This window comes from Streptomyces sp. SAI-135, from assembly GCF_029893805.1.
GTDB lineage: Bacteria > Actinomycetota > Actinomycetes > Streptomycetales > Streptomycetaceae > Streptomyces.
In genome coordinates this window covers 3,551,470-3,664,788 of record NZ_JARXYP010000002.1, presented here as the reverse complement: position 1 = coordinate 3,664,788, position 113,319 = coordinate 3,551,470, and the positions used below count along the sequence as shown (strand labels likewise).

Annotated in this window: 98 protein-coding genes, 4 tRNA genes and 1 pseudogene (1 of these 103 only partly in view); 46 read left to right on the top strand and 57 right to left on the bottom strand. The window is 71.1% G+C overall.

From position 1 onward, the window contains the following. Both M2163_RS20950 and M2163_RS20945 read right to left on the bottom strand, forming a co-directional pair. Window positions 1-986: the 5' portion of an SEC-C metal-binding domain-containing protein gene (locus tag M2163_RS20950; protein ID WP_280851269.1), read on the bottom strand. 25 nt of this gene lie to the left of the window's left edge; the window shows 986 of its 1,011 coding nt (coding positions 1-986); it begins with the start codon at window positions 984-986; its stop codon lies off the left edge, out of view. A gap of 96 nt (window positions 987-1,082) precedes the next feature. Beyond that, the gene (locus M2163_RS20945; protein ID WP_280894711.1) at window positions 1,083-2,555 is read right to left on the bottom strand and encodes a beta-1,6-galactanase; all 1,473 of its coding nucleotides are present in this window, start codon (window positions 2,553-2,555) and stop codon (window positions 1,083-1,085) included. A gap of 255 nt (window positions 2,556-2,810) precedes the next feature. Between M2163_RS20945 and M2163_RS20940 the strand changes: the two genes are divergently transcribed. Further along, window positions 2,811-3,605 carry a class E sortase gene (locus M2163_RS20940; RefSeq protein ID WP_280894710.1) on the top strand — a complete coding sequence of 265 codons (795 nt, stop codon included), beginning with the start codon at window positions 2,811-2,813 and terminating at the stop codon, window positions 3,603-3,605. A 5-nt stretch (window positions 3,606-3,610) separates the two neighbouring features. Here M2163_RS20940 and M2163_RS20935 read toward each other — a convergent pair whose 3' ends face one another. After that, a complete protein-coding gene (locus M2163_RS20935) occupies window positions 3,611-5,002 on the bottom strand; it encodes an MFS transporter (RefSeq protein WP_280894709.1) in 1,392 nt (463 codons plus the stop codon). Window positions 5,003-5,069: 67 nt separating this feature from the next. On the opposite strand from M2163_RS20935, the gene M2163_RS20930 reads away from it, so the two are divergent. From M2163_RS20930 to M2163_RS20915, 4 genes are all read left to right on the top strand, one after another. Beyond that, a complete protein-coding gene (locus M2163_RS20930; RefSeq protein WP_280851272.1) occupies window positions 5,070-5,597 on the top strand; it encodes a helix-turn-helix domain-containing protein in 528 nt (175 codons plus the stop codon). A 35-nt stretch (window positions 5,598-5,632) separates the two neighbouring features. Then, window positions 5,633-5,944 (top strand): DUF6412 domain-containing protein, encoded by a 312-nt coding sequence (locus M2163_RS20925; protein ID WP_280851273.1) that lies wholly within the window; start codon window positions 5,633-5,635, stop codon window positions 5,942-5,944. An 87-nt stretch (window positions 5,945-6,031) separates the two neighbouring features. Then, on the top strand, window positions 6,032-6,745 hold the full coding sequence (locus M2163_RS20920; protein ID WP_280894708.1) for a YidC/Oxa1 family membrane protein insertase: 714 nt from the start codon (window positions 6,032-6,034) through the stop codon (window positions 6,743-6,745). A gap of 116 nt (window positions 6,746-6,861) precedes the next feature. Then, window positions 6,862-7,719, top strand: coding sequence for a fumarylacetoacetate hydrolase family protein (locus tag M2163_RS20915; RefSeq protein WP_280894707.1), 858 nt, complete (start codon window positions 6,862-6,864; stop codon window positions 7,717-7,719). Window positions 7,720-7,803: 84 nt separating this feature from the next. Here M2163_RS20915 and M2163_RS20910 read toward each other — a convergent pair whose 3' ends face one another. From M2163_RS20910 to M2163_RS20900, 3 genes are read right to left on the bottom strand one after another with little or no spacing between them, the layout of a single operon-like run. Continuing rightward, window positions 7,804-8,661, bottom strand: coding sequence for an LLM class F420-dependent oxidoreductase (locus M2163_RS20910; protein WP_280894706.1), 858 nt, complete (start codon window positions 8,659-8,661; stop codon window positions 7,804-7,806). Window positions 8,662-8,705: 44 nt separating this feature from the next. Next, the gene (locus tag M2163_RS20905) at window positions 8,706-9,215 is read right to left on the bottom strand and encodes a heme-degrading domain-containing protein (protein WP_280851277.1); all 510 of its coding nucleotides are present in this window, start codon (window positions 9,213-9,215) and stop codon (window positions 8,706-8,708) included. Then, window positions 9,212-10,285 (bottom strand): Gfo/Idh/MocA family oxidoreductase, encoded by a 1,074-nt coding sequence (locus M2163_RS20900; protein WP_280851278.1) that lies wholly within the window; start codon window positions 10,283-10,285, stop codon window positions 9,212-9,214. Before M2163_RS20900 ends, M2163_RS20905 begins: the two co-directional genes overlap by 4 nt. 56 nt (window positions 10,286-10,341) lie before the next feature. On the opposite strand from M2163_RS20900, the gene M2163_RS20895 reads away from it, so the two are divergent. The 5 genes from M2163_RS20895 (at window position 10,342) to M2163_RS20875 (ending at window position 15,190) form a co-directional block, all read left to right on the top strand. Beyond that, window positions 10,342-11,475, top strand: coding sequence for an ROK family transcriptional regulator (locus tag M2163_RS20895; protein ID WP_280894705.1), 1,134 nt, complete (start codon window positions 10,342-10,344; stop codon window positions 11,473-11,475). A 609-nt stretch (window positions 11,476-12,084) separates the two neighbouring features. After that, window positions 12,085-12,828, top strand: a complete 744-nt coding sequence (locus M2163_RS20890) for a hypothetical protein (RefSeq protein WP_280894704.1) — start codon at window positions 12,085-12,087, stop codon at window positions 12,826-12,828. A 113-nt stretch (window positions 12,829-12,941) separates the two neighbouring features. Beyond that, on the top strand, window positions 12,942-13,721 hold the full coding sequence (locus tag M2163_RS20885; protein WP_280851281.1) for an HAD-IIA family hydrolase: 780 nt from the start codon (window positions 12,942-12,944) through the stop codon (window positions 13,719-13,721). Window positions 13,722-13,843: 122 nt separating this feature from the next. Then, window positions 13,844-14,371, top strand: a complete 528-nt coding sequence (locus M2163_RS20880; RefSeq protein ID WP_280894703.1) for a hypothetical protein — start codon at window positions 13,844-13,846, stop codon at window positions 14,369-14,371. A gap of 6 nt (window positions 14,372-14,377) precedes the next feature. Beyond that, entirely contained in the window at window positions 14,378-15,190 is an 813-nt protein-coding gene (locus M2163_RS20875; protein WP_280894702.1) for a class F sortase, read from the top strand. A 268-nt stretch (window positions 15,191-15,458) separates the two neighbouring features. On the opposite strand, the gene M2163_RS20870 is transcribed toward M2163_RS20875, so the two are convergent. Continuing rightward, entirely contained in the window at window positions 15,459-16,250 is a 792-nt protein-coding gene (locus M2163_RS20870; protein ID WP_280894701.1) for a GAF and ANTAR domain-containing protein, read from the bottom strand. Between the two features lie 163 nt (window positions 16,251-16,413). Between M2163_RS20870 and M2163_RS20865 the strand changes: the two genes are divergently transcribed. Beyond that, the gene (locus M2163_RS20865; protein ID WP_280894700.1) at window positions 16,414-17,454 is read left to right on the top strand and encodes a glycoside hydrolase family 6 protein; all 1,041 of its coding nucleotides are present in this window, start codon (window positions 16,414-16,416) and stop codon (window positions 17,452-17,454) included. Window positions 17,455-17,466: 12 nt separating this feature from the next. On the opposite strand, the gene M2163_RS20860 is transcribed toward M2163_RS20865, so the two are convergent. Then, window positions 17,467-18,078, bottom strand: coding sequence for a TetR/AcrR family transcriptional regulator (locus M2163_RS20860; RefSeq protein ID WP_280851286.1), 612 nt, complete (start codon window positions 18,076-18,078; stop codon window positions 17,467-17,469). Between the two features lie 123 nt (window positions 18,079-18,201). On the opposite strand from M2163_RS20860, the gene M2163_RS20855 reads away from it, so the two are divergent. Both M2163_RS20855 and M2163_RS20850 read left to right on the top strand, forming a co-directional pair. After that, on the top strand, window positions 18,202-18,948 hold the full coding sequence (locus tag M2163_RS20855) for an SDR family oxidoreductase (protein ID WP_280894699.1): 747 nt from the start codon (window positions 18,202-18,204) through the stop codon (window positions 18,946-18,948). Between the two features lie 62 nt (window positions 18,949-19,010). Continuing rightward, window positions 19,011-19,364 carry a nuclear transport factor 2 family protein gene (locus M2163_RS20850; protein WP_280851288.1) on the top strand — a complete coding sequence of 118 codons (354 nt, stop codon included), beginning with the start codon at window positions 19,011-19,013 and terminating at the stop codon, window positions 19,362-19,364. Window positions 19,365-19,440: 76 nt separating this feature from the next. Here M2163_RS20850 and M2163_RS20845 read toward each other — a convergent pair whose 3' ends face one another. From M2163_RS20845 to M2163_RS20835, 3 genes are all read right to left on the bottom strand, one after another. Beyond that, entirely contained in the window at window positions 19,441-21,378 is a 1,938-nt protein-coding gene (locus M2163_RS20845) for a kelch motif-containing protein (RefSeq protein ID WP_280894698.1), read from the bottom strand. Then, window positions 21,375-23,384, bottom strand: a complete 2,010-nt coding sequence (locus M2163_RS20840; protein ID WP_280894697.1) for a glycosyltransferase family 2 protein — start codon at window positions 23,382-23,384, stop codon at window positions 21,375-21,377. Before M2163_RS20840 ends, M2163_RS20845 begins: the two co-directional genes overlap by 4 nt. Before the next feature lie 418 nt (window positions 23,385-23,802). Then, window positions 23,803-23,876, bottom strand: a tRNA-Lys gene (locus M2163_RS20835). 153 nt (window positions 23,877-24,029) lie between these two features. On the opposite strand from M2163_RS20835, the gene M2163_RS20830 reads away from it, so the two are divergent. The 5 genes from M2163_RS20830 to M2163_RS20810 all read left to right on the top strand — a co-directional run bounded on the left by M2163_RS20830 (window position 24,030) and on the right by M2163_RS20810 (window position 29,456). Then, window positions 24,030-25,382: a peptidoglycan-binding protein gene (locus tag M2163_RS20830; protein ID WP_280894696.1), complete on the top strand. Its 1,353-nt coding sequence runs from the start codon at window positions 24,030-24,032 to the stop codon at window positions 25,380-25,382. A gap of 40 nt (window positions 25,383-25,422) precedes the next feature. After that, window positions 25,423-26,532 carry an SPFH domain-containing protein gene (locus M2163_RS20825; protein WP_280851292.1) on the top strand — a complete coding sequence of 370 codons (1,110 nt, stop codon included), beginning with the start codon at window positions 25,423-25,425 and terminating at the stop codon, window positions 26,530-26,532. A gap of 96 nt (window positions 26,533-26,628) precedes the next feature. Next, the gene (locus M2163_RS20820) at window positions 26,629-27,234 is read left to right on the top strand and encodes a lytic polysaccharide monooxygenase (RefSeq protein ID WP_280894695.1); all 606 of its coding nucleotides are present in this window, start codon (window positions 26,629-26,631) and stop codon (window positions 27,232-27,234) included. A 94-nt stretch (window positions 27,235-27,328) separates the two neighbouring features. Beyond that, window positions 27,329-27,763 carry a hypothetical protein gene (locus M2163_RS20815; protein ID WP_280894694.1) on the top strand — a complete coding sequence of 145 codons (435 nt, stop codon included), beginning with the start codon at window positions 27,329-27,331 and terminating at the stop codon, window positions 27,761-27,763. Window positions 27,764-27,803: 40 nt separating this feature from the next. Beyond that, a complete protein-coding gene (locus tag M2163_RS20810) occupies window positions 27,804-29,456 on the top strand; it encodes a long-chain-fatty-acid--CoA ligase (protein ID WP_280894693.1) in 1,653 nt (550 codons plus the stop codon). Here M2163_RS20810 and M2163_RS20805 read toward each other — a convergent pair. The 6 genes from M2163_RS20805 to ehuB form a co-directional block, all read right to left on the bottom strand. After that, window positions 29,422-29,495 (bottom strand) — tRNA-Lys (locus M2163_RS20805). The genes M2163_RS20810 and M2163_RS20805 overlap by 35 nt on opposite strands. Window positions 29,496-29,622: 127 nt before the next feature. Next, window positions 29,623-30,381, bottom strand: a complete 759-nt coding sequence (locus M2163_RS20800; RefSeq protein WP_280894692.1) for an IclR family transcriptional regulator C-terminal domain-containing protein — start codon at window positions 30,379-30,381, stop codon at window positions 29,623-29,625. A 220-nt stretch (window positions 30,382-30,601) separates the two neighbouring features. Further along, window positions 30,602-31,378 carry an ectoine/hydroxyectoine ABC transporter ATP-binding protein EhuA gene (gene ehuA, locus M2163_RS20795; protein ID WP_280851297.1) on the bottom strand — a complete coding sequence of 259 codons (777 nt, stop codon included), beginning with the start codon at window positions 31,376-31,378 and terminating at the stop codon, window positions 30,602-30,604. A gap of 10 nt (window positions 31,379-31,388) precedes the next feature. Further along, on the bottom strand, window positions 31,389-32,039 hold the full coding sequence (ehuD, locus tag M2163_RS20790) for an ectoine/hydroxyectoine ABC transporter permease subunit EhuD (protein ID WP_280851298.1): 651 nt from the start codon (window positions 32,037-32,039) through the stop codon (window positions 31,389-31,391). Next, window positions 32,039-32,734, bottom strand: a complete 696-nt coding sequence (gene ehuC / locus M2163_RS20785) for an ectoine/hydroxyectoine ABC transporter permease subunit EhuC (protein WP_053851170.1) — start codon at window positions 32,732-32,734, stop codon at window positions 32,039-32,041. Before ehuC ends, ehuD begins: the two co-directional genes overlap by 1 nt. Next, entirely contained in the window at window positions 32,731-33,636 is a 906-nt protein-coding gene (ehuB, locus tag M2163_RS20780; protein ID WP_280894691.1) for an ectoine/hydroxyectoine ABC transporter substrate-binding protein EhuB, read from the bottom strand. The genes ehuC and ehuB overlap by 4 nt, the downstream gene beginning before the upstream one ends. 97 nt (window positions 33,637-33,733) lie before the next feature. On the opposite strand from ehuB, the gene M2163_RS20775 reads away from it, so the two are divergent. Continuing rightward, window positions 33,734-34,228 (top strand): DUF3830 family protein, encoded by a 495-nt coding sequence (locus M2163_RS20775; protein WP_280851301.1) that lies wholly within the window; start codon window positions 33,734-33,736, stop codon window positions 34,226-34,228. On the opposite strand, the gene M2163_RS20770 is transcribed toward M2163_RS20775, so the two are convergent. Both M2163_RS20770 and M2163_RS20765 read right to left on the bottom strand, forming a co-directional pair. Beyond that, window positions 34,225-35,640 (bottom strand): amidase, encoded by a 1,416-nt coding sequence (locus tag M2163_RS20770; protein ID WP_280894690.1) that lies wholly within the window; start codon window positions 35,638-35,640, stop codon window positions 34,225-34,227. The two genes, M2163_RS20775 and M2163_RS20770, sit on opposite strands and share 4 nt — an antisense overlap. A 22-nt stretch (window positions 35,641-35,662) precedes the next feature. Beyond that, window positions 35,663-36,610 (bottom strand): D-2-hydroxyacid dehydrogenase, encoded by a 948-nt coding sequence (locus tag M2163_RS20765; RefSeq protein WP_280851303.1) that lies wholly within the window; start codon window positions 36,608-36,610, stop codon window positions 35,663-35,665. 197 nt (window positions 36,611-36,807) lie between these two features. Between M2163_RS20765 and M2163_RS20760 the strand changes: the two genes are divergently transcribed. Both M2163_RS20760 and M2163_RS20755 read left to right on the top strand, forming a co-directional pair. Further along, the gene (locus tag M2163_RS20760) at window positions 36,808-37,632 is read left to right on the top strand and encodes an aspartate/glutamate racemase family protein (protein WP_280894689.1); all 825 of its coding nucleotides are present in this window, start codon (window positions 36,808-36,810) and stop codon (window positions 37,630-37,632) included. Continuing rightward, window positions 37,629-38,363, top strand: a complete 735-nt coding sequence (locus M2163_RS20755; protein WP_280894688.1) for a decarboxylase — start codon at window positions 37,629-37,631, stop codon at window positions 38,361-38,363. Before M2163_RS20760 ends, M2163_RS20755 begins: the two co-directional genes overlap by 4 nt. 19 nt (window positions 38,364-38,382) lie before the next feature. On the opposite strand, the gene M2163_RS20750 is transcribed toward M2163_RS20755, so the two are convergent. Further along, the gene (locus M2163_RS20750) at window positions 38,383-38,913 is read right to left on the bottom strand and encodes a hypothetical protein (protein WP_280894687.1); all 531 of its coding nucleotides are present in this window, start codon (window positions 38,911-38,913) and stop codon (window positions 38,383-38,385) included. Window positions 38,914-38,923: 10 nt separating this feature from the next. Then, on the bottom strand, window positions 38,924-39,190 hold the full coding sequence (locus M2163_RS20745) for a hypothetical protein (protein ID WP_280851307.1): 267 nt from the start codon (window positions 39,188-39,190) through the stop codon (window positions 38,924-38,926). Between the two features lie 243 nt (window positions 39,191-39,433). Between M2163_RS20745 and M2163_RS20740 the strand changes: the two genes are divergently transcribed. Beyond that, a complete protein-coding gene (locus M2163_RS20740; RefSeq protein ID WP_280851308.1) occupies window positions 39,434-40,522 on the top strand; it encodes an LLM class flavin-dependent oxidoreductase in 1,089 nt (362 codons plus the stop codon). Window positions 40,523-40,526: 4 nt separating this feature from the next. Here the strand turns inward: M2163_RS20740 and M2163_RS20735 are convergent, their stop codons facing one another. Next, window positions 40,527-42,341 (bottom strand): EAL domain-containing protein, encoded by a 1,815-nt coding sequence (locus M2163_RS20735; protein WP_280894686.1) that lies wholly within the window; start codon window positions 42,339-42,341, stop codon window positions 40,527-40,529. 314 nt (window positions 42,342-42,655) lie between these two features. Between M2163_RS20735 and M2163_RS20730 the strand changes: the two genes are divergently transcribed. Beyond that, window positions 42,656-43,909 (top strand): M6 family metalloprotease domain-containing protein, encoded by a 1,254-nt coding sequence (locus M2163_RS20730; protein ID WP_280897288.1) that lies wholly within the window; start codon window positions 42,656-42,658, stop codon window positions 43,907-43,909. A 74-nt stretch (window positions 43,910-43,983) separates the two neighbouring features. Here M2163_RS20730 and M2163_RS20725 read toward each other — a convergent pair. From M2163_RS20725 to M2163_RS20695, 7 genes and pseudogenes are all read right to left on the bottom strand, one after another. Next, a tRNA-Lys gene (locus tag M2163_RS20725) sits at window positions 43,984-44,057 on the bottom strand. Continuing rightward, entirely contained in the window at window positions 44,048-44,635 is a 588-nt protein-coding gene (locus M2163_RS20720) for a bifunctional DNA primase/polymerase (RefSeq protein ID WP_280894685.1), read from the bottom strand. Before M2163_RS20720 ends, M2163_RS20725 begins: the two co-directional genes overlap by 10 nt. Window positions 44,636-44,746: 111 nt before the next feature. Then, window positions 44,747-45,115 carry a hypothetical protein gene (locus tag M2163_RS20715; RefSeq protein WP_031053073.1) on the bottom strand — a complete coding sequence of 123 codons (369 nt, stop codon included), beginning with the start codon at window positions 45,113-45,115 and terminating at the stop codon, window positions 44,747-44,749. A 248-nt stretch (window positions 45,116-45,363) separates the two neighbouring features. Continuing rightward, window positions 45,364-46,717 (bottom strand): annotated as a pseudogene (locus M2163_RS20710) (AAA domain-containing protein). Next, window positions 46,714-48,306, bottom strand: coding sequence for a hypothetical protein (locus M2163_RS20705; protein WP_280894684.1), 1,593 nt, complete (start codon window positions 48,304-48,306; stop codon window positions 46,714-46,716). Before M2163_RS20705 ends, M2163_RS20710 begins: the two are co-directional and overlap by 4 nt. Window positions 48,307-48,397: 91 nt before the next feature. After that, on the bottom strand, window positions 48,398-49,555 hold the full coding sequence (locus M2163_RS20700; protein WP_280894683.1) for a hypothetical protein: 1,158 nt from the start codon (window positions 49,553-49,555) through the stop codon (window positions 48,398-48,400). Beyond that, entirely contained in the window at window positions 49,506-50,459 is a 954-nt protein-coding gene (locus M2163_RS20695; RefSeq protein WP_280851315.1) for a phosphatase PAP2 family protein, read from the bottom strand. Before M2163_RS20695 ends, M2163_RS20700 begins: the two co-directional genes overlap by 50 nt. Before the next feature lie 209 nt (window positions 50,460-50,668). Between M2163_RS20695 and M2163_RS20690 the strand changes: the two genes are divergently transcribed. After that, entirely contained in the window at window positions 50,669-51,265 is a 597-nt protein-coding gene (locus M2163_RS20690) for a histidine phosphatase family protein (RefSeq protein WP_280851316.1), read from the top strand. Between the two features lie 149 nt (window positions 51,266-51,414). Here the strand turns inward: M2163_RS20690 and M2163_RS20685 are convergent, their stop codons facing one another. Continuing rightward, entirely contained in the window at window positions 51,415-52,821 is a 1,407-nt protein-coding gene (locus M2163_RS20685; RefSeq protein WP_280851317.1) for a tetratricopeptide repeat protein, read from the bottom strand. 266 nt (window positions 52,822-53,087) lie between these two features. Here M2163_RS20685 and M2163_RS20680 point away from each other — a divergent pair, with 266 nt between their 5' ends. After that, window positions 53,088-53,438, top strand: coding sequence for a hypothetical protein (locus M2163_RS20680; protein ID WP_280851318.1), 351 nt, complete (start codon window positions 53,088-53,090; stop codon window positions 53,436-53,438). Between the two features lie 94 nt (window positions 53,439-53,532). Further along, a complete protein-coding gene (locus M2163_RS20675; RefSeq protein WP_280851319.1) occupies window positions 53,533-54,402 on the top strand; it encodes a fused MFS/spermidine synthase in 870 nt (289 codons plus the stop codon). Window positions 54,403-54,415: 13 nt separating this feature from the next. Here M2163_RS20675 and M2163_RS20670 read toward each other — a convergent pair whose 3' ends face one another. Further along, window positions 54,416-54,925, bottom strand: coding sequence for a hypothetical protein (locus M2163_RS20670; RefSeq protein ID WP_280894682.1), 510 nt, complete (start codon window positions 54,923-54,925; stop codon window positions 54,416-54,418). A gap of 98 nt (window positions 54,926-55,023) precedes the next feature. Between M2163_RS20670 and M2163_RS20665 the strand changes: the two genes are divergently transcribed. The 7 genes from M2163_RS20665 to M2163_RS20635 all read left to right on the top strand — a co-directional run bounded on the left by M2163_RS20665 (window position 55,024) and on the right by M2163_RS20635 (window position 63,394). Next, entirely contained in the window at window positions 55,024-55,728 is a 705-nt protein-coding gene (locus M2163_RS20665) for a response regulator transcription factor (protein ID WP_280894681.1), read from the top strand. Further along, window positions 55,725-57,122, top strand: coding sequence for a HAMP domain-containing sensor histidine kinase (locus M2163_RS20660; RefSeq protein ID WP_280851322.1), 1,398 nt, complete (start codon window positions 55,725-55,727; stop codon window positions 57,120-57,122). Before M2163_RS20665 ends, M2163_RS20660 begins: the two co-directional genes overlap by 4 nt. A gap of 74 nt (window positions 57,123-57,196) precedes the next feature. Then, window positions 57,197-58,678, top strand: coding sequence for a cellulose binding domain-containing protein (locus M2163_RS20655; protein WP_280894680.1), 1,482 nt, complete (start codon window positions 57,197-57,199; stop codon window positions 58,676-58,678). 200 nt (window positions 58,679-58,878) lie between these two features. Beyond that, window positions 58,879-60,183, top strand: a complete 1,305-nt coding sequence (locus M2163_RS20650; RefSeq protein WP_280851324.1) for an extracellular solute-binding protein — start codon at window positions 58,879-58,881, stop codon at window positions 60,181-60,183. 12 nt (window positions 60,184-60,195) lie between these two features. After that, entirely contained in the window at window positions 60,196-61,170 is a 975-nt protein-coding gene (locus tag M2163_RS20645; RefSeq protein ID WP_280893604.1) for a sugar ABC transporter permease, read from the top strand. Then, on the top strand, window positions 61,167-62,054 hold the full coding sequence (locus M2163_RS20640; protein WP_280893605.1) for a carbohydrate ABC transporter permease: 888 nt from the start codon (window positions 61,167-61,169) through the stop codon (window positions 62,052-62,054). The genes M2163_RS20645 and M2163_RS20640 overlap by 4 nt, the downstream gene beginning before the upstream one ends. Before the next feature lie 26 nt (window positions 62,055-62,080). Continuing rightward, window positions 62,081-63,394, top strand: coding sequence for a glycoside hydrolase family 36 protein (locus M2163_RS20635; protein WP_280894679.1), 1,314 nt, complete (start codon window positions 62,081-62,083; stop codon window positions 63,392-63,394). A gap of 129 nt (window positions 63,395-63,523) precedes the next feature. Here the strand turns inward: M2163_RS20635 and M2163_RS20630 are convergent, their stop codons facing one another. The 4 genes from M2163_RS20630 to M2163_RS20615 all read right to left on the bottom strand — a co-directional run bounded on the left by M2163_RS20630 (window position 63,524) and on the right by M2163_RS20615 (window position 68,326). Further along, window positions 63,524-64,963 (bottom strand): GH1 family beta-glucosidase, encoded by a 1,440-nt coding sequence (locus M2163_RS20630; protein ID WP_280894678.1) that lies wholly within the window; start codon window positions 64,961-64,963, stop codon window positions 63,524-63,526. A 122-nt stretch (window positions 64,964-65,085) separates the two neighbouring features. Further along, on the bottom strand, window positions 65,086-65,979 hold the full coding sequence (locus tag M2163_RS20625) for a carbohydrate ABC transporter permease (protein ID WP_280851329.1): 894 nt from the start codon (window positions 65,977-65,979) through the stop codon (window positions 65,086-65,088). Further along, window positions 65,976-67,004, bottom strand: a complete 1,029-nt coding sequence (locus M2163_RS20620) for a sugar ABC transporter permease (RefSeq protein WP_280851330.1) — start codon at window positions 67,002-67,004, stop codon at window positions 65,976-65,978. Before M2163_RS20620 ends, M2163_RS20625 begins: the two co-directional genes overlap by 4 nt. Beyond that, complete coding sequence (locus tag M2163_RS20615) at window positions 67,001-68,326, bottom strand: ABC transporter substrate-binding protein (RefSeq protein WP_280851331.1); 1,326 nt, start codon at window positions 68,324-68,326, stop codon at window positions 67,001-67,003. The genes M2163_RS20620 and M2163_RS20615 overlap by 4 nt, the downstream gene beginning before the upstream one ends. A gap of 355 nt (window positions 68,327-68,681) precedes the next feature. On the opposite strand from M2163_RS20615, the gene M2163_RS20610 reads away from it, so the two are divergent. Beyond that, window positions 68,682-69,737: a LacI family DNA-binding transcriptional regulator gene (locus M2163_RS20610; protein ID WP_280851332.1), complete on the top strand. Its 1,056-nt coding sequence runs from the start codon at window positions 68,682-68,684 to the stop codon at window positions 69,735-69,737. An 89-nt stretch (window positions 69,738-69,826) separates the two neighbouring features. On the opposite strand, the gene M2163_RS20605 is transcribed toward M2163_RS20610, so the two are convergent. Continuing rightward, the gene (locus tag M2163_RS20605; protein ID WP_280894677.1) at window positions 69,827-70,723 is read right to left on the bottom strand and encodes an SDR family oxidoreductase; all 897 of its coding nucleotides are present in this window, start codon (window positions 70,721-70,723) and stop codon (window positions 69,827-69,829) included. 162 nt (window positions 70,724-70,885) lie between these two features. Between M2163_RS20605 and M2163_RS20600 the strand changes: the two genes are divergently transcribed. Continuing rightward, entirely contained in the window at window positions 70,886-71,761 is an 876-nt protein-coding gene (locus tag M2163_RS20600; RefSeq protein WP_280851334.1) for a LysR family transcriptional regulator, read from the top strand. A 52-nt stretch (window positions 71,762-71,813) separates the two neighbouring features. Here the strand turns inward: M2163_RS20600 and M2163_RS20595 are convergent. The 4 genes from M2163_RS20595 to M2163_RS20580 all read right to left on the bottom strand — a co-directional run bounded on the left by M2163_RS20595 (window position 71,814) and on the right by M2163_RS20580 (window position 74,638). After that, window positions 71,814-71,886: transfer RNA gene (locus M2163_RS20595), tRNA-His, on the bottom strand. A gap of 76 nt (window positions 71,887-71,962) precedes the next feature. Further along, the gene (gene orn, locus M2163_RS20590; RefSeq protein ID WP_280894676.1) at window positions 71,963-72,565 is read right to left on the bottom strand and encodes an oligoribonuclease; all 603 of its coding nucleotides are present in this window, start codon (window positions 72,563-72,565) and stop codon (window positions 71,963-71,965) included. A gap of 154 nt (window positions 72,566-72,719) precedes the next feature. Further along, window positions 72,720-73,946, bottom strand: coding sequence for a helix-turn-helix domain-containing protein (locus M2163_RS20585; RefSeq protein WP_280851336.1), 1,227 nt, complete (start codon window positions 73,944-73,946; stop codon window positions 72,720-72,722). 386 nt (window positions 73,947-74,332) lie between these two features. Beyond that, window positions 74,333-74,638 (bottom strand): hypothetical protein, encoded by a 306-nt coding sequence (locus M2163_RS20580; RefSeq protein WP_280894675.1) that lies wholly within the window; start codon window positions 74,636-74,638, stop codon window positions 74,333-74,335. A gap of 352 nt (window positions 74,639-74,990) precedes the next feature. Here M2163_RS20580 and M2163_RS20575 point away from each other — a divergent pair, with 352 nt between their 5' ends. After that, window positions 74,991-75,518, top strand: a complete 528-nt coding sequence (locus tag M2163_RS20575) for a universal stress protein (protein ID WP_020123262.1) — start codon at window positions 74,991-74,993, stop codon at window positions 75,516-75,518. A 216-nt stretch (window positions 75,519-75,734) separates the two neighbouring features. Here the strand turns inward: M2163_RS20575 and glmS are convergent, their stop codons facing one another. Together glmS and M2163_RS20565 are read right to left on the bottom strand one after the other, a co-directional pair. Further along, a complete protein-coding gene (glmS, locus tag M2163_RS20570; RefSeq protein WP_280851338.1) occupies window positions 75,735-77,552 on the bottom strand; it encodes a glutamine--fructose-6-phosphate transaminase (isomerizing) in 1,818 nt (605 codons plus the stop codon). 13 nt (window positions 77,553-77,565) lie between these two features. Next, a complete protein-coding gene (locus M2163_RS20565; protein WP_020123260.1) occupies window positions 77,566-77,823 on the bottom strand; it encodes a hypothetical protein in 258 nt (85 codons plus the stop codon). A 165-nt stretch (window positions 77,824-77,988) separates the two neighbouring features. Here M2163_RS20565 and M2163_RS20560 point away from each other — a divergent pair, with 165 nt between their 5' ends. After that, the gene (locus M2163_RS20560) at window positions 77,989-79,551 is read left to right on the top strand and encodes a metallophosphoesterase family protein (protein ID WP_280894674.1); all 1,563 of its coding nucleotides are present in this window, start codon (window positions 77,989-77,991) and stop codon (window positions 79,549-79,551) included. A gap of 92 nt (window positions 79,552-79,643) precedes the next feature. On the opposite strand, the gene M2163_RS20555 is transcribed toward M2163_RS20560, so the two are convergent. The 10 genes from M2163_RS20555 to M2163_RS20510 form a co-directional block, all read right to left on the bottom strand. Beyond that, window positions 79,644-81,416 (bottom strand): IucA/IucC family siderophore biosynthesis protein, encoded by a 1,773-nt coding sequence (locus M2163_RS20555; RefSeq protein WP_280894673.1) that lies wholly within the window; start codon window positions 81,414-81,416, stop codon window positions 79,644-79,646. Further along, a complete protein-coding gene (locus M2163_RS20550; RefSeq protein ID WP_280894672.1) occupies window positions 81,413-81,946 on the bottom strand; it encodes a GNAT family N-acetyltransferase in 534 nt (177 codons plus the stop codon). Before M2163_RS20550 ends, M2163_RS20555 begins: the two co-directional genes overlap by 4 nt. Beyond that, window positions 81,943-83,220: a lysine N(6)-hydroxylase/L-ornithine N(5)-oxygenase family protein gene (locus M2163_RS20545; protein WP_280894671.1), complete on the bottom strand. Its 1,278-nt coding sequence runs from the start codon at window positions 83,218-83,220 to the stop codon at window positions 81,943-81,945. The genes M2163_RS20550 and M2163_RS20545 overlap by 4 nt, the downstream gene beginning before the upstream one ends. Further along, on the bottom strand, window positions 83,204-84,646 hold the full coding sequence (gene desA, locus M2163_RS20540) for a lysine decarboxylase DesA (protein WP_280894670.1): 1,443 nt from the start codon (window positions 84,644-84,646) through the stop codon (window positions 83,204-83,206). The genes M2163_RS20545 and desA overlap by 17 nt, the downstream gene beginning before the upstream one ends. Before the next feature lie 143 nt (window positions 84,647-84,789). After that, window positions 84,790-85,599 (bottom strand): siderophore-interacting protein, encoded by an 810-nt coding sequence (locus tag M2163_RS20535; protein WP_280894669.1) that lies wholly within the window; start codon window positions 85,597-85,599, stop codon window positions 84,790-84,792. Between the two features lie 35 nt (window positions 85,600-85,634). Then, complete coding sequence (locus M2163_RS20530; protein ID WP_280894668.1) at window positions 85,635-86,681, bottom strand: ABC transporter substrate-binding protein; 1,047 nt, start codon at window positions 86,679-86,681, stop codon at window positions 85,635-85,637. 130 nt (window positions 86,682-86,811) lie between these two features. After that, on the bottom strand, window positions 86,812-87,972 hold the full coding sequence (locus tag M2163_RS20525; protein ID WP_280851346.1) for an acyl-CoA dehydrogenase family protein: 1,161 nt from the start codon (window positions 87,970-87,972) through the stop codon (window positions 86,812-86,814). Window positions 87,973-87,979: 7 nt separating this feature from the next. After that, on the bottom strand, window positions 87,980-88,900 hold the full coding sequence (locus tag M2163_RS20520; protein WP_280894667.1) for a hydroxymethylglutaryl-CoA lyase: 921 nt from the start codon (window positions 88,898-88,900) through the stop codon (window positions 87,980-87,982). Then, entirely contained in the window at window positions 88,897-90,810 is a 1,914-nt protein-coding gene (locus M2163_RS20515) for an acetyl/propionyl/methylcrotonyl-CoA carboxylase subunit alpha (RefSeq protein ID WP_280851348.1), read from the bottom strand. The genes M2163_RS20520 and M2163_RS20515 overlap by 4 nt, the downstream gene beginning before the upstream one ends. A gap of 6 nt (window positions 90,811-90,816) precedes the next feature. Further along, entirely contained in the window at window positions 90,817-92,433 is a 1,617-nt protein-coding gene (locus tag M2163_RS20510) for a carboxyl transferase domain-containing protein (RefSeq protein WP_280894666.1), read from the bottom strand. A 97-nt stretch (window positions 92,434-92,530) separates the two neighbouring features. Here M2163_RS20510 and M2163_RS20505 point away from each other — a divergent pair, with 97 nt between their 5' ends. From M2163_RS20505 to M2163_RS20495, 3 genes are all read left to right on the top strand, one after another. After that, window positions 92,531-93,124 (top strand): TetR/AcrR family transcriptional regulator, encoded by a 594-nt coding sequence (locus M2163_RS20505; protein ID WP_280851350.1) that lies wholly within the window; start codon window positions 92,531-92,533, stop codon window positions 93,122-93,124. Between the two features lie 120 nt (window positions 93,125-93,244). After that, the gene (locus tag M2163_RS20500) at window positions 93,245-94,402 is read left to right on the top strand and encodes an acyl-CoA dehydrogenase family protein (protein WP_053848864.1); all 1,158 of its coding nucleotides are present in this window, start codon (window positions 93,245-93,247) and stop codon (window positions 94,400-94,402) included. 34 nt (window positions 94,403-94,436) lie between these two features. Beyond that, window positions 94,437-95,309 (top strand): acyl-CoA thioesterase II, encoded by an 873-nt coding sequence (locus M2163_RS20495; RefSeq protein ID WP_280894665.1) that lies wholly within the window; start codon window positions 94,437-94,439, stop codon window positions 95,307-95,309. Window positions 95,310-95,959: 650 nt separating this feature from the next. Here M2163_RS20495 and M2163_RS20490 read toward each other — a convergent pair. Continuing rightward, window positions 95,960-96,748 (bottom strand): phosphatase, encoded by a 789-nt coding sequence (locus M2163_RS20490; RefSeq protein ID WP_280894664.1) that lies wholly within the window; start codon window positions 96,746-96,748, stop codon window positions 95,960-95,962. Between the two features lie 70 nt (window positions 96,749-96,818). After that, a complete protein-coding gene (locus M2163_RS20485; RefSeq protein ID WP_280894663.1) occupies window positions 96,819-98,261 on the bottom strand; it encodes a PucR family transcriptional regulator in 1,443 nt (480 codons plus the stop codon). A gap of 121 nt (window positions 98,262-98,382) precedes the next feature. Here M2163_RS20485 and M2163_RS20480 point away from each other — a divergent pair, with 121 nt between their 5' ends. Genes M2163_RS20480 through M2163_RS20470 form a run of 3 tightly spaced genes read left to right on the top strand, consistent with a single transcriptional unit; the run spans window position 98,383 to window position 102,510 of the window. Next, window positions 98,383-99,828: a sodium:solute symporter gene (locus tag M2163_RS20480; RefSeq protein WP_280851353.1), complete on the top strand. Its 1,446-nt coding sequence runs from the start codon at window positions 98,383-98,385 to the stop codon at window positions 99,826-99,828. Window positions 99,829-99,862: 34 nt separating this feature from the next. Continuing rightward, complete coding sequence (gene speB / locus M2163_RS20475; protein WP_280851354.1) at window positions 99,863-100,831, top strand: agmatinase; 969 nt, start codon at window positions 99,863-99,865, stop codon at window positions 100,829-100,831. Next, a complete protein-coding gene (locus tag M2163_RS20470) occupies window positions 100,828-102,510 on the top strand; it encodes a thiamine pyrophosphate-binding protein (protein ID WP_280894662.1) in 1,683 nt (560 codons plus the stop codon). The genes speB and M2163_RS20470 overlap by 4 nt, the downstream gene beginning before the upstream one ends. A gap of 8 nt (window positions 102,511-102,518) precedes the next feature. On the opposite strand, the gene M2163_RS20465 is transcribed toward M2163_RS20470, so the two are convergent. From M2163_RS20465 to M2163_RS20455, 3 genes are all read right to left on the bottom strand, one after another. After that, the gene (locus M2163_RS20465) at window positions 102,519-103,322 is read right to left on the bottom strand and encodes an endonuclease (RefSeq protein WP_280894661.1); all 804 of its coding nucleotides are present in this window, start codon (window positions 103,320-103,322) and stop codon (window positions 102,519-102,521) included. Between the two features lie 205 nt (window positions 103,323-103,527). After that, a complete protein-coding gene (locus tag M2163_RS20460; protein ID WP_280894660.1) occupies window positions 103,528-105,027 on the bottom strand; it encodes an FG-GAP and VCBS repeat-containing protein in 1,500 nt (499 codons plus the stop codon). Between the two features lie 195 nt (window positions 105,028-105,222). Next, entirely contained in the window at window positions 105,223-107,427 is a 2,205-nt protein-coding gene (locus M2163_RS20455) for a glycosyltransferase family 39 protein (protein ID WP_280894659.1), read from the bottom strand. Between the two features lie 143 nt (window positions 107,428-107,570). Between M2163_RS20455 and M2163_RS20450 the strand changes: the two genes are divergently transcribed. The 3 genes from M2163_RS20450 to M2163_RS20440 all read left to right on the top strand — a co-directional run bounded on the left by M2163_RS20450 (window position 107,571) and on the right by M2163_RS20440 (window position 113,291). Beyond that, window positions 107,571-108,413, top strand: coding sequence for a serine hydrolase (locus M2163_RS20450; RefSeq protein ID WP_280894658.1), 843 nt, complete (start codon window positions 107,571-107,573; stop codon window positions 108,411-108,413). 53 nt (window positions 108,414-108,466) lie between these two features. Then, on the top strand, window positions 108,467-109,492 hold the full coding sequence (locus M2163_RS20445; protein WP_280894657.1) for an esterase-like activity of phytase family protein: 1,026 nt from the start codon (window positions 108,467-108,469) through the stop codon (window positions 109,490-109,492). A 94-nt stretch (window positions 109,493-109,586) separates the two neighbouring features. Beyond that, on the top strand, window positions 109,587-113,291 hold the full coding sequence (locus tag M2163_RS20440; protein ID WP_280894656.1) for an ABC transporter ATP-binding protein: 3,705 nt from the start codon (window positions 109,587-109,589) through the stop codon (window positions 113,289-113,291). Window positions 113,292-113,319: the final 28 nt, after the last annotated feature.

Below are 113,319 nucleotides of genomic sequence, written 5' to 3'. Positions count from 1 at the left end.
ACCCGCCCCGACCCGCACCAGCACGCCGTCCCCCGCTGCGGCGGCCACTCCACCGCCCGCCCCCGCGCCGCCAGGGTCGTCGCGTACTGGGGGAGGAGGGCCGTATCCGCCGGGGACGAGCCCTCCGAGGCGGCGAAGGCCTCGTAGGACGGGACCGTGCCCGAGACGATGCCCAGGTTCGCCGTGCCGGAGGCGGCGAGCTCCCGCAGGGAGGCCTCTATCGTCGCCAGGTGCTCCTCGTGGGAGGGGTACTCCGCGGAGAGGGAAGGGTAGGCCTCGACCAGTTCGGTGAGTTCGGACGCCGGCCAGTGCAGGACCGCCACCGGGAACGGGCGGGACAACGCCTCGCGGTAGGTGCCGAGTTCGGCGCGCAGGCGGGAGATCTCCGCCTCCAGCTCCGCCGGGTTCTCCGAGCCGAGGGACCACACGCGCTTCGGGTCGTGGAGTTCGTCCAGGGAGACCGGGGAGGAGTGCAGGGTGTCCGCCAGGGTGTCCCACTCGTCGTGGGCCAGGCCGAGCATCCTGCGGACGCGGTGACGACCGAACAACAAGGGATGCGTGGAGTACGGCGGCTCCGCCACGTCCGTCAGGAGGACCCTCACCCCTTCCGTGAACGTCTCCTGCGCCTGCTCCAGCTCGTCGTGGGACTCCAGGGCCTCCGCGACGATCACCCAGGGCGCCGGGTCCCGGGGGGAGGCTGACCGGACGCCGTCGATGATCGCCCTGGCCTCGGCCTCATGGCCGTACTCCCAGAGGTTCGCGGCCTTCAGGGCACGGACGAGATACGGGCTCTCCAGGCCGTCCTGCGCGGCCAGCAGGCGGTCGTAGAGGGAGGACGCGGCGGGGCGGTCGCCGGCCAGTTCCAGATGGGCCGCGGCCTGCACGAGCAGGGCTTCGGCGTCCTCGGGATACCGGTCGGCGGTCCGCTCCAGGCGCGCCGCTTCGGCGTTGTGGTCGACGTTCTCGGCAGGCGTGTCGGGGCGCATGGGGGACACCGTACTGCCGATCAGTGCCAAAGGAGAGGGAGGTGCAGGCCAGGAGCCGGTTGACGCCAAGAGCCCCGGCCCGCACCACCGGCGCACTCAGATCGTCACGCCGTCGATCTGCAGCGTCTGCACCGCCTTCGCCGCGAACGGCACCGCCACCGACTTCCCGCTCAGGAAGGTGTTGGAGTACGACGCGTACTTGTCGCCGCCCGTCGTCACCGTGTTCCAGCGCGGGACCAGACCGCCGGAGCCGCCCGTCACCGTGGTGAAGCGGGACAGGTCGAAGGTCAGGGTCTGGGCCGAGGTGGAGGTGTTCAGGGCCACGATGACCAGGCGCCTCGCCGTGGCGTCGTAGGCCGCGACCGCGTTGCTCACGCCCGTGTCAAGGATCTTCATCCCAGGGCGGATGTGGCGGCTGAACTGGGCCAGCACGTAGTACTTCGTCTCGATCGCGCCGGCCTGGAGGGTGCCGGCGTCGTACTTGATCACTCCCCAGCCCGCCGTCGGGTCCATGACCTGCCAGTAGACCCAGGCCGTGGGGTGCAGCCAGCGGAAGTCGTAGAGGAGGTTGAAGGCCGTGGTGTAGCCGGTGCCGTCGCCGTCGCCGGTCTCGGAGTTCCACAGCTTCTTGCCGGCCGTGGTCACCACGTCCGTGTAGAGGAGGTCCCTGCGGCCGCTCGAACCCTGGTAGCCGTGGACGTTGACCTGGTTGACGTACCCCTTGGTGGTCGAGCTGAAGGAGTTCCAGGTGGTGCGGGCGAGGTCGTAGCTGGTCTCGTCGGAGGCCGAGATCCGCACGCCGGTCAGGCCGCGGTTGTTCAACTCGCTGCGCAGGTAAGGCAGTACGGCCGACTGGACGCCCGCGTCCATGTGGCAGCCCTCCTGCGTGCCGGTCGCCGTCCACCAGGACGAGGACGGCTCGTTGAAGGCGTCGACCGTCGCGAAGTTCACGCCCCAGTTGTTCTTGGCGTAGAGGGCCACCGAGGCGAGGTGGGAGGCGTGCTGGCGGTAGTTCCAGGACTGGAGGTTGTTGCCGCCGTCGGAGGCGCCGGAGGGGTTGTGGTTCAGGCACATCCACCACATGGGGGAGTTGGCGAACAACTCCGAAGTCGCCCCGCGTGACGTCGCCTTCACCAGCATCGCCCGCTGGTTCGCGTCCGCCGTCCAGTCCCACGCCGAGGACGTCGGGTCCTCGTTGTTCCAGTCCTGCCAGTAGCCCTCGATCTGCTTGAAGGCGGGGATGTTCGGCGACGCGACCATGGACGAGCCGCTCACGGTGTTCCAGCTGCACGCGCCCAGGTTGTAGCGGGCGATGTTCAGGCCGAGGCCGGGAAGCGAAGTGCCGTTGTAGGACGTCGACTTGGTGGTGAAGAAGATGTCGGCGAAGTCGTCCCGGGCGCCGAACACGTTGGCCCACCAGGCCAGGGACGTGCCCCAGCCCTCCCAGGTGCCGTAGGACGTCCCCGGGCTCACCGCGATCGTGGCGTCCGCACGGGCGGTTCCGGTGGCCAGCGCGCTGCCGAGGAGAGTTCCTCCCGCGGCTGTCAGCAGCGTTCTGCGTCGGATCATGGTCACTCCGAACTCCGATGGATCGACGCGGCCTTCTGACCCGCGTCGTGGCCTGCCCCGTTCATGCCACGACGAAGCATCGGGTGTGGCCCGTGAGGTTGTCGAGGGTTCTGACAGCCCTTCCTAAAACCAGTGGAGGAAGTTCGGTATACCGGACGCGTGATCGCCGCGCCGGCTCTACGAGGCCCTCGACACTGGTGACTTGGAGGCCCCGCCCTTATCGTGCGGGCGGCCCCGGCCGAGGAGGTGGGCCCCATGCGGCAGCGCATCACGCACCACGGAACCCGGCGCCGGCGCGAGCGTCGCCGGCGCGCGGTGTGGGCGGGCGGCGAACTGCTGGTCACCGTCGGCGTCGTGCTGCTGCTCCTCGTCGTGCACCAGCTGTGGTGGACCAACCGGGAGGCCCGGGAAGGCGCCCACCGCGAGGTCGAGGCCCTGGAGCGGGAGTGGGAGCGGGGTCAGGGGGCCGAGTCCGGGTCCGCGTCCGCATCCCGGGACCCGGGGGAAGCGCACGAACAGCAGGAACAGCAGGAACAGCAGCAGTCGCGGGACTCCTCGACCGGTCAGGACCCCCACCCCAGCACCCCGACGCCGGACCCCTCCCAGGCGTACGCCGTCCTCGGCATCCCCCGTCTCCACCTCCGCGTCCCCGTCGCCGAGGGCGTCGGCAAGGTGAGCGTGCTCAACGAGGGGTACGTCGGCCACTACCCCGGCACCGGACAGCCGGGCGGCGTCGGGAACTTCGCGCTCGCCGGGCACCGCAACACCCACGGCGAGCCTTTCCGTCACGTCGACCGGCTCGTGCCCGGGGACGCCGTCCGGGTGGAGACGCGGGGCGCGGTGTACACGTACGCCGTCGACAGGACCCTGCGCCAGACCTCGGCCCGCGACTCGGGGGTGATCGGCCCGGTCCCGCGCTCGACGGTCCATCCCGCTTACGGGTACAGCGAGCCCGGTCACTACCTCACCCTCACCACCTGCACCCCGGAGTACACGTCCCGGTACCGGCTGGTGGTGTGGGGCAAGCTCGTGTCGGCGCGCACGCGCTGACGGGGTCACCGCTCCCGCAGCCCCACCGCACTCGCGGCCGCCACCAGTGCCAGCACCGCCGACACCAGCATCGCGATGTCCGCGCCGTGGGCGAGGCCGCCGCCGGAGGAGGTGGCGATCGCGATCGTCAGGGCGACTCCGGCGCAGGAGCCGATGTAGCGGAAGGTCTGCTGGGCGCCCGAGCCCATCGCCGCGCGGGCGGCCGGTACGGACTCCACGGCGGCCAGCGGGAGCGCCGCGTTCAGCAGGCCGCTGCCGACGCCGGCGATCACCAGGCCCGGCAGCAGCCGTACCCAGGAACCCGCGTCGAGCGAGCCCAGCATGGTCAGTACGCCCGCCGCGTGCAGCAGGAAGCCGATCGCGAGCTGCCAGCGCGGCGGCACCCGGCCCGCCAGGCGGCGGACCTGGAGGGCGACCGCGAAGGACAGGCCGGACCACAGGAGGAAGAGCCAGGCCGTGTCCATCGCGGACAGGCCGAGCGTCTGCTGGAGGAGGGCCGGCAGGAAGCTGAACAGGCCGATCACCGCGAGACCCGTGAACAGGCCGCTGGAGGAGGACACCAGGAAACGGCGATGCCGTAGCAGTTCCAGGTCGATCATCGGGGTGGCCGAGCGGCGCTCCACCGCCGCGAACACGGCGAGCAGGACCACGGATGCCAGCAGGAGCAGCCCGACCGGTGCCCGCAGCCAGCCGTCGCGGCCCAATGTCAGCGCCGCCACCAACGCGACCAGGGCGAGCCCGAAGGTCACGGCTCCGGCGAGGTCGGGGCGGCCGCCGCGCGGGGCCCGGGACTCGGTCAGCAGCCGTGCGGACAGGACGGCCACGAGCACGGCGGCGGCGCCGAGAACGCCGTAGGACACTCTCCAGCTCGGCATCGCGCCGCTCAGCAGGGGGCCGACCGCGATGCCGCCGCTCACGAACGCGCCCCACACTCCGGTCGCGTGCAGGCGGCCCCTCGGTGAGGGGAAGGCGTGGACGATCAGGCCCAGGCTGCTCGCGAGGAGTGCCGCGCTGGCCGCGCCCTGGGCGATGCGGGCCAGGGTGAACAACCAGGTGGAGGAGGTCAGGGCGCCGAGTGCGGTGGTGAGGCCGAGGGCGAGGGTGCCGGCGGCGAAGATCCGGCGGCGGCCGTAGTCGTCGGCGAGGGTGCCGGCGACCAGAAGGAGGGCGGCGAGGCCGAGCGGGGTGCCGTTCAGGAGCCAGGCCTGGGCGGAGAGCGGGGTGTGCAGGTCGGCGGCGACGTCGGGGAGCGTGACCATCGGCGCGGTGTACGTCATGAGGGCCACGGCGGTGGCGGCGCTGGTCAGGGCCAGGGTGGCGCCCGGACGGGCGGGCGCCTCGGGGGCGGTAGGCGGCGCCTTCACCTCAGTAAGGGTTCGTTCATTGAACTTAGGCATGCGAGCACCGTAGCAGAGGAGGTTCGGTCATTGAACCTACTGCCGGAAAATGGTTACAGTGGGCGGCATGGCACTGGGCAAGGACTACGCGACACAGGAATGCTCGATCGCCCGCGCGCTGGAGATCGTCGGCGAACGCTGGACCCTGCTCGTCGTCCGCGACGCCCTCTACGGCGTCCGGCGCTACAACGACTTCCTCGTCCACCTCGGCATCCCGCGCGCGGTCCTCGCCACCCGCCTCCAGATGCTCACGGAGGAGGGCATTCTGGAGAAGCGCCGCTACCAGGAGTCGCCGCCGCGCGACGAGTACATCGCCACCGACCGCGCTATCGCCCTGTGGCCCGCCCTGCGCGCCCTCGGCCGCTGGGGCCGCGAGCACCACGGCGAGAGCGCGCTGCGCACCTTCCACCACGCCGAGTGCGGCACCGAACTCGGCTCCTGGGGCGAATGCCCCGCCTGCGCCACCGTCGTACCGGTCGAGGACGTCCTCATGGTGCCCGGCCCCGGGCTCGACCCGGACCCGGCCGACCCGGTCAGCCGGGCGCTGCTCCAGCCGAGGAGGCTCCTTCAGCCGATCGTGGTCGATCAGGTATAACCGGGGGAGGACCGCAGCGAGACAGGGGAGGGGCCGTGACGCGCGACTGGACGACACCGCGTCCCGCCGCCGTGCTGCTCTTCCTCCTCCTCGACGTCCTCCTCCTCGACGCCGGCAGCCTCTCCGCCGCCGTCGCGCTCGCCGCGACCGCCGCGGCCGGCTCCGCCTTCGTCGCCTGCTCGCTGATCGCCTCGCGCTGCGCGCCCGCCGTACCGCCCACCCGGGTCCGCACCGCCATCCGCGACCGCGCCCGCCGCACGGCCTTCCTCCCGCAACGCGACCCCGACGCCAAGGGCCGCCCCCGCCCCCGAGCGCCCGGCCACGCCCTCCCGGCGACCGCCGCGTAGGGGCCCACTCCTGTACGGACACCCCGCGCGGGTCGTCATGCCGCTTTCCCTGTTTCCGGCACGACGAGACCCCCGGAGGGCTCACCCATGTCCGTCTTCGCTGATCTGGTACAGCATCTCGCCGACCTGCTCCACCCCCTCTTCGGCGGCACCGCGGCCGCCGCCGCGATCGTCCTGTTCACCGCTCTCGTACGACTGCTCGTGCACCCCCTGTCCCGCGCCGCCGCCCGCGGCCAGAAGGCCCGCACCAGGCTCCAGCCGAAGATCGCCGAGCTGCGGAAGAAGCACAAGGACGACCCCGGCGAGCTCCAGAAGGCCGTGCTGGCCCTGCACGCCGAGGAGAAGGTGTCACCGCTGTCCGGCTGTCTGCCCGGACTGCTCCAGCTCCCCGCGTTCTTCCTGCTGTACCACCTCTTCTCCAACACCACGATCGGCGGCAGCGCGAACGAACTGCTCAGCCACGAGCTGTTCGCCGCGCCGCTCGGCGGACGCTGGGCGGACGCGCTGGGCCACGGCGGGGTGTTCGGGGGAGCGGGGCTCGTGTACGTCTGCCTCTTCGCGTTCGTGGCCGTGGTGGCGGCCTTCAACTACCGCCGTACGAAGCGGATGACGGCCGCGAACCCGGTCCTGCCGGTGACCGACGGGCAGCCGGTGCCCGGGGTGGGCGCGATGACCAGGGTCATGCCCTTCATGTCCTTCTTCACGCTCTTCACCGTGGCGGTGGTGCCCCTGGCGGCCGCGCTGTACGTGGTGACCAGTTCGACGTGGGCCGCGGTCGAGAGGGCCGCCCTCTACCGCTGACCGGTCCAGTCCGTGAACCGGGTATTGCGGACGGGACGCCCAGCTTGGAGGATCGACCAGTCATCCGATGGCTGCACCCGTCGGGAGACGCCCCGCGATCGAGGGAGATAGTGATCATGAAACTGCTGCGAGTCGGTACGGCGGGAACGGAGACGCCCGCGCTGCTCGACGCCGACGGGGTCCTGCGCGACCTGTCCGGTGTCGTGGAGGACATCGACGGGACGCTGCTCGCCGACGACGCGGCACTCGGCCGCCTCCGCGCGGCCGCGGAGACCGGCGACCTGCCGGCGCTGGACGCCACCGGGCTGCGCGTCGGACCGCCGGTCGGGCGGATCGGGAAGATCGTCTGCATCGGCCTGAACTACCACGACCACGCCCGCGAGACGGGGGCCGAGCCGCCCGCCGAGCCCGTGATCTTCTTCAAGGCCGCGGACACGGTGGTCGGCCCCTACGACACGGTGCTGGTGCCCCGCCGGTCGGTGAAGACCGACTGGGAGGTCGAGCTGGCGGTCGTGATCGGGCGTACGGCCCGGTACCTGTCGTCCGCCGAGGAGGGGCTCGCCCATGTCGCCGGGTACGCGGTGGCGCACGACGTGTCCGAGCGCGAGTTCCAGATCGAGCGCGGCGGGACGTGGGACAAGGGCAAGAACTGCGAGACGTTCAACCCCCTGGGCCCGTGGCTGGTGACGGCGGACGAGGTCCCGGACCCGCAGAGCCTGTCGCTGAAGCTGTGGGTCAACGGGGAGCTGAAGCAGGACGGCACGACCGCCGAGCAGATCTTCCCGGTGGGTGAAGTGGTGCGGTACGTCAGCCAGTTCATGACCCTGTACCCGGGTGACGTCATCAACACCGGTACGCCCGCGGGGGTGGCGATGGGGGAGCCCGAGCCCAAGCCGTATCTGCGGGCGGGGGATGTGGTGGAGCTGGAGATCTCCGGGCTCGGGCGCCAGCGGCAGGAGTTCAAGGGAGCCTGAGGGGCAGGGGACTACGGCTGTTTGGCGGGTGCGGCGCCGTTGTGGCATGTCGCGCAGTTCCCCGCGCCCCTGAAAAGCACACCCTCACGCCAGTAGTGCCGCGAGCCTGCGCCATGCCTGCCTCGGCAGGTCGTACCTCGTGCCGCCGTCCACCACCTGCAGGGCCACGTGGTCCGCGCCCGCCGCGATGAACTCGTCGACGCGGGCGCGGATCCTGTCGTCCGAGCCCCAGGCGAAGACCGCGTCCACCAGCCGGTCGCTGCCGCCGTCCTTGAAGTCGTCCTCCGTGAAGCCGTTGCGGAGGAAGTTGTTGGTGTAGTTGGGCAGGCCCAGATAAATGGCCAGGCAGTCGCGGGCCAGGGTGCGGGCCCTGGCGGGGTCGGACTCCAGGACGACCTTCAGCTCCGGGGCCAACAGGGGTGTGTCGCCCAGGAGTTCACGGGACCGTGCCGTCTGGTCCGCGGTGATCAGATACGGGATCGAACCGGCCGCGCGGTCCCGGGCGAGCTCGATGGTCCTCGGACCCAGCGCGGCCAGGACACGGCCCTCGGCAGGAGCCCCCGCCCCGTCCAGGGCGTCCAGGTAGGACACCAGGGCCGAGTACGGGCGCCGGTACTGCTCCGCGAGCTTGGCGTGACTGACGCCCAGGCCCAGGACGAAGCGGCCGGAGTGGGCGGCGTTCAGGTCGGTGTGGCTCGCGGCGGCGGCCTCGGCCTCGTGGTCCCAGATGCTCTGGATGCTGGTGCCGACGACCACACGGGACGTCGCCTCCAGCAGCGGGGCGGCGTTGGCGGCCGAACTGCTGCCGCCCAGCCAGATCGCCCCGAACCCGAGCTCCTCCAACTCGGCGGCGGCCTCGGCGCGTTCGCCCCGTCGGGAGGGGTCCTCCGCGCGCAGACCGCCGCCGTTCCAGATGCCGTACTTTCCGATGATCTCCTTCATGGCACATGCCAACGAAGCAGACCCCGGCGCTCATTCCTCTTCCGCTACAGACCCTTGCCCAAGAACTCCTCAAGCGCCTCGACCACCATGCGGTGGTCCTGGAGCTGGGGCAGGCCCGAGACCGTCACCGTGCCGACCACGCCCACGCCCTCCACCGTGATGGGGAAGGAGCCGCCGTGGGCCGCGTACTCGTCCGGATCCAGCCGCGAGGACTCCTCGAAGGTGCTGCCCTTGGCGCGGAAGCGGGCGCCGACCAGGTAGGAGGCGGAGCCGTAGCGCTCCACGACCCGGCGCTTGCGGTCGATCCAGGCGTCGTTGTCCGGGGTGGAGCCCGGCAGGGCCGCGTGGAAGAGCTGCTGGCCGCCGCGGCGGATGTCGATGGCCACGGGCGCCTGCCGCTCCCTGGCCATTTCCACCAGCAGGGAGCCCAGCGCCCACGCGTCCTCGTACGTGAACTGCCGGAAGACCAGGTGGCGCTCCTGCGCCTCCAGCTCCTCCAGGGGCGGGGTGAGTTCCGGGTGGAACTTCGGGGTCAGCCCGGTGTTGTGCGTCACAGCTGCACCGCCACTCCGTCGTGGGCCGAACGGCGCGCCGCCTCCAGTACGTCGAGGGCGGCGGCCGCCTCCAGCGCGGTCACCGGGTTGGTGCCGCCGTCGGCGAGGGCCCTGGCCACGCCCGCATAGTAAGCGGGGTAGTCGCCGGGGAGGGTGGGGACGGGGCTGCCGCCGCCGGTCACGGGGGATTCACCGGCACCGAGCCGGCCCCACAGCGACTCGGGCTCGCGGCCCCATTCGGCCGACGTGCCGGGCCGCGCACCCTCCCTGAGGGCCGCCTCCTGCGGGTCCAGGCCGTACTTCACATAGCCCGCCTTGGAGCCCAGGACCCGGAAACGGGGGCCGAGTTGGGCGGTGGTGGCGGAGACGTAGAGGTGGGAGCGGACGCCACCGGTGTGGGTGATCGCGATGAACGTGTCGTCGTCGATCTCGGCGCCGGGGCGGCGGACGTCCGCCTCGGCGTACACGGAGGCGGCGGGCCCGAAGAGGGTCAGGGCCTGGTCGACGACATGGCTGCCGAGGTCGTAGAGCAGACCTCCGATCTCTGCGGGGTCGCCGGACTCGCGCCAGCCGCCCTTGGGCTGCGGGCGCCACCGCTCGAAACGGGACTCGAAGCGCCAGACGTCGCCCAGTTCGCCCTCGTCGAGGAGGCGGCGCAGGGTCAGGAAGTCGTTGTCCCAGCGGCGGTTCTGGAAGACCGACAGGAGCAGGCCGCGCTCCTCGGCGCGGGCGGCGAGCTCGCGCGCCTCGGCCGCGGTGCCGGCGATCGGCTTGTCGACCACGACCGGGAGGCCGGCCTCCAGGGCGGCGGTGGCGAGCGGGACGTGCGTCTTGTTGGGGGACGCGATGACGACGAGGTCCAGGTCGGCGGCGCGGGCGAACAGCTCGTCGGTGCCTGCGACGGTACGGACGTCCGGGAACTCGGCGCGGGCCTGTTCCTGCCGCTCGGGGTTCGAGGTGACCACCGTGTCGAGGGTGAGGCCCTCGGTGGCGGCGATCAGCGGGGCGTGGAAGACGGAGCCCGCGAGGCCGTAGCCGACGAGGCCCACGCGGAGGTCAGCAGCAGTCATGCCCTCCACTTTCGCAACGGTGTTGCCAAAGTGCAAGCGTGGCGGAGAATGGCGGGGTGAACAGGACGAACGGTGGCGTCAACCTCCCGGCCCTGCGCAGCCACAACTCCGCGCTCGTGCTCGACCTGCTCCGCGGCGCGGGCGCCGGGGGCATCAGCCGGCTGGAGCTCGCCGAGCGGACGGGACTGACCCCGCAGGCCGTCTCCAAGATCACCGGGCGGCTGCGGGAGGCGGGCCTCGCGGTGGAGGCGGGCCACCGGGCGTCGACGGGCGGCAAACCGCGGACGGTCCTGCGGCTGGTCCCCGGGGCGGCCCACGCGGTGGGCATCCACCTGGACCGGGACGCGCTGCGGACGGTGCTGGTCGACCTCGCGGGGGCGGTGGTGGGCGAACGCCGAGCCGCGCTGGACCTGGGGGCGGGGGCGGAGGCCGTGGTGGGGACGGTCGCGGAAGAGGTCGCAGTGCTGGTGAAGGGGGTGGGCGGGAGCGTCTCCGGCTCACTGCCGGTCTCCGGCCCGCCGCCCGCCGCCGGCCCCCTTCCCGCTCTCCTCGGCGTCGGCGTCGCCCTCCCCGGGCCCCTCGACCATACCCGGGGCGTGCTGCACCGGGTCACCGGCTTCCCCGAGTGGGACGGCTTCCCCCTGCGGGACGCGCTCGCGGGGCGGCTCGGAGTGCCCGTCGTGGTCGACAAGGACACCAACGCGGCCGCGCTGGGGCTCGCGGTCGCGGGGGAGCGCGGGTCGTTCGCGTATCTGCATCTCGGTACGGGACTCGGGGCCGGGCTCGTCCTCGGCGGGACCGTGCACCGGGGGGCGCGGACCGGGGCCGGGGAGTTCGGACACCAGGTCGTCCAGCTCGACGGGCCGCCCTGCGGGTGCGGGGACAGGGGCTGCGTCGAGGCGCTGTGCCTGGCGGCGGTGGCCCGCGGCGACCTCACCGAAGCGGCCCGGGTCCTGGGCATCGCGACCGGCAACCTCGTCGCCCTCCTCGACATCGACCTGGTCCTGCTGGGCGGCCGTACCGTCACCGCCGCCCCGGACGCCTTCCTGCGGGGCGTCGAAGCAGTCCTCGACGAACGCGCCCGGCGCACCGGCGAGCAGCCCGTCCCCGTCCGCCCGGCGACCGACGGGATCGCCGAGGGCGCGGCCCAGCTCGTCCTGGCCCCCCACTTCGGCCGCCCCGACGCGTGAGCCCCACGGCTCCGCCGCGTTCACGATCCTGCAAGCCCGGTCCTTGTCGGGGCGGTCGCCTGTCCCGGTCCGCTGGGCGTGCGGCCGTCTTGCGCGTCGTAGACGTGCTTGGTCTGGGCTGCTTCATGGTGGCGTGTGTCGTGGTGCCTGTGCGTTTTGTGTCGGGGCGGTCGCCTGCCCCGGTCCGCCGGGCCTGCCGCCACCTTGCGCGTCGCAGGTGTGCTTGGTTTGCGCCGCTTCACGGTGGCGTGTGTCGCGGCGGCCCTCCGCCCCGCCCGACCGCCTCGCCCGCCGCGATCCTGTCGGGCCTGTGCCGCTGCACGCCGGGGCGGTGGTGTGGGGGGTGGTGCGTGTGCGGTTCCGTGGCGGGTGGCCGGCCGTCGAACTGGGCGGTTGCGGCACGCGAAGGGGACACGCCATTCGCCGGGCGTGGCCGAGCCCGGCGGTGTGCGACCGTTCCCGTTCCGTGTCCCTGTCTGCCCGTCGAACCCGGTGAGCCGCAGACGCCCCGCTCCGGCCCGGCCCGCGTCCGCTGATCGAGGGGACTTCCCGGGCCGTACGGAGCGGCATCGGGCCTCAGCCGTCGCCTACCGGCACGGTCATGTGTTCATGCGACAGTATGTGCACGGTTATGCGCCCGCCCTCCTCGGCCTCGCGGCGGCGGCCGCCCTGATGCCCGCGCCCCCCGCGGCAAGCGCCCCGGCCGAGCCCGCCCCCACCGCCGGCTCCTGCACCCCCGACGGCCGTTCCTTCCCCCTCGCCACCCGTATCCACGGCGGCCCCGATGCCTACGAGGCCGGTGGAGGGTTCGGTACCTGGTATCTGGATCTCGTCAACACGACCCGGCACACCTGTGAGGGGATCCACCCGGTCGTCGTGCTCGTCGACGAGCGGCACGCTCTGGAGCCCTCCCAGCCCCGGCTGGAGTTCTACGACGGCCCCCGCACCCGCGCCGTCCGGTTCGAGACGACCGACCAGGACGAACTCGTGGGGGTGTTCGGGGGTGCCGGGCTCACCGTGGGCCCGGGCCGGACCGTCACCGTGAAGGTACGTCTCGCGGTGGCCGAGGACGCCGTACCGAACGAGGTCACCGCCAACGCGGCCGTGGTCCAGCGGCACGGCGACGACGGCGACTGGGTGGGGCAGTCCAACGACTACCGCTTCGGCATCGGCTCCGCCCCGGGCACGCGCCCCGACTCCACCCCCACCCGCACCCCCGGAGGCCTCCCCTTCACGGACGCCGCCGAACAGCTCGCCAGCACCGGCCCCGCCGCGGCCGCCGCGGTCCTCGGCACGGCCGCCCTCCTCCTGGTCACCGCGGGCGCGATCCTCCGGGCCCGCGGCCGCCGCTGACCCCCGGCCTTCCGGTACCTGTCCCCAACCGGCCATTCCCTCAAGATCCGGCCACTGTCTAGGCTGGGGCCGACGCAGCACGGCGTACACGCGTACGGCAGGAGATCCCGCACATGGCAGACCGCAAGCCCATCGATTCGTGGCTCACCGACATGGACGGTGTACTCATCCACGAGGGCGTACCGATCCCCGGCGCCGACGCCTTCCTCAAAAAGCTCCGCGAGTCCGGCAAGCCCTTCCTGGTGCTGACCAACAACTCCATCTACACCCCGCGCGACCTGCACGCCCGTCTGCGCCGCATGGGCCTGGACGTCCCGATCGAGAACATCTGGACGTCCGCCCTGGCCACCGCGCAGTTCCTGGACGACCAGCGGCCCGAGGGCACGGCGTACGTCATCGGCGAGGCGGGTCTGACCACCGCCCTGCACGACATCGGCTACATCCTCACCGACCACGAGCCGGACTACGTCGTCCTCGGAGAGACCCGCACCTACTCCTTCGAGGCCATGACCAAGGCGGTCCGGCTCATCAACGACGGCGCCCGTTTCATCTGCACCAACCCCGACGAGACCGGCCCCTCCGCCGAGGGCGCGCTGCCGGCCACCGGTGCCGTCGCCGCCCTGATCACCAAGGCGACCGGCAAGCAGCCGTACTTCGCGGGCAAGCCCAACCCGCTCATGATGCGCACCGGCCTCAACACCATCGGCGCGCACTCCGAGACCAGCGCCATGATCGGCGACCGCATGGACACCGACGTCCTGGCCGGCATGGAGGCGGGCATGCAGACCTTCCTCGTGCTCACCGGTCTGACCCGGCCCGAGCAGGTCGAAGCCTTCCCGTACCGGCCCTCGAAGGTCGTCGACTCGATCGCGGACCTCGTCGACCGGATCTGAGGCTGTAGCGGATCCGCGGGGCCCTACCGGATCCGGGCCTTACCCGAACGGAGTAACCCGGCGCCTCCCGGCGTGCGGGTCCCGGGGCCCGGGGGGACTCTCCAGATATCTGGAGGTTCACGATGGGTTCACTACGTCTCACGCTCTGTACCGCCGCCCTGACTGTCGTCGCCTTCGCCCCGGCCGCCCAGGCCGCTGACGGCCGCGGCGTCTCGGTGACCCCGTCGACCCCCGCCGCCGGAGCCGACCTCTCGCTGCGGGTGACCGGCTGCGCGGGGAGGACGGCCACCGCCGTCTCGGCCGCGTTCGTCGCGAACGCCCGGCTGACCGGCGCCGGCGGCAGCCTCGCCGGCGAGACCCGCGTCCGCTCCTCGGCCGAGCCCGGCACCTACGACGTGAAGATCACCTGCGCCGACCTCGAGGTGCAGGGCAGGATCACCGTCGCGGCGGAGCAGGACGGCACCGCACCGGCGACCCCCGCCGCCCCTGTCGACGCGGGCGGCGGCTGGACCGCCACCCACCTCTCCGCCATGGAGCCCCACGCGGCCGGACCCGGCACCGGCCACGCGGTGACCGGCCTGGTGCTCGCCGGGGTCGCGGCGACGGCCGTCGTGCTGCGCCGCAGCCGCCGGAGCCGCGAGGCGGACTGACCCGCGATGTCCGACCGCCGCACCGACCGCCGCACCGACCGTCGCATCGACCGCCTCGCCTACCGCCTCCCCGGTCGCGCCCGCCACAGTCGCACCCGCCGCAGTCGCGCTCTCCCCGGTCGCGCCCGCTCCGGTCGCGCCTCCCAGGGACGTACCCCCTACGGACGCGCCTTCGCCACCGGACGTCTGCCGGCCGCTGCGGTCTGGGCGGTCCTGCTGCTCGGACTGTGGCTGTGGGGGCGCGAGGCCACCGACGTACGGCACGGCCTGTCCGCGCCCGCCACCGGAGACGCAGCCGCACTCGGACGCCTGTCCGGAGCGTCCGAACTCCCGCCCCCCGCACGGCCGTTGACGGGTGCGCGGCCGCAGCGCCTCGACATCCCGGGCCTCGGGGTGCAGGCGCCCGTGGTGGCCCGCGGCCTGGACGCCCGGGGTGCCCCCGCCCCGCCGCCCTTCGACCAGCCCGGGGTCGTCGGCTGGTACGCGGCCGGCGCGAAACCCGGGGCCGCGGGGACGGCGCTGATGGTGGGCCACGTCGACACCGAGACCCGGCCCGCCGTCTTCCACCGGATCAGCAGCCTGGATCCGGGCGAGACGGTTCGGGTGATCCGTGACGACGGCAGGGTCGCCGAGTTCACCGTCGACGACGTGCGGGTCCTCAGCCGGGAGGACTTCGACGCCCGCCTGGCCTACGGCCCACACGTGCCGGGCCGCGCCGAACTGCGACTGATCACCTGCGGCGGCACCTTCGACCGGGCGAGCCGCAGCTACACGGCGAACGTGATCGTCTCGGCGTATCTGACCGGCACCGGCCTGTGAGGACCGGGGGCGCCACCCGGCCCGGTCGGCGACCCGCTCCCCCCGAAGCCGCCGACCGGGCTGGTCCTCGACCGCACCCGCTCGGGCTGCGGGAGTAACCCGGCGACGGCGCGGGAGGCCTGGAGGCTCGGTGGTGGTGACTCGGCCAGGGGCTGGGGCCGTAACCTATGAGAAGACTCTAGAACGGATGAGCGCCCGGGCCTAGAGGCCGGCTGACGCCACGTCCCGTGCTCGTGGCTCTCCGTCATACGCCCTGGTGGCCCTGGGTTCACGCGGGTCCGTCAGCGGGTCCGTCAGCGCTTCCGCCGATCTCCCGGCGCAGCTCGGCAGCGTCCTCGGCGCCCTCGATGACCGTGCTCGCCACCTGGTCCAGGGGCAGCCGGTGGCGTCGCGCGTACTGCCGTAGCGCCATGAAGGCCCGGTCGGCGGGGACGCTCCAGCGCTCGGCGAGCATCCCCTTGGCCTGCTCGATGCGGACCCTGCTCGACAGGGCTTCCTGCAACTGTCCCGACAACGTGCGGTACCGGGCGTAGGTGTGACGGTTCTGCAGACCGAGGGCGGCGGCGTCGGCGAGGGCCTGGGCGACATGGAGCTCGGGGGTCACGTCGTCGGCCGGGCTGGTGTCGGGCAGCGTGGGCACGAACACGTTGAGGGCGCCCAGCAGGTGGTCGCGGCGGCGCAGCGGGACCGCGAACGTCGTCACGATGTCGTGCCGGAGGGCCCGTTCGGTGAAGTCGGGCCAGCGGGCGTCCGCGTGGGCGACCCGTATGGAGACGGGCGGCACGGGCTGCCCCGAACCGTAGCTGTCCAGACAGGGCCCGCCGCCGTGCTGCGCCTCCAGCAGGTCCAGCGCCACCTGCTCGTGCCGGCTGCTGGCGGCAAGGGACACCGACCGGCCGCCGTCGATGAGCATCACCCCGGCCGCGCGCGCGTGGAGCAGCTCCACGCAGTGGTCGGAGACCCGTTGTAAGTACCGGGTGGCCTCGAAGCCGTCGACGAGGGTGTCCGCCGCCTCCACCAGCGCCGAGGCCAGGAGGATCTCCCTGGTGCCGTACCGCATCGCTGAGCACTCCCCTTCATCGACGAGCGCCCCCGTACGGCGCGCACCTACCCCGACCCTCGGGGCTGTAACAGCTCCTGGACAAGGCTCCGGCGACCTCGTGAGCGGCGCGAGCGGTGTGTCACGATTGAGACTTGCCACGGTGCACCCAGGGGGGAATTGGATGTACGTCAGCAGGGGGGCCAGGAGGGCGGCCCGCGCACGGGCTTCGGCGGCGGTGCTGGGGGCGGCACTGCTGCTCGCCGCGTGCTCGACGCCGGACGACACGAAAAAGGGGGACGAAGGAGACAAGGGCGGCGCGGGGATCACCCAGCAGCCCAAGGAGGCCGACCCGTTCTGGGTCAACCCGGACGGCAACGCGGCCCAGCAGGTCGCGGCCTACCTGAAGAGCGGCAAGGACGACGAGGCGGAACAGATCCGCAAGATCGCCCAGCAGCCCACGGGGGAGTGGATCGGCCCGGAGAACCCGGAGCAGGAGGCGCGCGGTTTCACCGAGGCCGCCGACAAGGCCGGCCGTACGGCCCTCCTCGTCCTCTACAACATCCCGCACCGCGACTGCGGCCAGTACTCCCAGGGCGGCGCCGCCGACGGCAACGCCTACCGGACCTGGATCGACGGCGTGGCCGCGGGCATCGGCGACCGCTCCGCGACGGTGATCCTCGAACCGGACGCCGTCCTGCACCTGGTCGACGGCTGCACGAAGGACGAGTTCCACGAGGAGCGCTATGACCTGCTCACCGGTGCGGTCGAGAAGCTCAAGTCCCTGAAGAACACCAAGGTCTACCTGGACGCGGGCAACGCGGGCTGGGGCCACCCCGACCAGATCTTCGAACCCCTCAAGTGGGCCGGCATCGCCAAGGCCGACGGTTTCTCGGTGAACGTCTCCAACTTCTACTCCACCGAGGACTCCATCGCCTACGGCAAGCAGCTCTCCGCCAAGGTCGGCAACAAACACTTCGTCATCGACACCAGCCGCAACGGCAACGGCCCGTACAAGGACGGCGACGAGAACGAGCGCTGGTGCAACCCGCCGGGCAGGGCCCTGGGAGAGACCCCGACCATAAGGACGGCGGACCCGTTGGTCGACGCCTACCTGTGGGTCAAGCGCCCGGGAGAGTCGGACGGCGAGTGCAAGGGCGGCCCGAAGGCGGGGGAGTGGTGGTCCGACTACGCCCTGAAACTGGCGCGAGGGTCGGACACGTAGGCCGTAGCCAAGTCAGGCGCTCACCTGCGCGTGCGGCCGGGGCACGGCCTGCAGGGCGATGTCGACGGTGGTGTGGAGGGCCGCACGGGCCGCGCCGGCGGCCGCGTGCACGGCATTGCCTTCGCTGACGACCATCACATAGCGGGCGAGTGCGTGCGGGTCGGTCCCCGCGGGCAGGTCGCCCTCCTCGACGGCGCGGGCCAGACGCTGCGCGAGGGCGCGTTCCCCGGCGAGGCGGCTGTCGGCCAGGAACCGGGCGATGCGGCCGCTGTCGCCGCCCTCGGCCAGGCCGCCCTGCACGGACAGGCATCCGGAGGGGCGGTCTGGGCGGGTGAGCGCGTCGGCGTTGGCGCGCAGGAAGGACTCGATGACCGCATAGGCGGTCGGCTCCGCGAGAGCCTCGCGGGCGTAGGCCATGTCGGCCTCGGCGTAGCGGGCGACGGCACGGTGGAAGAGCTGCTCCTTGTTGCCGAACGCCGCGTACATGCTCGTGCGGTTGATGCCCATCGCCTCGGTGAGGTCGGTGAGCGACGCGCCGTCGTAGCCCTGGCGCCAGAAGACCTCCACCGCACGGTCTAGCGCGGCCTCCGCGTCGAAGCCCCGGGGTCTGCCGCGTACCGCCATGACGCCCTCCTGTGTCGGTCGCCGAAATTTTAACCGAACGGTACGGAATAGCTGCCCGGGTGCCGCGGTTCTCCACGGGTGAACGACTTGAGTACCGAACGGTACAGAAATGGAGAACCCCTCATGGGTCAGCTCGACGGCAAGACCGCCCTCGTCACCGGTGCCACGTCCGGCATCGGCCTGGCCGCCGCACGACGGCTCGCTGCGGAAGGCGCCCACGTCTTCCTCACCGGCCGCCGGCAGCAGGCGCTCGACGAGGCGGTGGCCTCCATCGGCGACCGCGCCACAGGAGTACGAGCCGATGTCGCCGACCTCGGCGACCTCGACCGCCTCTTCGACCAGATCCAGCGGCACGGCAGCCTCGACATCGTCTTCGCCAACGCGGGCGGCGGAGCGTTCGCGGCTCTGCCCGACATCACCTGGGACCACTACGCCGACACCTTCAACACCAACGTCGCGGGCACCCTGTTCACCGTGCAGAAGGCGCTCCCGTTGCTCCGCCCGGGCGCGTCGGTCATCCTGACCAGCTCCAACATCGACACCAAGGGCGCCGCCTCCTTCAGCGTCTACGCCGCGACCAAGGCCGCGCTGCGCTCCCTGACCCGCAGCTGGGCGGCGGAACTCGTCACCCGCGGCATCCGCGTCAACAGCATCGCCCCCGGCCCGATCGGGACGCCCGGCCTCAGCGGTCTCGCGGGCACCCCCGAGGCCGCCGAACAACTGCTTGAGGGCCTGGCTGCCGGAGTCCCCATGCAGCGTCTGGGCCGCCCGGAGGAGATCGCCGAGACGGTCCTCTTCCTCGCCGGTGAGGCCAGCAGCTACATGACCGGTGCCGAGATATACGTCGACGGCGGCGCAAGCCAGATCTGACCGGCACCGCAGCCACCCAACCCCCTCCAGGCACCTGACACGAGCGCACCCTTGAAGGAACCATGCACAACGTGACCGACCTGCTCGCGGCCAACCTGCACGAAGTCTTCGGCAACCGTGACGCCGCAACCCGCCGCGCGGCCATCGACCGCATCTACACCGAGGACGTCGTCTTCACCGACCCGGAAGGCGCCACCACCGGACGCGACGCCCTCGCGGACAAGGCCGCCGCCCTCCTCGCCGACGCCCCCGCCGACTTCGAGTTCACCGAGGACGGCCGGCGTTATGCCGGCCCCCACTCCGGAGCACTCGCCTGGGCCTTCGGTCCGCCCGGCACGCCCGCCGTCCGCGGGATCGACGTCATCACCGTCCGCGACGGAAGGATCGCCGCCGTCATGACGATGTTCACCGCCTGACCACCGTCACCGCGTGGCGCGACCGGACACCAACGCTCCCGCACCCGACAGCACGGGTGCGGGAGCGTTCCTGGTCCTACGGCACCCGAACCCACTGTGCCTTCGACGGCGTCCCCTGGTCGTCGGCGGCGAACAGCATGTACCACCCCGACTGCACCAGGTTCTTGTTCTCCGGCACCGTCACCTTCACCTTGTCCCCGGACACCGTGAACTTCAGCTCGACGGACCGCTGGTCCACGTCGGTCACATGGGTCGACGCACTGGGCCGGATCAACCGCACCTTCCTGATCGCGGAAGCCTGCGGCGAGGTGAACGTCCCCGAGGCCCCCCGGGCGATCGTCTGCGGCCCCCCGGACAGCGAGGGCCGGGAGTCCCGGTACAGATAGGGCGGGGTGTAGATCTCGATCCGCTGCTCGAAGGTGCCCGGCTTGGTGTTCGCCTTGTCCCCGTACAGCGAGTCCGACCCGAAGAACATCACCCGCCCGTCCGGCAGCAGCAGCGACCCGGAGTGGTAGTTGCGCCCTACCAGAGGGTCGGCCACCGACTCGAAGGTGTTGGTGTCCGGGTGGTACAGCCGGGCCTGGAGGATGTTGGAGTCACCGCGTCCGCGGTAGTCCTCCGACCCGCCGGACACCAGCACCGAGTCGTCGGGAAGGATCGACGCCTGCGGATACCGCGTCCCCTTCTCCAGCGTCGGCCCGTCCACGAACTTCGGGCTGTCCGCCTTCAGGTCCACGATCCGCGTCCGGTTGCTGGACAGCTTGGACTCGCCGACCCCGCCGCCCCCGATCACCATGTACTTCTCGTCCTGCGCCGGAGGCAGCAGCACGGTCCCGGAGGTCTCCATCCTGTCGGCGTCGCTGAGCCCGGGGATCTTCGTGAACTTGTTGCTGTCCACGTCCCAGACGCCCGGATCGCGCCCCACGTTGTCCGGCCCGTAGCCCGCGTTCGACCCCGAGTAGAAGACCTTGCCGTTCTGCATGAGGAACAGCGCGGGGTAGGTCGGGAACTGACGGACCTTCGACGTGTACGTCCACTTCTTGGTCTTCGGGTCGAAGACCTCGTTCTTGCCCGGCACCAGCTGACCGATGTCGTCGAGCCCGGAGACGCTGAGGATCTTCCCGTCGCTCAGGGTGGTGAGCGTCGGATACCAGCGGGCCTCCTTCATCGGGTCGACCTTGATGTACTTCTCGGCGACCGGGTCGAACTCGAAGGCGTCCCGGATCCCCTGGAAGTCCTTCTTGTCGAGCGCCAGCTTCTGCGCGATCCCGTAGGTGTTGCGCGCGTCGGTCCCGGTGAGCCCCTGGATCCGGTAGTTGTCCTGGGTGCCCGTCTCGTACTTGGCGCCGCTCTTCTGCGCCTCGACGTAGATACGCCCGAGCCCGGGGTCGTTGCGCAGGAACTTCCCGGTCGCCTTGTCGAAGACCTTGGTGGCCCGTTCCACTACCACCGGGTCCTTGGACACGAAGGTCCGGCCGTTCTCCTTGCCGGTGAACTTGGTGCCCGCGGGCAGGGTGATCGGCTGGTCCGGGTTCTCGTTGTGCACGATCATCAGGCCGCCGGCCTTGGTGACGTCGCCCTTGAGCTTCTCGTACCGCTTGGTGCCACCGGCGATCAGCAGATTGCCGTTCGCCAGCTGGGTGTGCCCGGTGCAGAACAGGTCGCTGGGCGTCGGCACCTTCTTGATCGTGCCCTTGACCGGGTCCCAGATCCGGGTGTCGAACTTCTTCGCGTCGAAGTTGTCCTGGTTGTTGCCGGAGCCCGCCACCAGCAGCACCTTCCCGGTGCGCAGCAGCGCCGCGTGGATGGTGTTCTGCCGGTACTCCTCGGGAAAGTCGACGATCTCCCACTTGCCGTTCTCGGCTTTGTACTCGGGCTTGTTGATTTGGTACTGGTGGTATTTCTCCGTCCCGAAGCGGTACAGCCACGGGCCGTTCATCCCGGCCAGCGCGAGCACCACCGCCGTACCGATCGCGAGTCGACGGGCGCGGCGGCGGCCTGCACGGTCGTTCATTCCTTACGTCCCCCAAGTCCACCAAGGGCGATCTGCATGGTCTGGTCGCTGCCCCCGTCGTCCGCGGTGCCCGGTGAAGGAGCGGCGGCCCAGGTCGGCTTGTGGGCCGGTGCGTGCTGGGCCGGGGCCTGCTGGGCCGGCAGCGGTTGCGGCTGGTGCTGCGCCGCGACCTGAGCCGGTACCACCGGCCCCTGCGGCTGCTCGGCGGACGCGGCGGGCTTCTTCTTCGTCTGGCGCAGCATGTGCCGCCAGGTGAAGATCGGGGTCGCGGTGATCAGCATGGCGAAGGTCGCCCAGATGATCATCGCGGGGTGCGAGTGCCCGAGGACGACACCGGCACCGATCGAGCCACCGAAGATCGCGATGAAGTACCAGTGGTAGCGGAAGGTGCCGAACCACCGGTCGGGGCTGGCCGAGTCGCCCTTGGGCGTGACCACGAACTTGCTCTTGCGCCGCAGCACCGAGTCGATCAGCGCCTTCGCGTACAGCGGTGCGGACAGCGCCGACATCACCATGCCCGCGACACCGCCGGAGCCCTCGGGCTCGTGCGGGGAGACGTTGTGGCGGCGGTTCCAGATGTACAGGCCGATCTGGAGCGCGGAGGCGTTGCCGTAGAGCATCAGCCACACGGTGGGGTCGATGTTCACACCCGAGGCGCCCAGGCCCAGGAACAGCGCGCAGCTCAGGGCCGCGAGGATCCAGTTGAGGGCGGACATCGGGTAGAAGATGATCATCATCGTGTAGTTGAAGAGCTTGCTCGGCGGCAGCGAGTACCAGCCCTTCCAGTACTGCTTGAGGATCGTCTCGTACGTCCCTCGCGACCAGCGCATCTGCTGGGTGAAGAAGTCGGTCCAGGCGCTTGGCCCTTCGCCGACGGCGAGCACGTCCGGCGTGTAGACCGAGCGCCATTTCCTCCCCGTGGCCGGGTTCTTGTGCCGGTGGATCTCGAACCCGGTCGCCATGTCCTCGGTGATCGAGTCGTACAGCCCGCCGATCTGCTTGAGCGCGCTGATCCGCACGGCGTTCGAGGTGCCCACGAACATCGGGGCGCCGTACTTGTTGCCGGCGCGCTGGATCAGGGCGTGGAAGAGGAACTGCTGGGACTCGGCGGCCTTGGTGACGAAGTTGTCGTAGTTGCCGTAGACCTGCGGGCCGATCACGAAGCCGACGTCCGGGTCGCGGAAGAAGCCGAGCATCCGCTCCAGGTAGTTGGGCAGCGGCACGTGGTCGGTGTCGACCGAGGCGAAGAAGTCGTACTGGTCGCCGTGCGCGTCCAGCCAGGCGTTGTAGTTGCCGTGCTTGGTCTTGGCGCGGTGCGGGCCCTTGGGCTGGTTCCACTTCTCGACGCCCTTGCGGGAGAAGTGGTGCACACCGAGGCGCGCGCAGACCTCCTTGACCGCCGGGTCGTCGCCCTCGTCCAGGAGCCAGACGTGCATGAGGCCGCGGTGGCGGATCCTGACCGCGGCTTCCAGGGTCTTCGTCACCATCTCCAGCGGCTCCTTGCCGGGCACGAAGGAGGTGAGGAAGGCCACTCTGGTGCCGGTCTCGGGCACCACGGGGACCGGGTCCCGGGCGACCAGGGTGGCGTGGGCGTTGGACAGGACGTTCATGCAGCGGAAGAACTCGATCAGGCCGATCGAGACGAGCATGACGATGTCCAGGGCCGGCAGCCACGAGAAGGCCGGGTAGTCGCGCTCGGTCCAGTGCTCGGGCTGGAGCAGCCAGAACAGCAGGACCAGGGAGAGCACCGGGGCCGCGGCGAGCATCAGGGCGACTCTGATGCGGTGCGGCTCCTGCGAGATCAGCGAGCGGTACTGCACCTTGTAGGGCCGGCTCGGGTCGGGCTGGGTGAGGGGACCGGCCAATCTGCTGTAGTGCTCGTAGTCGTACTTCGGAAGCGTCTTCTTTATCCGGCGCAGTGTGCCGGTCCGATGCGAAGGCAGCCTGAGCTGTGTGGTGTCGGACGGGTCGAAGTTCTGCCGGGCGCCCGTCGGCGTCGACGTCATGAGTCATCCCCCCACACGCGGACGGGGCCGCGTGTTGTCGTTTCCTTACGGCTGGTCTGGTCCCCCTCGACCTTCACAGACGTATCAGTGGTGGGCCGCAGTCACCACAATCTTCACAGCATTAGACAGGTAACAGCGGCCTTCCGGTTGCAGACGCCCCCTCCGGCATCTTCAGCGGCGGGGCCCCCTTTCCCCGCAACACCGGCAACCGTCTCCTTGCCCCCCAACTGCCGCGTATACGCAGCATCTTGAAAACCAGGGTTCTACGGTGCTCATCATGATCGCAAGATGCGAAACGCGGTGTTTACCGGTCATACGCGTTCATTGTGGCCCCTGTGAGGGCCTCTCACGCCTCCAAGCACGACAGACCCCCAAGCGCGACAGGCCCCCCACCGCCGTGGGAGGCCTGTCGTTGTCGTGCGCCGCCAGGGACTCGAACCCCGGACCCGCTGATTAAGAGTCAGCTGCTCTAACCAACTGAGCTAGCGGCGCCTGCTGACCTGCACAACTCTACCCGACCCGGGAGGGTGCTCCGGGTCGGCGTACATCATTCGGACCGTCAGCATGCGCGTACGGGAGACAGTTGCGAAACTGGCGAATGTGCACAGTTGCGGACATTTCAATCTGGAGTGTGAGGGGCATCGCATGGAGACTCCGGTGTTCGAGGAGATCGACCCCGCGAGTGACTGCGACTGCCCCGGATGCGTCCACTGGCGGCGCGTTCTCCCCCGGTCGACCGGCGCTCACCCCGCCGCCACCCGGGCCATGATCGTCGCCGCCGCGGCCTCCACCGCCCTCGGCGCGGTCCACGCGGCCCCGGCCTTCGCCGCCCCCCACGCCCCGGCCCGTCCCGGTGCTCCGGCGATCGACGAGCCCGCCACCCCCCAGGGCCGCAAGGCCCCGCTGCACGGCCCCGGCGGCAGGCCCACGGTCGTCAAGGCGCCGACCACCACCCGCGCCGACATCATCCGGCGGGCCAAGCAGTGGGTCGCCGCGAAGGTGCCGTACAGCATGTCCGCCTACTGGGGCGACGGCTACCGGCAGGACTGCTCGGGCTTCGTGTCCATGGCCTGGAACCTGCCGGGCAACGAGTGGACCGGCAGCCTGGGCCAGTACGGGATCAGGATCGCCAAGGACGACCTCCAGCCAGGCGACATCCTGCTCTTCCACAACCCGTCCAACCCCGAGCAGGGCTCCCACGTCGTCATCTTCGGCGGCTGGACGGACTACACGCACACCTACTACCTCGCCTACGAGGAGACCCGTCCGTACGCCCGCAAGCAGGCCACGCCCTACGCCTACTGGAGCAACTCGGACCGTTACGTCGCCTACCGGTACAAGGGGCTCGCGGGCGCCGCCCCGGGCGCGGAGCCGGCCACCCCCCAACCGGCCACCTCCCCACCGGCCACACCCAAGCCGGACAGCGACAAGCCCGCCGGGCCGGACGTGACGTCCTACCCGGGAGCCGCCTACTTCGGCCCCGGGGCCAACAACAAGTACGTCACCCAGCTCGGCCGCATGCTCGTGGAGCGCGGCGCCGGGCGCTACTACACCTCCGGCCCCGGCCCCCGCTGGACGGACGCGGACCGCAGGGCGACCCAGGCGTTCCAGCAGGCGCAGGGCTGGCGGGGCGAGGACGCGGACGGGCTGCCCGGGGTGCAGACCTGGACGCTGCTGGTGACCGGCAGGGGCAAGGACATCGGAGGGGCGGGCGGACAGACGGGGGCGGCGGGCCCCTCGGCGCCCTCCTCGCACGGGGTCCCCGGCTACCCGGGACGCGCGATGTTCCGGCCCGGCGCGAGCAACAAGTACGTCACCCAGCTCGGCAGACAGCTGGTGAAGAAAGGGTTCGGCAAGTACTACACGACCGGGCCGGGACCGCGCTGGGGCGAGCCGGACCGGCGGGGCGTCGAGGCCTTCCAGCGCGCCCAGGGCTGGCGGGGCGGCGCGGCGGACGGCTACCCGGGGCCGGAGACCTGGCGGCGGCTCTTCTCGTAACCACCTGTGGTGACATCTGGCGCGGAGGCTGGAGACACGCATGACTACGACCGCTTCACCCACACCGGAGTCCGAGGGGCACGCCCGCCCGGCCCGGCTCATCCAGAACGAGTCGACCACCGAGATCCCGGTCCACCTGCTCTTCCGTGACGACCCGGACCCGGTGTCGGTGCCGCTGAAGCCCGCGGTGGTGGCCCGCAGGCAGGGCACCGGCGAACAGCCCCGGCTGCGCAGACCCGACCGGCTCACCCCGCGACCCGCCCCCGACGTGGATCCCGACCTGTCCGAGCGTCCCGCCCGGGTGCTGCCGGGCTCGGTGGGTGTCCTCGCCGGCACCTGCGGACTGGCCGGGTGCGCGGTCACCTCGTGGTGGGCCGGCGTACTGCCGAGGCTGGCCCTGGAGGCGCTCCGGGTCCCGGCGTTCGCGGGCGCGGGCCTCGGTCCGGCCCAGTGGGCGGCGTACGCCGGTGCCGGTGCCCTCGGTCTGTTCGGCTTCGGCGGACTGGCCCGCGGCCGGACCGGGCGGGCCTGGGTGCTCGGTCTGTTCGGCCGCTACCGGGGGACCGTCCGGCGCACCGGCCTGATGTGGGTCAACCCGCTGCTGCTGCGCCGCCGGGTCGACGTACGGCTGCGGCACTGGCGCGGTGAGCCGATGCCGGCCGCCGACGCGAGCGGGGTCGCGCTGCGGGTCGTCGTCCTCGTGGTGTGGCGGGTGCGGGACACCGCGCGGGCCACGCTCGGCGTGGACGACCACGAGACGTATCTGCGCGAGTGCGTCGAGGCCGCGCTCGCCCGGGTCCCGGTGGAGGCACCGGGCTCCGGCCGGGGCTCGGCCGACACGGCGGGGGAGGCGCTGACCCGGCTGGTGGCCGCGGAGACCGCGCCCGTCGGCGTCGAGGTGTTCTCGGTGCAGCCGCTGCGCGTCGAGTACGCCCCCGAGGTCGCCGCCGCGATGCACCGCCGCCGGATCGCCGCGCTGGACGCCCAGCAGCGGGCCACCATGCTGACCTCGGTGGTGGACTCGGTGGAGGACACGGTCACCCGGCTGACCATGCGGGGCCTGGTGGAGCTGGACGACTACGAACGCAAGGCGCTGGTCAAGGACTTGACGGTGGCGTTCTGCGCGGGGCGTGGAGAACAAGGGGCGTAGTTGGTATGGACATGTTCAACACTCAGTAATAATCTGGGACTTGGTCTAGACCTGCAAGCTCACTGAACCTCCCCCACGTTCTCCAGGAGCGGCAGCATGCGCAAAAAGACCAAGTGGTACGCCGCCGTGGTGGGTCTCGCCACCACCGGCGCCGTCGTGCTCTCCTCCGGCGGCGCCAGCGGCCACGGCTACACCGACCTCCCCATCAGCAGGCAGAAGCTCTGCCAGAACGGCACGGTGGCGAACTGCGGCTCGATCCAGTGGGAGCCGCAGAGCGTCGAGGGCCCGAAGGGCTTCCCGGCCGGCGGGCCCGCGGACGGGCAGATCTGCAACGCCGGCCTGAGTCAGTTCAGCCAGCTCAGCGCACCGAGGACACCGTCGGGTACCGCGTGGCCTGCGACGAAGGTGACGGGCGGGCAGAGCTACACGTTCCGCTGGCAGTTCACCGCCATGCACGCTACGACCGACTTCAAGTACTACGTCACCAAGGCGGGCTGGAACCAGAGCCACAACCTGGCCCGCTCCGACCTCAACCTCACCCCGTTCCTGACCGTCCCCTACAACGGCCAGCGCCCCCCGTCCACCCTCTCGCACAGCGGCACCCTGCCGTCCGGGCTCAGCGGACGGCATGTGATCGTCGCGGTGTGGACGATCGCCGACACGGCGAACGCGTTCTACGCCTGCTCGGACGTCACGTTCTGAGCATCGCTTGAGACAGTCCAGGCTTCCCCCGGGGTAGGTTCCCCCACACGATCACGCGATCCCGTGATCGGTGCCTGACCTCGGGGGATCCGTCATGAGCGCCTTCTTCTACGTCATTCCGATCCTGATCATGGCCGTGGCCCTGTCCGGCGCGTACCTCATGGTGCGGCGCTGGCTGCGGATGCGCAGCGCCTTCAGGAGCGGGCTCACCGCCGAGGGGCGGTGTCTGCGGGTGTACGCCGTGGCGCACGGCGGCGGCGACAGCCGGGTGCGCACGAGCCTGCGGCATGTATACGAGTTCAGGGCCCGCGACGGCCGGAGCATCCGCTTCGAGGAGGAGGGCGGCCCGGGAACCGTGCTGGAGGGCGACATCGTCACCGTGCACTACGCCGAGGGCCCCCACGTCGTGGCCACGGCCCGGCCCGGCAGCGGCGGGCACGGCTGCGCCGCCTTCGTGGTGACGGCCTTCGCCGGGACGGTCGTCCTGGTCTGCCTCATCGTCATGATCGCCTTCGCCGCGGTGGCTTAGGCCTCCACATCTGACGGTCCGTCAACTACCGTACGCGCCCATGGACTCCAGGAGGCGTACGGTCGCGGAGCTCGTCGCGGGGCGGTGGGGCGACCACCGGCCGGGGCTTTGGTTCGAGGGGCGGGAGCTCACCCACCACGAGGTGGCCTCCGGTGCCGCGGCTCGGGCGGCACTGCTCACCGACCTGCTGCCGGGCGCCGGGTCCCACATCGGGGTGCTGCTCGACAACACCCCCGAGTACCCGCTGTGGTTGAGCGCGGCCGCCCTCGCCCGTACCGCAGTGGCCGGCGTCAACCCCACCCGCCGGGGACCCGAGCTCGCCCGCGACATCCTGCACACCGAGTGCCGCCTGCTGATCACCGAACCGTCCCGGCTGCCGTTGCTGCACGGACTCGACCTGCCCGGTGTCCGCCTGCTGGTGACCGGAACCGAGGAGTACGACACCCTGCTCGCGCCCTACGCCGGCGCCGAACCGGACGCCTCCCGCGCCCTCCCCGAGGACCGGCTGCTCCTCTACTTCACCTCCGGCTCGACCGGTGCCCCCAAGGCCGCGCTCTGCTCCCAGGGCCGGCTGGCCGCCGCCGGGCGCTCCCTGGCGGACCAGTTCCGGCTCGGCCCCGACGGGGTGCACTACGTCTGCATGCCGATGTTCCACGGCAACGCGGTGATCGCCGACTGGGCGCCCGCGCTGGCGAGCGGAGCGGGGGTCGCGCTCAGGCGGCGGTTCTCGGCCTCGGGGTTCCTGGCGGACGTGCGCGCGTACGGGGCGACGTACTTCACCTATGTCGGCCGGGCCATCCAGTACGTCCTGGCCACCGAGGAGCGCGAGGACGACCGGGACAACCCGCTGCGACTCGGCTTCGGCACCGAGGCGGGGGCCCTGGACGCGGCGGCCTTCGAGCGGCGGTTCGGGGTGCGGCTGGTCGAGGGGTACGGGTCCTCCGAGGGCGGCGCGGCGATCCAGTGGGCGCCGGGGACTCCGTCGGGCGCGGTGGGGCGGGCGGGCCCCGGGCTCGTCGTACTCGATCAGGAGTCGGGCGAGCAGTGCCCGCCGGCCCGCTTCGACGCGGCCGGACGGCTGCTGAACGGGGACGAGGCGATAGGGGAGCTGGTGAACAGGGCCCCGAACCCCTTCGAGGGGTACTGGCGCAACCCCGAGGCGGAGGCGGAGCGGCGGCGCGGGGGCTGGTACTGGACCGGCGACCTCTTCTACCGCGACCGCGACGACTACCTGTACTTCGCCGGCCGCACCGACGACCGGATCCGCGTCGACGGCGAGAACCTGGCCGCCGCGATGATCGAGAACATCCTCGCGCGCTACGAGGGTGCGGTGGCCGTCGCCGTGTACGCGGTGCCGGACCCGGTGACCGGGGACCAGGTGATGGCGACGCTCGCGGGGACCTTCGACCCGGCCGGCTTCGCGGACTTCCTGGCGGCCCAGCCTGACCTCGGCACGAAGATGGCGCCCCGGTACGTGCGGGTGGTGGACCGGATGCCGGTCACAGCAACAAACAAGATCCACCGAGCACGACTCAGGAAGGATGGGGTGCACTGCGCGGACCCGGTGTGGTGGCGCGCACCGGGCGAGAAGGCGTACCGACGACTGGTCCCGGAAAACGCCGAAGGACCCTTCGCTCCCACGAAAGGCCCTTCACCGGTGCGCCGCCAGGGACTCGAACCCCGGACCCGCTGATTAAGAGTCAGCTGCTCTAACCAACTGAGCTAGCGGCGCATGACTCTCACCCTCCGCCTTCGGCGGCTGGCGACAGAGAAAATACTACCCGGTCGGAAGGGGTGCTTCTGACCACGGCCGAGTGGACCCACCCAGGGGCGACGACCGACGACCTTCCGCACCGCCCCTAGATCGCCAGTGACAGCAGAACCGGTGCCGCCCCCCGGTTCAACCGGTCCGTCGCCTGGCGGAGCCGATGCGCCTGCTCGACCGGGAGGGACAGCGCGAGGCACCCCACCAGCGACCCCGCGGTGATCGGCACCGCCGCGCACACCGTGCCCACCGCGTACTCCTGGAGGTCGAGGTGGGGGACCGTCGGCGGCTGGGTCTCCAGGCGGGAGAGCAGCAGCTTGTCGTTGGTGATGGTGCGCGAGGTGAGGCGGGTCATGCGGTGCCGGGAGAGATGGTCGCGGCGGCCGTTGTGGTCGAGCTGGCTGAGCAGGCTCTTGCCGAGTGCCGTCGCGTGGGCCGAGGAGCGGAAGTCCACCCACTCGTTGACCGCCGGGGTCGCGGGACCGTCGGCGTACTGGTCGATGGTGACCTCGCCGTCGACGTACCGGCTGATGTAGACGGCCGCGCCGATCGAGTCGCGCAGCTCGTCGAGGGTGCGCTGGAGCTGGTCGCGCAGCGCCTCGTCACGGTCGTTCACGGAGGTGAGCCTGGTCAGGGCGTCCCCCGTCACATACGCGCCGTCGGCCACCTGCTCGACGTACCCCTCGCGGCGCAGCATCCTCAGGAGCGCGGTCAGTCGCTCCGGGCCGAGGCCGGTGGTGCGGGCGAGTTCGACGTCGGTGACTCCGGCGGTGTGCCGTGCCACGGTCTCCAGGACGCGCAGCGCGTCCTGGGCCGAGTGGTACGGCGCGGTCGGCTCGTGCTTCAGCGCCACGGTGTTCCCCCTGCGCTCGCTCGGTCGCACTACTACTGGGCCGTAATCCAGACAGCGATCCCTTCCACGATAACCGGCAAAAGGCTTGCAGTGAGCGGCTGTTGGCGAGATTCCGGCCCCGGGCCCAGCCCCTCAACTGGGGCGCTGACACGCTGGCATATGCCTGTGACATGACCCGGGTCCGGGACCTCGCAGATTGAACACCGTTCACTTTTCGCGGTCAGAGCACAGCGCTGAGAAATTCCCGGGTGCGGTCCTGCGCGGGGTCGCTGAAGATCTTCTCCGGCGGGCCCGACTCGATGATCCGGCCCGAGTCGAACATCAGCACCTGGTCGGAGATGTCCCGGGCGAAGTTCATCTCGTGGGTCACGCAGAGCATGGTGATGTCGGTGGTGCGCGCGATGTCCCGCAGCACGTCGAGGACGCCCGCGACCAGCTCCGGGTCCAGCGCCGAGGTCACCTCGTCCAGCAGCAGCACCCGCGGCCGCATGGCCAGCGCCCGCGCGATCGCCACCCGCTGCTGCTGTCCGCCGGAGAGCTGGGTCGGCCGGGCCCCGGCCTTGTCCGCTAGCCCCACCAGGTCGAGCAGCTCACGCGCGCGTGCCTCCGCCTCGTCCTTGGACATGCCGAGGACGGTGACGGGCGCCTCGGTGATGTTGCGCAGGACCGTCATGTTCGGGAACAGGTTGAACTGCTGGAAGACCATCCCGATCTTCTTGCGCACCTCGCGCAGCTGCTTCTCCGGCGCCGGGAACAGCTTCTCGCCGTCGACGGTGACCGTGCCCTCGTCGGGCTTGGTCAGCGTCATCAGCATCCGCAGGATCGTGGTCTTGCCGGACCCGGAGGGCCCGATCAGCGTCACGTGCTTGCCGGAGTCGACGGAGAAGTTCAGCCGGTCCAGGACCGTGTTGGACCCGAAGCGCTTGGTCACGTCCTCGAAGCGGATCAGCTCGCTGCCGTCCACCGGCGGGTTGGTGTTCGCGTCGGGTTCCTTCATGAGGGGAGTGTCAGCGGACAAGACGTCGCTCCAGGGATCGCAGGAGAAGGGAGGCCAGATAGGAGATGACGATGAAGGCCACACCGATCACGGTCAGCGGCTCGGTGAACTGGAAGTGCTCCTGCGCGAACAGCCGCGCCTCGCCGAGCATCTCCAGGACCGTGATGACCATCAGCATCGGAGTGTCCTTGAGCATCGAGATCACGTAGTTGCCGAGGGCGGGCACGACCCGGCGGATCGCCTGCGGCAGGATCACCACCTGCCAGGTCCTGACCCGCGGCAGGTTCAGCGCGGTCGCCGCCTCCCACTGGCCGGCGGGCACCGCCTCGATACCGGCCCGGTAGACCTGCATGGTGTACGTCGAGTAGTGCAGCCCGATCCCGATGACACCGGTGGTCAGCGCGGACAGGGTCACGCCCCACTCGGGCAGCACGTAGAAGAGGAAGAACAGCTGGACCAGCAGCGGGGTGTTGCGCACGAACTCCGTGACCACCCCGACCGGCCAGCGCACGAACCGCGAGGGCGCACGCATCAGCAGCGCCCACACCAGGCCGAGCACGAACGAGATCAGCGAGCCCAGGGCGAGGGCTTGCAGGGTGACCAGCAGACCGTCCCAGAACTGCGGCATGAAGTCGCCCACGGCGCTCCAGTCCCACTCCATCAGACACCACCTCCGACCGGCTCGGGCACCTTCACCTCACGGGTGGGCGCCTTGCCGACCCCCGCCTTGAGCTTCTTCTCCAGGCCCCGCATCAGCCGGGTGAGCAGGAAGGCGATCACGAAGTAGATGAGCAGCAGATACGTGTAGATCCCGGCGCTCTCCTGGAGCGCCAGCCGCACCAGGTTGCCGCTGAAGGCCAGGTCGCCCATGCCCATCACGGACACCAGCGCGGTGCCCTTGAGCAGCTCGACCAGCAGGTTGGAGAACGGCGGGATCATCTCCGGCACCGCCTGCGGCAGCAGGATCAGCCGGAGCCGCTGCCAGGGCGTGAAGCTCAGCGCGATCCCGCCCTCCTGCTGGGCCGGGTCGACCGCCTTGAGCGCCCCGCGCACGATCTCGGAGCCGTACGCCCCGTAGGTCAGGCCGAGCGCGAGCGTGCCCGCCCACATGGGCACGAGCTGCCAGCCGAAGGCCGGGGGCAGCACGAAGAACACCCAGAAGATCATCACCAGCGCGGAGGTGCCGCGGAACACCTCGGTGTAGAAGCCCGCGAGGAAGCGGACGATCCACAGCCGGTGGGTACGCGCGACGCCGACCACGAAGGACACCGCGGCGGCGAGCAGCGCGCTGAACACGAGGAGCTGGACGGTGGTCCAGACCCCCCTGAGCACCAGTTCCCAGAGTCCGGAAGTCATCCGCCGCAGAGCTCCTTCGCGGTCAGGTCCGTCATCTCGGCCTGCGTGAACCCGAAGGGCTTGAGGACCCGGAGGAGTTCCCCGCTCTTCTTCAGCTTCCGCAGCTCGACGTTGAAGGCGTCCCGCAGGTTCGTCTCCGTGCGGCGGAACGCGAAGGCGCCGCCGTCGGTGTGCGGCTTGCCGCCCACGATCGGGGTGAAGGCCTTCGTCGCCTCCGCCTTGGCCGATTTCTTCACCACCTCACGGGTGGTGAGCGCGGTCCCGGCGAACACGTCGACGCGTCCCGCCTCCACCGCGTTCAGCCCGGCGACCTGGTCGGGCACGATCAGGATGTCGCTCTCCTTGTATCCCGCCTCGACCGCGTACCCGATCTCCGCATAGCCGGTGCCGGTGGCGAACTTCGCCTTCTTCTCGACGACGTCCTGGTAGTTGTGAAGACCTTTTGGATTTCCCTTGCGCACGATGAAGGAATCGAGCATCTGATAGTCGGGATCGGCGAAGATCACCTGCTCGCAGCGTTCCGGGGTGACATACATCCCGGCCGCCACGACATCGAACTGCTGCGAATTCAGCCCGGGAATGAGCGAACCGAACTCGGTGGGCACGGGCTGCACCCGGTCCACCCCGAGCCGCTTGAATACGACCTTCGCGAGTTCCGGCGCCTCGCCGGTCAGGTCGCCGTTCTTGTCGATGTAACCGAACGGGATCTCGCCCGCGATTCCCAGCCGTACGACACCCGCCGCTCTGAGCCGGTCGAGCAGGTCACCGCCGCCTTCGGTGGAGGCGGTGGCCACGCGTGAGCAGCCTGCGGCGCCCAGTGCGCCGACCGCCGCCACCCCCGCGAGCAGCGACCGGCGGGTGGTCCCGGATGTGTGTGCGCCATGTTCCAGTGGTGGAGCCATGGCGGCGCGGCTACCCGACCGGATGCGACTTATGCGGATCGATTTGAGCCCCGTTTTCCACCGAGGCCCTCTTGACCCGCGCGGGACCATGGAGTGCATGGCTGACCGATACATCGAAGTCTCGCTGGTCAAACGCGGGATCACCGCGACGGCAAAGCTCCTCGACGACCGGGCGCCGATCACCTGCGCGGCCGTATGGGAAGCGCTCCCGCTCGCCGGTGACGTCTATCACGCCAAGTACGCGCGCAACGAGATCTACGCCCTTTTCCCGCCTTTCGCGGAAGCGGAGCCACCTCTGGAAAATCCGACAGTTACCCCGATTCCCGGAGATCTCTGTTATTTCTCCTTCGCCGGCACACAACTCGGCACGCAGTCCCACGGCTACGACCGAGAGGTCCGGTCGGACACGACGCTGGTCGATCTGGCCCTGTTCTACGAGCGCAACAACCTCCTCGTGAACGCCGACGTGGGCTGGGTGCCGGGCATCGTCTGGGGCCAGGTGGTGGCGGGGCTGGACGCCCTGGCCGAGGGCTGCAACGACCTCTGGCGCTCGGGCGCCCTCGGCGAGAGCCTCCGCTTCAGCCGGGCCTAGCGCTCACCCCGCGCGAGCCGGGGCGGGTGGATGCCCGCCGCTCCCGTCTCGTACAGGGCGTGTGCCGCCCGCAGCACCAGGTCGTCCCGATGCCGGGCCGCCACGATCTGGAGCCCCACCGGCAGCCCGTCGCCGTCCGTGCCGACGGGCACACTCGCCGCCGGCTGCTGCGTCATGTTGAAGGGGTAGGTGAACGGTGTCCACCCCGTCCAGCGGTGGTGCCCCGAGCCCTTCGGGACCTCCGTGCCCGCCTCGAACGCGGTGATCGGCAGGGTCGGGGTGACCAGCAGGTCGTAGGAGTCGTGGAAACGGCCCATCCGGCGCCCCAGTTCCATCCGGACGTCCACCGCGGCCAGGTAGTCGAGCGCGCTCATGCGGGCCCCGAGGCCGCGGATCTCCCGGAGTCCGGGGTCCAGCACCTCCCGCTGGTGCGGCCCGAGATGCTGGGTGACCCGGGCCGCCCCGCTGAACCACAGGGTGTGGAAGGCGTCCACGGGGTCGGCGAAGTCGGGGTCGGTCTCGGTGACGTAGGCGCCGAGCCCGGCCAGGTGCTCCACGGCACGGCGGACCGCTGCCGCGACCCCGGGCTGTACGGCCACCTGGCCGCCGAGGGACGGCGAGTAGGCGACCCGCAGTCCGCGCACCCCGCCCGGCAGGGCCGCGGTGAACGGGCCGGACGCCGGGCCGAGGGCCGACCAGTCACGCGAGTCCGGCCTGCCGATCACGTCGAGCAGGAGTGCCGCGTCGGCCGCGTCCCGGGTCATCGGGCCGACATGGGCCAGGGTGCCGAAGGCGCTCGCCGGGTAGAGCGGCACCCTGCCGTACGTCGGCTTCAGGGCGAAGATCCCGCAGAACGCGGCCGGGATGCGGACACTGCCCCCGCCGTCGGTGCCGAGCGCGAGCGGTCCCGCGCCGAGTGCCACGGCCGCCGCGGCGCCCCCGCTGGAGCCGCCCGCGGTGCGCGTCGGGTCGTAGGGGTTGCGGGTCACGCCCGACAGCGGTGAGTCCGTGACGCCCTTCCAGCCGAACTCCGGGGTGGTCGTCTTGCCGAGGAAGACGGCACCCTGCTCGCGCAGTCGGGCCACGGAGGGCGCGTCCTCGTCCCACGGACCGTTCTCCGGGATCGTCCTGGAGCCCTTCAGGGTCGGGGTGCCCCGGGTGAGCAGGATGTCCTTCACCGTGACCGGGACGCCGTCCACCGCGCCGCACGGCTCGCCGCGTCGCCAGCGGTCGGCCGACGCGCGGGCCTGTGCCAGGGCCTCCTCACCGGTCAGGCGCACGAACGCGTTCACCTCGGGCTGGACGCGCTCGGCCCGCTCCAGGGCCGCCCGGGTGGCGTCGACGGGGCTGAACTCGCCCTTGCGGTAGCCCTCGACGAGGTGCACGGCGGTCAGTTCCGAGAGGTCCTGCATGTGCTGCCCCTCTGCTCGGCTGTCAGTGCCCCGGTACATACCCGCGTTGTTTGTCGACCACGTTCGTCAGTGATCTGCCCGCTTCCCAGCGCTCGTACAACTCCACGAACTGCGTGCCGAGTTCATCCCGCCAGCCGACCGTGTCGCCGCTCATGTGCGGGGACACGATCAGGCCCGGAACCTGCCACAACGGGCTGTCGACAGGAAGGGGTTCGGTGTCGAAGACGTCGAGGGCGGCCCCGGCGATCCACCGCTTGGACACCGCCTCCACCAGGGCCTCCTCGACGACCAGCTGGCCGCGCCCGATGTTGATGAACCGCGCGGAGGGCTGCATCACCCCGAAGCGGCGGGCGTCGAACATGCCCCGCGTGTCCGCGGTGAGCGGGGCGGCCGCGATCACCCAGTCCGCGCGGGCCATCAGCCGGTCGAGGTCGTCGGGTCCGTGGATCCCGGTGCGGGGGCGGCGGCCGACCAGGGCCGTGGTGATGCCGAGCGCCTTGAGCGTGCTCACGATCGCCCGCCCGATGGGCCCGGAACCGACCACGCACGCGCGCGTGCCGGCGACTCGCTGCGACTCCCGGTGCCGCCACACGCCCTCCCGCTGGAGTTCGAGCGTGCGGGGCAGGTCCTTGGCCATCGTCAGGACCAGCGCGGCGACGTACTCGGCGATCGGCTGGTCGAAGACCCCGCGCGCGTTCGTCACCACCGTGTCGGAGACGGCGAGTTCGGGGCACATCAGGTGATCCACGCCCGCGCTCGCGGTGTGCACCCAGCGGGGCCGCGGACCCTCGCCCGGCCAGGCGTCCCGCACCGCGGTGGAGGTGAAGTCCCAGACCAGCAGCACATCGGCGGACGGCAGCCGCTCGGCGAGCGTGCTCGCGTCCGCGTGCTCGATCCGGGCCCGGCCGGTGAGTCTGCCGAGGCGCGGCGGCGGGTCGGCGTCGAGGACCAGCAGGGTGGGGACGGACATCGAGGCACCGTTTCTGCGGATGGTCGCGGGAGCTGCCGGGCGTCCGACGGGGGTGGGACCACCGGCGCAACCGGGTGTTCACGTGTGCGTGACGTGGGCGGATTGACCACGCTCGCACCCGAACCTACCTTCGTCAACACGGGCGTTGTGCACGTTCCGCAGCCCTTCCGTCTCTCACTGTGAGGCCGGTCTTCGCCATGGACGTCTCCTTTCTTGGTGGTCCGCGCCCCCAGCGCGGTGTCGGTGTCGTCGCCCCCTTCGACTTCGCGCTGGACCGCGAGCTGTGGCGCTGGGTACCCGACGAGGTCTCGCTCCATCTGACCCGCACCCCGTACGTCCCCGTCGAGGTCAGCCTCGACCTGGCCCGTCTGGTCAGCGAGCACGAGACCCTGCACGACGCCGTGCGCACCCTCAACGCCATCGCCCCCGAGGTCGTCGGCTACGCCTGCACCTCGGGCAGCTTCGTCGGCGGGATCGCCGGGGAACGCGCCATGTGCGCGGCCATGACCGGGGCGGGCGCCGTCCCGTCCGTGACCACCTCCGGCGCCCTCCTGGAGGCCCTCGCCGAGCTCGACGTGCACCGGGTCGCACTCGTGACGCCGTACACGGTGTCGGTGACCAGGTCGCTGGAGGAGTACGTCGCCGAGGCCGGCGTCTCCGTCACCGGTTGCGCCTACATGGGGCTGACCCGGCACATCTGGAAGGTGCCCTACCGCCAGGTCTCCGAGATGGCCCACCAGGCCGTACGGGCCGACGCCCAGGCGCTGTTCATCAGCTGCACCAACCTGCCGACGTACGACGTCATCCCGCAGCTGGAGGCGGAACTGCGCATCCCGGTGATCTCGGCCAACCAGGTGACCATGTGGGCGGCGTTGCGCCGACTGGGTACCCGAGCCGTGGGACCGTACCAGGCGCTGATCGACCCGGCGGCGAGGTCCGGTCCCGTGCGCCCGGAGATTCCGGGTCTGCCCGAAGTCCGGGAACTGCCGGACGGAGAACAGCAGCAGGAAGGCTGGACATGACCGCACTGGGATTCCTCTACCCGGGCCACTCCGCCGAGGACGACTATCCGCGCATCGAACAGCTCCTGGGCAGTGACATCCGCCTGGACGTGGTCCACACCGACATCGGCACGGACGCCCACCGCGTGGACGCCCTCCTGGAGATGGGCTCCGCCGAGCGGCTCGCCGCCGCGGGCGTCGAGGAACTGCGCATGTCGGGCGCCGAGTCCGTCGTCTGGGCCTGCACCAGCGGCAGTTTCGTGCACGGCTGGGAGGGTGCCCAGGAACAGGTCCGCACCCTGGCCGTGACGGCCGGCATGCCCGCCTCCTCGACCTCCTTCGCCTTCGTGCACGCGGCGAAGGAGATCGGGGCCGGGCGGGTGGCGGTCGCGGCCACCTACCCGGACGACGTGGCGGGCCTGTTCGCCGACTTCCTGCGGGCGGGCGGCATCGAGGTCCTTCAGGTCCGCGGCGCCGGGATCATCACCGCCGCGGAGGTCGGCACCTGGGGCGAGGAGGAGGTCCTCGCGCTGGCCCGGCAGGCCGACTCGCCGGACGCCGGGGCGGTGCTCCTGCCGGACACGGCACTCCACACGGCCACCCACATCCCGGCCCTGGAGAAGGAGCTCGGCAAGCCGGTCCTCACCGCGAACCAGGTCACCGTCTGGGAGGCCCTGCGGCTGACCGACCGCCGGGTGAACGCTCCCTCGCTGGGGGCGCTGTTCACGAGGGAGCCGATCGTCCAGGTGTGAGGCGGGCGGTGTCAGGCGCTCATCGCCGGGGCTCCTGCGGGACCTCGGAGGTGAGCGCCTCACGCATGGTGCGCAGCCGCCGGTGCTGGAGATTGCCGTGGAGGACGAGCCAGCCCAGGAAGACGACGCTGAAGACGGCGAAACCGACCGTCTGCCGCGCGCCCGCGGTCAGGGCCGTCAGCACCACGAGGGAACCGAACAGGACGGCGAGGAAGAGCGCGGCCGCGACCCGGTGGCGGGAGCGGTGCAGGCGCTGTTCCACCAGGTCACCCATCGCCTGCCGCTCCCCGGGCGCGGTGGGGACCTCACCCCGGCGCAGCTTGCGGTCCAGGACGACCAGGCCGTCCGTCGATCCCGCGGCCCGCTTCTCCTTGCGGCGCACGGCCATCACGACCGCGATCCCGCCGAGGGCGGTGAAGGCCATGCGCGCCAGGACGGAGGCGGGGGACTTCCCGGGGAACAGCAGGAGGACCATGGCGGAGGCGGCCAGTACGGACAGGGCGTACTGGAGCCACAGATGCCTGCTGATCAGATCGTTGACGCGTTCCACCGCGGCCCCCTCACAGCCTGGTACGGGCCCGGCGCCGGATGCCGACGACCCGCATCGTCAGTCCGATGGTGAGCAGGGCGAGCGCCACCGCGCAGTACGCCCACGAACCCGTGCCGCGGACGGCGTCCACGCTGGTCAGGATCGCCCACAGGCCCGCCACGACCACCAGTGCGGTCCAGGCGGTGTCGGCGATGCGGACGGACAGCTGGTCGCGTTGCCGGGTGCCGGGCTCCAGGGTGCCGGGCCCTTGCGGTCGCGGAGTCTCAGAGCGCGTCATGAAAGCTGCCTCCGGTTGGGTATCGGGGCATTTCGGGTACCCCGGAGGCCCCCGCGCAAGCGGTGAACTCCCTTGCGGGATACGGAACATGGCGCTCCACGGGTCCGCGCCGTATCCGCCCCTTCCGTCCCGTCCCTTCCGCCCCGTCCCGCACCGCCCCTCCCGGACCCCGGGAATAACCGGGGACATTCCCCTGTTACCCCCGGAAGCGACAGCGCACGGCACACACAGGAGGACCCCACCGTGGCGGAAGACGAGATCCGAGGTACCGCACAGGGCACCGCCCCCGTACCTCTCTCGGTACTGGACCTGGTCACCGTCGGCGCGGGACGCACGGCCACCGACGCCCTGCGCACCAGCGTCGCCATCGCTCGGCTCGCCGAGTCGCGCGGCTTCCACCGCTACTGGGTCGCCGAACACCACTCCATGCCCGGCGTGGCGTCCTCCTCGCCCGCGGTGATCCTCGCCCACCTCGCCGCCCACACCACCCGCATCCGGCTCGGCTCGGGCGGTGTCATGCTCCCCAACCACGCCCCGCTGGTGATTGCGGAGCAGTTCGGCACGCTGGAGGCGATGGCCCCGGGCCGGGTCGACCTGGGCCTGGGCCGGGCCCCGGGCACCGACGGCGCCACCGCGGCCGCCCTGCGCCGCACCGACCGGCTGCACGAGGGTGCCGACGACTTCCCCGAGCAGCTCATGGAGCTCACCCGCTTCCTCGACGACGACTTCCCCGACGGCCACCCCTACCGCCGTATCCACGCGGTACCCGGCCCGATCCAGGCGACCTCGCCCGGTGGCGTGCAGTCCCCGCACCGGCCGCCGATCTGGCTGCTCGGCTCCTCCGGCTTCAGCGCCCGGCTGGCCGGCTCCCTCGGTCTGCCCTTCGCCTTCGCGCACCACTTCTCGGCGCAGAACACCATCCCGGCCCTGGACCTGTACCGCGAGTCCTTCCGCCCCTCCGCGGTCCTCGACGAGCCCTACGCCCTCATCGGTGTCTCCGCCCTCGCCACCGACGACGAGAAGGAGGCCCGCCGCCAGGTCCGCGCCGCCGCGCTCAACATGATCCGGCTGCGCACCGGCCGCCCGGGACTGGTCCCCACCCCCGAGGAGGCGGAGGCCTACGAGTTCAGCCCGATGGAGGAGGAGTTCGCCACCTCCTGGAACGCCAACGTCGTCCACGGCACCGCCGACGAGGTCCGCTCCGGTCTCGACGACCTCCACAAGCGCACCGGCGCCGACGAGCTGATGCTCACGGGCAACGCCCACAGCGGTGACGTACGCCTGCGCTCGTACGAACTGATCGCGGACGCCTACGGGTTGCCGACGGCCTGACCCGTCAGACCTGGGCGCCCATCAGCCCGGAGATACGATCCGGCGACACCGGCCGCGAGTACAGCCAGCCCTGGCCGGTGTCGCAGCCGATCCGGCGCAGCCGGCTGGCCTGGGCCGAGGTCTCGACGCACTCCGCGGTGACGGTGAGGCCGAGGCGGTGGGCCAGCTGGATCATCGCCTCCACGACGACCTCGTCGGCCGGGTTCGGGGCGACCCCCTCGCCCTCGTACTGGAAGCCGCGCACGAAGGAGCCGTCCAGCTTCAGGACGGAGACCGGAAGGCGGCTGAGGTAGGCGAGGTTGGAGTAGCCGGTGCCGAAGTCGTCGATCGCGATGCCCACGCCCATGTCGCTCAGCGCCTGGAGGGCCTGGAGCGGGCGGCCCGCCGAGCCCATCACCGCGGACTCGGTGAGTTCGAGCTGGAGCAGGTGCGGGGCCAGACCGGTCTCCGCGAGGGTCCGCGCCACGTCCGCGACCAGGTCGGAGTCCCAGACCTGACGGACCGCCACATTGACGCTGACGAAGATCGGCGGCTCGTCGGGGTGGTCGAGCTGCCACTGCCGGGCCTGACGGCAGGCGGTGGCGAGGATCCAGCGGCCGAGCGGGACGATCGAGCCGTCCTCCTCGGCCAGTGCGATGAACCGATTCGGCGTCAGCAGACCGAACTGCGGATGGTTCCAGCGCACCAGCGCCTCGACCCCGCGCAGCCGACCGTCCTCCATGCCCACCAGCGGCTGGTACTCCAGCTTGAACTCGCCGCGCTCGATGGCCGGGCGCAGCGTGGAGGCGAGGGCCTGGCGGGTCATGCGGTGGGCGTTGCGCTCCGGGTCGAACAGCGTCCAGCGGTCCCGGCCGTCGGCCTTGGCCCAGTAGAGCGTGGTGTCGGCGGCCTGCATCAGCCCGGTCGCCGAGGTGCCCTGCGCCCGCCGTTCGACGACCCCGATCGACGCCGACACCGACATCCGGTGGCCGGAGAGGTCGAAGGGCGCCTGGATCGCCTTCAGCAGGGACTCGGCGAGGTCGGCGAGCTGCTCGGTGCCGGTGGAGTCCTCGACGAGCAGCGCGAACTCGTCGCCGCCCAGCCGCGCCACCAGCGGAGCGGTCGCCCGGCCCTGGCCGGCCTCGTCCGCGCAGCGGGTGAGCCGCTCGGCGACGGCGGCCAGCAGCCGGTCGCCGACCCGGTGGCCGAGGGTGTCGTTGACGGCCTGGAACCCGTCGAGGTCCAGGTAGCACAGTCCGATCCGGCCCGTGCCGCCCTGCTCGTACGACTCCGGCTCCAGGGCGGCCGTCAGCCGCTCGAAGAACAGCGTGCGGTTGGGCAGCCGGGTCACCGGGTCGTGCATCTGCAAGTGCCGCAGGCGGGCCTGGAGTTCACGGCGCGCCGTGATGTCGGCGACGGAGAGCAGCACACCGGGGGAGCCCTGGGCGTCCGCGGCCAGCGGTGTGACGGTGATCTGCGCCCACATGGAGTGCCCGTCGGGATGCTTGAGCCGGCGCTTGCAGCGCAGCTTCGCCTGCCGGCCGCGCAGCACCTCGCGATAGGAGTGCCAGGTGCGCGCGTCCGAGGCCAGGTCCACCAGGTCGGCGGCCGGGATCCCGGTCAGCTCCTTCGGCGCGGCGCCGAGCAGCTCGCCGAAGGCGGGGTTGGCGTCGACGACCGTGCCCTCGCGGTCCACCACGGCCATGGCCAGCGGCGCCGCCGCGAAGGCCGCGCGATGCGACGGGGGGTCGGTACGAGAAGGTGTCGCGATATCACTCTCTGTTACGGCAGACCCGTCGAGGTCTGCCGCGGGCGCCGGCCCTTCGGACGTTCCGTTCACCGCTAGCTCCCGCAGTGCACTCGATCGCTGTCCGCGCAGGAAAGTGTGCCGATCATAGAGGCTGCCCCCAAGCCCTTCCAGCCATTGCCCGCTCTCGGGGACCGGCAACCCCTTCTGGCAGATCGTTTCTGCCCGCAGCTGGACGGGTTCTTCGGGCCAGGGACCGGTTGTGACGTTCCGTGAGTGATTCGGGGGTGTCGGCCGGTCGGGCAGGTCACGCCAACTCACTCGTCCGGTGCAGATAAACAGGACGTAGTACCGCAAATCATCACAGGCTGGGTGCGGTGTCCCGTGAACCGCTCTCGGAGGTCCTGTTGCCGCGCCCGTTTCCGCGCACTTTCGCGCGCCCCCCACTGCGCAGCACCGCCGCCGTGTTCACCACCATGGCGGCCCTCGCCGCCACCTCCCTCATCACCGGACCGTCGGTGGCCGGACCCTTCGCCCCGGCGCCCTGCACCCTGGAACGCACCGAGGCGCACCACTCGGAGGGCGTGGACACCTGGAACACCGCCTATCCGCGCCCGGCGCGCGCCCTCGACGCGGTGATGGTCTTCCTGTCCTTCCCCGACGCCCGGCCGCTGACCACCCCGGCCCAGCTGACCGCCGACCACTTCCCGGCCACCACCCGCTTCTTCGAACGCGCCTCCTACGGCCGCTTCACGCTGCGCCCGCACCCGCTGCGGAACTGGATCAGGATGCCGCGCCCGTCGACGTCCTACGCCATACAGCGCGACTGGAGTGCCGCGGACCGGGGCGCCTATCTGCGGGACGCGCTCGCCGCGGCCGACGGCCATGTCGACTTCTCGCGCTACGACGTCGTCTACTTCGTCGCCGACCCGGACGCGCCCGGCGTCGACTCGGACGCCACCAAGGTCGTCAACCTGGATGTGCCGCTGCGGGCTGACAGTACGGACATCCGCCGGGTCGTGACGGTCTTCGAGAAGCACCCGCCGGACCGTCTGGTGCTGGCCCACGAGACCGGGCACGTCTTCGACCTGCCGGACCTGTACCACCGGCCGATGGACGGCAAGGGCGACTGGGACACCTACGTCGGCGACTGGGACCTGATGGGCAGCCAGTTCGGTCTGGCCCCCGAGCTGTTCGCCTGGCACAAGTGGAAGCTGGGCTGGCTGGAGCGGCGGCAGGTGGTGTGCGTACGGGGGCCGGAGCCGGTGCGGGTGACGCTGGATCCGGTGGGTGCCGGTCCCGGCGGCGCCGGGGTCTTCGCGCTCGGGCGCGGCACGAAGCTCGCGGTTGTGCGCACCGGGTCCGACAGCGCGCTCGCCTTCGAGGCGCGCGAGGCGCTGGGCAACGACGAGGCGGTCTGCCGGCAGGGTGTGCTGATCTACCGCGTCCACAGTGGCGCGGCGTCCGGCGGCGGCCCCATCCAGGTCATCGACGCCCACCCCCGCACCGAGGCCTGCTGGGAGAACTCCGTCTACCCACCCCTCGCCGACGCCCCCGTCGACGTGGGCGAGAGCTTCAAGGTGCCGGGCGAGGACGTACAGGTGAAGGTCACGGGCAGGACGGCGACGGGGGCGTGGGATGTGGAGATCGCGGTGGGGTAGTCCGGGGATTCCAACCCTGGCCCCCTGCCCCACGCCGAAGGCCCTCCGCTTTCACGGAGGGCCTTCGTTGTCTGTGCGCCGCCAGGGACTCGAACCCCGGACCCGCTGATTAAGAGTCAGCTGCTCTAACCAACTGAGCTAGCGGCGCCTGCTGACGTCGTAGACCTTAGCATCCTGATCGGCCGGGGGAAAAATCGAAATCCGCACGGCGGCGCGAGCCGCCCGCACGGCAGCCCAGAGCAGGATTTCCGGGCCCGGCAGCCAGGGGTGACGGGTGTCGGGGGCGACCAGCCAGCGCGAGGCCGACGCGGACATCGCGGCGCCGAGCGGGGCCGGGACGGTCACCGCGTCGCCGGTGCCGTGGCACAGCAGCGGCGGGATCGCGGCGGTGCGGCCGAACTCCTCCCAGTGCAGCAAGGACGGCAGCCGCTGTGCCGTGCCCGGCGCCGCGAAGAGCAGCATCCGGCCCCGGAACGTCGCCACCGGGCCCGAGCCGGGCCCCTCGTCCCACAGCCGGTCGAGCATCCGGCGCCCGAAGATCGCGGGGGCGCTGACCACGTCGAAGGCGGTGCCGCAGGGCAGGACGACCGGGGCGGCGGGGCGCTCCTCCCAGAACGACAGGGTGCTGCGCGGATACGTTCCTGCCGAGGCGAGCCAGGCGGCCCCGTCCGCGGTGACGCCGCAGACGTCGAAGCGATCGGAGAAGGGTTCGTCGCGAGTGCTCATGCCTGATACATCTACCCGGCGTGAGTGCTCGGTTCCTCAGGGTTGCGGGAAATCGGGACAGGAGGGAGTGATGAGGGGTATCTTGCCCGGCTGGCATATGCCAAAGCCGGCTCAGACGGGATCGGCGTGGCCTGCCCCACCCTCCGCGCCACGCAGCAGGTCCCGGCCGAACTCGACCATCTTCTTCGCGTAGTCCTCGGTCCACTCGGCACGCTCGGCGATGTCCGCCGTCGTGAGCCGGTCGAAACGGCGCGGGTCGGCCAGCTGGGCCGCCGCCATCGCCTGGAACTCCACGGCACGGTCCGCCGCCGCGCGGAAGGCCTGCGCCAGCTCGGTGGACCGGGTCAGCAGCGCGCGCGGGTCGTCGATCGACTCCAGGTCGAAGAAGTGCTCCGGGTCGTCGGCCACCTGTGCGGGCTCGAACAGCAGGGGCGCGGGGCGTAGCCGCGGCTCGTTCCGACGCGGCGTGGGCTCCGCCATGTCTTCATCCTCCTCGTACGTCGTCCGTACCGTCGACCCGCCTGTGGTGGGCCACCGTCCATTGTCCCGCGCCCGTGCAAGAGGCTCTGGCGCCCGCGGCGGTGAAGGCCGTCACGGCCGCCACGGCACCCGGTGTTCCGCCAGCCGTGCGAGTACCGCGTGGTTCGCCTCCCAGCCGTCCGGGCTGTGTTCATCGGCCGCCTCCGGCGGCGGGCCGGACTCCGTCCGGCGCGTGTCGGCAGGACCGGTCACGGCCGCCACGGCACCCGGTGTTCCGCCAGCCGTGCGAGTACCGCGTGGTTCGCCTCCCAGCCGTCCGGGAACTTCACCAGCGTTCCCAGCTGGACCGGTTCCGTGGACGGGTAGTCGTCCAGCAGGTCGCTCACGCCCGCCCGGCACACCACGATGCAGGCGTGGCGGTGGCGGGAGGTCAGGACGCACAGGCGGCCCGTCTCCAGGTGGAAGGCGGTGGCGTCGGGGCGGCCGGAGAGCGGGTGGAGGACGACCGTGACGTCGTACTCGCGGCCCTGGAGACGGTTGGCCGTGTCGACGGTGACGTCCGTGACGCCGAGGTCGCTCAGCGCCGCGCGGACCGCCGCCGCCTGGTCCCGGTGCGCCGTGCCCACGGCGACGCGGTCCGCCGTCAGCGGCGCGGGCTCCGGTGAGCGCTCCGACGTGGCCGCCCCGCCACCGGTCCAGCAGCCGCCGTACGACGGTCGCGACCGCCCGTACCGCCTCCGGGTCCGTGCGCGGCGTGTGCCGCGGGGGCAGCTCCAGCAGGCCCCAGCCGGACTCCGCCGCCGCGTCGATCACCCGGTCGGGGCCCGAGCCGTCCGGGGGGACGCCGAAGGTGAGGCGACGGTCGCCGTGGTCCGTGCCGCTGCGGAAGGGCGTGTACGGGTAGAAGGCGTCCGAGACCAGGGGCGCGGCCGAGGCGGGCAGCCGCCAGGACACCGGCAGGCGGTGCTGGGGCAGCTCGGGATTGTGGGCCAGCAAGGTCGTCACCGCCGAGGCCGAGGGGTCGTACGACAGCCCGGCCCACTGCTCGCTGCCCACGATCGCGAACGGGTCCAACTGCCCCGGGTCGCCCACGAACAGCGCCCGCTCGAACAGCCCCGCCACGGCCAGCAGCGAGTCCGAGCGCATCTGGTACGCCTCGTCCACGATCGCGTGCGGCCACGGCTCGTCGACCTTCACATGTCCCCATTTGGCGGCCGTGGAGATCACGACCGGCAGCCCGGTCAGCTCTCCCGCCTTCGCCGACTTGCGGACCTGGGGCAGCTCGTCCAGCGCCTTGTCGTACGGGTCGGCGTCACTGCTGTGCAGTCGCCCGACCGGCAGTTCGGGATTCTTCTCGGCGAGCCTGAGGACCAGGTCGTCCACCTGCGCGTTCGTCTGGGCCACCACCATCAGCGGGCGCCCCGCGTCGGCCAGTTCGAGTGCCGCGCGGACGACCAGGGTGGACTTGCCCGCGCCGGGCGGGGAGTCCACGACCACACCGCGGTGGGTGCCGTGCAGGGTGTCGTGGAGGATCGCGTCGGTGGCCCGTCCGGCCTCGGCACCGGGATCGAAGGCCCGGGGGCTCCTGGCCTGGGTGGTCACAGGACGTCCTCCGGGGTCAGGGGATCGGCGCTCTCCGGCACGGCCTCACCGGGCGGCCCGCCGTGCGTCCACGGCGTGTTCTCCGGGTCGGGCAGCTTCGCGCCGCCGCGCTGCTCGTGCTCGAAGAGCGTGAAGCACACCCGGTCGCCCTTCTCGGGCACCGATCCGGCCTCCGGCTCCTTGCCGCGGCCCATCTTGTCCAGGATCTTGAGGACGATCAGCGCCCCCTCCTCCTCGGAGCCCACGAACTCGGCGGACTGCGGCTTGCCACCGAGCGAGCGGTACACCTTGGCCCGCTCGCCCAGATGCGGCCGGTCGTCGGTCCGTACGGTCACCAGCGGCCGGGGACTGGGCCGCTTGCCCTCGCTGTACGTCATCACGACGTCCGTGACCTCCCCGGCGAACGCCTCCCCGGCCAGCCGCCGCCCCGCCATCACCAGCGGGTCGTCGAGTGCCTCCTGCGCCTCCAGGCGAGCCTGTTCGCGCTCGCGCGCGGCGAGCTTGTTGGCGGCGGTGACCGCGTCGTCGCGGCGCGGCTGCGGGGGTTCGCCCGCCACGACCCGGTCGCGGTGACCGGTGAACGACCAGCGGTCGCGCGTCCACCGCTCCTCGACATGCGCCCCCTCGGGCAGCGCCCGCAACAGGTCCACGCCCCGCCACACCGCGTCCCAGGTGGGGCGGGTACGGCTCGCGACGAGCGCGCGGATCTCCCGCTCGGCGGCGCTGAGCGCACCGAGCCGGTCGTCTGCCTCCAGTCCGTCCTCGGCGGCGGCGAGGGCGGTACGCGCGCGGTCGTAGCGCTCGAAGGCCGGAGCGAGCAGCTTGTTGTCGAACGCCGGGTCGGTGGCGGGGCCGGCCGGCGGATGCAGGAGCTGGCCGCGGTCGTCCCGGGCGAGCTCGGCCTCCAGGGCGGCCTCGGCACCCGAGCGGCCCTCGGGCGGGTCGATCCACGCGAGCAGCGCGCCCAGGTGCTGGTCCTCCAGCGTGGACTGGCCGGTGGACCAGTGCCGGGCCAGCACGTCCGTCATCGCCAGCAGCAGCGAGGAGCCCGGCACCCGGGCCCGCTCCCCGAAGTGGGTCAGCCACCGGCCCAGCAACGGCACCCGGGGCGGGGCCGGGTACGGCGTCTCCGGGTCCTGCTCCGCCGTACGCCGAAAACGCATGGAGCGCCCGAGCAGCCGTACGAAGTCGATGCCCGCGCGGCTCGGCAGGATCAGCTGCGGGGCGTCCGCGCACAGCTCGACCTCGACCTTGACGCGCTTGCCGGTCTCCGGATCGGTCTCGGTGCGCTCGGCTGCCTCCACCGACTCGGCGAACCCGTCGACGTACGGCAGCACGATGTCCGCGAGTTCGGCCAGGAACGCGAACCTGAGGTCACGGTCCCGGGGCTGCGGTACGACCAGGAGGTGCGGGGCGTCGCGGTCGGTCCCGACGAGCGCGCCGAGCGGGGCGCCGGCCTCGCCCGCGGTGGTGAGCGGGACGAGGACGAGGGGCTGCTCGGAGAGGTGCCGATGGCGGACGGTCGCGGCGGGCTGGGCGCGGCCGGTGCTCACGGCTTCCAGCCGGGCCAGCGTCGTGATCAGTGACACGGGTCCTCCTGGGGGCGCGGGGCCGGGGCGTGGCTGAAAGGGGGCGTGGCGGGGTGGGGCGGTGCCGGGAAGCCCGGACGTGGAATCGTCCTCACCACGCGGCGCCTCCCGCCGACGCTCCCGCCGCGGCCGTCGGCCCGAAGCCCTCCAGCGCCTCGGCACGCAGCCGCGCGGCCCTCCTCAGCGCCGCCACGGCCGGGTCGTCCGGATCGCCGGCCTCGCCGCGGGCCGCCGCCAGGACCTCCTCGACCGTCGTCAGCCCGCCCAGCTCCGCGCGCACCGGGCGGCCCAGGGAGGTCACCGCGCCGGCCGCGCGGGAGCGGTCCCGGCAGTGGAAGGCCAGTTCGCACGCGGACAGGCACTCGGGGGCGTAGGTCGCCGGCACCGACTCGACCGCGGCGGTCAGTTCACCGGCGGGCAGGCCGGGGTCGAAGCAGACGCCGTCAGGCAGGGTGTCGGCGATGTCCTGGATGCGGGTGAGCCGGGCCAGCTGGCGGGCGGTGACCGCGCGCTGCTTGCGGATGTCGACGGCCGAGGCGGTGGGCAGGTTGGAGAAGTCCTTGGGGCAGACCAGCAGGACCCGGTGGCGGACCTTCGGCACCGGGTCCAGGCGGGCGGCGACCTCCTCCAGCGCGAGGACGTACACCGCCGCCTGGCGGGCGGCCGCGCCCACCTTCGACGGGTCCGCCGAACCGTCCAGCATCGGGAAGGACTTGATCTCCACGACCGTCCAGCTGCCGTCCGGGTGGACGACCACCGCGTCCGGTTCGAGGAAGGCGGGGGAACCGGCCACGTCGAGCGCGAGCATCGGGTGGTCGAGCAGCGTCCACCCCTGCGCCCCGGTGGCCTCACGCAGGGCGAGTGCCGTGCGCGCGGTACGGCCCTCGGGGCCGATCGCGGTGAGGTCGGGGACGCGGGCCTCGGCGGGCGGCTCGGCGCCGCGGTCCAGCCGCTCGTGCACCAGCCGCAGCAGCTCCGCGCCGCCGTCCGCCTTGACCTTGGCCTCGAAGGCGTTGCCCCGGGTCAGGGCGAACTGCGACTGCCCGAAGGCCGCCGGCGAACCCAGCGCGCTCGCCAGCGCCGTCTTGTTCACCCCGGCGCCGTCGAGGATCGCGCGCCGCTCGCACCCCGGGTTCGCCGCGAGGGCCGCCAGGGCGCGCGCGTCCAGTGCCTTGGCCGGTACCTCGGGACCGCGCAGCTCAGCGAGCCGCTGCCGGAGCGCCGTCCCCCGCGTCCGTGGGAGCGGCACCGGGCTCGGCTCCGCCCGGGAAGCGTGACTCGCGCTGCCGTGGAATGTGCTCACCCGCGGAAGTCTGGCATCCGCCACTGACAATTGAGGGCTCTGTGTCCCGAGAGGCGGCGGAAACGGCGGCTATCCGGGCGCGGACACCCGCCGTGGCCCGCGCCGCGGTCCGGCTGACGTACGGGGCGAGCAGGAAGCCGAGGCCCATCACCGCCGCGCCCGCGACCGCGTCCAGGAAGTAGTGGTTCGCGGTGCCCATGACCACGATGGTGGTGATCAGCGGGTAGGCGACGGCCGCGACCTTCGTCGTACGCGTGCTGCCGTAGCGCCACAGCACCACACCGCACCACAGCGCCCAGCCGACATGCAGGCTCGGCATGGCCGCGTACTGGTTCGTCATGCCGCCCATGCCCCGAGGCGCGCTGGCCTCGCCGCCCCACCAGCCGTACGAGCTGTACTGGGCCATGGTGTCGACGAAGCCGTGGCTCGCCGAGAGGAGACGGGGCGGGCAGGTCGGCAGCAGGGTGAAGCCGATCAGGCCCATGAAGGTGGACGTCATCAGCCAGGTGCGGGCCGCGCGGTAGTGCAGGGCGCGGGAGCGGAAGAGCCAGACCAGCACGGCCGGTGTGACCAGGTAGTGCAGCGAGGCGTACCAGAAGTCGGCCGGTACGCCGATCCACGCCTGGTCGGTGAAGAGCCGGTTGAGCGGGTGCTCGGCGTTGAGGTACAGGGCCTTCTCGACCTTGAGAATCGCCAGGCCGTGGTCGACGGCGGCCGTGACATCACCCCTGGCGAGGAGCCGGCCGGCGCTGTAGCAGGCGTACACCAGCAGGATCAGAGGCAGCTCGGTCCACCAGCGCAGCCGCGTCAGCGGGACTGCCTCGGTGCCTGGTGTCTCGGTCAGCGGCATCCGATCCTGTCCCCCTTCGTTTCGCGCGGCGTCCGGCGGTCGTCGTCCGGTCGTGCCACTTTACGGCGTATGTGCGGGCCCTCGTGGAGTACCCCCGAGCGGCGCCCCCGGCCCTCAAAGACGCTTCGATCGCCCGGCGGGTTGCCCGCCCTCAGGGTGCGCGATGATGGAGGGGTTCTGCCTCCGCTTTTCCCCGGAAAGGTTTCTCCATGGCACCGCGCATCCTGCTGGCCCGGCACGGACAGACCGAGTGGTCGCTGTCCGGCAAGCACACCGGCAGGACCGACGTACCGCTTCTGGAGGAGGGCCGGCGGGGCGCCAAGCTGCTCGGCGAGCGCCTGCACCGGGCCCCGTACGACGGCCTCGACGGAGTGGAGATCCGCACGAGCCCGCTGACACGCGCGCGTGAGACCTGCGAACTCGCCGGGTTCGGGGAGCGGGCGGCCACGTGGGACACGCTCATGGAGTGGGACTACGGCGCGTACGAGGGCATGACCCCGGACGAGATCCAGGCGGTGCGGCCCGGCTGGCTCATCTGGCGGGACGGCGTCCCCGAGGGGGAGTCGCTCACGGAGATCACGTCCCGCGCGGACGAGGTCGTCGCGTGGGCGCGGGCCGCGGACCGGGATGTGCTGATCTTCGCCCACGGGCACATCCTGCGGTCCATCGGGGCGCGGTGGCTGGGACTGCCGGTTGACTTCGCGGCACGGATACGGCTCAACCCGACGTCCCTTTCGGTGCTGGGCTGGGCCTACGGGGAGCCGGCGATCGAGAGCTGGAACGACTTGGGGCATCTGGGGTCGTAGGCGGGTGCGGCTGAGTGGGGGCTGGTCGCGCAGTTCCCCGCGCCCCCAAAGACGGTGGGTGCAGCTCGGCAAGCCGTGCCTGCATCCACACAGGGGCGCGGGGAACTGCGCGACCCGGCCCCACCGGCCCGCAGCCGAAGAACGACCCCTCACGCAGTCCGCGGCATCGACGCATGGCGTTCCAGGAACGCCGACACCCCCGACGCCCTCCGATGCGGCAGCAGCACCCTCGCCGTCGCCGCCAGCATCGTCTGGACGCGCGACGACTGGACCTCGCCCAGCAGCTCCAGCACCCGCAGTCCCGCCGCCGCACCCTCGTCGGGGTGGCCGCCGCGGGCCAGGTCGTCGGCGAGTTCGGCCGTGTACAGCGCGATGTTGCGGGTGAAGTGCGGGTCCTGCAGGGCCGCCGCCCGGCGGGCGTGCCGGGCGGCCCGGCGCCAGTCGCCCAGCGTGGACCAGCACTGCGCCTCCAGGCCCTCCAGCTCGGCCTCACCGTAGAAGCTCATCCACTCGGGGTCGGCGTCCGAGAGGCCTCGCTCGAAGTAGGCCTGCGCGCGGGCCAGGGCCTGTTCGCATCCGGTGCGGTCGGCGAGCCCCGCCCAGCCGCCCGCCTCGCGCAGCGCGAGCAGCGACATGAGCCGGGGCGATCCCAGGGGCCGGGCGACCCGCTGCGCGGCCTGCGCCGCCCGCACCGCCTCCCGTGGCCGTCCCGCGTCGCGCGCGAGGAAGGCGGTGTTGCAGAACGCGTGCGCCTCCAGGGCGTCGTCACCGGTCACCCGCGCCGTCGCGAGCGCCTCCGCGTAGTGCGAGCGGGCGTCGTCGAACCGTCCGGAGTCGTGTGCGAGCCAGCCCACCGAGATGGCGAGCTCCCCCGCGCCCGAGTGCAGCCGGTCGACGGTCGTCTGCCGGGTCGCGCCGGCGTCCAGGAGCGCGTAGGCGGCGCGCAGTGGAGCCGCCGCGCGCTGGTACAGGCCGTCCGCTCCGTGCCGGTCGTCGAGCAACCGGATCCTGCGCACGGCCTCTTCCAGGGCACCCGCCTCGCCCGTCCCCGCACGGCGGACCGGACGTCCGGCGGCCGTGGCGTCCAGGGCGAGCCCGATGGGGCCCAGTGAGGCGGCGGCGACGGTGGCGCCCCCGCCGGTCATGAATGCGCGACGCAGCACGTCGCTCTCCTCGTAGTTGTCGTACGTCTCGTCAGGGTCCTGCGTGTCTTGCGTGTCATACGGCTCGCACGTCCCCGGTGTCTCACCCGGGGTGCGGGGCCGGCGTCCGCGTACGGACGCGCGGGAGGCGAAGCCCAGGTCGGTGAGCGTGCGCCCGGGGAACATGTGCAGGAACACCCGTTCGTACGCGTAGTTGGGGCAGCGGATCTCGCCCGCCTCGACGCGGCCCACATAGCGCGCGTCGCAGCTGACGCTCTCGCCGATCTCGCGCGCGGCCCGTCGCACCGCCGCGGCGAACTCGGCCGGCGAGCGCTGTCCGCGCAGGCGCCGGAACGCGAGGTTCGGCCGCGGTGGTGTGGGGGGCTGGGACGAGGTCACCGTTGACGACGCCATGGCCGGGTCCTCTCGTGCGAACCGTCGAACCATGCCGGATGCAGGGGCGAGTTGACTGGTTTGTCAGTGTGACGCCCTGTTTCCGGCGGGCAAGAACGTACCTGCTGTGTCCGGGCCGCCATGCGGGGTTTGGCTACAAACCGGATATCTCATCCGCGATCCGCCATGAACTGCCATCCTTTGCGGCGGACTTCCGCCGTAGCCGTTGACGCCGGCGCGCGTTGGAACTGTTGGAGTCGGACGAGGGTTCCTTGATGGAGGCCGCGATGGAGATCAGCTGTGACGTGGTGACGGTCCCGACGCGACACGGCCTGGAGGCCGTCGACATCCTGCGGCGGGGGGTGGGGGAGGGCGTCGGACCCGTGCTGCACGACGACGGCGGTCAGACGCTGGGCTTCCTGGTGCCACCGGGAACGGCCGCGGCGTGGGACGTCCCGGGCAGTACGTGCACGGAGACGGACGGCCGGGGGCTACGGCCGGCTCCCGAGCCGCCGGTGGAGGGCTCTGACTGGCTGCTGCCACCAGGAGACGCGGACCTGGCGACGGACCCGGCGGTGCTGCGGGCAGCACTGGGCGAGGCGGCAAGACTGATCGAGGCCGCAGACAACTGCAGGTGACTGCACCTACCTGTTGAGGGGCGCGGGGAACCGCGCGATCAACCCCCACCGGCCCGCAGACGCGAGACGACCATCCGCCGCAGATAATGGCGTAGTGGGTAAGTCCAGGAACTCTCGCCGAAGCAACGCGGCTCCCGAAGCCGTCGTGGAACCCGTGGAGGGCGGTCTCGCCGAGCTCATCCCCGACCGCGAGCGCACGCACGCGTGGACGCTGCTCATCGACGGCGCCCCGCAGTCCCACGTGGACCTCGACGACCCGCGACACCTCTCCTTCGAGTACCAGCGCCGGCTCGGCCACGTCATCGACCTGGTCGCACCCCCCAACAAGCCCCTGCACGCCGTACACCTCGGCGGCGGCGCCCTCACCCTCGCCCGGTACCTCGCCGCCACCCGCCCCCGCTCCACCCAGCAGGTCGTCGAGCGGGACGCGGCCCTCGTGCAACTGGTGCGCCGGAAACTGCCGTTGGAGGCGACCGCACGGATAAGGGTGCGGTCCGTCGATGCCCGCGAAGGACTCGCCAAGGTCCCCGACGGATGGGCCGACCTCGTCATAGCCGACGTGTTCAGCGGAGCCAGGACCCCGGCGCACCTCACCTCGACCGAGTTCCTCGACGAGGTCCGCAGGGCGCTCGGGCCGGGCGGCTGCTACGCCGCCAACCTCGCCGACGGACCGCCGCTCGCCCACCTCCGCGGGCAGATCGCCACCGCCGCCGCCCGCTTCCCCGAACTCGCCCTGGTCGCCGACCCGACCGTGCTGCGCGGCAAACGCTTCGGCAACGCCGTCCTGGTCGCCTCCGACACCCCCCTGCCGATCGCCGAACTGACCCGCCGGGCCGCCTCCGACCCGCACCCCGGCCGCGTCGAACACGGCAAGGCGCTCCTCGACTTCACCGGAGGGGCCGCACCCGTGACGGACGCCGAGGCGGTCGCCTCACCGGCGCCACCGCCCTCGGTGTTCCGCTGAGGGTCCCGCTGACTCAGTACGTGCCGATCTCCACCCGCGGCGGACCGTCGTGCCAGGTGCAGAAGACCGACACCCGGTCCGCGCCCGAGGAGAACTCCACCCGGATCCACGACTCCGTCTTCCACACCTGCATCGACCACCCCGTGCCCGGCGTCGCGGACACCAGGGTCGCCGACTTCTCGCCGAGGTCGAAGACCGCGCGGCCACCGTCGGTGTCGTAGCTCCTGACCCGACCGGAGGCGGTGGGGGAGGGGCTCTTCGAGGACGGGGCAGGTTGCGCGGTCGTGGCCCTCGGCGTCGGTGCGGGGCTCTTCGACGGGGTCGTCCGCCCGCTGGGCGTCGGCGTCGGGGACGCCAGCGGCTTCGACTCCTGCGTGGTCGCCTCGGCCGCCGTGATGGGCAGGGCGCGCGGCGGGTCGTAGGCCGTGCCCGCCATGACCGTGTGAACACCCCACCACGACAGCGTGACCGCCGCGCCCGTGGCGAGCAGCCAGGCCAGTACGTGTACGAGTCCTCTGCGCATCGCCCGCCATACTGCCTCACGTGCCCCACGGGCCGCACCCGGACTGAGTTGTCCACAGGCCCCGACCGTGCTCGCCCGAATCGCGTACGGTGCGGCGCATGGCAAGTGTGCTCGTGGTCGAGGACGACCAGTTCGTGCGCTCGGCGCTCATCCGGCACCTGACCGACGCCGCACACACCGTGCGCAGCGTCGGGACGGCACTGGAGGCGCTGCGCGAGGTCGCCCATTTCCGTTTCGACGTGGTGATCCTGGACCTCGGTCTGCCCGATCTCGACGGGTCCGAGGCCCTGAAGATGCTGCGCGGGATCACCGACGTCCCGGTCATCATCGCCACCGCGCGCGACGAGGAGACGGAGATCGTCCGCCTGTTGAACGCCGGGGCGGACGACTACCTCACCAAGCCCTTCTCGGTCGAACACCTCTCCGCCCGGATGGCCGCCGTCCTACGACGGTCCCGGGCCGCGGGCGGTGACGCGCCGCCCGGGACCGTGCTGCGCGTCGGCGGCCTGAGCGTCGACCCGCTGCGCCGCCAGGCCGAACTGGACGGTGTCCGACTCGACCTCACCCGGCGCGAGTTCGACCTGCTCGCCTTCCTGGCCGCCCGCCCAGGAGTGGTCGTACCCCGCAAGGAGCTCCTCGCGGAGGTCTGGCAGCAGTCCTACGGCGACGACCAGACGATCGACGTCCATCTGTCCTGGCTCAGGCGCAAGTTGGGCGAGACCGCCGCCCAGCCCCGCTATCTGCACACCCTGCGGGGCGTAGGCGTGAAGCTGGAACCACCCGGTGGGGGGCTGCCGCTGTGAGATGGGCTCTCGTCAAGGTCTGCCTGGCGGTCACCACCATGGTCGTGGTCGCCTTCGCCATCCCGCTCGGTCTCGTCATCAAGGAGATGGCCCGGGACCGCGCGTTCTCCAACGCCGAGCGGGAGGCGGCCGCCGTCGCCCCGGCCCTGTCCATCACCACCGACCGGGACCAGCTGGAGCGGGTCGTCGCCTCCGCGGGCTCGGACTCCGGGATGGCCGTCCACATACCGGCGGCCGGGGGCCAGCGGGCCGTGGACATCGGACGCCCCCGGGCCGCCGCCGACGACATCGCGACCGTGCGCAGACTGGGCCGTGCCTCCACCACCGAGGTGCCCGGCGGCTCCACCCTGCTCCAGCCGGTCGCGCTCAGCTCCGGGCAGATCGCCGTCGTCGAGGTGTACGTCCCCGAGTCCGAGGTCAGCAACGGCGTCGCCACCGCCTGGGCGGTCCTCGCCGGCGTCGGCATCGCGCTCGTCGTCGGCTCGGTCGCGGTCGCCGACCGGCTCGGCGTGCGGATGGTGCAGCCCGCGCAGAAGCTCGTCGAGGGTGCCCACGAACTGGGAGAGGGGAAGCTGGGCGCGCGGGTGCCGGAGGAGGGGCCGACCGAACTCAGGCTGGCGGCCGTCGCGTTCAACTCCATGGCCGACCAGGTGGTCCAACTGCTGGCGAACGAACGGGAGCTGGCCGCGGACCTGTCCCACCGGCTGCGCACCCCGCTGACCGTGCTGCGGCTCAACGCGGCCTCGCTCGGGGACGGTCCGGCCGCCGAGCAGACCCGGGCGGCGGTCGCCCAGCTGGAGCGCGAGGTCGACACCATCATCCGCACCGCCCGGGAGGCCAAGCCGCAGACCGCGGCCGCCGGGCCCGGCGCCGGGTGCGACGCGGCCGAGGTGGTCCGGGAGCGGATGGGGTTCTGGTCGGCGCTCGCCGAGGACGAGGGCCGCAAGTGGCGCGTGGCCGGGGCCGACCGGCCGGTGCGCATACCCGTGGCCAGGGCGGACCTCGCCGCCGCCCTCGACGCCCTGCTCGGCAATGTCTTCCGGCACACCCCGGAGGGCACGGCCTTCGCGGTCGACGTGCACAACGGCGAGGACGCGGTGATCGTGCTCGTCTCCGACGCCGGCCCCGGCATCCGCGACCCCGAGGCCGCCATGGCACGCGGACGGGGGTCCGGCAGCACCGGGTCGACCGGGCTCGGGCTCGACATCGTGCGGCGGCTCGCCGAGGCGACGGGAGGGGACGTACGGATCGGGTCGTCGGTGCTGGGCGGCACCGAGGTGCGCATCTGGATCCAGCTGGACGGGCGGGAACCGGTGCGCCGGGGGCACCGGGTGCGCAGACGCCGGACGGGCAGACTGGTCTCGACCTTTAACCGACCCCGATCCCTTCCTTAAGCGCGCCCTAAGATCCTCAACGCCCGCCCTGATCAGGCTTTTTGCCCGATTCGGGATCGCTAGCGTGCCGCGGCATGAGCATGCATCGGCGCAAGGTGAGCAACAGGAGCAAGGTGATCGGCGGGGTCGTCGCCGCGGCCGTGGCCGGAGGTGGCGCGGTCCTCGTCTCCGGCACCGCCCAGGCGGCCGGGATCGGCGCCGCGTACACGAAGACCAGTGACTGGTCGACGGGATACACCGCCCAGTACGTCGTGACCAACAACAGCGGGTCGGCGGACCGGGACTGGAAGCTGGAGTTCGACCTGCCCTCGGGGTCGCGACTGAGCTCGCTGTGGAACGCCGAGTCCTCGGTGAGCGGCCGGCACGTGACCGTGACCTCGGCGAAGTGGGACACCGACGGGCTGGCGCCCGGCGAGTCGGTCACCGTCGGCTTCGTGGTCAACGGCACGGCGGATCCGACCGGTTGTCTCGTCGACGGCGCCAAGTGCTCCGCCGACGACACCGCGACCCCGCAGCCCACCGGCCGCCCGACCCAGTCCGCCACACCCACGGCCACGCCCACATCCACGACGACACCGACACCGACACCGACCGCCACCGCGACCCCCACGGCCTCGCCCTCGCAGAGCACGGGCACGGGCACGGGCACGGGCACCGGCAACGCCACCGCCGGCTTCGCCCCCTACGTCGACACCTCGCTCTACCCCGCCTTCGACCTCCTGGCCGCCGCCGACGCGACCGGAGTGAAGAACTACAACCTCGCCTTCGTCACCGACGGCGGCGGCTGCACCCCCAAGTGGGGCGGGGTGAGCGACCTCGCGAACGACGCCGTGGCCGCGCAGATCGGTGCGCTGCGGGCGAAGGGCGGTGACGTCCGGGTCTCCTTCGGCGGCGCCTCCGGCTCCGAGCTGGCCACCACCTGCTCCTCGGCGGACGCGCTGGCGGCGGCGTACGGGAAGGTCGTGGACGCCTACGGCCTGACCAAGGTCGACTTCGACGTGGAGGGCGGGGCGCTGCCGAACACGGCCGCGAACACCCGCCGCGCCCAGGCGATCGCCAAGATCCAACAGAATCACCCGGGCCTGGACGTCTCGTTCACCCTCCCCGTGATGCCCGAGGGCCTCACCCAGGACGGTGTGAACCTGCTCGCGAACGCCAAGTCCAACGGTGTGGGCATCGACACCGTCAACATCATGGCGATGGATTACGGTGCCTCGTACAGCGGCGACATGGGCACGTACGCCGAGCAGGCCGCCACCGCCACCCAGGCGCAGGTCAAGAGCGTCCTCGGGCTGTCCGACAGCGCCGCCTGGAAGGCCGTCGGCGTCACGCCGATGATCGGTGTCAACGACGTGGCGTCGGAGATCTTCAAGGTCGAGGACGCGACCCAGCTGGTCGCGTTCGCCAAGGCGAAGGGGCTGGGCCCGCTGTCGATGTGGTCCGCGACCCGGGACAAGCAGTGCCCCGGCGGTGCGCAGCCCTCCGCGGACGCGACCTGCAGCTCGGTCGTCCAGGGCGCGTTCGCCTTCTCGAAGGCCTTCGCCGCCTACAACTGAACCGGTCGCCGACGAGGCTCCTGGGTCACCGGTAGGCAGGGATGTCGGTCACGTTTCGACAAATCGGGTCGATAGCTATTGACGCATGACCTGACATACCGCTGTCATTGCGCCACCGTGTTCGGTCAAGTTGGTTTCTGGTCGATTACGACTGGTCTCCGAATCCCTCCATGACTGAACCCTGCCTTCAGGAGCCGTCCATGCGTGACCTCTCGTCCTCCCTCCCCTCGCCCAGTCGTCGTGGTGTGCTCAAGGGGGTGGGTGGTGCTGCTCTGCTGGGTGCCGGGATACCCCTGTTGAGTGCGTGTGGCGGCAGTGGTGGTTCGTCGGACCCGAAGACGGTCTCGTTGGGGTCGAACCAGTCGGATGCGGTGCCGAAGAAGGCGTACGGGGAGATCTACACGGCGTTCACGAAGCAGTCGGGGATCACGGTCAAGGTCAACACGAAGGACCACAACACGTTCCAGGAGCAGATCAACTCGTATCTGCAGGGCACGCCGGACGATGTGTTCAACTGGTTCGCCGGGTACCGGATGCAGTTCTTCGCTCAGAAGGGGCTGGCCTCTCCGATCGACGAGGTGTGGGAGAAGATCGGCGGGAACTTCCCGGACGCGATGAAGAAGCTGTCCAAGGGGGCGGACGGCAAGTACTACTTCGTGCCGCTGGTGACGTATCCGTGGGCGGTGTTCTACCGCAAGAGCGTCTTTGCGCAGTACGGCTATGAGGTGCCCGCCACCTGGGATCAGCTGGTGGCGTTGTGCAAGCAGATGAAGAAGGACAAGCTGGTGCCGATCGCGTTCGGGGACAAGGACGCCTGGCCGGCGATGGGCACCTTCGACCAGCTCAACTTCCGTATCAACGGCTACGACTTCCATGTGGAGCTGATGGCGGGCAAGGCGTCGTGGACGGATGCGAAGGTCAAGAACGTCTTCGATCACTGGGCGGAGCTGCTGCCTTACCACCAGGACGGTTTCATGGGCCGTACCTGGCAGGACGCGGCCCAGACGCTGGTGGCGAAGAAGGCCGGCATGTATGTGCTGGGCACGTTCGTGGCGCAGCAGTTCAGCAACAAGGCGGACCTGGACGATCTGGACTTCTTCGCTTTCCCGGAGATCAATGCGGCGTTCGGGCAGGACACGGTGGAGGCGCCGGCCGACGGGTTCATGGTGAGCAAGGCGCCCAAGAACAAGGCGGGTGTCACCAAGCTGCTGGAGTTCTTGGGCACGGCGGAGGCGGAGCAGATCTACCTCAAGTCCGACACGAGTGTGGTGGCCGCTTCCAACAAGGCCGACACCTCCTCGTACACGCCGTTGCAGAAGAAGGCGTACGAGATGATCACGGGGGCCAAGAGCCTGACGCAGTTCATGGACCGGGACTCGCGGCCGGACTTCACCTCCACGGTGATGCAGCCCTCGTTGCAGAAGTTCCTGCAGAACCCCAAGGGCGTGGACGGTGTGCTGTCCTCGATCGAACGCCAGAAGAAGACGATCTTCGCGTCCTCCTGAGCTGAGCGGCCCATGACTACCGACATCACCACCGAGAACCCGCAGGCGGCCGCCGTGCCGCCTGCGGGCGCTGCCCCCCGCAAGGTGCCCCGCGGGCACCGCCGTCTGCTGACCCGCCGGGACCGGATCACGCTCGCCTTCATGGCGGGGGTGCCCACCGTCTTGCATGTGGCGCTGGTGTGGGTGACCGCGCTGGCCTCGATCGCGCTGGCCTTCACCAGCTGGGACGGGATCGGCTTCGACTCCATCCGGTGGGTGGGGCTGGACAACTTCCGTCAGCTGTTCACCGACAACCCGCAGTTCTGGCCCGCCCTCGAGCACAACATCATCTGGTTCGTGGTGCTCATCTGCATCCCCACCCCGCTGGGCCTGTTTTTGGCGGTGCAGCTGGACAAGAAGATCCGTTTCTCCCGCATCTACCAGACCGCGTTCTTCCTGCCGGTCGTGGTCTCCCTCGCGGTCACCGGCTTCGTGTGGCAGCTCGTCTACAACCCCGACACCGGCCTGATCAACAGCCTCATCGGCGCCAACAAGCCCGGCCACTACATCGACTGGATCGGCGACCCCGACCTGAACCTGTGGGCCGTACTGATCGCCGCGTCCTGGCGCCACACCGGCTACATGATGATCCTCTACCTCGCCGGGCTGAAGGGCGTGGACCCCTCCCTGCGGGAGGCGTCCTCCCTGGACGGCGCCAACGAGTGGCAGACCTTCAAGAACGTCATCTTCCCCACCCTGCGCCCCACCAACACCGTCGTCCTGGTCGTCACCATCATCGAGGCCCTGCGCGCCTTCGACCTGGTCTTCGTCTTCAACAAGGGCGCCCAGGGCACCGAACTGCTGTCCATCCTGATCACCAACAACATCATCGGCGAGTCCAGCCGGATCGGCTACGGCTCCGCTATCGCCGTCGTCCTGCTGCTGATCTCCCTCGTCGTGATCATCCCCTACCTGATCGCGACCTTCCGCAAGGAGCGGCGCGCATGAGCACCCTGACCGCGCCGGCCAAGCAGCGCACCCCCCTGCGCCCGGCCCGCATCCTGCTGCACACCTTCCTCGTCATCACCGCGCTGGCCTGGCTCGCCCCCCTGCTGTGGGCGGTCTTCGCCGCCCTGCGCCCCTACTCCGAGACCAGCACCAAGGGCTACGTGTCCTGGCCGGACACACTGAGCTGGGACAACTTCACCAACGCCTTCCAGCAGTCCGACATGCTGCACTACTTCGGCAACACCCTGCTCATCGCGATCCCCGCCGTGCTGCTGACCCTGCTGGCCTCCTCCATGGTCGCCTTCTACGTCTCCCGCTTCGACTTCCGCCTCAACCTCTTCCTGCTGCTGGTCTTCACCGCCGGCAACCTGCTGCCCCAACAGGTCATCATCACCCCGCTGTACCGCATGTACCTGCTCATCGATCTGCCCGGCATCACCATGAGCGGCAAGCTCTACGACTCCGCCCTCGGCCTGGTCCTCATCCACGTCGCCTTCCAGTCCGGGTTCTGCGCCTTCGTCCTGTCCAACTACATGCGCATGCTCCCCCACGAACTCACCGAAGCCGCCCTCGTCGACGGCGCCTCGGTATGGCGCATGTACTGGCAGATCGTCCTGCCCCTGTGCAAACCCGCCATGGCCGCCCTGGCCACCCTGCTGTCCATCTGGATCTACAACGACTTCTTCTGGGCCATCGTGCTGATCTCCACCGGCGAGAACATGCCCATCACCTCCGCCCTGAACAACCTCTCCGGCCAGTACTTCACCGACCCCAACCTCATCGCCGCCGGCGCCCTCCTCACCGCCATCCCCACCCTGATCGTCTACTTCGCGCTCCAACGCCAGTTCGTCAGCGGACTGACCCTCGGCGCCAACAAGGGCTGATCGCCCTCACCTGAGAGAGAACCACCGTGCCCCACCCCTTCACCCCGCTCACCTCCGTGTCCGTGGACCCGCGCAGGGCCCGCGTCCACGAGGAGGGCTGGCAGTCCTGGAGCCCCAGCGGCACGTACGCCCTCGGTGACAAGCCGTACCGCCCGACGAACGACAACTGGGCGACGGTCTGTTACCGGCCCGGCGTCACCGTGCCCGACGGCACCTTCCAGGGCGAGGGGCTGCTGGCGCTCGACCCGGGCGACGGATCCCCGGTGCGGCTGTGGGCGGCGGCGGACCCCACGCGTGAGGTCCCGTCGATCCGCCTGACCGTGGACGGCACCACCGCCCAGGTGGCCGCCGACGGCCCGGTGAAGGAGTTCACGGGCACGGACATCCGGACGACACTGGCCGAGTGGGCCGCCGGGCTCGGGGTCGAGGCCCCCCGCCCGGCGCCCACCGTCTGGTGCTCCTGGTACGAGTACTTCACCAGCGTCACCGAGGACGACATCCACGAGAACCTCCGTGCGATGGACACCCTCGACCTGCCCGTCGACGTCGTGCAGATCGACGACGGCTACCAGAAGGCCCTCGGCGACTGGCTCGCCCTCTCCGGCCGCTTCCGCTCCCGCGCGGGCATCGCCGACGCGATCCGGGCGCGGGGCCGCAGGGCCGGCATCTGGACGGCCCCCTTCCTGGTCGACCCGGCCAGTGACCTGGCCGCCGAGCACCCCGACTGGCTGGTCGAGGACCTCGACGGAGGCTTCCTGCACGCCGGCCGCAACTGGGGCCACGACCTGTGCGTCCTGGACACCACCCACCCCGCGGCGGCGGAGTACCTGGCGTCGGTCTTCAGGACCCTGGTCGCCGAGGGCTACGACTACTTCAAGGTCGACTTCCTGTACGCGGGGGCGCTGGAGGGCGTACGGCACTCCTCGGCGGACGCGCTCACGGCGTACCGCTCGGGCATCGGCCTCATTCGCGAGGCCATCGGCGAGGACGCCTACCTGCTCGGCTGCGGTGCGCCGGTCCTGCCCTCCATCGGCCTGTTCGACGCGATGCGGGTCAGCCCCGACACGGCCCCGCACCGCCGCCCCGAGGCCGGCGACTTCAGCCAGCCCGGCCAGGATCCGGCCGAGTTCACCGGCGCCGGCCGCCAGTGGCAGCACGGCCGCCTGTGGGTCAACGACCCCGACTGCCTGATGGCCCGCCCGGCCGTGGAGACACGGGAACGCTGGGCCGCCCACGTGGAGGCCACGGGCGGCCTGATGGCATCGAGCGACCGCCTGCTGTCCCTGGACCAGTGGGGCGTGGAAACCACCCGCCGCCTGCTCGGCGGAGACGTCCGGTGATCCCGTAGGACGAGAAACCGCTGGAAGAGGGGCCGATCTCGCGCTGTCCCCTGACTGAGCGGGACGCGGTGGGGCGCGGCACCCCCCTCGGCTGCCGCGCCCCCTCCCCGTCCCCCGGCTCCGCGATGGTCACGGGATGCTGTGGACCTCCGGGAGCGTGCCCGTGCGGGCGGCCCGGCCGTACCAGAGGGCACTGGACTTGGGTGTCCGTTCCAGCGTGGTGTAGTCGACGTAGACCGCGCCGAATCGCTTCTCGTAGCCGTACGCCCACTCGAAGTTGTCCAGCAGGGACCACAGGTAGTAGCCGCGGACGTCCGCGCCGTCGGTGATCGCGCGGCGGACCGCGGCGAGGTGGCCGTGCAGGTAGGCGACCCGGTCGGGGTCGTGGACGCGGCCGTCGGGGTCGGGCTTGTCGTCGTAGGCCGCGCCGTTCTCCGTGATGTAGAGGGGCAGGCCCGGAGCCTCCCGCGTGTAGCGCATGATCAGGTCGTGCAGGCCGGTCGGGTCGATCGTCCAGCCCATCTCCGTGCGCTCGCCCGGCGTCTGGTGGAAGGTGACGTCGTCCGCGCCGGGCCAGGGGGAGTGGTCGCTGCTGCCGTGGCCGTCGGCGCGCGGGGCGTTGGCGTTCGGATCGGCGGCCGAGACCAGCGCGGGCGTGTAGTAGTTGAGGCCCAGCGCGTCCAGCGGCTGGTGGATCAGGGCGAGGTCGCCGTCCTCGACGAACGACCAGTCCGTGATCGCCTCCGTCGCCGTGAGCAGCGTCTGCGGATACGCCCCGTGCAGGATCGGCCCGTGGAAGATGCCGTTGGCCAGGTCGTCTATCTTCTGCGCCGCCGCCAGGTCCGCCGCGTCCTGCGAGAGGGGCCGGACGACCGAGGAGTTGAGGCTGAGCGCCACCGTGTTGCGGGCCGGCATCGAGGCGCGCAGGGCCGAAGTGCCCAGGCCGTGCGCCAGGTTGAGGGTGTGCGCCGCCCGCAGCGAGGCCGCCGGGTCGGTGCGGCCGGGTGCGTGCACGCCGGAGGCATAGCCCAGGAAGGCCGCGCACCAGGGCTCGTTGAGGGTGATCCACTGCTCCACCCGGTCGCCGAGCGCCTCTCCCACGATCTGCGCGTACTCCGCGAACCGGTACGCCGTGTCGCGCTCCGGCCAGCCGCCCGCGTCCTCCAGCTCCTGGGGCAGGTCCCAGTGGTAGAGCGTCACGGCCGGCTTGATGCCGTGCGCGAGGAGCTCGTCCACCAGCCTGCGGTAGAAGTCCAGGCCGCGCTGGACCGCGGGGCCGCGGCCGGTCGGCTGCACCCGGGACCAGGAGATCGAGAAGCGGTACGCCGTCAGGCCCAGGTCGGCCATGAGCGCCACGTCGTCGCGGTAGCGGTGGTAGTGGTCGACAGCGATGTCACCGTGGTCGCCGCCGGCGGTCTTGCCCGGGGTGTGGCTGAAGGTGTCCCAGATGGAGGGCGTACGGCCGTCCTCCCGCACCGCCCCCTCGATCTGGTACGCGGAGGTCGCGGCACCCCAGAGGAAGGCGGGGGGAAAGGTCACCGGGGTCTCCGGCGATGCGGAATCAGGCATGGAAGCGCTCCCATCGGAGGTCAGGAAAGACCGGCTGATAGAGGGGGGAGGGGGAGTGGTGGGGGCCGGAGCAGCGCCGGTCCGGCCCCGGGCGGCGTCAGGGGGAAGCCGTACGGTGGGCGTCAGCCCTTGATCGCGCCCTGCATGATGCCGCCCACGATCTGCTTGCCGAACAGCAGGAAGGCGATCAGCAGCGGCAGCGTGCCGAGCAGCGCGCCCGCCATGATCACGGCCTGGTCGGGGACATAGCCGGTGCCGAGCGAGTTGAGGGCCACCTGCACGGTCGGGTTCTGCTGGTTCAGGGCGATGATCGGCCACAGGAAGTCGTTCCAGGCGAACACGAAGGTCAGCAGCCCGAGCACCGCCATCGCGGGCCGCGCCGCCGGGAAGACCACGTGCCACACCACCCGGATACTGCTCGCCCCGTCCACCCGGGCCGCCTCGATCAGCTCGGTGGGCAGCGCCTGCACCAGGTACTGGCGCATGAAGAACGTACCGAAGGCCGTCACCAGGGTCGGCAGGATGACCGTCTGGAGCTGGTTCGACCAGCCGAGGTCCGCCATCCACAGATACAGGGGTACGACCGCCAGCTGCGGCGGGATCATCATCGTGCCGATGGTCAGCAGCAGCAGGAAACCGGAGAACCTGAACTGCAGCTTGGCGAAGGCGAACCCGGCGAGCGTGGAGAACAGCACGGTGCTGACCGTGATGGCGCCCGCCACGACCACGCTGTTCACCATGGCGGTGCCCAGTCCGGCCTCGTCCCACGCGGTCTGCATGTTCTTGAACAGGTTCCCGCCGAACCACAGCGGGGGCGGCGTCTCGGCGAGCCTGCGGTCGGTCCGCGAGGCGGCGATGGCCGTCCACACCAGGGGCGCCAGCGAGACCAGCGCGAAGACCGCCAGGACCAGGTAGGTGGCCGGGCCGGCGTGCAGCTGCTTGCCCGCGCCCATCACCCGACGGGACCTGCGCCCCTCCTTACCGGCCTGAGGCAACGTCAGTTCACTGGTGGTCATTGGGACTTCCTCAGCCGTCGGGTGACCAGCAGATTGATCGCGGCGATGATCAACAGGATCAGGAACATCGACCAGGCGATCGCGGATGCCTTGCCGAGGTTGCCGATGATCCAGCCCTGGTCGTACATGTACAGGCCGAGCGTCTGGTACTGGTGCTCGGAGCCGCCCTTGGAACCGCTCACCCCGCCGAACAGCAGGGGCTCACCGAAGAGCTGGGTCGCGCCGATGGTGGACACCACCACCGTGAACAGGATGGTCGGCCGGAGCTGCGGAACCGTCACATGCCGGAACTGCTGCCAGCGGTTGGCCCCGTCGATCGCCGCCGACTCGTACAGGTCGGCCGGGATGGCCTGCATCGCCGCGAGGTAGATCAGCGCGTTGTAGCCGGTCCACCGCCAGATCACGATCGAGGAGACCGCGAACTGCGAACCCCAGTCCGACTCACGCCAGTTGATCGGGTCGATCCCGACGAAGTCGAGGAGCCAGTTGACCATGCCGCCGTCCCACGAGTACAGCAGCGTGAAGACGAGGGTCGCCGCCGCCACCGAGGTGGCGTACGGGGTCAGCATCACGACCCGCCACACGGTCGAGCCGCGCAGCTTGTAGTTGAGCAGGTGGGCCAGGCCGATGGCCGCCATCAGCTGCGGCACGGTCGAGATGACACCGATGGTGAAGGTGTTCTTGAGGGCGTTCCAGAAGAAGTCCGAGCTGAGCAGGTTCTTGTAGTTGTCCAGGCCCGCCCAGGTCTGGGTGTCCAGCGAGGACAGCTGCACGTTGTGCAGCGAGTACCAGGCCGTGTACAGCAGTGGGACCAGCGAGAACGCACCGAAGGTGATGAAGAAGGGGGCGATGAACACGTACGGAGACGCCTTCATGTCCCAGCGGTACAGCCGGCTGCGCCAGGGGCCCTTGCCCTCGGGCGGCGTACCGCGACCGTCAGCGCCCCGGGCCGCGCCCGGCTGGGAGCCGGGCGCGGCCTCGACGCTCGACGCGGGATGCGCGAGTGCCTGCTTGGGGCTTGTCACTGGCCGAGCACGTCCTTGATCTCGTTCGTGGCAGCGTCCCAGCCCTGCTCGGGGGACTTGCCCTTCTGCTCGACCTGGAGGATGCCGATGTCGGTCAGCGCGGTGTTGATCGGCTGGTCCTTGACGCCGAAGACCTGCGCCGGGATCGTCTTCGCCGAGTCGGAGAAGATCTGGGTGATCGGCGCGTTGCTGAAGAACTCCGTGGTGGCCGTGGCCGGCTTCAGGGAGGAGTACGCCGACGGGGTCGACGGGAAGCTGGCCTGCTTGGCGAAGACCTTGGCCTGCTGCTCGGGCGCGGTCAGCCACTTCGCGAGCTCGACGGCCTCCTTCTGGTGCTTGCTCGCCGTCGGCACGCCGATGAACGAGCCGCCCCAGTTGCCCGCGGTCGGCGCGGCCGCCACGTCCCACTTGCCCTTGCCGGCCTCACCGGACTTCTCCTGGATGTAGCCGATCATCCAGGCGGGGCAGGCCACGGTGGCGAAGGAGGCGTTCGCGTAGCCCTGGTCCCACGGCTTGTCGAACTGCTTGAGCTTCGCCGACATGTTGCTGGTGGCCACGGACATCGCGACGTCCCAGGCGTTCTTCACGCCCTTGGACTTGTCCCAGACGACCTCGCCGCTCTTGTCGTAGTAGCGCTCGCTCTCACCGTTGAGCACCGCGTTGTACACGGAGGAGGCGGAGTCCACGAACTTGGTGCCGCTCGGGGCCTTCTTCATGTACTGCTTGCCGAGGTCGACGTACTTGTTCCAGTCGCCCTTCCACTGCGCGGCGAGCTTGGTGCGGTCGGTCTCCAGACCGGCCTTCTCGAACAGGTCCTTGCGGTAGCAGATCGCCATCGGGCCGATGTCGGTGCCGAGTCCGATGAGCTTGCCGTCCGGGGTGGTGGCCTGGGCGTTCTTCCAGTCCAGCCACTGCGACTTGTCGACGTCCTTGCCGAGGTCGACGAACTTGGCGCCCTGCGTCTGCACGGCCTCGGTGATGTTGCCGACCTCGATGGCCTGGATGTCGTCGGTGCCGGAGCCGGCCTGGAGCCGGGTGAGGACCTTCGGCCAGTAGACGTCGGTACGGGTGGTGACGTTCTCCTTGATGGTGATGTCGGGGTGTGCCTTCATGTACTCGTCGTACAGACCGGCCTGCTTGTAACCGAAGACCCCGAAGGTGCCGATGGTCAGCGTGGTCTTGCCGCCTCCGGCGTTGTTGCCCGAGTCCGACGAGTCGCCGTCGTCCGAGTCGCCGGCACAGCCTGCCAGCACCCCCGTGGTCAGTGCGGCGACGGCCGCCAGGGCCAACAGCCGGTGGGACCGGCGGGTAGTCGTGCGCATTGCGTCCTCCTGTTGCCTGACGTGCCGACCCCCCGGCCAACTGCGTTGTTGGACCCGTTAGTTCATGCTGCGGCTCGGGCGGGGAACGTGCGGGATATTTATGTGTCAGGTACCGTGGGAGCGCTCCCACATGTGATGTGTTGAAGGTTCGCGGGTCGGAGCCGGGGTGTCAAGGGAGTCGGCAACGGGAGATGCGTTCAGTTATCAGCCTGTTAACTGGACCCGCTCGGCACGGCCGCCGCTCGCCCTCGTGGCCCTGCGGTGCGGGGGCGGTGGCCCCCGCGACGGTCACGTCCACACGCGGGACTGTTAAATTCCAGGCCAGCTTAGATACACGGTGGGAAGGGCGGAGCCCATGGCAAGCCACGGAGCGCGGAGCCGGAGCGGTGGCCGGCCCACCCTTGAGGAGGTCGCCGCGCGCGCCGGCGTCGGCCGCGGGACCGTTTCCCGGGTGATCAACGGCTCGCCCCGGGTCAGTGACGCCACGCGTGCCGCGGTCGAGGCGGCGGTGGCGGAACTGGGGTACGTCCCGAACACGGCCGCGCGCGCCCTGGCGGCCAACCGCACGGACGCCATCGCGCTGGTCGTGCCCGAACCGGAGACGCGGTTCTTCGCGGAGCCGTACTTCTCGGACATGCTCAAGGGCGTCGGCGCCGAGATCTCGGACACCGAGATGCAGCTCCTGCTGATCTTCGCGGGCAGCGACCGCGAGCGCCGCCGACTGGCCCAGTACCTGGCCGCCCACCGCGTCGACGGCGTCCTGCTGGTGTCGGTCCACGCCGACGACCCGCTCCCCGACCTGCTGTCCCAGCTGGAGATCCCCGCGGTGATCAGCGGCCCGCGCTCGGCGGCCGAGACGCTCCCGTCGGTGGACTCCGACAACTACGGCGGCGGCCGCTCGGCCGTGGAGCACCTGCTGGCCGGGGGCCGCCGCACGATCGCGCACATCACCGGCCGCCTCGACGTGTACGGCGCCCAGCGGCGCGTCGACGGTTACCGGGACGCGCTGCTCGACGCGGGCCACGAGGTGGACGAACGCCTCATCGAGCCCGGTGACTTCACCGAGGAGGGCGGCCGCCGGGCGATGACGAAGCTGCTGGCCCGCCGCCCCGACCTGGACGCGGTCTTCGCCGGCTCGGACGTCATGGCGGCCGGCGCCCGTCAGGTGCTGCGCGAGGAGGGCCGCGGCATCCCCTCGGACGTGGCCCTGGTCGGCTACGACGACTCGGCCATAGCCCGCCACATGGACCCGCCCCTCACCAGCGTCCGCCAGCCCATCGAGGAGATGGGCCGCCGCATGATCGACCTCCTCCTCTCGGAGATCGCCGACCGCCGCCCGGCGGTGTCCCGGGGCCTGGAGCGCCGGCAGGTGGTCCTGGCCACCGAGCTGGTGCACCGGACGTCGTCCTGACCTGGTGCGTCAAGAGGTTGAACGCAAGGATCTCCGACCGGCCCGGCGGCGTACGGGAGTCGGAGGCATGACGGAGGGTGCCGTAGCGCTCAGGCCGTCCTGAAGTAGTGGCCCGCCTCCAGGTCCGGGAGCAGCGCGGGGTGTTCCGGCCGCCACCCCAGCAGCTTGCCGGTGAGCGCGGCCGACGCCCGCATGTCGACGGCGGCGAAACGGCCGAGCCAGCCGAAGTGGTCGGTCGCCCGTTCGGGCGCCACACGCGTGACCGGTACGCCGAGCCCCTGCCCGATCGTCTCGGCGATCTCGCGGAACGGCACCCCCTCGTCGCCGATCGCGTGCAGCCGTACACCCACCGGGGCCTGCTCCAGCGCCAGCCGGAACAGACGGGCCGCGTCGAACCGGTGGACGGCCGCCCAGCGGTTGGAGCCCTCGCCCACCATGGCGGAGACGCCCTTCTCCCGCGCGAGGTCGATGAACATGGGCACGAAGCCGTAGTCGCCCTCGCCGTGCACGCTCGGCGGGAGCCGCAGCACGGACGCGCTCACCCCGTGTTCGGCGAGCGCGAGGGTCGCGACCTCCGAGGCGAGCCGGTGCCCGCCGGGGGAGTCCGGGTCGGCCGGGTCCTCCTCGGTGCCGACGCGCCCCGGCGCGGTCAGCAGCCCCGAGGTGACCACGAAGGGCTTGCCGGTGCCTTCGAGGGCCTCGCCGATGGCCCGTATCGCCCCGAGGTCGGCCTCGCCCGAGGCGGTCAGGTTGCTGAAGTCGTGGATGAAGGCCAGGTGGGCGACCCCGTCGGCCGCCTCGGCACCCCGGCGCAGACTGTCGGGGTCGGTCAGGTCCCCGTGGTGCACCTCCGCTCCCGCGGCCTTCAGCGCTCGTTCGGACCGGTCCGAACGGGCCAGGCCCACGACCTCGTGCCCGGCGCCGAGGAGCTCGCGGGTGACGGCGGAACCGATGAAGCCGGTCGCACCGGTGACAAATACACGCATGGTGATCCTTCGTAGTGACGGTGAATGCCCCTCCAGCGTGCGAAGCCGGGGCCGCGACCGTCCAAAGCCTGTTTCGTATGACGCAATACGAATGAGGCATCACCGCAGGTGAGCGGTGCCATGTCCGGACAGGAGCCCTCGACGTGGGCGTACGCTTCAGGCATGACCGACCTCGACCTCCGGCTGGTCCGGTACTTCACGGCCGTGGCCGAGCACCGGCACTTCGGGCGGGCCGCCGACGCGCTGCACATCACGCAGCCGTCGCTGAGCCGGCAGATCCGGCGGCTGGAGCAGCAACTGGGCGCACGGCTCCTGGAGCGGACCCCGCAGGGCAGCCGGCTCACCGAGGCGGGCGAGGTCTTCCTGCCCCGGGCGAGAGCGCTGCTGCGTTCGGCGGACCAGGCGGCGAGCCTCGCCCGGGCGGCCGCCGAGCCGAGCCGGATCACCGTCGGGTACACGGCGGGGATCATCGTCACCCCGGCGGTGCGTGCCCTGCGCGAGCGCTTCCCGGACGCCGACGTCAGGACCGCGCACGTCGACTGGACCGAGCGGACGACCGTCCTGTCCGAGCTCAAGGCCGACGTCCTGGTGACCCGGCTGCCGTTCCCGACCGAGGGGGCGCAGGTGACGGTCCTCTACGAGGAGCCCCGGGTGCTGCTGCTTCCCGTCGGCCACCGTCTCGTGGGCAAGGAGTCCGTCACCCTCGACGACATCGCGGACGAGCCGCTGGTCCGGGTGGCCGATCCGGCCTGGAACGCGTACTGGCGCATCGACCCGCGCCCGGACGGCCGGCCGGCACCCGACGGGCCCCTGGCCGACGCCCTGGAGGACAAGTTCGAACTCATCGCCTCCGGACAGGCCCTGGCCATCACGGCGTTGCCCCGGGCCGGCGCGCTGCGCCCCGATGTCACCGCGGTCCCGCTGCACGGGGTGGAGCCGGCCCATGTGGTCCTCGCGAGCCGCGCCGAGGACCGGAGCCGGCTGGTCGCGGCCTTCCGCAAGGTGGCGCGGACCGTCCTGAAGTCACCCGGCCGCTGAAACGACCTCAGCCGGTGATCCTGTCTCCAGGATCACCGGCTGAGGTGATGAGGGTGAGTGACGGGACTCGAACCCGCGGCATCCTGGACCACAACCAGGTGCTCTACCAGCTGAGCTACACCCACCATGTTCGGCTGTCCTGGTTTCCCCGACCGGCCGAGAAAAAGTGTACAGGGTCCGAAGGGGTGCTCGCGCACGGGTTTACTGCGCAGGCAGAACGTGCTTCGCGGCGATCGTCTTCGCGGTGTCGGAGTCGGGTCCGGGCTGCGGGACGAAGATCGCCTCGCGGTAGTAGCGCAGCTCCGCGATGGACTCGCGGATGTCGGCGAGGGCGCGGTGGTTGCCGTTCTTGTCCGGGCTGTTGAAGTAGGCACGGGGGTACCAGCGCCGGGCGAGCTCCTTGACGGAGCTGACGTCCACGATCCGGTAGTGGAGGTAGTCCTCCAGGGTGGGCATGTCCCGGAGCAGGAAACCGCGGTCGGTGCCCACGGAGTTGCCGCACAGCGGGGCCTTGCCGGGCTCCTTGACGTGCTCGCGGACGTAGGCGAGGACCTGCTCCTCGGCGTCGGCGAGGGTCGTGCCGCCGGGCAGCTCCTCGAGCAGTCCGGACGCGGTGTGCATCTGACGCACCACCTCCGGCATCGTCTCCAGCGCCTGGTCCGGCGGGCGGATGACGATGTCCACACCGTCGCCGAGCACGTTGAGCTCGGAGTCGGTGACGAGGGCGGCAACCTCGATGAGAGCGTCGTCGGACAGCGAGAGGCCGGTCATCTCGCAGTCGATCCACACCATGCGATCGTTCATGCGACCACCCTAAAGCTGAGGTCGGCTTTTGGTGCGGCCGGTACCGGGGTCGGCGTACCAGGGGGCTGCCGCCCCCGGACCCCCGTTTCGGCCCCGAAAGGGCCTCGTCCTCAAACGCCGGACGGGCTGAGGTGCCCGCCCGGCGTCGAGAGAGTCACGCTCCGCTGCGCTGGCCCGGAAGACCCACCCGGCCGGTGGCGTACAGTTCGCGGCCGTTGTCCGAGGGCGGGCCCACGGGGGCCGGGGTGCGGCGGGTCTGGAGCGGTACGGGGCCGCTGTCCGGGTGCAGTTGCACCGGCGGGCTGGGCGCGGGACCCGTCGGGCCTCCCATCGGGGCGTCGCTGTCCACCGGCTTGTCGCCCTGCGGACGGCGGGCCCGGTACGCGGCCCGGTAGGCGGCCGGGGACGAGCCCAGCTGCCGCCGGAAGTGCCCGCGCAGGGCGACCGGCGAGCGGAAGCCGCAGCGCCCCGCGACCTCGTCCACCGAGTAGTCCGACGTCTCCAGGAGCCGCTGCGCCTGGAGCACCCGCTGGGTGATCAGCCACTGCAGAGGGGCCGAGCCCGTCAGCGAGCGGAACCGGCGGTCGAACGTACGACGGCTCATGTACGCCCGCGCCGCCAGCGTCTCCACGTCGAACTGCTCGTGGAGGTGCTCCAGCGCCCAGGCGACGACCTCGGCGAGCGGGTCGGCGCCGATCTCCTCTGGTAAAGACCTGTCGAGGTAGCGCTCCTGACCGCCCGAGCGGCGGGGCGGGACCACGAGCCGGCGGGCCAGCGCGCCGGCCGCCTCGTTGCCGTGGTCCGTCCGCACGATGTGGAGACAGAGGTCGATTCCGGCCGCGGTACCGGCCGAGGTCAGTACGTCGCCGTCGTCCACGAAGAGCTCTCGTGGATCCACGTGCACCGACGGATAGCGCTTGGCCAGCGTCGGCGCGTACATCCAGTGGGTCGTCGCGGGGCGGCCGTCCAGCAGGCCCGCCGCCGCCAGCACGAAGGCGCCGGTGCACAGTCCTACTATGCGGGCGCCCTCCTCGTGCGCCCGGCGCAGTGCGTCGAGCGCCTCCTCCGGTGGCGGAGAAGTGATCGAGCGCCAGGCCGGTACGACGACCGTGCCCGCGCGTGAGATCGCTTCCAGGCCATGCGGTGCGGTGAGTTCCAGGCCCCCTGTGGTCCGCAGGGGGCCTTCCTCGCCGCCGCACACCAGAAGGCGGTAGCGCGGCACGCCGGCGTCCTGGCGGTCAATCCCGAACACCGACAAAGGTATGGAACTCTCGAAGATGGGGCCGCCGCTGAACAGCAGCACCGCGACGATCTCCTTGCGGCGTCGCCCGGAAAGCTTCCGGGCCGCGGCTTCCGGCGCGGCAGTGGAGTCGTGGCTCATGCTGCTAAGCCCCCCTCGGTGGTCGCGGCACCCTCTACCTTTCGGGTCTGTCGCTCCAACACGTTTCCCCTCGGTCCTGCACGAGTCCCCCGCCGTAAGACGTCAAGATCGAATCTACTGTGTCCCGTGCTGTCGGCGTGACCAGTTCGTCATCCGGCAGATTGTCGACTTGGCAACTTGGCGTAAAGCATTCGATCACGAAGCGTTGCACTCGTGGGCCGTGCAGGGAAGTGCGCCTTGTGGCGGTGGCTAATCCACGTAGGGTGCGCAGGGCCCCGGACACCCTATCCGTGCAGGTGGAACGGGGGTTGGGGGGTGCTTGGACCAAGGGACACGCCCAACGCGGAAGTTGGCTGAAAAGAATCGTCGCGGTGCACGGAAACCGGTCAGCCGACCGGTGTATTTCCCCCGGTGTGCCGACCGCCTCGACGGCCCCCGTTGCCGCTCCTGTGATGACGGCCACGACGGGGTGTCCGCTCCTCGGCGGGCGGGTGGGCCGCGCCGCGCTCCGACTGGCGCAGGAGGATACGGCAGACGGCCGTGACGGCGGCGAGGCCGAGGGCGGTGCCCGTCGCGCCGGCCAGCGAGGTGCCGTACCAGACGAGCACCACGGGGACGAGGACGCAGCTGAAGGCCGCCCAGCGGACCACGTCGGTGCTGGAGTCCTCGGAGGGCGGTCGGTGTCCGGTCATCGCGTGCTCCCTGGGGCGTCTCCCGGCGGCGTGGCTCACGGGTTCAACGCCTGTTCGACCCTTCGGTCACTGTGTCGAGGGGCCGTCCGGGGGGGGGGGCGTCCGGTGTCCCGGGGCAAGGACGGCGGCGTGAATCCTGTGCAAACCGCCTGTACAACGCAGCAACCATTGCGTTACGGGCGGCCCCTCGTGCATGCTCCCTGGAACCCCCACGCCATGGGGGGCGGGCTCTGGGCTAAGGAGGCTTGCCGCCGTACCCTTGGGGGTATGGGGTTGGGAAGATGATTCCCGGACACAGCTCCGCCGCACACGGTCGTCCCTCCCACACAAGGATCACAACGCCGAGACAGCCATGGCCGGTCACGAATTCTTCGAACCAGCGGACCGCAAGCGGCCCGTCGCCGACCCCACGGCGGCCGAGCCCCTGGCGGCGGAAGAGCCACGCCACTCCTGCGACCCCGCGTTCAAGCACGGCGTCGTGGTCGGCTTCGACGGCTCCACGTCCAGCGAGCGTGCCCTCGCCTACGCGATCGGCATGGCCCATCGCTCCGGCTCGGGCCTGATCATCGTGCATGTCGCCAACCGGCTGCCCACCACGGTGTGGGCCGGCTGCGAGCCACCGGTCTTCGTCGACGTGCCGGACCACCGCACCGAGGTGCTCGGCCTGGAGCTCGCCTGCGCGGACTACCTGGCCGAGGTCCCCTGGATCCTCGTCGAGCGCGGCGGCGACATCTGCCACGAACTCGAGGAGGTCGGGCGGGAGTACGAGGCGGACGCGATCGTCGTCGGCTCCACCCACGGCATCGTCGGGCGCATCTTCGGCTCCGTCGCGGGGCGGCTCGCCAAGCGGGCGAAGCGGCCCGTCATCGTCATTCCGTAACTCGCGCTCCTCCCAGGTGGGATGAGCGAATCTACTGGCCCGTAGGGGTGTTTGTGCCCTTGTGAAGGGCATATAGCGGTCATGGACTGCCGGCGGGAGGCGTGACGGCCACCGCCCAAGTGGCAGTCGGCGTCGGGGCATTGGGCGACCCCGGCGCATCGAACGGACCCCCCGTGACAGGTGGCATCACGTGGGGGTCCGTCCTGCGCAAAGCTGCTACTCGACCGTCACCGACTTCGCGAGGTTGCGGGGCTTGTCGATGTCCCGGCCCAGGGCCAACGCGGTGTGGTAGGCGAGGAGTTGGAGGGGAATGCCCATCAGGATCGGGTCCAGCTCGTCCTCGTTCTTCGGGACGACGATGGTCTCGTCGGCCTTCTCCTGGTGCTGGTGGGCGACGGCCAGGATCCGGCCGCTGCGGGCCTTGATCTCCTCCAGGGCGGCGCGGTTCTTCTCCAGCAGGTCGTCGTCGGGGACGATCGCGACCGTGGGCAGGGCGGGCTCGATCAGGGCCAGGGGGCCGTGCTTGAGCTCGGAGGCGGGGTAGGCCTCCGCGTGGATGTAGGAGACCTCCTTGAGCTTCAGCGAGGCCTCGCGGGCCACCGGGTAGCCCCGGACGCGGCCGATGAAGAGCATCGAGCGGGCCTCGGCGTACTGCTCGGCCAGCTTCTTGACGTGCTCCTCCTGCTCCAGCATCTCGGTGATCTGCGCCGGCAGCCTGCGCAGCCCCTCGATGATCCGCTTGCCGTCGCGGACCGAGAGGTCGCGGGTGCGGCCCAGGTGCAGGGCGAGCAGGGCGAAGGCGACCGTGGTGTTGGTGAAGCACTTCGTGGAGACCACGCAGACCTCGGGACCCGCGTGCACGTAGATGCCGCCGTCCGCCTCGCGGGCGATCGCCGAGCCGACCACGTTCACGACGCCGAGCACCCGCGCGCCCTTGCGCTTGAGCTCCTGGACGGCCGCGAGGACGTCGTAGGTCTCACCGGACTGGGAGACGGCGACGTAGAGGGTGTCGGGGTCGACGACCGCGTTGCGGTAGCGGAACTCGGAGGCGGGCTCCGCGTCCGCGGGGATGCGGGCGAGCTCCTCGATCATCTGGGCGCCGATCATGCCCGCGTGGTACGAGGTGCCGCAGCCGAGGATCTTCACGCGGCGGATCTGGCGGGCCTCGCGGGCGTCCAGGTTGAGGCCGCCGAGACGCACGGTGGAGAAGCGGTCGTCGATGCGGCCGCGCAGGACGCGGTCCACGGCGTCGGCCTGCTCGTGGATCTCCTTGTGCATGTAGGTGTCGTGGCCGCCCATGTCGTAGGAGGCGGCCTCCCACTCGACGGTGGTGGGCTCGGCCGTGGTGCGGGTGCCCTCGGTGGTGTAGGTGCGGAAGTCGTCGGCCTTGAGGGTGGCCATCTCGCCGTCGTCGAGGGTGACGATCTGACGGGTGTGGGCGACCAGCGCGGCGATGTCCGAGGCGACGAACATCTCCTTCTCGCCGATGCCGAGCACGACCGGGGAGCCGTTGCGGGCCACCACGATGCGGTCGCCGAAGTCGGCGTGCATCACGGCGATGCCGTAGGTGCCCTCGATCACCCGCAGGGTGTCGCGGACCTTGTCCTCCAGCTTCTCCGCCTGGGAGCGCGCGATGAGGTGGACGAGGACCTCGGTGTCGGTGTCGGAGAGGAACTCGACGCCGTCCGCCTCCAGCTTGCGGCGCAGTTCGGAGGCGTTGTCGATGATGCCGTTGTGGACGACGGCGACCTTGCCCTCCGCGTCCAGGTGCGGGTGGGCGTTGACGTCGGAGGGGGCGCCGTGGGTGGCCCAGCGGGTGTGGGCGATGCCCGTGGTGCCCTTGAAGCGGGCCGGGACCTTGGCCTCCAGGTCGCGCACCCGGCCCTTGGCCTTGACCATCTTCAGCCCGGCCGTCTTCGGCGAGGTGACGACGATGCCCGCCGAGTCGTAGCCGCGGTACTCGAGTCGCTGCAGGCCCTCCAGGAGCAGGGGGGCGACATCACGCTTCCCGATGTATCCGACAATTCCGCACATAAAGATGTGTCCCCTAGCCGTAGACCATGCGGCGCAGCTGCCTGAGCGTCAGCTCCGGCGGTGCCACCGCTCGATATTTCAGGTCCGCCTCGATCCGTCCGAAGATCTCCGCGTTCACCAGGCCCTGGGCCTGGAGCTCGCGGTGGCGGCGACGGACGTAGTCCTCGGTCGTCTCGTCGAAGAAGGCGAGCACGTCCTGGATCACCCGCAGTGCCTCGCCCCGGCTGAGGGGCGTGGACCGCGTCAGATGATCAACAAGTTCGTCGTGCACCCGGTAGATCCTGGGGTACCGGGAGCCGTTTCGCAACAATCCTGCCCGATATCGGGCAGCAATCTGTTGATGCTCTTATGGACGTCTGTTCGCGAGCTGTCCATTCTGCGGCCCCCACCTCGTTGCCCGTGCAGACGAGTTTCAGACGCCATGGACATTCCTCGCATGGGCGTACCCGAGCAGCTCGCCGACCGCATGAGCATGGCCGAGCAGCACGAGTACCTGCGCGCCACGTTCTCCCGGCGCACGATGATCAGAGGCGGCGCCGTCACCCTGGGCGCCGTCGCGGGTGGCGCGTTCGTACCGGGTGCCGTCGCCCGGGCCGCCACACCCAGCCGTACCCTCGCCGCTGCCGAGAGCGTCGACGGCGCCCTCGTCGCCCCCTTCGGCCGCCACCTCGCCTACGGCAACGACGCGCGCACCGAGATGACCGTCTCCTGGCAGGTGCCCCTCGCGGTCAGGAAGCCCTTCATCCGGATCGGCGCCCGCCCCTGGGACCTCTCCCGCAAGATCGAGGCCGAGGTGCGCACCCTGCACACCCCGGCCGGCGTCGGCGCCGGCGGCGACCACACGCAGTACTACCTGCACGCGAAGCTGACCCACCTGCGCCCCGGCCAGACCTACTACTACGGCGTCGGCCACCAGGGCTTCGACCCCGCCGAGCCGCACCTGACCGGCACCCTGGGCACCTTCACCACCGCGCCCGCCCACAAGAAGCCGTTCACCTTCACGGCCTTCGGCGACCAGGGCGTCAGCTACCACGGCCTGGCCAACGACAGCCTGCTCCTCGGCCAGAACCCGGCCTTCCACCTGCACGCCGGCGACATCGCCTACGCCGACCCGGCCGGCCAGGGCAAGACCGCCGACACCGGCTTCGACTCCCGGGTGTGGGACCAGTTCCTCGCCCAGACCGAGTCCGTCGCCAAGTCCGTGCCGTGGATGGTGAGCTACGGCAACCACGACATGGAGGCCTGGTACTCGCCCAACGGCTACGGCGGCGAGGAGGCCCGCTTCACGCTCCCCGACAACGGGCCGGACAAGGCCCATCTGCCGGGCGTGTACTCCTTCGTGTACGGCAACACCGCGATCATCTCGCTGGACCCGAACGACGTCTCCTACGAGATCCCGGCCAACCTCGGCATCTCCGGCGGCACCCAGACCACCTGGTTCGAGGGGCAGCTGAAGAAGTACCGGGCCGCGAAGGACATCGACTTCGTCATCGTGTTCTTCCACCACTGCGCCTACTGCACCTCCACGGCGCACGCCTCGGAAGGCGGCGTGCGCCAGGAGTGGGTGCCGCTGTTCGAGAAGTACCACGTGGACCTGGTCATCAACGGCCACAACCACCAGTACGAGCGCACCGACGTCATCAAGGGCGACAAGGTCGCCAAGAAGCTCCCGATCGGCGGGACCGCGTACCCCGAGACCGAGGGCGTCGTCTACGTCACGGCGGGCGCGGCCGGCCGCAGCCTGTACGCGTTCAGCGCGCCCGACTCCTACGAGGGCCACCTGAACGAGCGCGACTCCGTCGCCTCCTTCGTCAACACCAAGGACGGCAAGGTCGACGAGACGGTCGCCTGGTCCCGGGTGCGCTACCTCAACTACTCCTTCCTGCGCGTGGACGTGGAGCCCGCCCCCAAGGGCCACTACGCCAGGCTGAAGGTGTCGGGCATCGCCGAGACCGGCGACCGCATCGACCACTTCACCGTGGCACGCAGGGCCAGGTAGAGGTCCGGAGGACGGGTCGGCGGCGGCCGGGCCGCAAGCGACGGGGCCCGGGAGGACCGTACTCCCGGGCCCCGTCCGTCCGGCGGGGCGTGCTAGAGGCCCGCGATGGGGTTGCGCAGCGTGCCGACCAGCTGGAGCGCGCCGGACGGGTCCGCCAGGTCGACCATCTGCCGGTTGTTGCGCAACTGGAGCCGGTTGAGGCAGGACAGGGCGAACTCGGGCGCGAACATGTCGTACCGGTCGAACTTGTCGGCCAGTTCGGGCACCGAGTGCTGGTAGTCGCGGGTGACCTCGGCGACCGTGCGCCAGAAGTCCTCCTCCTCCAGGACTCCCTCGGCGGCGAGGTTCGCGGCGAGGAAGCGGAAGAAGCAGTCGAAGACGTCCGTGAAGATCGACAGCAGTTTCTTGTCGTCGGGGACCTCGACCCGCAACCGCTCGACCGTGGGCGGCAGCACCGCCTCCGGGTCCATGACGGCGATCTCCTCGGCGATGTCCTTGTAGATCGCCCGCTCCACCGCACCGTCCTTCAGGACCAGGACGACGTTCTCGCCGTGCGGCATGAACACCAGGTCGTAGGCGTAGAAGCTGTGCAGGAGGGGGGTGTAGTAGGCGCGGAGGTAGCGGCGCAGCCAGTCGGCCGGGGCAAGGCCCGACCGCTCGATGAGGGCGCCCGCGAAGGACCGGCCCTCGTGGTCGACGTGGACCAGGGAGGCCATCGTCGCGAGCGACTCGCCGTCCTGGAGGGAGGGGACGGGGCTCTCGCGCCACAGCGCGGCCAGCATCTTGCGGTACGGCGAGTAGCGGTCCGTGGCGGCCTCGTACTCCAGGTGCCGGTAGCCGACGGCCGCCCGCTCCCGGATGATCGACAGACCCGTGGACTTCAGGACCGGGTCGCCCTCGATGAGCTGGGCGAGCCAGTCGTTGATGGCCGGGGTCGCCTCCATGTAGGCGGCCGAGAGTCCCCGCATGAAGCCCATGTTGAGGACGGACAGGGCCGTCTTCACGTAGTGCTTCTCGGGGTGCGACCGGTTGAAGAAGGTCCGGATGGACTGCTGGGCCAGGTACTCGTCGTCGCCCTCGCCGAGGCAGACCAGCAGGTCGCGGGCGACCTCGGCGGCGAAGGTGACGGTGAGCTTGTTCCACCACTGCCAGGGGTGGACGGGGATGAGGAGGTAGTCGGCCGGGTCGAGGCCCTTGTCCCGCAGGACGCCGTAAAAGCGCTCCACGGTGTCCTCGCCCAGCTCCTGCCGTACGAAGCTCTCGTACTCGATGCCGACCCCGGCCGTGAACGCGGCACGGGAGCGGTGGGCGGCGAGCCAGACCAGACGGACCGGACTCGCGGTCTCGGGGGCGTACGCGAGGTACTCGTGGATGCCGAAGCCGAGCCGGCCGTTGTTGGCCACGAAGCAGGGGTGGCCCTCGGTCATCCCGGTCTCGATGTCCTGGAAGGAGCTCCTCGCGAGCTCGGCGACCGGGATCCGCGGCTTGGTGAGCTTGTAGCAGGTGCCGGAGAGGGTGGAGGAGATCTCCTCCAGGTAGACCGGCAGGATCTCGTCGCTGAGGCCGAGGGTGTCCTTCAGCTCGATGAAGAAGTCCAGCGCGGCCAGCGGGACCTCGGCGCCGTCGCGGTGCCGGGTGATGGAGTCGGCGTCGATCTGCCAGTGGTCCAGGGCGCGGCGCACGGCCGTGAAGTCGTAGCGGGTCTTGCCGTCGTCGCTGCGGACGACGTACTGGTCCTTGTCCGTCTCCTCGGGCTCGATCAGCCGCTCGTGGGCGAACTCGGCGAGGCCCTTGCGGACCAGCAGGCGGTTGGCCGTCTCCCAGCGCTCGGGGGACAGGTGGGCCACGGCGTCGGCGAGGCTCATGCGGTCACCCCCGTGGCGGCAACGAACTGCTCCCGGGTGCAGAAGCTCAGCAGGGCCCTCTTCTCCGGCTTCTGGATCTCGCGCTCGGGCACGAACCCGACCGCCTCGTTCAGTGCGTGGACGGCCTTGTTGGAGACGTCCGGCTCCACGACCACCCGCTGGACGGCCGGGTCCTCGAAGAGGTGGGCCATCACGGCGGTGATGACGGACCGGGTGAAACCGTGGACGGGCGTGTCGGTCGCCGGGGTGAGGAAGTGCATGCCGACGTCACCGGGCCGGGGCTCGTACAGCCCGACCAGTTCGCGGTGGGCGGGGTCGTACTTCTCCATCAGGAACGCGGGCTCGCCGTCCTCGTCGAGGCCCAGCAGCGCGTGGTGGTGCTCGTCGGCCGCGATGTCCATGTAGGCCCGCTCGACGTCCTCCAGCTTCGCGTCCTGCATCATCCAGAACGCCGCCTTGGGGTGGGTGACCCACCCGTGCAGCAGCTCGGCGTCCTTCAGCGGGTCGAGGGGGCGGAAGGTGAAGGTCATACGGAGAACTCCTGGAACGCGATCGTCTTCTCGACCGGGTAGTACTCGGTGCCGAGCAGCTCCCGGATGATGCAGCTGTTGCGGTAGGCGCCCATGCCCAGGTCGGGGCTGGTGACGCTGTGGGTGTGGACACCGGCGTTCTGCAGGAAGACACCTCTGCCCGTCACGTCGATCGCGTAGGTGCGGGACACGTCGAAGTTGCCGTGCGAGTCATACACCAGGCGGTCCTTGACCGGGGCCAGGAACTCCGGCTCGGCGTACCGGTAGCCGGTGGCGAGGACCAGGCCCTGCGACTCGATCTCGAAGTCCTTCTCCTGCTCCTCCTGGCGGAAGGCGAGCGTGTACGTGCCGTTCTCGTACCGCGCGCTGTTCAGCGAGGAGTTGGTGAGCAGCCGGGTGGGGACCGGGCCGCCCAGGTTCTTCTGGTAGAGCAGGTCGAAGATCTCGTTGATGAGGTCGCCGTCGATGCCCTTGAACAGGCCCTTCTGCTCGGCGGTGAGCCGGTAGCGGGTGGCCTCGGGGAGCTCGCGGTAGTAGTCGATGTACTCCGGGGAGGTCATCTCCAGCGTGAGCTTGGTGTATTCGAGGGGGAAGAAGCGCGGGGAGCGGGTCACCCAGTTCAGCCGGTAGCCGTGGACGTCGATCTCCGAGAGGAGGTCGTAGTAGATCTCGGCGGCGGACTGGCCCGAGCCGACCAGCGTGATGGACTCCTTCTTCACCAGCTCCGAACGCTGCTCCATGTAGCGGGAGTTGTGGATGAAGTCGCCGCCCAGCCCCTGGCAGGCCTCCGGGACGTACGGCGGGGTGCCGGTGCCGAGGACCAGGTGGCGGGCGCGCAGGACGTCTCCGTCGGCCGTTGTCACGACGTAGAGCTCGTCCTCGTACCGGACCTCGGTCACGGTCGTGTCGAAGCGGACGCTGCTCAGTTTGTTCGCGGCCCAGCGGCAGTAGTCGTCGTACTCCACCCGCAGCGGGTAGAAGTTCTCGCGGATGTAGAACGAGTACAGCCGGCCCTTCTCCTTCAGGTAGTTGAGGAAGGAGTACGGCGAGGTCGGGTCGGCGAGGGTGACCAGGTCCGACATGAACGGGGTCTGGAGGTGGGCGCCGTCCAGGAACATGCCGGCGTGCCACTCGAAGTCGGGCTTCGACTCCAGGAAGACCCCGTCGAGTTCGGCGATGGGCTCGGTGAGGCAGGCCAGGCCCAGGTTGAACGGGCCCAGCCCGATCCCCACGAAGTCGTGGACGGCGGACGAGTTTTCAGGACGCGCGGTCAAGGGACTCTCCCAGGTACTGCTCGGCGTGGCCGGCGATCAGGTCGAGGACGACGGACATGTCCTCGACCGTCGTCTCGGGGTTGAGCAGGGTGAACTTCAGGTAGTGCCGGCCCTGGACCTTGGTGCCCGCGACCACCGCGTCGCCGGAGGCGAACAGGGCCTTGCGGGCGTACAGGTTGGCCCGGTCGATCTCGGCCGGGTCGGTGACCGAGGGCGGGATGTAGCGGAAGACGAGGGTGGAGAGACTCGGTTCGACGACCACGTCGAAGCGCGGGTCGGCGGCGAGCAGCTTCCAGCCCTCGGCGGCCAGGTCGCAGACCTCGTCGAAGAGCTGTCCGATGCCGTCGGCACCCATCACCCGCAGGGTCATCCACAGCTTGAGGGCGTCGAAGCGGCGGGTGGTCTGGAGGGACTTGTCCACCTGGTTGGGAATACGTTCCTGCACCATGCGGCGCGGGTTGAGGTACTCCGCGTGGTAGGTGGCGTGGCGCAGCGTGGCCGCGTCGCGGACCAGGACGGCGGACGAACTCACCGGCTGGAAGAAGGACTTGTGGTAGTCCACGGTGACCGAGTCGGCGCGCTCGATGCCCTCGATGCGGTCCCGGTACTTGACCGAGGCGAGCAGCCCGCAGCCGTAGGCGGCGTCGACGTGCATCCAGGTGCCGTACTGCTCGCACAGTTCGGCGATCTCGGGCAGCGGGTCGATGGAGCCGAAGTCGGTGGTGCCCGCGGTGGCGACGACGGCCATGGGGACGAGGCCGTCCTGCTTGCAGCGCTCCAGCTCGCGGGCGAGGGCGACGGTCTGCATCCTCTTGTCGGCGCCCACGGGGACGGAGACGACCGCGTCGGCGCCCAGGCCGAGGAGTTTGGCGGACTTCTTCACGCTGAAGTGGCTGACTTCGGAGGCGAAGACACGCAGCTTGGCCGTCGTGTCCGCCTTGGCCTCCTCGCGGGCCAGCAGCAGGGCCTGGAGGTTGGACTGCGTCCCGCCCGAGGTGAACACCCCGTCGGCGACCGGCCCCAGGCCGATGCGGGTGGTGGTCCAGTCGATCAGTTTGCGCTCGATGAGGGTGCCGCCGGCCGACTGGTCCCAGGTGTCCAGGGAGGAGTTGACGGCGGAGAGGATGGCCTCGCCGAGCACGGCCGGGATGACGACCGGGCAGTTGAGGTGGGCGAGGTAGCGGGGGTGGTGGAAGTAGATCGCGTCCCGGAGGTAGACGTCCTCCAGCTCGTCGAGCACCGCCGCGGTGTCCAGCAGGGGCTTGTCGAGGTCGATCTCGTCGATGCGGGGGGAGAGGGCGTCGACGGTGACGCCGGTGAACGGCCTTGTGGTGGTGGCGAGTTTGGCCGCCACCCGCTCGATTCCTTCGGTCACGGAGCGGCGGTAGCTCTCCGCGGTCGTGTCGTTGAGCAGGTGCGAGCGCATGTGGGGGTCCTCCGGTGGGGACGATCCGTGCGGGACGGGGCAGGAGCGGGGGCGGATACCCGGGCTTCAACTTAGGTAAGCCTAACCTAATTAACGCGGGCCAAAACCTGCCCCATCCGTGACCGGCGTCACGTGTACGGGCGTTACCCGGCCGCCCGCAGCTGTTCCTCGGTCATCCCCTGACGCCAGTACCCGACGAAGGTGACCCGGCGCCGGTCGACCCCGCGCTCGCGCACGAAGAGCCGCCGCAGCTCCTTCACGCACCCGGACTCGCCCGCGATCCACACGTACGGCCGCTCGGCGGGCGGGAGTTGGGCGTCCCGGATGACGTCGGGCGCCCTCTTGCCGACGAGCCAGGTGATCTCGGCGTCCGCGTCGGTCGCCAGATCCTGGATGTCCCCGGCGTCCCGCACCTCCAGCCAGACGCGAGCCCGCTGTCCGGCGGGAAGGGCTTCGAGGATCGCGGAGACGGCGGGCAGCGCGGTCTCGTCACCCCACATCAGTACGAGATCGGTGTCGGCGGGCGGCCGGAACCGGATGGCACGGTTGTCGGCGATCGCGGGCCCGAGCAACTGCACCCTGTCCCCGGCACGGGCCCGCGCGGCCCAGGCGGACGCGGGCCCGGCGGGCTCGTGCAGCACGAAGTCGATGTCGATCTCGTCGGGGTCGCGGCGCAGGCCCCGGAGCGTGTACGACCGCATCACGGCCCGCACGTCATCGGGCTGCTCCCGCCAGGCCTGCCACCAGCCGTCCCCGAGTTCGACGGGGACGCCGGGCTCGGTCCGCCCCGCGGCGGGGACGAAGAGGGAGAGCGACTGGTCGTGTCCGTCGGAGGAGAAGTGCCGGAGGTCCTCCCCGGTGAAGCTGACGCGCACGAGAGACGGGCCGAGCCGCCTCGTCCGCACGACCTGGAGGGAGAAGAAACGGAACGGGGCGGCTACGGCCGTAGTCATACAGAGCTCCTGAGGCTCAGGAAGGTGTCCGGGGGTCAGCTGACCTTCTTCGCGGTCTCGATCGCCTTCGCGAGGTTCTCCACCATCGCCACGCACTTGTCGTACGACAGGATCGGCTCGGGGGAACGGGCGATGACCTGCCCGGCCTTGACCGCGGGCAGCTTCTTCCAGGTGGCCTCGGTGATGTCGGCCGGCTGGATGGTCGCCGTACGGTCGTCCATCATGATGATGTCGGCCTGGTACTTGTCGACGTTCTCCCAGCTCAGCGACTCGTACCAGCCGCCGGACGCCTTGAGCACGGACGCCGGGGGCTCCACGAAGTTCACGCCGAGTGCCTTGAAGTACTCGAGGTCGATGGAGAGGTTGGTGCCGGAGACGTAGAAGACGTCCTGGGCCGCGGACCCGGCGAGCACCTTGATGTCGGGGTGGGCCTTGGCCGCGGCACGCAGCCGCTCCGACGCCGCCTCGAACCGCTTCTTCGCGTCGGTGACCTTTGCCGCCTTCATGTCGGCGCCGAGGGACTCGGCCAGCTCCCACACCCGCTGGAGGGGCGTGGTGATCTGACGGTCGTACACGGAGACCGCCACGCTGGGCGCCAGCTTGGCGATCTTGGAGGCGGAGGCCGCGGGGACGTACCAGAGGGTGCCGGCGCTGTCGAAGGTCGTGCTGATGAGGACCTCGGGCGCGAAGGCCGCGTACTGCTCGACGTTGAACTGGTCCCAGACGTTGCCGAAGACGGTCAGCTTGCTGACGTCCATGTCGCCGGCCTGGACGTCGGCCTTGCCGTCCTTGGTCTTGGTGGGGCCGAAGACGCCCTTGACCTCGATGCCGTAGTCGTGGAGCGCGGCGGCGACGCCGACGAAGGCGACGATCTTCGTGGGGACCTTGTCGAGCTTCACGGTGGTGCCGCGGTCGTCCTTGAAGGCCCACGCCCCGGACTTGGCGGCCGTGGTCCCCTTGCCAGAGCCCTCGCTGCTGGAGTCGTCGTCACCGCAGGCCGCGAGCACGGCGCCGAGGCCGAGTGCGCCGCCCGCGGCGAGGATGCCACGGCGGGTGAGGTGGGCGGCTCTTGCGTTGGACATGTGTGGCTGCTTTCGAACGGGGCGGAGCGCCCGCCGGACAAGTTCGAACGTAGGTTAGCCTAACCTCATCAAATGTCCAGAGGGCGGGGCGCCGCCCCGTCGAAGCTGTGGGTGCTCTGTGAGCTGCGGGTTAACCCACCAGCCCCAACTCCCGCGCGATCAGCATCCGCTGGACCTCGCTGGTGCCCTCGCCGATCTCCAGGATCTTGGAGTCGCGCCACATCCGGGCCACCGGGTACTCGTTCATGAAGCCGTAGCCGCCGTGGATCTGGGTGGCCTCGCGGGCGTTGTCCACGGCGATCGTGGAGGAGTACAGCTTGGCGAGGGCCGCCTCCTTCTTGAAGGGCTCGCCGGCGACCAGGCGCGAGGCCGCGTCCCGCCAGGCGAGGCGGGCGGTGTGGGCCTTCATCTCCATGTCGGCGATCTTGAACTGGATGGCCTGGTTGGCGCCGATCGGCCGGCCGAACGCCTCCCGCTCCTTGGCGTACTTCACCGACTCGTCCACACAGCCCTGCGCGAGCCCGGTCGCGAGCGCCGCGATGGCGATCCGGCCCTCGTCGAGGATCCGCAGGAACTGCGCGTAGCCGCGGCCCTGTTCGCCCAGGAGGTTCGCCGCCGGGACCCGGACGTCGGAGAAGGACAGCTCACGGGTGTCGGAGGCGTTCCAGCCGACCTTCGAGTACGGCGCCGCGACCGTGAAGCCCGGGGTGCCGGAGGGGACGATGATCGAGGAGATCAGGGGCCCGCCGTCGGGCTTGCGGCCGGTGACCGCGGTGACGGTGACCAGACCGGTGATGTCGGTGCCTGAGTTGGTGATGAAGCACTTGGTGCCGTTGATGACCCATTCGTCGGTGTCGGGGTCCAGGCGGGCCGTCGTGCGGGTCGCCCCGGCGTCGCTGCCGCCGTCCGGTTCCGTCAGGCCGAAGGCGCCCAGGATCTCGCCCGAGCACAGCCGGGGCAGCCACGCGCGCTTCTGCTCCTCGGTGCCGAACAGGTGCAGCGGCATGGCGCCCAGGGAGACACCGGCCTCCAGGGTGATCGCCACCGACGAGTCCACGCGCGCGAGTTCCTCGAGGACGAGGCCGAGCGCCAGGTAGTCGCCGCCCATACCGCCGTACTCCTCGGGGAACGGCAACCCGAACAGGCCCATGCGGCCCATCTCGCGGACGATCTCGTAGGGGAACTCGTGGTGCTCGTAGTACTCGCCGATCTTCGGCGCCACTACGTCGTGGGCGAACTCCTCGACGGTACGGCGGAGTTCTTCCAGCTCGGGGGAGAGGCGGTGGTCCATCGGGGGTTCACTCCTGGTGGGAGAGGGCGCGGACGGTGCGGGACGGGCTGGGTCGGCCCAGGTGTTCGGCCATCCAGGCGCTGGTGGCGACGAGACGGCCGAGGTCGACACCGGTGTCGATGCCGAGGCCCTGAAGCATCCACACGAGGTCCTCGGTGGCGAGGTTGCCGGTGGCGGACTTGGCGTACGGGCAGCCGCCGAGGCCGCCCGCGGAGGCGTCCACGGTGGTGACGCCGTGCTGGAGGGCGGCGTGGGTGTTGGCGAGCGCCTGGCCGTAGGTGTCGTGGAAGTGCACGCCCACCTTCTCGACCGGGACGTCGAGTTCGGTCAGAAGCGCGCGTACGTGCCCCGGGGTCGCCACCCCGATGGTGTCGCCGAGGCTCAGCTCGTCGCAGCCCATGTCGAGCAGGGCGCGGCAGACCTTGGTGACCTGGGGGACCGGGACCGCACCCTCCCAGGGGTCGCCGAAGCACATGGAGAGATAGCCGCGGACATGCACGCCCTCGGCCTTGGCCCGCGCGACGACCGGGTCGAACATCGCCAGTGCCTCGTCGACCGTGCGGTTGAGGTTGGCCTTGGCGAAGGACTCGGTGGCGCTGGCGAACACAGCGACGCGGGTCGCGCCGAGCGCGAGGGCCCGGTCCAGGCCGCGTTCGTTGGGCACGAGGACCGGCAGGTCCACCGGGAGGTCGCTGATCTGCGGGAAGAGCTGCTCCGCGTCGGCGAGCTGGGGCACCCACTTCGGGTGGACGAAGCTCGTCGCCTCGATCGTCGTCAGCCCGGCCTCGGCGAGGCGGCGCACGAACTCCGCCTTCACCTCCGTCGGCACGGTCGACTTCTCGTTCTGCAGGCCGTCGCGGGCCCCGACCTCGTGGATGCGGACCCGGGCGGGGAGCCCCGCTTCCGGCAGGACCATGGGGAGCGTCATTTCTCCTCCTCCGCAGGGGTGATGACCGCGAGCACCTGGTCCATGGCGACCGTGGTGCCCGGCGCGACGTCCAGCTCGGCGACCGTGCCGGCGTGCGGGGCGGAGATGACGTGCTCCATCTTCATGGCCTCGACGACGAGCAGACTCTGCCCGGCGGCCACCTCGTCCCCGACCGCCACCTTCACCACGGTCACCGTGCCGGGCATGGGCGCGGTGAGCGAGTCGGCGCCGGCGTGGGCGGAGCGGGTGAGGGACGCGGCCACCGGGTCGTGGTCCCTCACGTGCCAGGCGTCGCCGTCCCGGCCGATCCAGTCGGCGGCGCGGTGGAAGGTGTGCCGGACGCCGTCGAGGGTGACGGTGACCTGGTCGCCGGTGACGGTGTGGGTGCCGCGCGGGACGTACTCCACCGGGTCCTGCACCCGCAGGTGGAAGCCGACGGGCTTCGGGGTGCCCCCCAGCCGCCAGCCGCTCGGCACCGAGAACGGATCGGTCCAGCCCTCTGCACCAGGCCGCAGCGCGTCGAGGCGTACGGCCGCCGCCGCCTCGTACACCTCCTCCGGTACGTCGGTGGAGACCAGGTCGTCCACCGCCCGCTCGACGAGCCCGGTGTCCAACTCGCCCCGCACCACGTCCGGATGGGCCAGGAGCCGGCGCAGGAACCCCGCGTTGGTCTGGACGCCGAGCGTCACCGTCTCCGCGAGGGCCGCCCGGAGCTTCCTGAGCGCGGTCGCGCGGTCCGGGCCGTACGCGATGACCTTGGACAGCATCGGGTCGTACAGGCTGCCGACCTCGGTGCCCTCGCTGAGCCCCGAGTCGGTGCGGACGCCGTCGCCCTGGGGCTCGCGCAGGCGCAGCACCGTGCCGCCGGACGGCAGGAAGCCTCGGGCGGGGTCCTCCGCGCAGACGCGGGCCTCGATCGCGTGCCCGGTCAGGGAGACGTCCTTCTGCTCGTACGGCAGGCGTTCGCCCGCGGCCACCCGCAGCTGCCACTCCACCAGGTCCAGGCCGGTGACCAGCTCGGTGACCGGGTGCTCCACCTGGAGGCGGGTGTTCATCTCCATGAAGTAGTACGAGGACGGATCGTCGCCCGGCACGATGAACTCCACCGTGCCCGCGCCCCGGTAGCCGCAGGAGCGGGCCGCCTCGACCGCCGCCGCGCCCATCGACGCGCGCGTGTCCTCGTCGAGGAGGACACTGGGCGCCTCCTCGATGATCTTCTGGTGCCGGCGCTGGAGGGAGCACTCGCGCTCGCCGAGGTGGATCACGTTGCCGTGGCCGTCGGCCAGCACCTGGATCTCGATGTGCCGGGGCCGGTCGACCCACCGCTCCACGAGCAGGGTGTCGTCGCCGAAGGAGGTGCGGGCCTCGCGGCGGGCGGCGGCGATCTCCTCCTCCAGGACGGTGAGGTCCCGGACCAGCCGCATGCCCTTGCCGCCGCCGCCCGCACTGGGCTTGAGCAGCACCGGAGCGCCCAACGCGCGCGCGGCTTCGTCGAGTTCGGGGTCCCGGCCGCCGGGGACCACGGGCACTCCGGCCGCCTGGACGGTCTCCTTGGCGCGGATCTTGTCGCCCATCAAGGCGATGGCGTCCGCGGGCGGCCCGATGAAGACCAGCCCGGCGTCGGCGCACGCGCGCGCGAAGACGGCGTTCTCCGCGAGGAAGCCGTAGCCGGGGTGGACGGCCTGGGCGCCGGTGCGGGCGGCCGCCTCCAGGAGCCGCTCGACGGACAGATAGCTCTCCGAGGCCGGCGCCGGTCCGAGCCGTACGGCGGTGTCGGCCTCCCGGACGTGCCGGGCGTCGGCGTCCGCGTCGGAGAAGACGGCGACCGAGCGCACGCCCAGCGCCCGTAGGGTGCGGATGACGCGGACCGCGATCTCGCCCCGGTTGGCGACAAGCACTGTGTCAAACATGGGTCCTCACATCCGGAAGACGCCGAACTGGGGATCGCCCAGCGGCGCGTTGGCGCATGCGGTCAGGGCCAAGCCGAGCACCTGCCGGGTGTCCAGCGGGTCGATGACCCCGTCGTCCCAGAGCCGGGCGGTGGCGTAGTAGGCGTTGCCCTGACGCTCGTACTGGGCGCGGATCGGGTCCTTGAAGGTCTCCTCGTCCTCGGCGGGCCAGGTCTCCCCGCGGGACTCCAGCTGGTCCCGCTTGACGGTCGCGAGGACGGAGGCGGCCTGCTCGCCGCCCATGACGGAGATCTTGGCGTTGGGCCACATCCACAGGAAGCGGGGGGAGTAGGCCCGGCCGCACATCGAGTAGTTCCCGGCGCCGTACGAACCGCCGACGACGACCGTCAGCTTGGGCACGCGCGTGCAGGCGACCGCGGTCACCATCTTGGCGCCGTGCTTGGCGATGCCGCCGGCCTCGTAGTCCTTGCCGACCATGAAGCCGGAGATGTTCTGGAGGAACAGCAGCGGGATGCCGCGCTGGTCGCACAGCTCGATGAAGTGGGCGCCCTTCTGGGCGGACTCGGAGAACAGGATGCCGTTGTTCGCGACGATCCCGACCGGATGGCCGTGGATCCGGGCGAAGCCGGTGACCAGGGTCTGCCCGAACTCGTCCTTGAACTCGGCGAAACGCGAGCCGTCGGTGATGCGCGCGATGATCTCGCGGACGTCGTAGGGGGTGCGGGAGTCCACCGGCACCGCGCCGTAGAGGCCGTAGGGGTCCACCTTCGGCTCCACCGCGGGCTCGACGGACCAGGGGAGCGGCCCGCGCGCGGGGAGCGTGGCGGCGATGTTCCGCACGATCCGCAGCGCGTGGGCGTCGTCCTCGGCGAGGTGGTCGGTGACGCCGGAGGTCCTGGAGTGCACCTCGCCGCCGCCGAGCTCCTCGGCGGTGACGACCTCGCCGGTGGCGGCCTTCACCAGCGGGGGGCCGCCGAGGAAGATCGTGCCCTGGTTGCGGACGATGACGGCCTCGTCGCTCATCGCGGGGACGTAGGCGCCCCCGGCCGTGCAGGATCCGAGGACGGCGGCGATCTGCGGGATCCCGGCCCCCGACATCCGGGCCTGGTTGTAGAAGATCCGCCCGAAGTGCTCGCGGTCCGGGAAGACCTCGTCCTGCATCGGCAGGAAGGCGCCGCCGGAGTCCACGAGGTAGATGCACGGCAGGCGGTTGTCGAGCGCGACCTCCTGTGCGCGCAGGTGCTTCTTCACCGTCATCGGGTAGTACGTGCCGCCCTTGACGGTGGCGTCATTGGCGACGACGACGCACTCGCGTCCGCTGACCCGCCCGATCCCGGCGATGACCCCGGCCGCCGGGGCCTGGCCGTCGTACAGCCCGTCGGCGGCGAGCGGGGCCAGCTCCAGGAAGGGCGAGCCGGGGTCGAGCAGGGTGTCGACCCGGTCCCTGGGCAACAGCTTGCCGCGCGCGGTGTGCCGCTCGCGCGCCCTCTCGCCGCCGCCCAGCCTGGCAGCGGCGAGCTTGTCCCGCAGCTCGTCCACGAGGGCCCGGTGGGCCTCCTCGTTGGCCTTCCAGGCCGCCGACGCGGGATCCGCCGCGCTCGTCAGCTCGGGTGCCTGATCCATGTCCCGCGGTCCCCTCACCCAGTGATCGCCTGTTAATGAGCGTTAACCATTTCCCTCAGGTTAACGACCGCTAACGTCCCTGTCTAGAATTGCCTGCATGGCCACCAGAACCGACGCCCCCACCCGCCGCGAGCAGATCCTCAAGGAGGCCGCGCGGCTGTTCGCCGAGCGCGGGTTCCACGGCGTGGGCGTGGACGAGATAGGCGCGGCGGTCGGGATCAGCGGGCCCGGGCTCTACCGCCACTTCGCGGGCAAGGACGCGATGCTGGCGGAGCTGCTGGTGGGCATCAGCGGCCAGCTCCTGACCGGCGGCAAGCGGCGGGTCGCCGAGTCGGGCGGCGGGGACGCCGAGGCGCTGCTGGACTCGCTGATCGAGGGCCACATCGACTTCGCGCTGGACGACCGCCCCCTGATCACCCTGCACGACCGGGAGCTGGACCGCCTGCGCGACAGCGACCGCAAGCTGGTCCGCCAGCTCCAGCGGCAGTACGTCGAGCTGTGGGTGGAGATCCTGCGCGAGGTCTACCCCGGCCTCGCCGAACCCGCGGCCCGCTCGGCCGTGCACTCCGTCTTCGGGCTCCTGAACTCCACCCCGCACCTGGGCCGCCCCGGCTCGCTGCCCGGCCGTACCGCCACCGCGGAGCTGCTGCACCGCATGGCGAGGGGGGCGTTCGCGGCCGCGGCGGCGTGAGCGGTGCTGCGGGCGGCGGCGTGACGAGCGTTACGGGATCACCTCTGGACGCCCCTCCCTACCCGCCGGTACCTTAATGTTCTGAGCAAGCGCTTAGACACGTACCTGGAGGTGGCGGCGGTGCGCCGTACTGTGTTCAACGAGGACCACGAGGCGTTCCGGGAGACCCTGCGCGCCTTCATCGAGGCCGAGGTCGTCCCGGTCTACGACGAGTGGTTCCAGGCCGGCCAGGCGCCGCGCGACTTCTACTACAAGCTCGCCGAGCTCGGCATCTTCGGCATCCGCGTGGACGAGGAGTACGGCGGCGCCGGCATCGACTCGTACAAGTTCGAGGCCGTCATGTACGAGGAGACCGCGCGCGCAGGCGTGCAGTTCGGCGGCTCCGGTGTGCACGTCCTGCTGGGCCTGCCGTACATCAAGATGCTCGCCACCGACGAGCAGAAGAAGCGCTTCCTGCCGAAGTTCGTCACCGGCGAGGAGATGTGGGCCCTCGCGATGACCGAGCCGGGCACCGGCTCCGACCTCGCGGGCATGAAGACCACCGCCAAGCTCTCCGAGGACGGCACGCACTACGTCCTCAACGGCTCCAAGACCTTCATCACCGGTGGCGTGCACGCCGACCGCGTGATCGTCTGCGCCCGTACCTCCGCGCCCACCGCCGAGGACCGCCGCCACGGCATCTCCCTGTTCGCCGTGGACACCAAGTCCGAGGGCTACTCCATCGGCCGCAAGCTGGACAAGCTCGGCCTGAAGACCTCCGACACCGCCGAGCTGGCGTTCGTCGACGTGAAGGTCCCCGTCGAGGACCTCCTCGGCGAGGAGAACAAGGGCTTCTACTACCTCGGCCACAACCTGGCCTCCGAGCGCTGGGGCATCGCCTTCGGCGCCTACGCCCAGGCCAAGGCCGCCGTCCGGTTCGCCAAGGAGTACGTGCAGGACCGCACGGTCTTCGGCAAGCCCGTCGCCTCCTTCCAGAACACCAAGTTCGAACTGGCCGCCTGCCAGGCCGAGGTGGACGCCGCCGAGGCGGTCGCCGACCGCGCCCTGGAGGCCCTGGACGCCGGTGAGCTGACCCCGGCCGAGGCCGCCTCCGCCAAGCTGTTCTGCACCGAGGTCGCGCACCGCGTCATCGACCGCTGCCTCCAGCTGCACGGCGGCTACGGCTTCATGAACGAGTACCCGATCGCCCGTCTGTACGCGGACAACCGGGTCAACCGCATCTACGGCGGCACCAGCGAGATCATGAAGACGATCATCGCGAAGGACATGGGCCTGTAGGCCGGACGAAACCGACGGCCGGTACAACAGCTCCATGAGCCAGGCACTCCAGGACCTCCTCGATCTGCTCGACCTCGAGCAGATCGAGGAGGACATCTTCCGCGGTCACTCCCGCCCCGCCGTCGTCCCCCGCGTCTTCGGCGGGCAGGTCGCGGCGCAGGCGCTGGTCGCCGCCGGGCGGACGGTCCCCGAGGACCGGCTCGCCCACTCCCTGCACGCGTACTTCCTGCGTCCCGGCGACCCGGGCGCGCCGATCGTCTACACGGTCGACCGCATGAACGACGGCCGGTCCTTCACCGCGCGCCGCGTGCTGGCGGTCCAGCACGGCCAGCCGATCTTCGCCCTCTCCGCGTCCTTCCAGCGGCACGAGGACGGGTTCGACCACCAGGCCGCCATGCCGGCCGCCCCCGACCCGGCGACGCTGCCCACCTCCGCGGACCGGCTGCGCGGCTACGACCACCTCGATCCGACGGTCGTGGAGCGCTTCCTGGAGGCCCGCGAGGCGATCGACCTGCGGTACGTGGAGGAACCGCCGTTCGGGCAGTTCGGGGAGCCGCGCGAACCGCACTCGCAGGTCTGGTTCCGCACCAACGGCAAGCTGGCCGACGATCCCTTGCTGCACGTCGTGCTCGCCACGTACGTCTCCGACATGACGCTCCTCGACTCGATCCTCCTCGCGCACGGCCGCGGCGGCTGGGCGGTCGGTGACGTGGTCGGCGCCTCCCTGGACCACGCGATGTGGTTCCACCGCCCCTTCCGCGCCGACGAATGGCTCCTGTACGACCAGGAGTCCCCGTCGGCCTCCGGCGGCCGTGGCCTGGGCCAGGCCCGCATCTACACCCAGGACGGCCGCCTGGCCATCTCGGTGATCCAGGAGGGCGTGGTCCGGGCCCCCCGGCAGCGCTGACGGCCCGCGCCTCGCCGTGCCGGGGGCTCCCGGCCGACGCGCACGGGACACCCACCGCCGCCCGTCGCGTCCGCGCGGCCCCGGACCGATGTCGAGCAGCCAGGCGATCGCCGACTGCCCGCTGCCGTGTACCTCATGGGGCGTCACGCCTCGCGCACCGGTCTCATCCCCACTGCGGCGCCGCGACCGCCCCGCCCCGCGTCGAGCCGTCGTGACCCCGTCCCGCTGCCGTGCACCATCCGTGCCGTGCCTCGCGCACCGGGGCCGAGCTGTCACGGTCTGGCCACCTTCGGCCGCACCCGCCCGGATCAGCACCGTCTGGCGACCGCCCCGCGCCGCGTCGAGCCGCCGTGAACCCGTCCCGCTGCCGCGCTGCCCGTCGCCGTGCGCCTTCCCGTACCGTGCCTCGCGCACCGGGGCCGAGCCGTCACGGTCTGGCCACCCTCCGGCGCACCCGCCCGGATCAGCACCGCCCCCTCGACCGCGGCTTGCCGTGCAGGCTGCCCACCCGTACCCGCACCCGTACCCACACCCGCACCTGTCGGTCGGTACCGCTCACGGGCGGGCCGATCCGTGCCGGCCGGTCACGCCATCGGCCGCACCGGTCAACACCGCCCCTCGGCCGGTTGCTCCGGCTCGCCGCACAAGCCCTACCTCAAGCCCGCCTCGTTCAGCAGGTACGCCGTCATCGGGTCGTAGTAGCGCGGGCTCACCACGTGGTCGTCGAGGGGGACCGTCACCTGTACCGTGCCCTCCGCCTCGCCCACGAAGAGCGCCGGGTCGTTGGAGTCGGCGTACCCGACGGAGTCCACGCCGTGCTGAGCGGCGTACCCCGCCCAGCCGTGGTCGGCGACGACCAGGTCGGGCAGGGGGCGGCCCTCGCGCTCCAGGGCCGTGAGGATGGCCTTCATGGGGTCGCCGGAGTGGGTGTGCCAGAGGGTGGCGCCGTGCTCCAGGACCGCCACGTCCGCGAACTGCATGACGTACCCCTCGTCCGTCTGCAGCCCGTCCGGGATGACGACGATCTCGCAGCCCGCGGCGCGCAGCGCCGCGGCCGTGGCGTGGTGCACGTCGAGGAGTCCGCCGGGGTGCCCGGTCGCGAACAGCACGCGCTGCTGCCCGTCCGCCGCCTTGCGCAGCCGCGCCGCCATCCGCTCCAGGGCGCTCACGGTCAGCTCGGGGTCGATGGTGTCCTGGCCGTACCGGTACTCCGGGTCGTCGTTGACGCCCACCCGCTCCGCCATCACCGCGAGCACGTCCTGCTCGTCGCTCCAGCGGTCCCCGAGCTCCAGACCGAGCCAGTAGTGACGGTTGCCGTTCGCCAGCTGGCGGTAGTGGGAGAGGTTGTTCTCGCGCGGGGTGGCCACCTCGCCCGCGATACGGGTCTTCACGAGGTGGTCGACGAGCTCGGCGCGGCTGGGTGTCCCGGGTATCGGCATGCCTCCCATTCTGATGCACGTCTTCACGGGATCGCCGCGCATCCCGCACGCTGGGACGCGGGTCACCCGATCATGACCGGCGCAGCGCGAACCACAGCTCCATCCGCACGTCCGGGTCGTCCAGGTCCAGTTCCAGCAGGGCCCCGCACTTCGCGACCCGCTGCCGCACGGTGTTGCGGTGCACGTCCAGCGCGACCGCCGTACGGTCCCAACTGCCGTGCAGGGACAGCCAGGTGCGCAGGGTCTCGGCCAGGGCGGGGGACAGCGGAGCCAGCAGCGCCCGGGCGTGGGCCGCCGCGTCCTCCTCCGGCACCAGGTCGGCGAGGGCGGGACGGGCCCCGTACCGGACCAGCCCGGTGCGGGTGGCGCGGGCACGGGCCAGCGCCCGGCCCGCCTGGGCGTCGGCGACGGCCCACTCCGCCGGCCCGGACACGGCGCTGATCCCGAGCGTCCACCCGGGCTGCGGAACCGGTTCCCGCTCGGCGGGCAGCAGGACCCGTACGACGTCCCGCGCCACGTCGACCAGGGGCGACCCGAGCGCCGTACCCAGCGCGGAGGCGGCGACGGGGTCGGGGGCGGCGGGGCCGTCGGGCCGCGCGTGCACGACCAGCCACCGGTCCCCGCCGAGCAGCGGAGCCACGTCCTCGGCCGCGGCCCCGAGCAGCATCCGCACCAGGGCCGACGACCGTGCCGCCCCCGACCCGCTCTGATGCTCACCGGTGAGCAGCGACAGCAGCACGGCGGCGACGGAGGCGATCGTGTGGTCACCGGGCGCGCGGTGCGGTGCGACGACCCCGAGCACGAAGCCGTGCCCGGCACCGAGGGCGTAGGCCGCCAGGTGGAGGCCGGCGGCGGTCTCGGCGGCCGTGGTGGAGGAGCGTTCGGTGACGAGCGTGATCAGCCGGGCCAGTTCCCCGTCCCCCTGCCGTCTCCCCGCCGCCGCGACCTCCGCCCCGTCCGGCCCGTACAGCACCGCCCACCCGCCGACCCGCTGCGCCAGCTGCCGCAGCACCGACGGCACCGGGTCGGGGCGGGAGGCGGCCGCGGCCAGGCTCTGCTGGGCCTCGGTCACCCGGCGCAGCTCCGCGTGGCGGGCCTGGGCCATGAGCTGCCAGACCGCGCGGGCCACGCCGGAGAACGTGGTCCGCGGCGGGACCTCCAGAAGCGGGAGCCCGTAGGTGTCGCAGGCCGCGACCAGTGCGCGCGGGACCGTGTCGTGCACCGGCGCCAGTCCGAAGCCGAGCGCCGCCCCGCCCGCCGCGACGACCCTCGCCACGTAGTCGTCGAAGTAGGTGCCGGAGCCCGCCGCCTCCGGGATGTGCACCCCGGCCGTCAGCAGCAGCTCACCGCCCAGCAGATACGGGTACGGGTCCGCCATCTCGGACGTGTGGGCCCAGTGGATCACCGTCGCGGGGTCCGCGGGCCCCGCGATCTGCCGCAGGCCCAGGTCCTCGCGGGCCAGCAGCGCGGCCAGCGGGACCGGAGGGGTGGGTGGGACAGCCGGGTCCGGCATGGTGGACGTTCCCTCCATCCAGTACCGCTCGAATGGATGAAACGTACACTTCGCAGTCGCTTTCCGGCCACCTAGTGTCGACGCAGACCGGCAGGGCGCCCAACGGCAGAAGGAGGCCCACATGGCCGTCGACTACACAGTCATCGTCGTCTACCTGGCCGGCATGCTCGCCATGGGCTGGTGGGGCATGCGCCGTGCCAGGTCCAAGAGCGAGTTCCTGGTCGCCGGACGGCGGCTCGGGCCCGCCATGTACTCCGGCACCATGGCCGCGATCGTCCTCGGCGGCGCGTCCACCATCGGCGGCGTCGGCCTCGGCTACCAGTACGGCCTGTCCGGCGCCTGGATGGTCTTCACCATCGGCCTCGGCCTGCTGGCCTTGTCCGTCTTCTTCTCCGCCCGCATCGCCCGCCTCAAGGTCTACACCGTCTCCGAGATGCTGGACCTGCGGTACGGCGGCCGGGCCGGGGTCATCTCCGGCGTGGTCATGTGGGCGTACACCCTCATGCTCGCGGTGACCTCGACCATCGCCTACGCCACGATCTTCGACGTCCTCTTCGACATGAACCGGACCGTCGCGATCGTCCTCGGCGGCTCGATCGTCGTCGCCTACTCCACGCTGGGCGGCATGTGGTCCATCACGCTCACGGACATGGTGCAGTTCGTCGTGAAGACCATCGGCGTACTGCTCCTGCTCCTGCCCATCGCGGTCGTCAAGGCGGGCGGCTTCGGCGAGATGAGGGCGAAGCTGCCCACCGGGTACTTCGACCCGCTGGGCATCGGCGGCGAGACGATCTTCACCTACGTGCTGATCTACACCTTCGGCATGCTCATCGGTCAGGACATCTGGCAGCGCGTCTTCACCGCCCGCAGCGACAGGACGGCCCGGTGGGGCGGCACGGTCGCCGGCACCTACTGCCTCGCCTACGCCCTCGCCGGCGCCGTCATCGGCACCGCCGCCAAGGTCCTCTACCCGAACCTCGCCAACGCCGACGACGCCTTCGCGACCATCGTCAAGGACGAACTCCCCGTCGGTGTGCGGGGCCTGGTGCTGGCCGCCGCGCTCGCCGCCGTGATGTCGACCTCCTCCGGCGCGCTGATCGCCTGCGCGACCGTCGCGAACAACGACATCTGGTCGCGGCTGCGGGGGCGGACGGCCGCGGGGGACCACGACGAGGTACGGGGCAACCGCGCCTTCATCCTCGTCATGGGCGTGGCCGTGATCTGCACGGCCATCGCCCTCAACAACGTCGTCGAGGCCCTCACCGTCGCCTACAACCTCCTCGTCGGCGGCCTCCTCGTCCCCATCCTCGGCGGCCTGCTGTGGAGGCGCGGCACCGCCCAGGGCGCGCTGGCCTCCGTGGCCGTCGGCGGCCTCGCCGTCATCGGCCTGATGGCCGGCTACGGCATCCTCGCCAACGAGCCCGTGTACTACGGCCTGCTGGCCTCCCTGGTCGTCTACGTCGCCGTATCCCTGGCGACCCCGGCGACCGACACCGCGGTCCTCGCGGCCTGGCGGGAACGACTCGCCGGGCGCGAGGTCCCCGAGCCGGTTCCGGCACCCCGGTAGACCGAACGCAGAGACACAAGGAAGGCACACGACCATGAGCTCCCCCGAGACCCCCCGCGGCCCCGTCGACTCCTCCCGCATCCCGCGCTACGCCGGACCCGCGACCTTCGCCCGGCTGCCGCGCCTCGACGAGGTCGGCCGGGCCGACGTCGCCGTGGTCGGGGTGCCGTTCGACTCGGGTGTCTCGTACCGGCCGGGCGCCCGCTTCGGCGGCAACGCGATCCGCGAGGCCTCGCGGCTGCTGCGGCCCTACAACCCGGCGCAGGACGCGTCCCCCTTCGCGCTGGCGCAGGTCGCGGACGGCGGGGACATCGCGGTGAACCCGTTCAACATCAACGAGGCCGTCGAGACGGTCGAGGCGGCCGCGGACGACCTCCTCGGCACCGGCGCCCGTCTGATGACCCTGGGCGGCGACCACACCATCGCGCTCCCGCTGCTCAGGTCCGTCGCGAAGAAGCACGGCCCGGTCGCCCTGCTGCACTTCGACGCCCACCTCGACACCTGGGACACCTACTTCGGTGCCGAGTACACGCACGGCACGCCGTTCCGGCGGGCGGTGGAAGAGGGCATCCTCGACACCTCGGCGCTGTCGCACGTGGGCACGCGGGGCCCCCTCTACGGCAAGCAGGACCTCACCGACGACGAGAAGCTGGGCTTCGGCATCGTGACGTCCGCGGACGTGTACCGCAGGGGTGCCGACGAGGTGGCCGACCAGCTGCGCCAGCGCATCGGCGACCGTCCGCTCTACATCTCCATCGACATCGACTGCCTCGACCCGGCCCACGCGCCCGGCACCGGCACCCCCGAGGCGGGCGGCATGACCTCCCGCGAGCTGCTGGAGATCCTGCGCGGTCTGGCATCGTGCAACCTGGTGTCGGCGGACGTCGTCGAGGTGGCCCCCGCGTACGACCACGCGGAGATCACGTCGGTGGCGGCCTCCCACACCGCCTACGAACTGACCACGATCATGTCCCGCCAGATTGCAGAGGCCCGCGCGCAGTGACTCACGACCACGACCTGGTCCTCCGCCCGACGGAGGCGCAGACTTCCGCTGCTCTCAACCCTCCTCCCGGCCGCAACGGCGGAGACCTGGTCGTGGAGACGCTGGCCGCGCTCGGCGCGACCACCGTGTTCGGCCTGCCCGGTCAGCACGCGCTGGGGATGTTCGACGCACTACGGCGCTCCGACCTGCGCTACATCGGCCTGCGGGTGGAGAACAACGCGGGCTTCGCGGCCGACGCGTACGGCAGGATCACCGGGGAGGCGGCCCCCCTGCTGCTGTCGACGGGCCCGGGGGCGCTGACATCCCTGGCCGCTCTCCAGGAGGCCGCGGCCGCGTCCGCTCCCGTCCTGGCGATCAGCAGTCAGATCCCGACGGCCGGCCTCGGCGGCGGCCGCCACGGCTATCTGCACGAACTCCCGGACCAGGCGGCCTCCTTCAGGGGCGTGGTCAAGTCGGTCCACACCGTCCGCACCCAGTCCCAGATCCCCTCCGCGATCGAGGCGGCCTGGAAGTCGGCCCTGACCGCCCCGCACGGGCCGGTATGGGTGGAGATCCCGCAGGACGTGCTGCTCGCCGAGACCGTGATCCCGGTGGTGACGGGCGGCGACGCCTTCCCCGAGGAACTGCCCCCGCGCCCCGAACTCACCGCGCTGGCCGCCGACCTGCTGTCCCGGGCCGCCCGCCCGGCGATCATCGCGGGCGGGGGAGTCGTACGTTCTGACGCCTCGGGCAAGCTGAGGCAGCTGGCGGAGACGCTGCGGGCCCCGGTGGTCACGACCCCCGGCGGCAAGGGCGCCTTCCCCTGGACGCACCCCCTGTCCCTCCAGTCCTGGATCGAGGACCGCCACACCACGGACTTCCTGGAGGACGCGGACGTCCTCCTGGTGGTGGGTTCGGGGCTGGGGGAGTTGTCGTCCAACTACCACACGTTCAAGCCCCGGGGCCGGGTCATCCAGATCGAGGCGGACCTCGGCAAGCTGGAGTCCAACCATCCCGCGCTCGGCATCCACGCGGACGCGCGACTGGCCCTGCAGGCGCTGCTGGAGACGGTGACGCCGAGGGAGGACGCCGAGGCTCCCGAACGGGTCCGTACCGTCCTCGCGAAGGTGAGCGGCCGTATCGCCGCCCAGGAACTGACCCTGGAACAGGACGTGTTGGCGTCGGTCCGCAGGGCGCTGCCCGCCGACTCCCCGTCCTTCTGGGACATGACGATCCTCGCCTACTGGGCCTGGTCGGCGTTCGACGCCAAGGCTCCCAATCTGCTCCACTCCGCCCAGGGCGCCGGCGGTCTGGGCTACGGCTTCCCGGCGGCGCTGGGAGCGGCGGTGGCCGACCCTTCGCGACCGGTGCTGGCGGTGTCGGGTGACGGAGGGGCGCTGTACTCGATCGCCGAGCTGGCCACGGCCCGCCAGTACGACCTGAACGTCACCTGGCTGATCGTGGACGACGGCGGCTACGGCATCCTGCGCGAGTACATGACGGACGCCTTCGGCCAGGCCACGGCGACGGAACTGTCCCGCCCCGACTACGTGGCACTGGCCGAGTCCTTCGGCGTCCCCGGGGTCCGTACGACCCCGGAGACACTCGCGGACGACCTCGCGAAGGCCCTCGGCTCACCGGGGCCGTCGGTGGTCGTACTCCCGGCGGTGCTGCGGATGTTCGCGCCGACGCACCTGTAGCCGGGTTCCTACCAGATCGCCTCGACCCACTCCGGGTGGTCGATGAACGGGTTGCGGTTGTGCTGGTAGGTGTCGTAGATGACCTGGTTGCGGCGCTCCTCGAAGGCGCTGGGCGGGTCCGCCTCGTTCCAGGCCTTGAGGACGGAGAGCTTGCCCATGTAGGGGTTGGAGCCGTTGCCGACCTTCTCGTTGGGCTCCAGGTCGGCGAAGCCGTCGTCGCCCTCGTAGCGCACGGCCATGTAGAGGATCATGCGGGCCACGTCGCCCCGGTCCGCGGCGCGCGGGGCGAAGGAGTCGGAGTCGACGGTGGAGCCGCCGCCGTTGGTGACCGAGCTGCCGCCGTTGTCGAAGTCCAGGTTGCCGCGGGTGCTGTTGACCTGGACGTCACAGGCGCGCAGGTGGTGCAGGTCGGTGCCCGGACCGGTGACCTCGCCGAAGTCGCCGTGGGACTTGGCCCAGGTGTGCTCGCGGTTCCAGTCGCCGACGTCACCGCCGTTGAGGGACTTGCTGCGGGAGACACCGCTGTACAGCAGGAGCACGTTGCTCGTGTTGTTCGGGTCCTGGTCGGTGACCTTGAGCGCTTCCCAGACAGCGGAGTACGAGATCTTCGACTGGCTGCTGATGATCGTGTGCAGGGACGACTTGAGGCTCGTCCCCGTCTTGCCGACCGCGTTCTTGTAGTACGTCGAGTCGTACGCGGTCGTCGTGGCTGCGGCCGGGGTCGTGGTCACGACCGGGGCGGCGAGCCCGACCAGCACGGCGGCAGTGGTGAGCGCCACCGACTTCCAGCTGCGGATGCGTGTCGCCGGCATAAAGGGGATCCCATCTACGCGGGTTGAATGGAGGCGGCAGATGGGAGCGTGACATGGACATGCGGCCGTGTAAATGGATGGCACGTGTCCATTCGGTGACCTGAAACGGCAAATCGCCCCTTGTCTACGCGAGTTGACACGCGAAAACGGACCCCGACCGTGTGGTCGGGGTCCGTTCACGGGATTCTGGGCGGTGTGGACCGGGCTAGTTGGCGAAGAGGGCGCCGAACTGCGCGGCGCCCGACGTGGAGACGCCCACCGAGGTCACGGTCAGGGCTCGGGAACCGCTCGTGCCGATCTTCGTGCCGGTGGAGGGCAGGTAGGTCACCGCTCCGTCGCCGCCGTCCTCGTACGACCCGATGACCAGGTCGGCCTTGCCGTCGCCGTTGACGTCGTCGAGCTTGACGTCGGCACCGAACAGGTCGTTCTTCTCGTCGGTGCCGGGCACGCCCGTCGTGCTCTGCGCGAACGACTGCACGCCGGTGGAGGTGTTGAGGCCGCTCGCGGAACCGTAAATGACGCTGACCATGCCGGTGTCGGCGACACTGCCGAGGTTCTCCGCCGGGGCGGAGACGACGAGGTCCTGGTAGCCGTCGCCGTTGATGTCACCCAGGTCCAGGTCCCAGCCGAAGCTGTCGCCCTTCTCCGAACTGCCGGGTATGTTCCCGGTGTTCTGGGTGATGCCGGTGGTCGAGGCGGGGCCCGAGGCCGAGCCGTAGGTGATGCTGGCCTTGCCGCCCGTCGCGGCGTCCGGGATGCTCTGGCCGTCGCTGGTGGTGGCATCCCAGTCGGCGCCGGTGACGATGTCGCCGTAGCCGTCGCCGTTGATGTCCCCGATGCCGGTGACGATGCCCGGCTTGAGGGTCTTGACGCCCGCGACACTCAGCCCGTTGGCGGTGCCGGGCACCCAGTAGTTGGTGTTCCAGCCGTTCTCGGTCTGCGTCTCGAAGCCGTCGACCACCAGGTCGGTGCGGCCGTCGCCGTTCACGTCGCCGGCGGTGAGCTGCTCCGGGCCGTACGGGAAATCGGCTGAACCGGGCGCGATCGGGGGCTTGATGGTGTAGCGGCCGCCCGGCTGCCCGGTGGAGCTGCTGAAGCCCCCCTTGTAGACGTAGAGGGTCGCCGACGAGTTGCCGACGGCCAGGTCGGCCTTGCCGTCACCGTCGAAGTCGCCCGCGGCCAGGGACAGGCCCCAGTTGTCGTGCGAGGACACGGCAGGGTCGGGTACGTTGCTGGCCTTGCCGGTGAGGCCGCTCGCCGAGCCCCAGAGGATCGCGAGGGCGCCGCCGTCGGTGTCGGTGCCGACCTTCTCGTAGGGCGAGGCCACGGCGAGGTCGTCGTAGCCGTCGCGGTTGAAGTCGGCGTAGGCGGTCGCGCCGCCGAACAGGTCGCCGGCTTCGGCGGTGCCGGGCACGGTGCCGGAGTTCTGGCTGATGACCGTGCGCTTGGCCGAGGTCACGCCGGTGCCGGCGCTGCCGTACAGGGCGACGACCTGGCCGGCGTTGGCGTGACCGCTGACGGAGGCGCCCGCGGCGGTGGCCAGGACGTCGCCGATGCCGTCGCCGTTGAAGTCGGCCTTCGCCACCTTGAACGAGTCGGCGGCGGTGGCGGAAGTGACCGAGACCGTGAGCAGACCGCCCGTCAGCGCGGCAGCGGCGGCCGTCGCGAGGGCGAGTCTCAGGTGCCGGTGGTGCATCTGGTGCATGCGGGATTCTCCTGCGGCATGCGGGGATGCCTGGAGGGCATCCGCGTCGATGGGGTGCGGACCGTCCGTGTTCGCCGGGTGTTGTCCTCGGTGACACGTGTGGTCGGCGATCAAGAGACCTTCGACGGGGCCCAAGGGTTGTACGTGTGCCGGTGCTTCTTCGGCACCGGCACACGGACAGCCGGCCGGCGATCGTCAGCCGACGTCCGAGGGGTCCAGGCGGTAGATCGTCGAGGTGCTGTTCGACTGGTCGCTCTTCGAGGAGGAACCGCTCGTGCCGTAGTCGCTCGCCTTCACCGCCGTGCCGTTCTTCTGCACCCAGCTGGTGATCTCCTGGTTCAGGCCGCTGTTGCCGCCCATGCCGCCGCCGCCGAGCTGGACGTAGTGCAGTTCGCCGTTCTTCACGAGCTCCTTGAGCCTGGTGAGGGTCATCGCCCGGTCGGTGCCGGTGAAGCCCCACATCGAGATGACGGGCTTGTGCGTGCTGAGGATCAGCTGGCCGGCGCTCTGCGAATTGGACACGGCGAGCAGCCACTTGGCACCGTCCTGGTGCTTCTCCAGGTACGAGACCAGCGCGCTGTCGACGCTGCCGCCCATGCCACCCGCACCGCCGCCTCCGCCGGTGCCGCCACTCGTGCCGCCGCCGGGAGCCGTGCCGCCGCCCGGCAACTGCCCGTTCGTGCCGCCGGGTGCGCCGCCGCCCTGGGGAAGCTCACCGTTGGCGCCGCCGGGCTGCATCTGGCCGTCCTCGGCGCCCTCGGGGACCTCCCCGCCCGCCTGGCCGCCGCTCTGCTGGGTGCCGCCCGGCATCCGGTCGCCGTCGAACCCGCCTCGGCCGCCCCGGCCCCCGGGACCGCCCATGCCGCCCCCGGCCGACGGGCCTGCCGTCGGGTTGGTGCCGCCCATGCCGCCCATGCCGCCGCTGGTGGCGGAGAAGGCCGGCGAGGCCGCGTAGGCCGTCGGACCCGCCAGCGCCGCCACCATCGCCGCGGCGAGCGAGACCCCGAGCAGCCGGAGCCTCGTCCCCGAACGCGCCGTACGGAAGACGGCCAGCCCCACGACCGAAAGGACTGTCAGGACCCCGACAGTCGGCCACAGCCAGGTGTTCCAGCCGGTCGCCCGGCGCAGCAGCACGATCGCCCACAGGCCGGTGAGAGCGAGGCCGGCCGGCAGGACCCAGGACCAGCGGGCGTCGGTGCCGCGGAAGGCACGCCACAGCATGACGCCGCCCGCGCCGGTCAGCGCCGCGATGCCGGGGGCGAGCGCGGTCGTGTAGTACGGGTGCATGGTGCCCTCGGCCATCGCGAAGGTCAGGTAGTGCAGCACCAGCCAGCCGCCCCACAGCACCAGTGCGGCCCGGGTCAGGTCGGTGCGCGGGGCCCGCCCGCACAGCAGCAGACCGGCGACGAGCGCGAGGAAGGCGAAGGGGATCAGCCAGGAGATCTGGCCGCCGAGGACCTCGTTGAACATCCGGCCGATGCCCGCGGTGCCGGCGAAGGTGCCGCCCCCGCCACCGCCCCCGCCGCCGTTGCCCTCGCCGCCCAGGACCCGGCCCAGACCGTTGTAGCCCATGATCAGGTTCCAGGCGGAGCCGTCCGTCGAACCGCCGATGTAGGGACGGTCCTCGGCCGGGACGAGCGAGACCGCCGTGGCCCACCAGAAGCTGGAGACCGCCAACGCCACCGCCGCGAGGCCCAGGTTGACGGCCTTCTTCCGCCAGCCGAGCTTCGAGGCGTACACGTACACCGCGAAGACGGCCGGCAGGGCGATGTACCCCTGGAGCATCTTGGTGTTGAAGGCGAGGCCGAAGCAGACCGCCGAGCCGATCAGCGGCAGCAGACGGTCGGTGCGCACCGCGCGCAGGGCTAGGGCCGCGCCCCCCACCATGAGCAGCACCAGGATCGTGTCGGGGTTGTTGTCCCGGTTGATCGCGACGGTGATCGGGGTGAGCGCGAGGACGAGCGCGGCGATCGCGGCCGCCGCGTGTCCGAACACCCGCTTCACGGAGGTGTGCAGGATCCAGATGGTGCCGAGGGCGGCAGCGATCTCGGGCGCCATCATCTGCCAGGTGCCGAAACCGAGGACCCGGCAGGACAGCCCCATGATCATCAGTGCGAAGGGCGGCTTGTCGACGGTGAGGAAGTTCCCCGCGTCGAGCGAGCCGAAGAACCATGCCTTCCAGCTCTGCGTACCGCTGTAGACCGCGGCGCTGTAGAAGCTGTTGAGGCTGTTTCCGCTCAGGTTCCAGCCGTACAGGACGCCGGCCAGGGCCAGGATCGCCGGCAGTACGGGCAGCGACCAGCGGGGAGCCCGGTCCGGGGGTGCCGCGGGCGGGGCCGACGGCGGCCGGTCGGCGGACACCGTCTCGGCGTGGGGGTGGGGATCGGTGGCAGATGTCACCCGGGCATCGTGCGGAGGGGGTTTGGGTGAGGGCTGTGGTGCACCTGGCGCTTTCCTGTGAAATCGCACAGGGCGGGGTAACACATCGCACAACTATTCCCCATGCGTACAACCATTCACCCGGTGCCGAGAGTCAACTGGGCATGACACGGGGGATATTCAGGCACACGAAATGGATCGCGGCCGGTGCGCTGGCCGCCTGCGTCGCCGCCGCGACTCCGGCTGCCGCGGCGGCCGCACCGACCGTCAGCTGCACGTCCGCCAGGGCGGGCCTCGCCGACAAACTCAAGCGGGACATCACGTCCGCCGTCTCCGGCCGCTCGGGCACGATCGCCGTCGGCCTCTACGACCGTACGACCAGGACCACCTGCACCCTGCGCCCCTCCACCGCCTACGACTCGGCGAGCGTGGTCAAGGTGACCGTCCTCGCCACGCTGCTGTGGGACGCCAAGAAGCACAACCGGTATCTGACCGACCGTGAGGTCACGCTCACCAAGGCCATGATCACCAAGTCGGACAACGACGCGACCAGCAAGCTGTGGCGGCAGCTGGGGCTGACCAAGATCAAGGGCTTCCTCTCCGCGGCCGGCATGACCCAGACCAAGCCGGGAGCCAACGGCTACTGGGGCCTGACCCAGATCACCGTCACGGACGAGCAGAAACTGCTCAAGCTGATCACCGCGAAGAACACGGTCCTCAGCGACAACTCGCGGGCCTACATCCTGAAGTTGATGGGGCAGGTCATCTCCTCGCAGCGCTGGGGCACACCGTACGGCCGCCCGTCCGGGGTCTCCTGGCACGTCAAGAACGGCTGGTTGCAGCGGTCCACCCACGGCTGGCGGGTGCACAGCGTCGGCACCTTCACGGGCGGCGGCCACGACTACATGATCACGGTGCTCACCCACGGCAACAGCACCATGAACTACGGCATCACCACGATCCAGGGCGTCGCCAAGGCCATCCACAAAGACCTCGCGGCGAGCTGAGCCGACGCCTGCCGGACTCCCGCGCGTCACCGGCCCGTCCTACGGTGACGCGCATGCAGCTGAGAACCGTACTCGCGACCACCACCGCGGCCCTGGCGGCGGCGACCTGCCTGACGGCGGGGCCCGCCGTCGCCTCGGCCCCGGTGAGCCACGCCTGCTCCCCGTCCGTCTCCCTCGACCGCTTTTCCGACGCGCTCGACAAGACGACGTACGACGGCACCTTCGTCGGCAACCTCTCCGCGCTCGCGGTGGACCGGGACGGCTCCCTCGCCGCCCTCTCCGACCGCTCCGCCCTCTTCGGCCTGGACGCGAGGACCCTCGCGCCGAGGAAGGCCGTCCCGCTCGCCGACGAGAACGGTGCCGCGCTGGACTCCGAGGGGCTGGTGATCGACCGGGACGGCACCCGGCTGATCACCTCCGAGACCGAACCGTCGATCCGCCGCTACAGCACCGACGGCAGGATCCTCGACCGGCTCCCCGTCCCGGCCTCCCTCCAGGTCGCCCCGGCCGGCCGCGCCACCTCCAACCAGACCTTCGAGGGCCTGACCCTCCTGCACGGCGGCCGCACCCTGCTCGCCTCCCTGGAGTACGCGCTCTCCGGCGACACGGCCGGGACCGTCCGCTTCCAGACCTGGACGCGGCACGGAAAGACCTGGGAGCCCGCCGCGCAGTACGCCTACCGCACCGACGCCGCCTTCCTCGGCGTCCCCGAGGTCCAGGCCCTCCCCGACGGCCGCCTCCTCGTCCTGGAGCGCGGCTTCACCTCGGGCGTCGGCAACACGGTCCGCCTCTATCTGGCCGACCCCCGCCACGCCACGGACACCAGCGGCGTGGAGACCCTCACGGGCCAGGCGGACGTACGCCTGATCGGAAAGACCCTGCTCACGGACATCGCGAGCTGCCCGACCCTGGGCGCGACGGCCCGGCAGCCCCAGCCGAACCCGCTCCTCGACAACATCGAGGGCATGGTGGTCAGGGGCCGGGACCAGGGCGGCCGTCTGAAGGTCCTGCTGGTCAGCGACGACAACCAGAACGCGGTGCAGACGACCCGCTTCTACCACCTGAGGGTCCGGGTCTGAACCCGGGAACTGTTGCGGAGGGATGAAATCCGCTTCCGTCCGCGTTGGTGCCTTCCGGTAGATCAGGTCGACGAACGAACCGGAGGGCACCCGCGTGACACCGCAACGGGGATGGGCACGACGACTGGCCGGATACGCCTGGCGGTATCCGAAGGACGTCGTGCTCGCCCTCGGCTCCTCCCTCGGCGGCATGGCCGTCATGGCGGTCGTCCCCCTGATCACCAAGGTGATCATCGACGACGTCATCGGCGACCACACCCGGGACATGGCCCCCTGGGCCGGCGCACTGATCGCCGCCGCCGTCCTCGTCTACGTCCTCACCTACGTCCGCCGCTACTACGGCGGCCGCCTCGCCCTGGACGTCCAGCACGACCTGCGCACGGAGATGTTCGGCACGATCACCCGCCTCGACGGCCGCCGCCAGGACGAACTGTCCACGGGCCAGGTCGTCGGCCGGGCCACCAGCGACCTCCAGCTGATCCAGGGCCTGCTCTTCATGCTGCCGATGACGATCGGCAACTTCGCCCTGTTCGTGATCTCCCTGGTCGTGATGGCCTGGCTGTCGATCCCGCTCACCCTGGTCGCCCTCGCGGTCGCCCCGGCCCTGTGGTGGATCGCCAGGCGCTCCCGCTCCAAGCTGCACCCCGCCACCTGGTACGCCCAGGCCCAGGCCGCCGCCGTCGCCGGCGTGGTCGACGGAGCCGTCAGCGGCGTCCGCGTGGTGAAGGGCTTCGGGCAGGAGGACCAGGAGACCGGGAAGCTCCGGGAGGTCGGCCGGCGCCTGTACGCGGGCCGGCTGCGCACGATCCGCTTCAACGCGAAGTACACCCCGGCCCTCCAGGCCGTCCCCGCCCTCGGCCAGGTCGCGATGCTGGCGCTCGGCGGCTGGCTCGCCGTCCGCGGCCACATCACGCTGGGCACCTTCGTCGCCTTCTCCACCTACCTCGCCCAGCTCGTCGGCCCGGTCCGCATGCTCGCGATGGTCCTCACGGTCGGCCAGCAGGCCCGCGCGGGCACCGAGCGCGTCCTGGAGCTGATCGACACCGAGCCGTACCTGAAGGACGGCACCAAGGAGCTCCCCGCGGACGCGCCCGCGACGGTGGAGTTCGACGACGTCTCCTTCGGCTACGAGGACGGCCGGAAGGTCCTGGACGGCCTCTCCGTCGAGATCCGCCCCGGTGAGACCCTCGCGGTCGTCGGATCCTCCGGCTCGGGCAAGTCCACGGTCTCCCTCCTGCTGCCGCGCTTCTACGACGTCACCCACGGCGCGGTCCTCATCGGCGGCCACGACGTCCGCGAGCTCACCCTGGACTCCCTGCGGGCCGCGATCGGCCTGGTCCCCGAGGACTCCTTCCTCTTCTCGGACACGGTCCGGGCCAACATCGCCTACGGCCGTCCCGACGCGACCCAGGAGGAGATCGAGAAGGCCGCCCGCGCCGCCCAGGCGGACCGTTTCATCGCCGAGCTCCCCGAGGGCTACGACACCAAGGTCGGCGAGCACGGCCTGACCCTCTCCGGCGGCCAGCGCCAGCGCGTCGCGCTCGCCCGCGCGATCCTCACCGACCCGCGGCTGCTCGTCCTGGACGACGCGACCTCCGCCGTGGACGCGCAGGTCGAACACGAGATCCACGAGGCCCTCAAGCACGTCATGGAGGGCCGCACCACCCTCCTGATCGCCCACCGCCGCTCCACCCTGAACCTCGCCGACCGCATCGCCGTCCTGGAGCACGGCCGCCTCGCCGACGTGGGCACCCACGAGGAGCTGGAGAAGCGCTCCGCCCTCTACCGCCGTCTGCTCACCGACCCCGACGGCCTCGGCGGTGTCTCCCCGGGCCACGCCCGGCCGGTCGCCGTGCAGGAGGACACCTCCGTACGCGACGAGCTGGACGCCGAGTTCGACGCCGAGCGCGGGGTGACGCCCCGGCTGTGGACCGGCGACCGCGAGCGCAAGGATCCGGCCCTCGCCGGCACCCCCGCCACCCCCGAACTGCTCGCCCAGGTCGACGCGTTGCCCCCGGCGACGGACGTCCCCGACATCGACGAGGCACGCGCGGTCACGTCGGAGGAGTCGTACGGCCTGCGACGGCTGCTGCGGGGCTTCGGTCGTCCGCTGCTGATCAGCCTGGGCCTGGTCGCGCTGGACGCCGGGACGGGCCTGCTCCTGCCCGTGATGATCCGGCACGGCATCGACGACGGTGTCTCACGCATGGCCATGGCCGCGGTCTGGACGGCGACGCTGTTCGCCCTGCTCTCGGTGCTCGTCCAGTGGGCCGCGCAGATCGGCGAGACCCGCATGACCGGGCGCACCGGCGAACGGGTCCTCTACTCCCTCCGCCTGAAGATCTTCGCCCAGCTCCAGCGGCTCGGACTCGACTACTACGAGCGGGAGTTGACGGGCCGGATCATGACGAGGATGACGACGGACGTGGACGCGCTGTCGACCTTCCTCCAGACGGGCCTGGTCACCGCGTTCGTCTCGGTCGTCACCTTCTTCGGGATCATGGTCGCCCTGCTGGTGATCGACGTACAGCTCGCGCTGGTCGTGTTCGCGACGCTGCCGCCGCTGATCGTCGCCACGTACTTCTTCCGCAAGGCGAGCGTGAAGGCGTACGAACTCGCCCGGGAACGCGTCTCGGTGGTCAACGCCGACCTCCAGGAGTCGGTGTCCGGGCTCAGGATCGTGCAGGCGTTCCGGCGCGAGGGCGACGGCGGCCGGCGGTTCTCGGAGCGCAGCGACAGCTACCGCCAGGCCCGTATCCGGGGACAGTGGCTGATCTCGATCTACTTCCCCTTCGTGCAGCTGCTGTCCTCCGTCGCCGCGGCCGCCGTGCTGATCGCGGGCGCGGGGCGGGTGGACGCGGCGACCCTGACGACCGGCGCCCTGGTCGCCTACCTCCTCTACATCGACCTGTTCTTCGCCCCCGTCCAGCAGCTCTCCCAGGTCTTCGACGGCTACCAGCAGGCGACCGTGTCCCTGGGCCGCATCCAGGAACTGCTCCAGGAGCCGACGTCCACGAAGGCGGCCGAGGAGCCCCTTGAGGTCCTCTCCCTGCGTGGCGAAGTGGCCTTCGAGGGCGTGCACTTCGCGTACGGGGACGACGAAGAGGCGCTGGGCGGCATCGACTTGCGGATCCCCGCCGGACAGACGGTCGCGTTCGTCGGCGAGACGGGCGCGGGCAAGTCCACCCTGGTCAAGCTGGTGGCCCGGTTCTACGACCCGACGGGCGGCCGGGTCACGGTCGACGGCACCGACCTGCGCTCCCTCGACCTCACCTCCTACCGCCACCGCCTCGGCGTGGTGCCGCAGGAGGCGTACCTCTTCCAGGGCACGATCCGGGACGCCATCGCCTACGGCCGCCCGGACGCCACCGACGCCGAGGTGGAGGCGGCGGCCCGCGCGGTCGGCGCCCACGAGATGATCGCCACGCTGGAGGGCGGCTACCTCCACGAGGTCGCCGAGCGCGGCCGCAACCTCTCGGCGGGCCAGCGCCAGCTGATCGCCCTGGCCCGCGCCGAACTGGTCGACCCGGACATCCTGCTCCTCGACGAGGCCACGGCAGCCCTGGACCTGGCCACCGAGGCCCAGGTCAACCAGGCCACCGACCGCCTCGCCGGCCGCCGCACCACCCTCGTCGTGGCCCACCGCCTCACCACAGCGGCCCGAGCCGACCGGGTCGTGGTCATGGACCACGGCCGCGTGGTCGAGGACGGCCCCCACGACGAACTCCTCGCCCGCAACGGCCGTTACGCCGACCTGTGGCGCACGTTCGTGGGCGAGGACGAGCGGGCGGCGGCGTGAGCACATCCGGCTGTCGGGGTGGCGCGTA

What these genes read in the sequence shown, in the direction of transcription:
- M2163_RS20495 (WP_280894665.1), top strand. Translation starts at nt 94,437, where the DNA reads ATGAGCCAGGCACTCCAGGACCTCCTCGATCTGCTCGACCTCGAGCAG.
- M2163_RS20585 (WP_280851336.1), bottom strand. Translation starts at nt 73,946, where the DNA reads ATGAGCCACGACTCCACTGCCGCGCCGGAAGCCGCGGCCCGGAAGCTT.
- M2163_RS20755 (WP_280894688.1), top strand. Translation starts at nt 37,629, where the DNA reads ATGACCGCACTGGGATTCCTCTACCCGGGCCACTCCGCCGAGGACGAC.
- M2163_RS20830 (WP_280894696.1), top strand. Translation starts at nt 24,030, where the DNA reads ATGGAGACTCCGGTGTTCGAGGAGATCGACCCCGCGAGTGACTGCGAC.
- M2163_RS20910 (WP_280894706.1), bottom strand. Translation starts at nt 8,661, where the DNA reads ATGAAGGAGATCATCGGAAAGTACGGCATCTGGAACGGCGGCGGTCTG.
- M2163_RS20885 (WP_280851281.1), top strand. Translation starts at nt 12,942, where the DNA reads ATGGCAGACCGCAAGCCCATCGATTCGTGGCTCACCGACATGGACGGT.
- M2163_RS20505 (WP_280851350.1), top strand. Translation starts at nt 92,531, where the DNA reads ATGGCCACCAGAACCGACGCCCCCACCCGCCGCGAGCAGATCCTCAAG.
- M2163_RS20875 (WP_280894702.1), top strand. Translation starts at nt 14,378, where the DNA reads ATGTCCGACCGCCGCACCGACCGCCGCACCGACCGTCGCATCGACCGC.
- M2163_RS20915 (WP_280894707.1), top strand. Translation starts at nt 6,862, where the DNA reads ATGAAACTGCTGCGAGTCGGTACGGCGGGAACGGAGACGCCCGCGCTG.
- ehuB (WP_280894691.1), bottom strand. Translation starts at nt 33,636, where the DNA reads ATGGCTCCACCACTGGAACATGGCGCACACACATCCGGGACCACCCGC.
- M2163_RS20530 (WP_280894668.1), bottom strand. Translation starts at nt 86,681, where the DNA reads ATGTCCAACGCAAGAGCCGCCCACCTCACCCGCCGTGGCATCCTCGCC.
- M2163_RS20760 (WP_280894689.1), top strand. Translation starts at nt 36,808, where the DNA reads ATGGACGTCTCCTTTCTTGGTGGTCCGCGCCCCCAGCGCGGTGTCGGT.
- M2163_RS20640 (WP_280893605.1), top strand. Translation starts at nt 61,167, where the DNA reads ATGAGCACCCTGACCGCGCCGGCCAAGCAGCGCACCCCCCTGCGCCCG.
- M2163_RS20820 (WP_280894695.1), top strand. Translation starts at nt 26,629, where the DNA reads ATGCGCAAAAAGACCAAGTGGTACGCCGCCGTGGTGGGTCTCGCCACC.
- M2163_RS20690 (WP_280851316.1), top strand. Translation starts at nt 50,669, where the DNA reads ATGGCACCGCGCATCCTGCTGGCCCGGCACGGACAGACCGAGTGGTCG.
- M2163_RS20655 (WP_280894680.1), top strand. Translation starts at nt 57,197, where the DNA reads ATGAGCATGCATCGGCGCAAGGTGAGCAACAGGAGCAAGGTGATCGGC.
- M2163_RS20515 (WP_280851348.1), bottom strand. Translation starts at nt 90,810, where the DNA reads ATGTTTGACACAGTGCTTGTCGCCAACCGGGGCGAGATCGCGGTCCGC.
- M2163_RS20890 (WP_280894704.1), top strand. Translation starts at nt 12,085, where the DNA reads ATGCGACAGTATGTGCACGGTTATGCGCCCGCCCTCCTCGGCCTCGCG.
- M2163_RS20870 (WP_280894701.1), bottom strand. Translation starts at nt 16,250, where the DNA reads ATGCGGTACGGCACCAGGGAGATCCTCCTGGCCTCGGCGCTGGTGGAG.
- M2163_RS20665 (WP_280894681.1), top strand. Translation starts at nt 55,024, where the DNA reads ATGGCAAGTGTGCTCGTGGTCGAGGACGACCAGTTCGTGCGCTCGGCG.
- M2163_RS20550 (WP_280894672.1), bottom strand. Translation starts at nt 81,946, where the DNA reads ATGACCTTCACCTTCCGCCCCCTCGACCCGCTGAAGGACGCCGAGCTG.
- M2163_RS20610 (WP_280851332.1), top strand. Translation starts at nt 68,682, where the DNA reads ATGGCAAGCCACGGAGCGCGGAGCCGGAGCGGTGGCCGGCCCACCCTT.
- M2163_RS20940 (WP_280894710.1), top strand. Translation starts at nt 2,811, where the DNA reads ATGCGGCAGCGCATCACGCACCACGGAACCCGGCGCCGGCGCGAGCGT.
- M2163_RS20855 (WP_280894699.1), top strand. Translation starts at nt 18,202, where the DNA reads ATGGGTCAGCTCGACGGCAAGACCGCCCTCGTCACCGGTGCCACGTCC.
- M2163_RS20645 (WP_280893604.1), top strand. Translation starts at nt 60,196, where the DNA reads ATGACTACCGACATCACCACCGAGAACCCGCAGGCGGCCGCCGTGCCG.
- M2163_RS20770 (WP_280894690.1), bottom strand. Translation starts at nt 35,640, where the DNA reads ATGCAGGACCTCTCGGAACTGACCGCCGTGCACCTCGTCGAGGGCTAC.
- ehuA (WP_280851297.1), bottom strand. Translation starts at nt 31,378, where the DNA reads ATGAAGGAACCCGACGCGAACACCAACCCGCCGGTGGACGGCAGCGAG.
- M2163_RS20490 (WP_280894664.1), bottom strand. Translation starts at nt 96,748, where the DNA reads ATGCCGATACCCGGGACACCCAGCCGCGCCGAGCTCGTCGACCACCTC.
- M2163_RS20695 (WP_280851315.1), bottom strand. Translation starts at nt 50,459, where the DNA reads ATGCCGCTGACCGAGACACCAGGCACCGAGGCAGTCCCGCTGACGCGG.
- M2163_RS20715 (WP_031053073.1), bottom strand. Translation starts at nt 45,115, where the DNA reads ATGGCGGAGCCCACGCCGCGTCGGAACGAGCCGCGGCTACGCCCCGCG.
- M2163_RS20480 (WP_280851353.1), top strand. Translation starts at nt 98,383, where the DNA reads ATGGCCGTCGACTACACAGTCATCGTCGTCTACCTGGCCGGCATGCTC.
- M2163_RS20510 (WP_280894666.1), bottom strand. Translation starts at nt 92,433, where the DNA reads ATGGATCAGGCACCCGAGCTGACGAGCGCGGCGGATCCCGCGTCGGCG.
- M2163_RS20880 (WP_280894703.1), top strand. Translation starts at nt 13,844, where the DNA reads ATGGGTTCACTACGTCTCACGCTCTGTACCGCCGCCCTGACTGTCGTC.
- M2163_RS20460 (WP_280894660.1), bottom strand. Translation starts at nt 105,027, where the DNA reads ATGCACCAGATGCACCACCGGCACCTGAGACTCGCCCTCGCGACGGCC.
- desA (WP_280894670.1), bottom strand. Translation starts at nt 84,646, where the DNA reads ATGCGCTCGCACCTGCTCAACGACACGACCGCGGAGAGCTACCGCCGC.
- M2163_RS20840 (WP_280894697.1), bottom strand. Translation starts at nt 23,384, where the DNA reads ATGACGTCGACGCCGACGGGCGCCCGGCAGAACTTCGACCCGTCCGAC.
- M2163_RS20445 (WP_280894657.1), top strand. Translation starts at nt 108,467, where the DNA reads ATGCAGCTGAGAACCGTACTCGCGACCACCACCGCGGCCCTGGCGGCG.
- M2163_RS20815 (WP_280894694.1), top strand. Translation starts at nt 27,329, where the DNA reads ATGAGCGCCTTCTTCTACGTCATTCCGATCCTGATCATGGCCGTGGCC.
- glmS (WP_280851338.1), bottom strand. Translation starts at nt 77,552, where the DNA reads ATGTGCGGAATTGTCGGATACATCGGGAAGCGTGATGTCGCCCCCCTG.
- M2163_RS20845 (WP_280894698.1), bottom strand. Translation starts at nt 21,378, where the DNA reads ATGAACGACCGTGCAGGCCGCCGCCGCGCCCGTCGACTCGCGATCGGT.
- M2163_RS20825 (WP_280851292.1), top strand. Translation starts at nt 25,423, where the DNA reads ATGACTACGACCGCTTCACCCACACCGGAGTCCGAGGGGCACGCCCGC.
- M2163_RS20670 (WP_280894682.1), bottom strand. Translation starts at nt 54,925, where the DNA reads ATGCGCAGAGGACTCGTACACGTACTGGCCTGGCTGCTCGCCACGGGC.
- speB (WP_280851354.1), top strand. Translation starts at nt 99,863, where the DNA reads ATGAGCTCCCCCGAGACCCCCCGCGGCCCCGTCGACTCCTCCCGCATC.
- orn (WP_280894676.1), bottom strand. Translation starts at nt 72,565, where the DNA reads ATGAACGATCGCATGGTGTGGATCGACTGCGAGATGACCGGCCTCTCG.
- M2163_RS20865 (WP_280894700.1), top strand. Translation starts at nt 16,414, where the DNA reads ATGTACGTCAGCAGGGGGGCCAGGAGGGCGGCCCGCGCACGGGCTTCG.
- M2163_RS20520 (WP_280894667.1), bottom strand. Translation starts at nt 88,900, where the DNA reads ATGACGCTCCCCATGGTCCTGCCGGAAGCGGGGCTCCCCGCCCGGGTC.
- M2163_RS20625 (WP_280851329.1), bottom strand. Translation starts at nt 65,979, where the DNA reads ATGACCACCAGTGAACTGACGTTGCCTCAGGCCGGTAAGGAGGGGCGC.
- M2163_RS20465 (WP_280894661.1), bottom strand. Translation starts at nt 103,322, where the DNA reads ATGCCGGCGACACGCATCCGCAGCTGGAAGTCGGTGGCGCTCACCACT.
- M2163_RS20930 (WP_280851272.1), top strand. Translation starts at nt 5,070, where the DNA reads ATGGCACTGGGCAAGGACTACGCGACACAGGAATGCTCGATCGCCCGC.
- M2163_RS20650 (WP_280851324.1), top strand. Translation starts at nt 58,879, where the DNA reads ATGCGTGACCTCTCGTCCTCCCTCCCCTCGCCCAGTCGTCGTGGTGTG.
- M2163_RS20615 (WP_280851331.1), bottom strand. Translation starts at nt 68,326, where the DNA reads ATGCGCACGACTACCCGCCGGTCCCACCGGCTGTTGGCCCTGGCGGCC.
- M2163_RS20900 (WP_280851278.1), bottom strand. Translation starts at nt 10,285, where the DNA reads ATGACTGCTGCTGACCTCCGCGTGGGCCTCGTCGGCTACGGCCTCGCG.
- M2163_RS20775 (WP_280851301.1), top strand. Translation starts at nt 33,734, where the DNA reads ATGGCTGACCGATACATCGAAGTCTCGCTGGTCAAACGCGGGATCACC.
- M2163_RS20605 (WP_280894677.1), bottom strand. Translation starts at nt 70,723, where the DNA reads ATGCGTGTATTTGTCACCGGTGCGACCGGCTTCATCGGTTCCGCCGTC.
- M2163_RS20945 (WP_280894711.1), bottom strand. Translation starts at nt 2,555, where the DNA reads ATGATCCGACGCAGAACGCTGCTGACAGCCGCGGGAGGAACTCTCCTC.
- M2163_RS20485 (WP_280894663.1), bottom strand. Translation starts at nt 98,261, where the DNA reads ATGCCGGACCCGGCTGTCCCACCCACCCCTCCGGTCCCGCTGGCCGCG.
- M2163_RS20765 (WP_280851303.1), bottom strand. Translation starts at nt 36,610, where the DNA reads ATGTCCGTCCCCACCCTGCTGGTCCTCGACGCCGACCCGCCGCCGCGC.
- M2163_RS20535 (WP_280894669.1), bottom strand. Translation starts at nt 85,599, where the DNA reads ATGACTACGGCCGTAGCCGCCCCGTTCCGTTTCTTCTCCCTCCAGGTC.
- M2163_RS20575 (WP_020123262.1), top strand. Translation starts at nt 74,991, where the DNA reads ATGGCCGGTCACGAATTCTTCGAACCAGCGGACCGCAAGCGGCCCGTC.
- M2163_RS20630 (WP_280894678.1), bottom strand. Translation starts at nt 64,963, where the DNA reads ATGCCTGATTCCGCATCGCCGGAGACCCCGGTGACCTTTCCCCCCGCC.
- M2163_RS20745 (WP_280851307.1), bottom strand. Translation starts at nt 39,190, where the DNA reads ATGACGCGCTCTGAGACTCCGCGACCGCAAGGGCCCGGCACCCTGGAG.
- M2163_RS20680 (WP_280851318.1), top strand. Translation starts at nt 53,088, where the DNA reads ATGGAGATCAGCTGTGACGTGGTGACGGTCCCGACGCGACACGGCCTG.
- M2163_RS20860 (WP_280851286.1), bottom strand. Translation starts at nt 18,078, where the DNA reads ATGGCGGTACGCGGCAGACCCCGGGGCTTCGACGCGGAGGCCGCGCTA.
- M2163_RS20920 (WP_280894708.1), top strand. Translation starts at nt 6,032, where the DNA reads ATGTCCGTCTTCGCTGATCTGGTACAGCATCTCGCCGACCTGCTCCAC.
- M2163_RS20720 (WP_280894685.1), bottom strand. Translation starts at nt 44,635, where the DNA reads ATGAGCACTCGCGACGAACCCTTCTCCGATCGCTTCGACGTCTGCGGC.
- M2163_RS20935 (WP_280894709.1), bottom strand. Translation starts at nt 5,002, where the DNA reads ATGCCTAAGTTCAATGAACGAACCCTTACTGAGGTGAAGGCGCCGCCT.
- M2163_RS20450 (WP_280894658.1), top strand. Translation starts at nt 107,571, where the DNA reads ATGACACGGGGGATATTCAGGCACACGAAATGGATCGCGGCCGGTGCG.
- M2163_RS20580 (WP_280894675.1), bottom strand. Translation starts at nt 74,638, where the DNA reads ATGACCGGACACCGACCGCCCTCCGAGGACTCCAGCACCGACGTGGTC.
- M2163_RS20525 (WP_280851346.1), bottom strand. Translation starts at nt 87,972, where the DNA reads ATGGACCACCGCCTCTCCCCCGAGCTGGAAGAACTCCGCCGTACCGTC.
- M2163_RS20600 (WP_280851334.1), top strand. Translation starts at nt 70,886, where the DNA reads ATGACCGACCTCGACCTCCGGCTGGTCCGGTACTTCACGGCCGTGGCC.
- M2163_RS20685 (WP_280851317.1), bottom strand. Translation starts at nt 52,821, where the DNA reads ATGGCGTCGTCAACGGTGACCTCGTCCCAGCCCCCCACACCACCGCGG.
- M2163_RS20555 (WP_280894673.1), bottom strand. Translation starts at nt 81,416, where the DNA reads ATGAGCCTCGCCGACGCCGTGGCCCACCTGTCCCCCGAGCGCTGGGAG.
- M2163_RS20560 (WP_280894674.1), top strand. Translation starts at nt 77,989, where the DNA reads ATGGGCGTACCCGAGCAGCTCGCCGACCGCATGAGCATGGCCGAGCAG.
- M2163_RS20850 (WP_280851288.1), top strand. Translation starts at nt 19,011, where the DNA reads ATGCACAACGTGACCGACCTGCTCGCGGCCAACCTGCACGAAGTCTTC.
- ehuC (WP_053851170.1), bottom strand. Translation starts at nt 32,734, where the DNA reads ATGACTTCCGGACTCTGGGAACTGGTGCTCAGGGGGGTCTGGACCACC.
- ehuD (WP_280851298.1), bottom strand. Translation starts at nt 32,039, where the DNA reads ATGGAGTGGGACTGGAGCGCCGTGGGCGACTTCATGCCGCAGTTCTGG.
- M2163_RS20810 (WP_280894693.1), top strand. Translation starts at nt 27,804, where the DNA reads ATGGACTCCAGGAGGCGTACGGTCGCGGAGCTCGTCGCGGGGCGGTGG.